We start from the raw sequence: 115,343 nt of genomic DNA on the forward strand, positions 1-115,343 counted from the left end.
TGAATGCCCATTATACGTCTGTGACCGTCATCAAGGCGATGTACGACTGTCTGGAATCGATGGGCTTTCGCAGCGGCAATATTTTGGAGCCGTCCTGCGGCATCGGCAATTTCTTTGGACTGGTGCCGGAGTCGTTCCAAGGCTCGCGGCTGTTTGGCGTGGAACTGGACAGCATTACCGGCCGTATTGCCAGGCAGCTATACCCGCAGGCGTTGATTGCGGTCAGCGGCTACGAACAGACGAATTTGCCGGACAGCTTCTTCGATCTGGCCATCGGGAACGTGCCGTTCGGCGGTTATGGCGTGGCGGATAAACGTTACGACAAGCACAAGTTTCTCATCCACGATTACTTTTTTGCGAAAACACTGGACAAAGTGCGTCCGGGCGGCATTATCGCCTTTATTACGTCCAAAGGAACGATGGACAAGCAGAACCCGGCGGTTCGCAAATATATTGCGGAACGCGCCGAATTGCTCGGAGCGGTGCGTCTGCCGAGCAATGCGTTTCTGGCCAATGCCGGAACCGAAGTAACCGCCGACATAATCTTTTTACAGAAACGGGATCGCATGGTCGCCGTCAGCGAGCAAACCGAAGCATGGCTATCCCTATCCGAGACAGCGGATGGTGTGCCGGTGAATCGCTATTTCGCGGAACATCCCGATATGGTGCTGGGCACCATGGTTTTTGACGACCGGATGTACGGCAACCGGCAGGAAACGTCCTGCAAGCCATTCCCGGACGCCAATCTGGATGAGTTGCTGCACGAAGCGTTGTCCAACATCCATGCCGAATGGGCGGAGCTGGAGCGGGAAGACCAGTCGGAGGAAGAAGAGCCTTCTCTCCCTGCCGATCCGACTGTGCGCAATTTCAGCTTTGCGTTGGTGGATGGACAAATCTACTATCGGGAGAACAGCCGGATGCGGCGCGTGGACACATCCGCTACGGCGGCAGGCCGCATCAAGGGAATGATTCAGCTGCGGGACACCGTGCGCGAGCTGATCGAGTACCAAACCGAAGACTACAGCGATGAGATGATTCAACAGCAACAGCGCAAGCTGAATGCGCAGTATGACCGGTTTACGGCGCAATACGGCCTGATCAACAGCCGCGCCAACAGCCTTGCTTTTTCAGATGACAGTTCTTACTTTCTTCTTTGCTCGCTGGAAATCATCGACGAGGAAGGACGGTTGCTGCGCAAGGCGGATATGTTCACCAAACGCACCATCCGGCAGCGCATCCGCGTGGAACAGGTGGATACCGCTTCGGAGGCGCTTGCCGTTTCCATCGGCGCAAAAGCCCGTGTCGATCTGCCGTATATGGCGCAGCTAACCGGCTGGACGGAAGAACAACTGATAAAGGAGCTGCGCGGCGTCATCTTTCCCAATCCCGAAAATCTGGACGAGGAAGGAAAGCCGATCTACGAAACGGCGGATGCATACTTGTCCGGCAATGTGCGGGAGAAGCTGCGTGTGGCCAGACAGTTTGCCGCATACGATGCCGAACGTTACGGTGAAAACGTCCAAGCGCTTGAAGCGGTGCAGCCGAAAGACCTGGATGCCTCCGAAATTGATGTCCGCTTGGGCGCAACCTGGCTGCCGCCGGAAGACATTCGGCAATTTTTGTTTGAGCTGGTGGACACGCCGCCGATGTATCAGACCTACATCAATGTCATGTATTCCGAATATACGGCTGCCTGGAACGTCAAAGGCAAAAGCGATGACCGCAGCAACAATATCAAGGCGAACGTCACGTACGGCACAAACCGCGTCAATGCGTACAAAATTCTCGAAGATACGCTGAATTTGCGGGACGTGCGCGTATTTGACACCGTGTATGAGGATGGCGTGGAAAAGCGTGTACTGAACAAGCAGGAAACGGCCATCGCCCAGCAAAAGCAGGAGATGATGAAAGAAGCGTTCCGCGACTGGATATGGAAAGACCCGAAGCGGCGCGAACGGCTGACACGTCTGTACAATGATCGGTTCAATGCCATCCGTCCACGCGAATACGATGGCAGTCATATCAGATTCACCGGGATGAACCCGGAAATCCGGCTCCGCCGGCACCAGGTCAATGCGGTTGCCCGGGCGCTGTACGGCGGCAACTCCCTTTTCGCGCATTGTGTCGGCGCAGGAAAAACGTTCGCGATGACCGCCGCGGCGATGGAGAGCAAGCATCTAGGGCTGTGCAACAAGAGCATGCTGGTCGTTCCGAACCATTTGACCGAACAGTGGGCGGCGGAGTTTTTGCAGCTATATCCGTCGGCGAATATTCTGGTGGCGACCAAGAAGGACTTTGAAACGAAAAACCGCAAAACGTTTTGCGCGCGGATCGCTACCGGCGATTATGATGCGATTATCATCGGCCATTCGCAGTTTGAAAAAATTCCGATCTCGACGGAGCGGCAGCGGCAGCAACTGTACGAGCAGATTTCAGAAATTACAAGCGGCATCCGGGAACTCAAGGAAGCCAGAGGCGAACGCTATGCGATCAAGCAGCTTGAAAAAACGAAAAAGACGCTGCAAATCAAGCTGGAGAAGCTGAACGATACCAGCCGGAAGGATGATGTCGTCACCTTCGAGGAATTGGGCGTAGACCGGCTATTCGTGGACGAAGCCGATTCGTACAAAAACCTGTTTCTTTATACGAAAATGCGCAATGTGGCCGGACTGTCGCAAACCGAAGCGCAAAAGTCGTCGGACATGTTTGCCAAATGCCGCTATCTGGACGAACTGACCGGAGGCCGGGGCATCATCTTTGCGACGGGGACGCCGATCTCCAACTCCATCACCGAGATGTACACGATGCAGCGCTACTTGCAATATGAGCGGCTCAAGCGGCAAGGATTGCAGCATTTCGACGCCTGGGCGTCCACGTTCGGGGAAACCGTCACCGCCATCGAATTGGCTCCGGAAGGAACGGGCTATCGGGCGAAAACCCGGTTTGCCCGTTTTTACAATTTGCCGGAACTGATGAATATGTTCAAAGAAGTGGCCGATATCCAGACGGCTGACATGCTCCAGCTTCCCGTGCCGAAAGCCCACTTCCATAATGTGGCCGTGCCGCCGAGCGACTTTCAGCGCGATATGGTCGCGGATCTTGCCCGCCGCGCCGAGCGGGTGCGGGCGAAGGAAGTAGAGCCGCATGAGGACAATATGCTGACGATCACCAATGACGGACGCAAACTGGCGCTCGATCAGCGGCTGGCTAATCCCCTGCTTCCCGACGACGAAGGCAGCAAAGTCAGCGCCTGCGCGGACAATGTCTTCCGGTATTGGGAGGAACATCAGGAGACGCGGTTGACCCAGTTGGTGTTTTGCGATTTGTCCATTCCGAAACAGGATGGTACCTTCAATGTGTACGACGAGCTGCGGCGCAAGCTGATGGAGAAAGGTGTCCCGGCTGACGAAATCGCCTTTATTCACGACGCTAATACCGAGATCAAGAAAAAGGAATTGTTCGCCAAAGTACGCAGCGGACAGGTTCGGATACTGCTTGGATCGACATTCAAAATGGGCGTGCGTCCGTAAAGGTCAGCCAGATTTCTAGCTGATCTGTGGACGATTGAGAATTCTACCTGTGGCAAGGTAGTAGAGAAAGGTATAAACGGTGTCATAACACCACTCTATCATCAGCCTGCTTACTCGAAAGGGAAACTGGACGGGGACAATAGCACGCAGGAAAAGCCATAAGTCGGTAAACTATCGCTACCGCGACTGAATGGCGAGATGAAAAGCTGTGAATGAGGATAAAGGCTAAACTGCTTGAATGACAGTCCGATGGGCCCTATTGTGCAGCTACGGCGAAAGATAGTTGATACGCCGTATAACATGCGTAAATGTACGGTATCCCATGTGCATTTACACTATACCGCATGTTTCCAAGCCGTAATCTACGGAAAAGGACGAACGTCATATCCGACATCACAGCATGCCATTTTCAATCGTCTAAACGGAGATTGCCTAAGTCGGAACGCTTGCAACAAGCTATGAGCGTAAGGCTCTGAAAATCCGATAAGGCAACGGAGTTTCCATAGTAGTCCGAGGACGGGAAAGCCGTCTACATGGCGAAGGGAAACAGGTATTCGTTTAATACTGAAAAAGGAAGGATGTGCGAGACATTGAGAAATCCTTTAGAGGTATTAAAAAGTCTAAGCACAAAGGCGTGTAACTCCAAGTACCGATTTCAACGGCTATATCGGAATTTGTACAACCCTGAATTTTATCTGATGGCCTACCAAAACATCTACGCAAAACCGGGTAACATGACCAAAGGCGCGGATGGACAAACCATTGATGGCATGGGAATGGAACGTATCTCCAAGCTCATCGACAGTATGAGGAATCATTCTTACCAACCAAATCCCGCAAGACGGGTATACATTCGGAAAGCAAACGGAAAAATGAGGCCTCTTGGTATCCCATCTTTCGATGACAAACTGGTGCAAGAAGTAGTTCGCATGATGCTGGAGAGCATCTATGAGCGTACATTCTCCCGTCTTTCTCATGGCTTCCGGCCAAACAGAAGCTGCCACACCGCGCTTGTGCAAATCAAAAAGGAATTTACAGGAGCGAAATGGTTCGTTGAAGGCGACATTAAAGGATTTTTCGACAACATCGATCATCATATTATGGTCGATACACTACGTCGAAGAATCGATGACGAATATTTCATCGCCTTGATATGGAAGTTTCTTAAAGCCGGATATTTGGAAGATTGGAAATTTCATAATACCTACTCGGGCACGCCGCAAGGCTCTATCATAAGTCCGATTCTTTCAAATATCTATCTTGACCGGTTTGATAAACATATGGAGAAGTATATCAAATCGTTTGATAGAGGAACTTTCCACCAACGAACAAAAGAATACCGCTTCTGGGAATACAAACTCTCGGTCAAGCGCAAAGAAACCACGGCGAGATGGAACGGTATGTTCGACGAGGAGAAACAACTCGCTTTACAGGAAATCAAGGCTTTGAAGACCAGCATGCAGAGCGTGCATTGTCGCGATCCCTTTGATCCCACATTCCGCAGGCTCAAATATGTCCGGTATGCAGATGACTTTTTGGTCGGAATTATCGGTTCAAAAGAAGATGCCGTACAGGTTAAACGTGATATTGGCAACTATCTTCGGGAAACCTTGAAGTTGGAAATGTCCGAGGAAAAAACGCTGATTACACACACGGCAACAAAAGCCCGGTTTCTAGGCTACGACATCTGTGTCTGCCGCGATCAACAGACACACTACGGCAGGCGCAGCATGAGCAACAGAGTCTTGCTGTATATGCCGCAAGAAAAGTGGCTGAAAAAACTGCTGGCCTATAAGGCGCTTCGCATCAAAACGGACAGAGACCAAAAAAAAATCTGGAGACCTAAGCATAGACGGTATCTGGTAGACAATGATGACCTTGAGATTCTGAAAAAGTACAATAGCGAAATTCTGGGGATGTACAATTATTACCGATTAGCCCACAACGTCAGTAACCTCCAAAGCTTTAAATATGTGATGGAATACAGCATGTACAGAACCTTTTGCCTGAAATACCAATGCAGTATTGGAAAACTCAAAAGGAAATATTGCATTGACGGGAAGTTCGCGGTCAGATACCAGACGACTTCAGGTGAAAAGACGCTGTTTCTGTACAATGGAGGATTCAGACGCCAAGAAATGCCGGATACGAGGCCATCCATAGATAACAATCCCGACAATATCTCGGTCACTATGGCTAGAACAAGCATGATGGACCGGATAAAAGCCTGCAAGTGCGAATGGTGCGGTAAAGGAGGAGTCTCCATCCATATGCATCATGTTAGGAAGCTAAAAGACCTAAAGGGCAAACGGGCTTGGGAAAAGGTGATGGTCGCTCGGAAACGGAAAACGATGGCGCTCTGTGTTAGCTGTCATAAAAAATTACACGCTGGATTGCTAGACTAAGAATACTGGAGAGCCGTATACAGCGAGAGTTGTATGTACGGTTCGGAGGGGAGCGTTTGGAAACCTGCCGTAGTAATGCGGCAAGGCGCCGGGCGCTTACCCTACGCGGGAACGAATGTACAAACGAAGCTGATTGCCCTTCACGACCTCGACTGCCCTTGGCGTCCGCGCGACCTGGAGCAGCGCAGCGGGCGCATTATCCGGCAAGGCAATCAGAACAGCGAGGTGCATATTTTTCGCTATGTGACGGAGAACACGTTCGACGCGTATTTGTACCAGACACTCGAAAACAAGCAGCGCTTCATTTCGCAGATCATGACCAGCAAATCGCCTGTCCGTTCCGCCGAGGATATTGACGAGACGGCTCTCTCCTATGCCGAGGTGAAGGCGCTGGCGACCGGCAACCCGTACATCAAAGAGAAAATGGACCTGGACATTCAGGTATCCAAATTGAAGCTGCTCAAAGCCAACCACTTGAGCCAGCGCTATGCGCTGGAGGACCGGCTGCTCAAAGTGCTGCCGCAGCAAATCAAGTCCACGGAGGAACGAATTGCCGGCTATGAACAGGACGTTGCTTTGTATACACGTTCTCTGGCATCCGAGGCGGATGGGGCAGATAAATTCCCCGGCATGACGGTCAAGGATTACACCTATTCGGAGAGGGCGGCGGCGGGCGCGGCTTTGCTCGACGCATGCAAGGGCATGACGTCGCCCGATCCGCAAGCAGCGGGAAGCTATCTTGGCTTTTCCTTGTGGCTGTCCTTTGACAGCTTCCATAAGGAGTACAAGGTCACGCTGCGCGACGCACTGGGTCATACGGTGACGCTCGGAGCGGATGCAGGCGGCAACATAAGCCGCATCAACAATGCCTTGTCCGACTTGCCTGTAAAGCTGGAGCATGCCCGTGAGCAGCTTGCCACCTTGCGGCAGCAAATGGAAACGGCGAAGGAACAAATCGCGGCTCCATTTGAGAAGGAGCAGGAACTGCAAACGAAAGCGGCGCGGCTTGCGGAATTGAATGCGCTGCTCAACATGGACAAACGGGAAAACGTAGCCGTGGACAGCGTGCCTGACGATGAACCGGAAGCGCCGGAACGGCGGGTGGTGGGCCGTGAGCGATAACGGTCTGACACCGTCGTTCCTACCCCTGAAAGGGAACTTCTTGCTGACCATTACGGAAAAGAACATGGTATCGGTGCGAGCATTTCACAGATCGAAGATATGCCCGTCCGTTAAAGGTAAAATCACATGATGAATTGGACTCCAGCTTCGGGGTCCTTTTCTTATTTCCGGAGGAATGAACATGTTGTATGCCATCCCAAGCGGCGGATGCTTTTGTCCGATTTTGCCGCCTTTTGGTTACGGAACCGGCTTGATCGAGGAGGATGAAACCGTGCCATCGTTGGAGTTGATATCCAAAGAGAAAAACGGATTTGGCGACACGTATTATTACATCCGCGACTCAAACGGGGTGACCAGTCAAGTTCATGAAGGCGATTTAGACGCATTCATGAAAAAGAAAGGCGTTACGAAGTTGAAGGAAGGCAGAGCTTATACGTACCCCAAAAAGAGGGGTAAGGCACGATGAACAATATACCCATCGGACGCTGTCTGGATTTCCAAAAGGAGCTGCGGCAATGAGCTACGTAAACAAGGAACAGATCGAACGCGCCAAAAGACTGGATTTGCTCACGTATTTGCAAATGTACGAGCCTTCGGAACTGATACGTTGCTCCAGCAATGTCTTCACCACCCGTACACACGACAGTTTGAAAATTTCCAACGGCAAATGGTACTGGTGGTCAAGGGGGATTGGCGGGCGCTCGGCGCTGGATTACCTGATCAAAGTGCGCGGCATGCCTTTTCTCGATGCGGTGCTGCAAATGGAAGGCGTTCATCCCGGCAACATGCTTACGGTTTCGCAATCGTGCCAACAACGCACATCTACGGCGCGGTTGGAGCTTCCAGAACCGTATGAAAACTCTCATCGCGTCATGGCTTATTTGAGCAAACGGGGCATCCACCGCTCGGTGATCGACTACTGTCTGGAAACGGGAAGGTTGTATGAAAGCCGCCGCTACCACAACGCGGTATTCGTCGGTTTTGACCAAGATGGGACGCCGCGCTATGCGGCGATACGCGGTACGACAAGCACCCGTTATATGGGAGAAGTTGCCGGCAGCGACAAGCGGTATTCATTTTCCATTCCGGCCTCGGAAAACAGTACGGAACTGCATCTGTTTGAGAGCGCCATTGATCTCTTATCCTACTGTACGCTGGAACATCTCGCCGGCCGGGATTGGCGGCAGGCGCATAAGCTGTCGCTGGCCGGAATATACAGGCCCAGGACAAATGGGGAGGACTCTACTCCCCCGTCTGCCCTAACGCATTACTTGCAGTGCTTTCCCCAAGTAAATCGACTTGTTCTGCACCTGGATAATGATGAGCCGGGGCGATTGGCGGCAGCCACGATACAGAGGCTCCTCTCCCCCGCCCTTCTCATATCCGATGCGCCGCCTAAGTTCGGAAAGGATGTAAACAACGAATTGATGGAATTCCGAAGAAGACGCGGTGAACCATCCCGATAGCGGTAGACGCTGAACGGTTGGTGTCTTTTTTTATGGGTTACGGAAAATTTTCGCAGCATGTGGATAAGATGTGAATAGATTGAGGATAAGCGCAACTGCATTGATTGTATAGCGTGTAATAGGTATAATAAAATCAATATACAGCTATCAAGGAGTGACCAAGATGATTATCAAGCCTTCCGCCAGTATCCGGCAAAACTATAATGAAATCGCCGATCTATGCAAATCGTCCGGGGAACCGGTGTATCTGACCAAGAACGGTGAAGGCGATCTCGTCGTGATGGACATTGAGACGTTTTCCCGTCGCGAGAAGATGTTAAAGCTGCGCGAAGAACTGCTCGCTGTGCAAGAGGATCGTTTGGCGGGCCGTGTTGGTGTGACGCCGGATGAACTGGACGCTTACCTGGAGGGCATTATTGACGAGGTTCAGCATGGAAAAGATGCCCCGTTATAAGATCATCGTTTCCGATCGCGCCCGCCAAATGCTGGCGGTTCATGTGCGATTCCTTGCGGAAAAAAATCCGGATGCGGCGCGAAAAACGAAAAACGAATTGCTGCAAGCGATACGTTCCTTGGCGAAAATGCCGGAACGCTATCCTTTTCTGGAAGCTGAATTTATTCCGTCAAACAAGTATCACAAGATGTTCGTGGAAAAATGGTATCTGGTGTTGTATCAGATTCAGGATGAAATCGTGTATGTCGATTTCATTGTAGACTGCCGCCAGGATTACCGCTGGTTGGTGCGATAACAAAAAAGTTCTGAGGAAGACGCTGAGCGAATCGGCGTCTTTTTGTGTTTTTGGGGTCCTCTCTTTTTCCCGGCAGGTGCTTTGAAGGCGACGCGAGACGAATGTCTCGTGTTGCAGCAAGCACTGAATTTGGCTAGCCAAATTCGCTTGTTAGGGGCGAAGCCCCTAAGCCCCCCTCCGTTTCGACGCCATCTTTTTGATGACTGAATGGGATAAGATCGTGTTATTCGTGGCGACGAAAATCGCTTTGGGAAGCTTGTGTTTGAAAGGGGTGATCGGATGAGGAAGCGTTCCATTTCCGTTCTTGTACGCTTGAATGAAAAGGAGCGGCAGCACCTTGCCAGCCAAGTGAAAAAATCGGGACTTTCTCAGGAGGCGTTTATTCGCACGCTTATCAATGGTTATGTGCCCAAGGCGCTGCCGCCGCCGGATTATTACGCCATGATGCGCGAGCTTCACGCCATCGGCAACAATCTCAATCAACTGGCGGCGAAAGCGCATGCGACAGGTCATCTGGATCGGGCCACTTTTCAACAGGAGGCAGATCGGTTGCGCCGCGCCGTCCAACAGATTCAACAGGCCGTGACTGCGCCGGAACGAAGGACCGAGCAAGCGACTCCAAATGTGCATCCGCCGTAAAGGAGGTGTCACGCTTGGCGACCACAGCCATCTGGAATGTCACCGACCGATTAAAACGCGTGATCGACTATGCGGCCAATCCCGAAAAGACAGCCTTTGATCGGGATGAACGGCAAAGTTTGCAGCAGGTGCTGGATTATACGCAGTCCGGCGACAAAACCGAAAAGCAGTTGTATGTGAGCGGCATCAACTGCGATCCGCTAACGGCCTATGAGCAAATGCAGCGCACCAAGCGGCAGTTTCAAAAGACGGATGGCATTGTGGCTTTTCACGGGTATCAGGCGTTTGCGCCTGGCGAAGCTACGCCGGAGATCGCGCATGCCATCGGCGTCAAACTGGCGCAGGAGCTGTGGGGAGACCGTTTTGAAGTCATTGTAGCGACCCATCTGGACAAGGAGCATTTGCACAATCACTTTGTGCTGAACTCCGTCTCCTTTATTGACGGTAAACGGTACTACGACAACAAAGCCTCCTACGCCCTTCTGCGGAGAACATCCGACCGGTTATGCCGGGAACATGCATTGTCAGTAATTGAGCAGCCCGAGCTGGGCAAGGCCAAACACTACGGAGAATGGAAAGCGGATCGGGAAGGCAAGCCGACTTGGCGAGGATTGATTCGGACCGATGTAGATCAGGCGATTGCGGCATCGATGACATGGACCCAGTTTATCGCCGCGTTGCAGAAGCAAGGCTATGAAGTGAAAACGACCGTGAAGCATATGGCGGTGCGTCCGCCCGGTAAAGAACGTTTCGTTCGTTTGCGCAGCTTGGGAGAAGATTACACCGAGGAGGCTTTGAAGCATCGCATATTGCGAAACCGAATTCCCCGTAAATCACAGCCTCTGCCAATGCCACGACGCAGGCGCGCCGTTTGCAAAGGAACGCTTCGATCCGGCAGGAAGTTCAGCGGCTTGCAAGCATTGTACCTGCGCTATTTATATGAGATGGGCATATTGCCTCATTTTCGCGCGTCCGTGAGAAGGACGCCTTTTTTATTGCGTGAAGACTTGCGGCATTTGACGGTTATTACCGCGCAGACCAAGCTGCTCTGTCAGCACCGTATTTCCAGCAAGGATCAGCTCTTGGACTATGTATCTGTCACCCGGAAAGAGATGCGCTTGCTTTACGGCGAACGCAAAGCGCTATACAACCGCCTCCGCCGCTGCAAGGAGGAAAGTCAGATCGTCGCTTACAAAGAGCAAATAGCCGTACGATCCAAGCGGCTTGCCACGCTCCGAAAGGAGGTGAAGCTGTGTGCGGGCATCCTTGCCCGATCCGGTGAAATGATGACTAAACTACATGGCGACAAGCAAAATCAACCATTACGAAGGGAGGATTCCATCCATGAGCAGTGGAACCGAGGCGGCCGATCAGGTCGTCAACATGAGTCTGCGGGGCATCGAGGTGATGGCCAAAATATCCGGCGAAGGCGCTAAGCATTTGGCCGTCTATTTATTTGCCGCCCTGCAGGGGCAGAAACGGACGAAAGGCAGTACTCGTTTGGAAAGCCTGCTCCGCAGCGGCAAGGAACTGAAAGTGTTTGCCGTCAAAAACGAGGACTTGCCCACGTTCTGCAAGGAAGCCAAACGATACGGCGTTCTATACTGCGCTCTGCGGGACAAAAAGAATGTCGATGGATTATGCGACGTGATGGTGCGGGCCGAGGACGCGTCCAAAATCAACCGCATCGTCGAGCGGTTCAAATTGGCGACCGTGGATACGGCCAGCATTAAAAGCGAAATTGAAAACTCCCGCAGCGGAAAGCAGCCGGACCAACCAGCAGCCGGGCAACACCGGCAACAAGCATTGGACAAAATCCGGCAGAAGACGGAGGTACAAGGAGCGGCGGTCAAGGGCACGCCAGCGGAAAAGAGCGCCGACGATTTTTTGGACGAACTGATGCAGAGGCCCGAATCGACGCAGCCAACTTCCCCGGCGAACGGCAACCCAAACCCCACGATGGCGACGACGGAGTCGCCCCATCCGTCCGAGCCTACCTCCGGGCGCAGCGAAGCATCCGCAAGGGGTATGATTGAGCCGAATGGGCGGATAGCGCCGCAGCGGCAATCGATCCGCGAACTGCTGCGCGAGATCCGGGAAGAAAATCGGAAGGCGGAGAAAGAACGGCGTCAGATGGTCAAGGAATCGTCGCTGCCCAAGCGAAGCGAGCGAAATAATGGAAAAGCGAAGACGGGCAAAACCAAACCAATCGGAACCCGAAAGCGAGGGAAAGCCAAATGAGCCATCTGGACGATTTATTCCGGCAGGAAGCAGCCAGTCGTTCATCCACGAATTCGTCCGAGCAACCTTTTGACAAGGAAGCGTGGGCGCTGAAAAAGCAGGAGCTTAGGCAATGGACCTACGAGACGATGGATGCCGCCACGACCGCCATCGCACACAGCGGCGATGAATTTCAGCGATATCTGGATGTGCAAAGCCGTTTCGACCGCTACAGCGTTTCCAATGCGCTTCTGATTCTCACGCAGCGGCCGGAGGCGACCCGCATCGCCGACTTCGATTCGTGGAAGGAACAAGGCGTGTTTATTCGCCGCAAGGAAACCGGCTTTTATATTTTGGAGCCGGGCGAGGAGTACCGGAGGGAAGACGGCAGCACCGGCATCAGTTATAACCTCAAAAAGATGTTCGACATCGCGCAAACGACGGCCAACCAGAAACGGGAACAACCGGCCTATCCGGACGACCGGATGCGTATCAAAGCGCTGATGGATCGCGCCCCTGTTCCGATCGTCATCGGCGATGCGCTCCCGCCGGAAACGCATGCGCTCTATCAGCCGGACACGCGGAACATTGTCATCCGCCGCGGCATGGATGCGGGAGATATTTTTCGGGCGCTCGCCCAGGAGCTGGCGCATGCGGAACTGGATCGCGGCGATGGCCGTTACAGCCGTTCCGATTTTACGTTCCATGCATACTGCTCCTCTTACATGCTGTGCAAACAGTTCGGCGTAGACACGTCTTCCTTTCGTTTCCATCGAGTGCCGGAGAAGCTGAAGGATATGGAGCCGCAGCAAATTCGCGCCGAACTGACGGTGATGAAGGATACCGCGCATGACATTGCCCGCAGGATGAACCGAATGCTGGCGCAGCAGCGGCAGCAGCATCGGACAGAACCAGCAAGATAGGAGCGCCGTTAAGTTCTATTTTACTTGGGAGGGAGCGCCTGTGAAGGAAGAAGAACGGATTCTCTGTTTGGATCATTACGAGTATGGCATTGTGGTGCATGCGCTGAATGCGCTGCGAAACGATTTGATCGGCGAGAGGCGCCCCACCGATGCCGTCGATGAACTGTTGCTCAAAACAATTGAAGCCCCTTATCAAAAACATAAACGCCGGAGCCATCATGAGGCGCGTTGAAACCGCAAGGAGTCATTTGATACTCTTTGCGGTTTTTTTGATTCCCGTCGTTTGGGCGGCATTGCTCACCGCCCCTTCTCTTTCCGGGGGGCTGCCGGCGATTGTGGAGCATCTGAGTGTGGCGATCCACCAACCTTTTGACATCCGATGGGTGGACGATACGCCCCGCTGTCTGCTCTTTTTTTTGCTGGCTTATGGACTCGGCGTCGGCGTTTATCTGGCCTCCCCGCGAAACTACCGGCGCAGGGAGGAGCACGGCAGCGCCCGTTGGGGCCGGGCGAAAAGCATATGCGCCAAATATCGAAGCAAGCAGCCGGAGCAAAACAAAATTTTAACAAAGCAGATTTGCATCGGACTCGACGGCCGCAAGCATCGCCGGAATGTGAATGTGCTTGTCGTAGGCGGTTCCGGCTCCGGCAAAACGCGCTTTTACGCCAAACCGAACGTTATGCAGGCGCACACGTCGTTCGTCGTTCTCGACCCGAAAGGCGAAATCTTGCGGGATACCGGCCATCTGCTCAAGGGCAAAGGGTATGATATCAAGGTGCTCGACCTGATCAATCCGCACCGTTCTCATGGCTATAACCCCTTCGCCTATTTGCGGGACGACAAAGATGTATTGAAACTGGTCACCAACTTGATTCGCAATACGACGCCGAAAGGCAGCAGCACGAATGACCCCTTTTGGGAACGATCAGAAACGGCGCTGTTGGAGGCGCTCGTTTTGTATTTGCTCTATGAAGCGCCGCCGGAGGAACAGAATTTTCCGATGGTGATGGAGATGATCGCCGCCGCCGAGGTGCGGGAAGAAGACGAAACCTACCAAAGTCCGCTGGACGAGTTGTTTGAACGGCTGGCCATGCGCGACCCGGAGCATTTGGCGGTCAAACAGTACAACATCTTCAAGCTGGCGGCGGGTAAAACGGCCAAATCGATTTTGATCGGCCTCGGCGTTCGGCTGGAGAAGTTCAACTTGCATACGATCGCCGGGATGAGCCTGGTCGATGAAATGGAATTGCCTGTCATGGGAGAAAAGAAGACGGCGCTGTTTGCCGTCATTCCCGACAACGACAGCAGTTTCAACTTCATGGTCGGGATGCTCTACACCCAGCTTTTCCAATGCCTGATGTATGAGGCCGACTACCGGCACGGCGGACGCTTGCCGGTACACGTGCATTTTGTGATGGACGAATTTGCCAACGTCGCCTTGCCCGATGAATTCGACAAGCTGCTCTCCACCATGCGCAGCCGCGAGATTTCGGTTTCCATCATCCTGCAAAATCTGGCGCAGCTTAAAGCGCTGTATAAGGAGTCGTGGGAATCGATCGTCGGGAATTGCGATGTGTTCTTGTACCTGGGCGGCAATGAACAATCCACCCACAAATACGTCTCGGAGCTGCTGGGCAAGGAAACGATCGACACGAACACGTACGGCCAAAGCAAGGGACGCAGCGGCAGCTATTCGATCAACTATCAGCTGTCCAGCCGCGACTTGCTTACACCCGATGAGGTGCGGCTCCTCGATAACCGCTATGCCTTGCTCTTTATTCGCGGCGAGCGTCCTGTTCAGGACGACAAATACGATTTGCTCAGGCATCCCCATGTCGCGCTCACGACGGATGGCAAGGGTCTTCCCTACCAGCATGGGGGTACGGAACTTGCGCTCGATTGGCGAACCGTGACGCTTGATGAAAACGGAGAGTACGAGCTTCTGTCGGAAGAAGACATGGAGTCGCTATTTTTACGAAGGGAATGATGAAATTGAAGTTCAAAAGGAAACGGCTGCTGGCACTGTACATCATGCTGATGTTAACGGGAACCGTATTCGTCTCTACCGCTTATGCCGAGGGCGACCCGATGACGACGGTCAATAATTTGTCCACTTTCATATTCGGATTAATACGGGCCATCGGTATGATCATACTCGGCTTCGGCATTGTCCAGATCGGATTGTCGCTCAAGTCTCACGACCCTTCCCAGCGGGCGAACGGGTTCCTGACGCTCGCCGGCGGGATTATCATTACCTTCACGAAGGAAATTCTTACCCTGATTGCCGGATAAACGGGAGTCGCAAATGAGGGGAACGGACGGTTTGTCTGTTCCCCGTTTACAGAAAGGGGTGAGAATATGGCCAAGAACAGTTGGATTATTGACAATCTCGAACATGCGCTCGATACGTGGAACGAGAAAATGAACGAAATCTGGCAACTCGTTACCGAGTCGCCGGCCGACTTCAAAGGCGGCGGCGTTTGGCGCGTCATTACCGACATTCATGGCGCGTTGCAGGCGACGGGACTGGCGCTCCTGGTCTTGTTTTTTGTGATTGGCGTGGTGAAGACGACCGGCAGTTTTGCCGAAATGAAAAAGCCGGAGATGGCTGTCAAGCTGTTTATCCGTTTTGTCTTGGCCAAAGCGGTCGTCACCTACGGGCTGGAGCTCATGATGGCGCTGTTTACCATTGTTCAGGGAATCATCTCCACGATGATGGGACGTTCCGGGTTCGGAAAGACGGAGGCCATGACTTTGCCGAACACCATTGTAAAAGCGATTGAAGACGTCGGCTTTTGGCAAAGCATTCCGCTGTGGGTCGTCTCCCTTCTGGGCAGTCTGTTCATCACGGTATTGTCTTTTGTGATGATTCTCTCGGTGTACGGGCGTTTTTTTCGCATCTATTTATATACAGCCATCGCTCCCGTTCCGCTGTCCGCCTTTGCCGGGGAACCAAGCCAAAATATTGGCAAATCGTTTCTCAAAGGGTATGCGGCCGCTTGTTTGGAGGGGGCAGTGATTGTGCTCGCCTGCATCATCTACTCCGCCTTTGCCTCCGCTCCCCCGGCGGTCGATGAAGGCGCAGGTGCGGTTACGATGGTGTGGACCTATATCGGAGAGTTGATTTTTAATATGCTCGTTCTCGTCGGTACGGTGAAAATGGCGGACCGGGTGGTGCGTGAAATGTTAGGGCTGTAGCTTCATTCCGATTCTTCGCCCAGCAATTCCCGGACGGAAACATCCAGCGCTTTGGCAATCGCAACGACTTCGTAGTCTTGGACAAGCCGATACTGCCCTTCCAGACGCGAAAGACTGGTAGGACTGATGTCAAGGCCAGCCGTTTGCAATTTGGCCAGAAACTCCTTCTGTTTCATCCCCTTTGCCTTGCGGATGGCAACGACTCTCACGCCGATTATATTTTTGTCGCCTGGCGGTTCTTTTCGATGTTTCATTTGTATGCACCTCACATTACAAGCAAAATTGTACGTGAGTGCATCATTGTTTTAATGCGAATATCGCATTAAAATGAAATAAACCGATTTTCGCAATAAAATGGAGAGGTAAGCTATCATTTGACAGCCAGGGACGCCGATCTAATGAAGACACTGGGAGGCTGACCGATGACACGTTTGCTTGGTCAATTGGAGGAGGAAAGAAGAAAGTTGAACGAACTCGGGAAAAAATCTCTTGAACAGGGAATTCCTCTGTTCGAGAATGAGGCGGTTCAGGCTCAAAGCCGGAAGGTGGACGAATTGATCGTCCGACAGCACCGCAAGAGGGCCGAACGAGAGCACCAGCTGCGCTAACACACGTTCGCGCAAGGAGGGGGATGTCAATGGAGTTTCCGTTATGGTTTCAAAACGCGATCCAGCGGCGGCTGGACCACGTTTCAGCTCGGATTGAACGCCATCCCGAGTTGTGCAGATGTCGCGATGAAGAGAACACAGCTTTTCATGCGATGTTTTCCGGCGTGGATATGACGCAGTTGCCGGCGTTTATGGAATGGGAGGACAAACAACATTTCACAAGGGCATTGGAGAATGAACGCTTGTATTTGCAAGGGATGAGAGACGGCGTACAGCTTGCGTTTGCGCTGCTCTTCGATCCCCTTCCATCCGAGAATGAGTTGTTGGCAAGACCGAAAAAGACAGAGCCAACATCGGTTAAACCGGAGGCTGGGGGCGAGTTGTAGACCATAGTGAACATCGTTTATGGGAGGATTTCAAATGGAAGTGAAAATCAACCGGGAAATCCGGGATTATACCGAAAGCTTATTCTTTGGACTGTCCTTGCGGCAGTTCTTTTTTTCTGTACTGGCTGTCGGCGTTGCGATCGGACTTTATTTTGGACTGCGAGGCCGCTTTGGTTTGGAAACGCTCAGTTGGATGTGCATTTTGGGGGCCGCGCCCTGCGCAGCCTTGGGTTTCATCAGCTATCACGGCATGACGGCCGAGCAGTTGCTTTGGGCGTATTTGAAATCGGAATTTCTGTTGCCAAGGCGATTCGTCTTCTTCTCGACTAACATCTACGTTGAAGCGCTGAAAAAGAGCATGCAGTATCATGAGCAGGAAAGGATGAAGCGCCGTGATTAAAACGCTCAGACGCATCATCAAGCAGGACAAGGAACGATTTGTTATCCCGAAAGGCGTTCAGCAAGTCATCCCGATTCGCGCCCTTTGGCCGGACGGGATTTTTTTTGTCGGCAACAAGTTCTCCAAATCGTATCGGTTCGAGGACATCAACTACGCCGTAGCGTCCAGGGAAGACAAGGAAGCGATGTTTTTGTCTTATTCCGAGCTGCTCAATTCCTTTGACAGCGGAGCGACCACGAAGATCACGATCCATAACCGGCGTATGAATCGGACCGATTTTGAAAGCTCGATTCTGATTCCGCTTCGGCAAGACCATCTTGATGTGTACCGGCAAGAGTACAACGAGATGTTGCTCGCAAAGGCCATCGGCGCGAACGGAACGATTCAGGAAAAGTACGTTACCATTTCTGTCGCCAAGAAAAATGTGGAGGAAGCCCGCCAATACTTCGCGAGGGTCGGAACCGAATTGATGTCGCATTTTTCCCGTCTCGGTTCCAAATGTATCGAACTGGATGCAACCGACCGTCTGCGCATTTTCCATGATTTCTTTCGGATTGGCGAGGAAGCGGATTTTCGTTTCCATCTGTCCGAAACAATGCGCAAGGGGCATGATTTCAAGGATTACATTTGCCCGGATACGTTCGAGTTTGAAAAAGATCATTTTCGGATGGGCAACTTTTTTGGCCGCGTCATCTTTCTGCGGGAATACGCCAGCTATATTAAGGACAGCATGGTGTCCGAGCTTTGCGACCTGAACCGGAATTTGCTGCTGTCGCTGGATATCATCCCGATTCCGACCGACGAGGCCGTTCGTGAGGTGGAGAGCCGTTTGCTCGGCGTGGAGACAAACATTACCAACTGGCAGCGGCGACAAAACCGGAACAACAATTTTTCTGCCGTGGTCCCTTACGATATGGAGCAGCAACGCAAGGAGAGCAAAGAATTTCTGAACGACTTGACCACCCGCGACCAGCGGATGATGTTCGGCCTGCTGACGATGGTCCATATCGCGGACAGCAAGGAGCAGCTCGACAGCGATACGGAGGCGCTGCTCACAACCGCCCGCAAGCATTTGTGCCAGTTTTCCACGCTTACCTACCAGCAAATGGACGGTCTGAATACGGTGCTCCCCTACGGCTTGCGGAAGGTTCACGCTTTGCGGACGTTAACGACGGAAAGCACGGCTGTCTTTATTCCGTTTCGGGCGCAGGAAATCGTGCATCCGGGCGGCATTTACTACGGACAAAATGTGATCAGCAAAAACATGATTATTGCCAACCGCAAGCAACTGTTGAACGGAAACAGCTTTATCCTCGGCGTATCCGGTTCCGGCAAAAGCTTTACCGCGAAACGGGAAATCGTCAACCAGATGCTGGCCAGCGACGACGATATTATTTTGATCGACCCGGAACGGGAATACTCCGCACTGGTGAACGCATTGGGCGGCGAGACGATTCATATATCCGCCACTTCGCCCAACCATATCAATGCGATGGATATGAATCGTCAATATGGCGATGGAGCCAATCCGATCATTCTCAAATCGGAATTCGTCCTCTCGTTATGCGAGCAGTTGATTGGCGAATATCAACTGGGAGCGAAGGAAAAGTCGCTCATTGACCGCTGCACCGCCAGCGTGTACAGGAAGTATTTGCAGAGCAACTATAAGGGGCAGCCGCCGACGCTTCAGGACTTTCGCGCGGAGCTGCTCAAGCAATCGGAGCCGGAAGCGCAGGACATCGCGCTTGCGATTGAACTTTTTACTTCTGGCAGTTTGAATACGTTCGCCAAGCCGACCAATGTCAATGTCCATAACCGGCTCATCTGCTACGACATTCTCGACTTGGGCAAACAGCTCCTCCCGATTGGCATGCTTGTTGTTTTGGACAGCATCCTGAATCGGATTACACAAAATCGGGTTAAAGGCAAAAATACGTTTATCATTATTGACGAAATCTATCTTTTGTTTCAGCATGAATACAGCGCCAACTTTCTGTTCACGCTTTGGAAGCGCGTCCGAAAGTATGGCGCTTTTTGTACGGGAATTACGCAAAACGTGGATGATTTGCTGCAAAGCCATACGGCCCGGACTATGCTGGCGAACAGCGAATTTATCGTCATGCTGAATCAGGCCAGCACCGATCGGATGGAGCTTGCCGGGCTTCTCAATATTTCGGACCTGCAACTCTCCTATATTACCAATGTTGACGCCGGGAATGGATTGATGAAGGTAGGCAGTTCCCTTGTGCCGTTTACCGACAAGTTCCCGCGGAACACGAAACTGTATCGCCTGATGACGACGAAGCCTGGGGATCATTAACAAACAACAGTAAGCGATTGGTCTTAACCGAGAACAATCGCTTACTTTTTTAAATTGTTTTTCATTTTCCGGTTTAAACACTCTTGTAAAACTCACTGCCAATGGTGCTACTCTTTCTAAGTGGTTTAGGTTTTCGAATGTACCGCTAATTTCTAGTGTTAATTGAACTAAGATACAGCGTGTTTTTCCGTTGAGTAACATTCATTCATTACTTACGTCCGTTACAAAGACATATTCGTGCTCGTCGAGTCCAAACACGGTATGCAGGGATCGAATAACTTCATGGAGCCTTCTCCCTTCGATTACGCACGAAATTTTAATTTCAGACGTGCTGACCGTGTAAATGCTAACGCCGGTTTCGGCAATGGTATGAAACATCGTCGCTGCCAGACCAGGGGAACTGACATTTCCCGCCCCGACGATAGATACTTTCACCAAATCGGAGTGGGTTTCCAAGTTTTTGAAACCAACATCTGCCTGGATGTGATAAAGCACACTTTTTGCCTTCTCCAGATCGGCGAGGCTAACGGTAAAGGACAGGTCAGCCTTGCCATTCCTTATTCCGCCTTGAACGATAAGATCGACATCAATGTCGTCATTCGCAAGCGAATTAAAAACCGCAGCGAGTCGGCTTGGGTTTGTAGGCATATCCAATAAGCTTACATGCGCAATAGGCTTGTCGAACGCGATGCCACGAACCACGATTCCTTGTTCCATATCCGTTTCCTCCTTTACTTGCGTACCTTCATGGTTCGTAAAGCTGGATCGAACGACCAACTTCACTTTATTTTGTTTGGCACATTCCACCGCACGGGGGTGAAGAACCGCCGCTCCGAGATGAGCCATTTCCAACATTTCGTCGTAAGAGATTTCCTTCAGTTTTCTGGCCTGCTTGACGATGCGCGGATCGGTTGAATAAACACCGTCCACATCCGTGTATATTTCGCACAAATCTGCCCGGATCGCTGCTGCAAGCGCGACAGCCGTCGTGTCGGAGCCCCCGCGTCCAAGCGTCGTAATCTCGCCATTCTCTGTCACTCCTTGGAAACCGGCTATAATGACAATGCGCCCCTGATTTAGCGCATTCATTATTCGATCTGCCTGAATGTCGATAATCCGTGCCTTCCCGTGGTTGGCTTCTGTACGAATGCCGGCTTGCCAGCCGGTTAAAGAGACCGCTTGTTCGCCCAGGGCGTGCAGCGCCATCGACAACAGGGCAACCGAAACTTGTTCTCCTGTACTGAGCAGCATGTCCATTTCACGCGCTGAAGGGGTTGCCTCCGCGATTTCTTTGGACAACTCGATCAAATCGTCCGTCGTATCTCCCATTGCGGAGACCACCACGACGCACTGATGGCCTTCCTGCCTTCGGTCCGCTATCCGACGCGCAACGCGCTTTATCCGTTTGGCGTCGCCTACGGAACTGCCGCCATATTTCATCACCAATAATGACAACATTATCTCTCCCGATTATGAATTCGAATACTGTTCCACTTAACTGACGGACAGGCCTTGGAATAAAACGTCTCTTCAAACCTAATCATGCATATACTTGTGCTCGATATCGCAATCCAGATGAATCAGCTCCATTTTTTCCCCGGTGCCGATGCAAATGTCGGATTGAATGGAAGTGACGCGGCAACCGACAATTGCAGCCACTTTAGGTTTCAACAGCGCTTGCAATCGGTCGCGATCCATTTCGACTATCGTCTGATGAATGCTTCTGCCGCGTATGGTATGGACAGAGATGGAATGCTCAATTGTTGGAGTTCCTTTGGCAATGATCACGATATGGTTTTTAATGACTCTTACTTCCACCTCCTGCGGATGTTCACCGATCATTGCAAGTAGGCCTCTTTCAGTTGATTTACAAGCTCCTGCATCATGCATTTCTCCTTTCCGTTACGAGATCAGAATGAGACGTAAGATTCGGCATGTTCCATGATATATTGTTGTTTTATCGGAAAATCACCGTGATGTGGCAAAAGAAAAGGGGTCTCGAGAGTGGATGACAAGTCCATCAACGCCGATTCGGCCAACTCTTTTCGAATCCTTCCCCAATTCTCTTCTTTACCCTGTAGCAATTGAAAGGCTTGGGCAATGTTAAGACCTTTCAGATTCATATATACGGATGCCCATCCGACGAGGTCGAACGGTTTTTTCGTATTAGGCAATCGGTATTCTCCCCAACCGCTAAACCCGTTGCCGGATAGTTTCAGATATCCGCACACGCTACCTTTTTCGTTTTCGAAAAATAAACGCCGGGTCAACTCTTGATCGAAGCGAAATACTTCGATGGAACGGATTCTCTCCTCATACCGAAAACCGGGCGATTCAAGACCCGGCAGTGGATCCGCTTCTTGCACGTGTAACATGCTTGCCACTCTCCCTAAATGTTTTTTTGGGTACGACAAAAAGCCCGAAGAGCAGAGAAACGAAGCTCTCGGGCAGTCTGTTGTCAGTCCATCAGACAAACGCAGCTCGGATACGGTTCTCTCTCAATGCGCTTACGAGGTTAGCTGTCGGGTTAGGGCTTGAGAGTACCCTTTCCAAGTGCCAAGCAGACAAGGAATTCACCCCGTGAAACCATTTAATGGCTTCTGTTGGTTCCCCCGTTTCCCCTTAGGGAATTCAGCGATTCAAATGAATTTGAAGTTGTTTATAGAGATCATACGCTTTTTGCAAGACAATGTAAAAGCCGAATCCAACGCCTATTTTTGATTTTTAGCCTTTTCTCGTGCGCGAAAACGGATGCATCGGACAAAAACTTACGGAGACGGCAATATTTCTACACGAAGGTCCCGTTCTTACGTTTTTGAACGGAGGATGGACGTAGCCGAGGTAAGCGACTCTGTTACTCCCTGGACAGGAAGCGATAGCCGATCCCCGGCTCCGTCAGAATGAACTTGGGCCGAGTCGAGTCTTCCTCGAGTTTTTTGCGTAGATGTCCGATGTACACCCGCAAATAATGGCTGTCGGTCTCATTGTGGTGGCTGCCCCATACTTGTTGGAGCAGCTGACGCTGCGTGACTACTTTCCCGGCGTTGGAGGCGAGAATTTTCAACAGATCGTATTCTGTTGGGGTCAACTTGATCCGTTCTCCCTTCAACTCCACGCTTCGCTGTGCCAGGTCGATGGTCAGCTCGCCGATCTGGAGGATGGGCTCATTCGACGATTTGGCTACGTGCCGCAGCGCAACACGCATTCGAGCGACGAGCTCTCCCATCCCGAACGGCTTGGTTACATAATCATCGGCGCCGCTGTCGAGCGCGACGATTTTATCTTCCTCCCTGTCTTTTGCCGTCAGCACAATGATCGGCGAATTTGACCATTCCCGGATGCGGCCGAGCACTTCCATGCCGGATATGCCCGGCAACCCGAGATCAAGTATGATCAAGTCCGGCAACATCAAGGATGCCTGTTGGAGGCCCTCCTCTCCTGTCGAGGCTTCGTAGATGGCATATTGATGGGCTTGCAGGGTTACCTTCAGAAGCTTTCGAATTTGGGGTTCATCATCGATGATCAAAATGCGAGCCCCATGTTCATTCATGGTCATGATTCGTGGTTCCCCTTTCTTCAGCTGCTGCAAGCAAGTCGTCTTGCTTGTTTAAGGGAAGGGTTATCGTTACAATGGTCCCTCGCGGTTCCTTCGGCTGCGCCGATATCGTTCCTTCATGAAGCTCGACGATTCCTTTGCATATGGCAAGTCCCAATCCCGTACCGGTTATTTGCTTCGCAGCGGTTGAACGGTAAAACTTTTCGAATATCCGATCGTATTCGTCCTCGTTCAGTCCAATCCCCGTATCGGAGACCGAGATGACAACGCCTGCTTCCCCGGTTTTCACTGACAGGACGATTTCACTATAATCCGGACTGTATTTGATCGCATTGCTCACGACATTGACCAACATTTGCTCTAGCAATACTTCGTCACCCAGGACCATAATGGGCCCGTCATCCGGCAACTCGGTGCGCAGCTTGCGATGTTGTTGAAAGTCTTTGACCTGAGATAACGTGACGCCGATCAAGTCCTCCACATCGCACCAGTTTTTCCTGAGGCGCAGCATCCCGCTCTCCAGCTGCACCATGCTGAGCAGATTCGTCACTAGGCGATTCATACGAAGGGCGTCGTCACGAATCGTGACAAGAAGCTCCATTCGATCCTCTGCAGAGAAAATATGCCCGCCCTCGATCAGACCGGTTGCCGAGCCGATGATGGTTGCCAAAGGGGTGCGTAGTTCATGGGAGACCGAATCCAAAATTGCAGTACGAAGGCGTTCCGACTCTGCTGTTAGATGAGCAATTCGGGCTTCCTCCGCCAGCCTGAGGCGAGCGATTGCGCTGGCCGCCAAGCCTCCGAGAGCCTCGAAGAGCCGCTTTTGCTCGGTTGTGATCCCGGTTCGCGCTTCATTCGGATAGAGCGCGATGATACCATATGTGCGGTCTTCGGTCCGAAGCGGAATAAAATAACCCGGAGATTCGTTCAAACGCGAAATTTCCATTCCGGCCGTCTCGACGTGCTCAAACACTCGCTTTGCGATAGACATTTCCGTATTCTCTTGCCTGCAGTCAGGAAGATCGGCAGACTCATGGGCAAGTTTCAGGGTATTCTGGTCATCCGCCAAATAGATCGCGATTTCTGTGTCAAGGGTCTGCGAAACTTGTCGGGAAAAATTGTCCAGCATGGAATGGATGTCCGCGATCGCGCTCATCTGCTTGCTAAGCGCGTACAACGCAGCTGTGTGAGCTTCCCTTTGCTTGGAAAAGAGGACCTGCTGCTTCAGCTTGGCCGCTAGGCTGGCCGTTAATGCTGCCACCGCCAAATAGACGCCAAATGAAACCAGATAGCGCAAGTCTGATACGGTAAAGCTCAGTACAGGAGGCACGAAGAAGAAATCAAAGGCTAAGACACCCAGGATCGCCGCGTAGAAAGCAGGACGCAGTCCCCCGAAGACGGCATTGAAAAGAACCGGGAGTAAATAGATAAGAGCAATATTGACCAAGTCAAAAGCAAGACCAAACGGTTTTAATACCATGGTCATGAGAGCGATCAGCAAAGTCGTGCTTACGTACGATCGCAACGAAATCCATACCGCATTCCATTTATGCATAGCAAAACACATCCTGCTCTTTTTTGTGTCTCTCCTCTCTAGGTTACTGTAAAAAAAGAGTAAAATAAACCGGTACTGGGCGTAAAAATTTCGTAAAAATGATTGAAAAACCTCAAAATAATGAGTAAATACGAGAAAAATGAAGATCTTCTGCCAGGGTCATGAATTCCCAAACATAAAGCACTCTTTTTAAGCGGATATACAATATGCTTCACTTTACAGTTTTTTTGTCTCGGAGTAACATACGTCCATGAATTGAATTGTTTTTCATTTACAGTTGCTTAATTGTGACTCAGGAACAAGAGGGAACCAACTACGGATCAGTGCTTGTGTGAGAGCAAGTCAACCGGATCCGTAAGGGATGAATTCCCCCGCTTATACGAAGCTTAAGCAGGGGCAGGGCGACTCTCACCGCCCGAATCCATAAGCAAAACTCGTAAATGCGGAAGCAGCTCTTTTCAAAAGTGTGGCCCTTGTAGAGAGAGGATGATGAAGCTTGTGATCGTAAGTTTCGACCACAGTGCTTATGCCTCTGTGGTGTTTCGTGAACATGATAATCATCGTTTCAATCGCTGAATTCTTCAATTAACACGAAGGAGCGGGGGAACCAATCGAAGCCGGTCTTGTCGGCTTCATGGGGTGAATCGCCGGTAAATCCGGCGTAGGGCGACTCTTACGCCCGAATCCGACAGCTAACCTCGTAAGCGTCTTTAAGAGAGGCAACAATTGTCGTGATTAGACACGGTGTTTTTTCGTGCCTAAGAAGCTGACGAAGAGTTCCTCTTCCGAAAGCTTCTTTTTTGTTGCCTGTACCAGGATGGAGGAGATTGGCTATGGAAGCTCAAGATGAGTTTGTACTCGTCTCTGCGCCCAACAAAACCGGGGAGCAGTTTATTAAAGCGTTGCGAATCAAAGGAATACCTTATGCAGCGATTACCAATAATGAAACAGAGAAGTCGAGATTGACACATTTGGGCGTCAAGCACATCTTAATGGTCGATACTGTAGACCGGGAAACCTGGCTCATTCCAGAGTTACCGGTAGGGAAGGTGTACTTGTTTGAGTCAAGTTTGCCCTTGATTTGCCGATACATTCAGATCTGCCGATCCTGGACAGGCAAGCCGATCTATATCATCACCGGCAGCAACAATGCAAGACTCATCTACAAAGGACTTGGCGCTAGCTATGTCATTTACACCCGCAGCGATGATGTTTCGTTTCTGCTTGATAACGAAAGCTGAATCCATATCAGGCAAACGTACCGGGTACATGCTTGAAGGGAGGGATGATCATTCATGATGGATATCGCAATGATTTTAACACTAGGTGGCGTATATGGATTGTTTTGCTTATTTTTAGCTTGGTGCGGACGAGTTGCAGGTGAATCGGGGGGAGAACGCTCATGATAATAGTTGCTGTTTTTACGGTTTTGATTTTTTTATATCTCGTTTTTGCTTTGGTGAATCCCGAAAAATTTTAATATGATCTGTATATGTTTGAGGAGGGCATGAAATGGCCATTTTGCAACTGGTAGCGGTCATTGTGATTTTAGTTTTTTTGGTCAAACCTTTGGGGGCATACATCTTTCATGTATTTTCCAATGAACCCAACCGGACCGACAAAATATTCGGACCGATTGAAAGGTTGATCTACGGACTGACCGGTTTGAAAAACCGCGCTGAAATGAGCTGGAAACGATACACGCTCAGCTTGATATTGACCAACGTTATTTTGGTGGCGGTCAGTTATTTGATTTTACGCATCCAGAAATGGCTGCCGATCAACCCGAACGGCATCGATAACATGGAGTCAACGCTTTCTTTCAATACGGTCATCAGCTTCATGACGAATACGAACTTGCAGCACTATAGCGGCGAAACGGGTCTGTCCTATTTTTCGCAAATGGCTGTTATTATGATGATGATGTTTACATCAGCGGCATCCGGCATCGTCGTAGCGATCGCGTTCATTCGCGGTTTGACAAGCAAAGGGAAAACGCTCGGCAACTTCTTCACCGATTTTGTCAAAGCGCACACCCGTTTGCTTATCCCGATGGCGATCATCGTGACATTGGCACTAGTTGCGTTGAAAGTGCCGCAAACGCTTAGTCCGACCGTTCAAGCGACTACGCTTGAAGGCGGGACGCAGCAAATCGCGATCGGTCCGGTAGCTTCCCTCGTATCGATCAAGCACTTGGGAACGAACGGGGGGGGATTTATGGGCGTCAATTCATCGCACCCGTTTGAGAATCCGAATCCGCTAACCAATGTTATCGAGATGTTGTCCATGTGGTGCATTCCGGCCGCGCTGACGTATACGTTCGGCAGATTCGCGCGAAATCAAAAACAGGGCTGGGTGATCTTCAGCGCGATGCTCATCTTGTTTGTCTCCTTCCTGTCCATCGTTTATACATCGGAACTGCGAGGGAACCCAGCGCTGAATGCGCTCGGAATCGACGCTTCGCAAGGCAGCATGGAGGGCAAGGAAGTTCGGTTCGGTATAGCGCAGTCGGCTTTGTTTACAACGGTTACGACTGCGGCTACAACAGGTACGGTCAATAACATGCACGATACGTTGACGCCGCTGGGCGGTCTCGTCCCGCTGGCGCAAATGATGCTGAACTGTGTGTTTGGTGGCGACGGCGTCGGTTTGGTCAACATGCTTATGTACGCAATATTGGGTGTCTTCCTTTGCGGATTGATGGTCGGCCGCACGCCGGAATTTATGGGGCGCAAAATTGAAGCTCGAGAAATGAAACTGGTTGCCATCGCGATTCTCGCTCACCCGCTTATTATTCTTGCGCCTACGGCCATTGCCTTTTTGACGGACTTGGGGAAAGGGGCCATCAGCAATCCCGGCTTCCACGGCATATCGCAGGTGCTTTATGAGTATACGTCTTCCGCCGCGAACAACGGTTCCGGCTTCGAAGGTTTGGCTGACAACACAACGTTCTGGAACGTTTCTACGGGACTTGTCATGCTGTTCGGACGGTACGTTTCCATTGTGGCATTGCTCGGCGTAGCCGGTTCCCTGGCGGCGAAACAATGGGTTCCGGAAACGATCGGAACGTTCCGCACGGACACCAAATTGTTTACGGGTATTCTCGTCGGTATCGTACTGATTATCGGAGCTTTGACCTTTTTGCCCGCCCTTGTTCTCGGTCCGATCGCAGAACATTTGACGCTCCTGAAATAGAAGAGGTGAGATCATGAATACGAAACGAAGAAGCATGTTGTCCGGAGAGATTGTCAAAAAGGCGATCTTGGACAGCTTTATCAAATTAAATCCGGTTGTCATGATGAAAAATCCGGTCATGTTTGTCGTCGAAGCAGGAACGTTCGTCGTGTTGTTAATGACGTTGTTTCCGGGCTACTTCGGTACCGAAGGACGAGTTGGATTTAATCTGGCGGTTTTTCTAATTTTGCTATTTACCGTGCTGTTCGCCAACTTCGCCGAGGCATTGGCTGAGGGCAGAGGAAAAGCGCAGGCCGACACTCTCAAGAAGACGAAAAAAGAAATCATGGCCAATAAAGTGACCGGCAACAGCGTGAAGGTGGTTCCGTCCACGGAACTGCGCAAAGGCGATGTTGTAATTGTCTCGCAAGGGGAGATGATTCCGGGTGACGGGGAGGTCATTGATGGGCTCGCTTCCGTGGACGAGTCAGCCATTACCGGCGAATCCGCTCCTGTCATCAAAGAAGCAGGCGGCGATTTCAGTTCGGTAACCGGCGGCACGCGGGTCGTTAGCGACCGGATAACCGTACGGATTACAAGCGACCCTGGCGAATCGTTCATCGATCGGATGATCGCATTGGTCGAAGGCGCAAAGAGACAAAAAACGCCAAACGAAATCGCGCTGAATACCCTGCTTGTCAGCCTGACCCTGATTTTCCTGATCGTTGTGGTGACATTGGCGCCGATGGCCGATTATCTTGGAATCAAATTGGAGATTCCCGTTCTGATTTCGCTGCTGGTATGTCTCATTCCAACAACGATCGGCGGTTTATTATCCGCAATCGGTATTGCCGGGATGGACCGAGTAACCCGTTTCAATGTACTGGCCATGTCAGGGAAAGCGGTGGAAGCGGCAGGCGACATCGATACGATGATTTTGGACAAAACAGGTACAATCACGTTTGGGAACCGGATGGCCAGCGAGTTCATCGCGGTTGGGGATACGACCGTAGAGACGGTAGCCGAATGGGCAGCCGTCAGTTCAGTGAAGGATGAAACACCCGAAGGCCGATCCGTACTCGAACTCATGAAAAAAGAAGGGTATACGTATCCAACGAATGCGGCTGAAGGTGCGGAATTCATAGAATTTAAAGCGGAAACTCGCATGAGCGGTATCGATTTGCCGAATGGACGAAAAGTTCGCAAAGGCGCGGTTGACGCAGTCAAGGCTTGGGTCAGTGCACAAGGAGGGGTTATTCCCACCGATTTGGAACAAAAAGGGAACGCGATCGCATCGGAGGGCGGAACGCCGCTCGCCGTTGCCGTCGACAATCGAATTTACGGACTCATTTATTTGAAGGATACGGTGAAGCCCGGCATGCGGGAGCGTTTCGATCAGTTGCGAAAGATGGGAATCAAAACGATCATGTGTACAGGAGACAACCCGTTGACAGCAGCGACAATCGCACGAGAGGCCGGGGTGGATGACTTTATCGCCGAGAGCAAGCCGGAAGACAAAATTGCCGTGATCAAGCGGGAACAGGCGGCCGGTAAGCTGGTAGCCATGACCGGAGATGGAACGAACGATGCCCCGGCACTCGCGCAGGCGGATGTAGGACTTGCGATGAACAGCGGCACGACTGCGGCCAAGGAAGCGGCCAACATGGTTGATCTCGACTCCGATCCGTCGAAGATCATTGAAGTGGTGGCGATCGGGAAGCAGTTGTTAATGACGCGCGGCGCCTTGACCACTTTCAGCGTAGCGAACGACATCGCCAAATATTTTGCGATCATCCCGGCCATGTTCATGCTGGCGATTCCGGAAATGGGCGTGCTGAATGTGATGGGACTTGGATCACCGATGTCGGCAATTTTGTCGGCACTTGTGTTTAATGCGATCATTATCCCGTTGCTTATTCCGCTGGCCATGAAGGGTGTTGCTTACAAACCGATGAGTTCCGCCCAATTGCTCAGCCGGAACCTGCTTATCTATGGACTGGGCGGCGTCATCGCGCCGTTCGTCGGGATTAAACTGATCGACATGGTCGTTCACTTATGGGTGTAGTTGAAACGGAATACAGAGAGGAATGAAAATGAATGAATCATTCGGAGCAGCATGTTCAGGGACTTTCCCGCGGATCTTACTTGTTTTCCATGATTCGGCTCAGTCTGTTGTTCATCTTGATATGCGGAATTGTGTATCCGCTGGTTTGCACCGGCATCGCGCAACTGTTGATGCCAGGTCAGGCTAACGGCAGTTTGATCAAAAGCAGCAACGGAGAAATCATCGGTTCCGAATTAATCGGGCAAAACTTTACCGATCCGAAATATTTCCAAGGCCGGGTCTCCAGCATTGAATACAAAGCGGAAGCATCTGGTTCCAACAATTACGGACCATCGAACCCGGACTTGTTGAAAAGGACGGAGGAATCCGTTGAAGCATGGAAGGCAAACAATCCGGACGTTCCTGTTAGCCAATTGCCGATTGCCTTGATCACGAACTCCGGTTCAGGGCTGGACCCCCATATTACGCCAGAATCCGCCAACGTGCAAATTCCGCGTATCAGCAAGTTGACCGGTTTGTCTTCGAGCGAGCTCGAGAAACTGGTACAAGAACATACCGAGGGACGAGATTTGGGGATTTTCGGGGATCCAAGAGTCAATGTGTTGAAATTGAACATCGCGCTGCGCGAACTTATGAAATAGTTAAATATCATCTGCGAGCCCTGCCAATGGCCAAATAGGCGGGGTTATCGCATTTTAGTAAAGAGCTTGCGCAAGGGGGGAACAAGAGTGGGAAGTTTTCGCAGGAAGACGCCGGAAGAAATCCTGTACTCCATTTCCAAGCTGCACCGTGGTCGGCTCAAAATCTATATCGGCGCGGTCAGCGGTTCGGGTAAAACGTACCACATGCTTCAGGAAGGTCAGCATTTGAAGCAGCAGGGAATCGATGTCGTCATTTGTGCGGTTTCGACAAGACAGCGGCCGGAAACGGTGGAGCAACTCGGAGACTTGGAACGTGTACCCAGCATTCACTGGATCAAGGATGGAATGGAGCGTAAGGACTTGAACCTCGAGGCGCTGGTCAAACGCAATCCGGAAGTGGTATTAGTTGACGGGCTTGCCCATCGCAATCGGGAAGGAGCACAGTTTCCGACACGTCTGGATGACATCCAATTTTTGCTGAATCATGGCATCAGCGTAATCACAACCGTCAACGTGTACGAACTCGACGGCGCGACGGAACTGGCGAGAAAATGGACCGGTGTCGTGGTGGAGGAAACCGTCCCGGCAAACACATTGGAGATGGCGGATGAAGTCCAATTGATCGACGTATCGCCGGAAACGATACTGAAACGGCTGGAGGAGGGGCATGTCAACGGTGACTCCTCGCCCATGTTGTTTGAGCGAAGCAACATCGGAAAATTACGGGAGCTGGCTTTGCGGCTAGTGGCGGAAGATGTGAACGATTCCCTCGAAAAATACCGCATGGAGCAAGGTTTAACCGGGCCTTCCGGAGCAGCGGAACGCATTCTCGTCTCGGCGCAATACCATTGGAACGGATCCATTCATGTCCGCCGCGGCCAACAAATTGCCAAACGCTTGGGTGGAGATTTGATGATCGTCACATTTGTCCATCCGAAAAAAATGCTGTCTCGCGAAGCAACTGCATTTAAGCGTTCCCTCTTGAAATTGGCCGATAAAATAGGAGCTAAATTCGAAGAACTCACCTTGGCAAGTAGACGGAAGCTTCCCGGCATGTTGGCTCGTTACGCAACCTTGCATCAGGTAACGAGAATTGTACTCGGCCATTCCAAGCTAAATCGCTGGCAGGAGCTGTGGCGGGGATCGATTACAAACGGCATCCTTAAAAAATCGAGACATACGGATATCTACTTCGTTGCGGATCGTGCTGAAAAGGAAGGAGAGCGGATACTGCCGACCAAAATGCTGACGGAAGGTCGGTCGGATGATCGCTACCGCAGGCTAAGCGATCAGGAAGTGGAGCGAAAAATAGGGGAAATCCGGAGAGGACGATTCAAGGTGCTCATCGGCGCCGCCCCCGGGGTCGGGAAAACGTATGCGATGCTTCGCGAGGGGAACGATTTGCAGAAGAAAGGCATTGACGTCGTCATTGGACTTCTCGAAACGCATGGACGAAAAGAAACGTTAGCGCAAGTCGGTTCGCTGCAAACGATCCGGCGGGCGAAGTTGGAGTATCGTGGAGCGAATCTGGAAGAACTGGACGTCCAGTCCATCATTCGCCGCAATCCGGAAGTCGTACTCGTGGATGAACTGGCACATACGAACGTGCCCGGCAGTAAAAACAAAAAAAGATTCGAAGATATTGTAGACATTTTGAACGCAGGCATTTCCGTTATTTCGACGATGAACGTACAGCATTTGGAAAGTTTGAACGATGCGGTTGAACAGATTACCGGCGTGCGAGTTCGGGAAACCCTCCCCGACCACGTGTTGCGCATGGCCGATGAAGTCGAGCTCATTGATGTCGATCCAAAAACGCTGCAGCAACGAATGCGGGAAGGAAAAATCTATGCGCTAGATAAAGTGGATCAGGCCTTGAATCATTTCTTCCGAACGGGCAATTTGATTGCTTTGCGTGAATTGGCGCTACGGGAAATCGCTGACGATGTGGACGAACGATTGGAAGCCTGGGAAAGAAACGATTCGCTTCGCGGACCTTGGAGAAAGCAGGAGACGGTCTTCGTCGGGGTAACATTAAGCACCAATGCTGAGCGCTTAATCAGGCGGGGGTTTCGAATTGCTTATCGTTTGAAGGCTGACTGGGTTGTAACGTATGTTCACGATCATGCTGAGGTTGCTGATGAGTTGAAAAAACGCATCAAAGTGCTGGAAGACTTGACAGCGCGGTTGGGTGGTAAGTTTATGATGCTGTTTGCCCGGAGCCGAAGGCAGATTCCATACCTTTTGCTGAATAAAGCCAACGATATCCAAAGTACGCAGATGATTGTCGGGCAATCGAAGCGGACCTTGTGGGAAAAAATATGGAAACGATCCGTAATCAGGCCGATTCTGCGTTATGGACGCCATATGGATGTGTTGGTGATTGCGGATATTGAGGCTTGCTATTATCAAGATGAAGGGTAACATAGCTTGTCGTCTCATGAAAAATAATTACGTTTTAGCAGATAGTTAATGAAAAAAAGTTAATAGATGTTAACGAAAAGGAGTTGGGAATGTTGCCACTTTGGAAAGTGAATGGAACTTCGCTATATTATGAAGTTTGTGGTCAAGGAACATCCCTCGTCTTTATTCATAGTCTTGGACTAACACATGAAATGTTTGAAATTCAAAAAAAATATTTTAAACAATCGTATCAAACTGTGTTCCTTGATCTGAGAGGAAACGGACAGTCTGGAAATTTGAAAGTTCCGGTTGGAAGAGTTATAGAAACCCAGTGTGAGGATCTAAGTCTCCTCCTGGGGTATTTGGGAATTAAAAAAGCTGTAATTGTTGGCGTTTCCTATGGTGGAATCATTGCTCAGAAATTCTCGAATTTGTATCCAAACCAAGTAAGCGCAATCGTGATTTCAGACTGCTTGAGTATAAATGTCAGGACAACTATGCTTGGCAAATTCGTCTCCATGATCGATCTCATCAGTTCGCTCTCGTATTATTTGCCAGGTGAATTCTTTTTACGCTCGATGAAGATCACTTATTATAAGTGGGACTTGGCTTATCGTGCAATTCGAAAAGGAATGCTGCAAAAAAGATCTGGAGAATGGTATAAACAGCGTCTGGCGGTCAGGGGGATTGATTTCACCCCGTTCTTGCCGCAAATTAAAGTGCCCGCGCTTTGTATTGCGGGGGACCATTCCTATCCAGTTATCAGGCAAATGAATGAAACTGCAGGGCTGTTGTCCAATGCTCGTTTACAAGTCATTGAGGATTCCTGTAACCCAAGCAACTTGTGCCAACCACAACGATTTAATGAGATTGTCCAATGCTTTTTAGAGGATAATCATTTGAACAAAGGTGCTAACAATTATATGCAAGGGTATTAAGTCCCCTTTTGAAAGGAGTTTATGCACGGCGCCAAAAAATGTCGTTTTGTAAGTTCAATTTCATCGAACAAATGACCTATAACCGGCTGAGTTCGAGATGAAAAGGAGCGTTTGGACAAAAAACGTATGACAGCACCAACATAAAAACAGACTATCTTTCTTCTCGCAGCGGTGTTGCCATGTGAGATGGAGCTGATATTATGTGCTCTCAGATGCCTGCAATGTCAGGCAGCGGTCTCTTTATGTGTCTGTCCTACTAGTACGGTTTCTAACACATCAACGATGGATATCATTTTCAGACTTAGTCGCAATGGAGTGTTGGAATGCTCTGCGGCAAGGTCTTTTTTGTTTTTCACGAAAAATAAACAAACGTTTGAAATGGAACGTTGGCTGTCGTTCTCCCCCCTCTGTTTTGGTTTGCCAACAAACCAAAATGGAGGGACTTGAATGAAAAAGATGAATTTGCGGAATATGTATCCTTTTTTTAAGACGGATGTATGGGTCGATGTAGATGAAGAAGTTGCCCATGAAATCCGCCGCTTCGACTTGGAAGAAAGCGCCTACAGGCTGCGAACGTATCGCCATCGGGCCTATTTTTCGCTTGATCGCAATGACGGGATTGAGCAGCATGTTTTATTTCTTTCGATTTCACCGGAGGAGTATTACGAGCGCAAACTTTCACGGCAGCAACTTTATGAAGCTATGTGCCAATTGCCGGTGAAATCCGCCAGACGGATTTATGCCCATTATTTCTTGGGCATGAGCAAAGTCGCTATTGCCAGAGCCGAGCATGTCGATGAGCGGGCGGTTCGTAAATCTATCCAAAGAGGCTTGAAACAAATGGAATACTTGCTCAAAAACATGTAATTGTTTCGTCGGAGGGTCCGATTTTCCTGCCAAAATGAACTGTTATATAGAGGACCATGTTCAGTCAGCGGCTGGTTGCAACCAGCCGCTCATTTTCCATGAGAGGGGTTTGTAACGATGCATCCGATTCGATTTCGAGATGAGGAACACGAGAGATTTTATGTTCAGATGCTGGATGAAAGGAAATGCAACGACGGGTACCATCGGGCACTTTTCTATACATTGGGCATTTCCCGAGAAACCAGAAGTCATATCCGCGATTTGTATGATTTTTCCAATAGCGGCATTAAGCCCGAAGGTCTTTCGGCCCCTTGGCAAACCGGCAGTACCATTCGAGTATGTCGGCTCGCCTTTAATTTATGGAACGGCTGGACCGAAGCAGGAGGCGAACGTTACTCCACTCCCCACGAAATATTCGATTGCAGCTATGCCCCCTACTTTTTTGAAGCGATTCGTCTTCGTTATCCCGATTATTGCCGAAGTCACGAGAGAACGATCAAACGGCTGGCCGAACAAATTCGCTGAATGGACGCAAACGACGGGAGTGGAATGGGACGATGAAAGAAATTAAAACGAGGAATGTTGTGAGGGACATCAAACGTTTAGACAGATTCCCAGACGTGTTGCATCGTGTAAAGCGTTCAAGCGCTCGTGCCAAGCGGCTAGTTGATAATGACAAGGCGATTTCCCATTCTCCAGTTGAATATGCGCAGCGCCAGTCCGCAGCGGCTACGATAAAAACGATACGTGCCCAAATGGGGATGAGTGTGCGTGTCAACAAGAGATTGATTCGGCACATTCTAAAAAGGCGGCCGTTGCCAGATGGTGATTCTGTCACAAGTCAGAGTCCAATTGATGTTAAGACGGAGTCTTCGATTACGCGTACACCGCGACTTGCCCGTAGCATACATCTCCGTAAGCCGGTTGATGGAAAATACGTCTTGTCTTCTGGTTCGCATTCAGGAAAACAACGATTTATACGGAGCCGGGTCAATGCCCGGCTTCTGTATCGTTCTCGAACAGGCAGCTATCCTGAGCGGATGCAAAAACGGGATATCGGACACCCAAAAACGGTCGGGAAGAAGGAAACAATCTCCGCCGCGGTATCTCGTTCAGCAAATGGACGCGTGAAACCGTTAACCAGAGTCCCTTCTACTATAACGAAACAATCGGGTCATACGATCAAACGGAAAGCGCAAAATTTTAAGACATTATTGCCATTTATAAAAAATGGGCATCGGCTAGGGCACGCTGATAATCATTCGGATGCTCAAACAGAAGGGGGAATGAATGCCGTCAAGGAAGCACAACGGGCTGCGCAGATGGCGATGTCTGCCCGCCGGTCCATTCAAACCGCGCGAGTTGCCGCGAGATTGAATCTTCTGATCATTAAAATGGTTGTAAAAGCCACCGCTTTGCTTGTCAAGGGATTGACGGCGCTTTTGGGATTCAGCGGTTCGGTAATTGTAGTTTTGTGCATTGTTATGGCGATAGCCGCTGTCATTTCCTCTCCGTTCGGTATCTTTGTGTCCGGTGAAAATACGGATGCCGATGTAAAGCCGCTTACCCGAATCGTTCAGGAAATAGACGATGAATTCGCCGCCCAACTGGTAGATATACAGCAAGCCGCTGGCAATGTAGACCGGGTGGAATATCATTATCCTGGCAGCGCGGACAATACGCGGATCGATAACTGGATGGACATTATCGCCGTCTTTGCCGTGAAGACCGTCACGGATGCGGAAAACGGGATGGATGTGGCTACGCTTGATGCAACAAGAAATGGTATCATCCGATCGGTATTTTGGGATATGAATTCGCTGGAATCTCGTGTTGAAATGATAGAACATAAGGAAACAGTTACGGTCGAACATGAGGACGGGAGCACGAGTGAAGAAACGTTTACCCGATATGAGCGCATCTTGCATATTACGGTCACTAGCCATACTGCGGAGCAACAGGCAGATATATACCGCTTTACAAATGAACAGATAGAAATAATGAAGGAAATGCTGTCCGAGGAGTTTCGCCCGCTTATGTTTGCGATACTTGGTAAAGATGCGGATATTGGTTTGACGCCGGAGCAGCTTGATTTGGTTCAACAGCAATTGCCCGAAGGCGAACGGGGCAGTGAAGCCGTCAAGTTGGCGCTGACTCGTCTAGGCGATCCGTACAGCCAACCGAAGGCCGGTCAGGACCACTATACGGATTGCAGCTATCTTGTCCAATGGGTTTATCGTCAGCTAGGCATTAGCTTGCCGCGAACCGCCGCGGAGCAGGCCAGATTTTGCGTGGAGAATGGCCTGACCGTAAGCGCGGCGGAGTTGGTTCCGGGTGACCTTGTATTTTGGAGCTACGAGCGTAATGGCAGATTCATGGATATTACGCATGTTGGCATTTATGCGGGAGACGGCAAAGTAGTGGACGCTTCCTCCACTCGGGGACAAGTGGTATACCGGAAACTGTTCGACACGGAAAAGCAGGTGTTTTTTGGCAGGCCCGTATCTGGCGAGCGATGTTAGCCCGTGAGATAATCTTCCTCAGAACGATACGATGATGATATTATGTTTCATAGTCGCGGCTACAGCTACTATAAAGAATAGAATCCCAGTTTTGGAAACCGTCACAAGCACTTCTTCCCAGGTTGCAACCGACATCAACAAAAGATGATAAAGCAGGAATGTTGTCCAGTTTTGTCGTATTTATTATTTGGGCTTACGGACTTCTAAGTTTCGGTTTTAGCATAAACGCAGAGGAGATGGGCGTATGTATTTAAAATATCTCCTTATCAAGAACTTCAGAGCTATAAAAGAGCTGAAGCTTGAATTTAATAAGGGGTTAAATATTCTTGTCGGGGAGAATAACGCTGGCAAATCCGCGATCATCGATGCTTTGAGAATATGTTTAAGTTACGGCAAACAAGCCCGTGACATTTACGTACGGAAAAGCGATTTTTACATCGATAGGTCGAACCCTGATTTTCTGCTTCCTGACATCGAGTTTCATTTGAATTTTAAAGTAGAGAAAGATGAAGAGACGGGCTGGTTTAACGATTTGCATGCACTCAACGATAATGGTCAGAGTGAGTTGCAAATACATTATCGATATTACATAGATCGACAAAAAAATATAGAAAAAATAAAGTACAGGGTTTGGGGCGGTCATAATGAAGGCCAGCAAATTGAACCCGATGTATGGGATCTGCTGTTGCATGTATATCTCGGGGCATTAAGAGATGCCGAACAGTATTTGAGACCCTCCAGAGGAAATCGTATCGGACAACTTTACATGAATCTGAACGAGGACAGAAACAAAAATCGAATTGATGAAGATAAGCGAAAGGAACTGGCCAGAAAAGTAACGGATGCTTTGAAAAATAATCAAGAATGGACAGATTTAATTAACACAGGTAAAGAAAAAGTCAACGAACATTTAAAGCAAACAACCTTTCATGGAAAAGGACAAGAAGTTGAGATCGACTTTCTTCCTTACGAGTTTAGAGGCATAGTCGATAACCTTCGCATGCAAATTCCTGTTTTCAACCAAGAGAATCTGCAAACCGATTCTTCAAAGCAAGAGTATTTTGAACTCTATCAGAACGGACTAGGGTATAATAACCTGATATATACTGCAACTGTTCTCGGCGATTTAAAGAATAGACAGCAAGTCGAACCTGAGACCTATATTGCCTTGTTAATCGAAGAACCGGAAGCTCATCTGCACCCACAGTTGCAAAACGTATTCTTCAAATATCTGAATGAATTGGACAAGATCGGATTCCAGCTTTTTATTACATCGCATTCTCCGACTATTACTGCCAAAGCCGATTTAAATGCACTTACCGTTCTGCAAAATCAAAAAAACAATATTTCGGCGTTGTCTATTAAAAACTCTGACTTAAAAGATGAGAACAAAGCGTTTTTAGCCAAGTTTCTGGATGTAACGAAATCGCAATTATTTTTCGCAAATGGAGTCATCTTTGTCGAGGGCATTTCCGAAGCATTGCTTCTCCCTGTTTTTGCAAAGTTAATGGATAAAGACGGAAAGTATGATCTGGATAAAAACGGGATTGAAATTGTGAACGTGAACGGCGTGGCCTTTGAGCATTTTGGAAAGTTGTTTAACTCTACGGATGAAGGAAAAAGACTGCATGCAAGAGCAGCTATTATAACGGATAGTGATCCTAAATCAACTGGAGAAATTTCAGAGAGGGCTGTAAAAGCTGCGGCTTTGGAGCAAGGGCTTTTAAAAGTGCGGTTAGCAAAAGTCACCTTTGAACATGATCTGTTTCTAGAGGACAAAGCGAACAGGGATTTGTTGCTGGATATCTATCAGGAGATGCATCAGCGTACTGTTATTGAAAAAGGTAGTTCCGATATTCAGCATGCTCGCGAATTTATGAAAAAGCTTGGGACCAACAAGGATAAGTCGGAATTGGCTTATCGACTGGCAGTGAAACTTGAAGCCGAACTGTTTGCCTATCGTCACTCCGAAAAGGAATTGGCTAATAAAGCACACCCAAACGATGCAAATCAAGGGGCAACCAAAATTAACTTTAAAGTCCCTGAGTACATCGCACAAGCAATCAAATGGGTTGTTCAGGATGATGCCGATGTTTAGTTCTCTGTCCTCAGAGCAACGCGAGATTGTATTTGAAAAAATCGGAAGATCTGTCGTCAGAGCATGTCCCGGCAGTGGGAAAACATACTCGCTTGCCGCGAGATTGGCCTATAGAATAAGTAAGTGGGATCGAAAATGCCAAGGTATTGCTGCTATTTCCTTTACGAATGTGGCATGGAAGGAGATTGAAAAACAACTTAATGAAAAGTTTGAGATTAGAATACCCGTTCAATATCCTCACTTTTTAGGCACAATCGACAGCTTCGTTAATAAATTCATTTTTTTGCCTTATGGCCATCTCATTATGGGGTGCAGTAGGCGTCCCATCCTTGTTGGTGAACCACATGGCACTTGGGCGGGTGGAAAATATGAGAGAGATTATAACCGATACTTTGATGCAGTAAGTTTCAATGCTGAGGATATTGCGATACGTACCAAGAGCCCGACACAATACCATTTTAAATGGTTCAATAAAGATGGCTCCGAAAGTGGTCATGTCAAGCACCTGAAAGACATGAAGTACGCTTTCTGGAAACAGGGATTTGCTACACAATCAGATGCCAACTACATTTCAACTAAAATATTGGAGAGTTATCCTGCAGTGGCCAAATCAATTGTGCAGAGATTCCCCGAACTTATGATTGACGAAGCACAGGATACATCGGATGTTCAAATGAAAATCATCGACTGTCTCCTGAATCACGGGCTTGAGCACATTTTGATGATTGGAGATCCGGATCAGGCAATATATGAATGGAATGACGCCAAACCGGAATTATTTATAGAAAAGTATGCTCTTTGGAAAGAAAACTCAGTCGTTTTAAACGAAAATAGAAGAAGTTCCCGTAATATCTGCAATTTTACTTATCGGTTGTCTTCTTTAGATAGTCCATCAGTAGCAGTAAACGAAAATGTGAAAGAATGCCAACTACAGCCAACTATTGTTACCTATAATGCGGACAATTTACAGCATACAATCGATGATTTTCTTCGCTTATGCATTCAGCACCAAATCGATATAAACCGTGAAAAAATTGCTGTATTGTACAGAAGTAAGGGCTTTTACAATCAGATCATAGGTATCGACGGTGCAATAAAGCAGGAAGACCCTTGGCTCCCCGGAAAAATGTTCACAAGAGAGTTCGCCAAAGGCAAATATTTATACGACCGTAAACATTTTAAAGACGGTTATAAAATGATTGAGCGTGCAATACATAAAGCATTGTCAGGCAACAATTACTGTTCAGAAAATGATATTGCTGATAGGATATCAGAGGAAGGTTTTTTGAAATATCGAAAACGTATTCTAGATATCCTTCAGTTACTGCCAAAGACGAACGCCGATCTTATGAGTTGGATTAATCAAGCAAATCAGAATTTCAAAATAAATGGGATCAAAATAAAACTGGAGGTTGATTCTAGTTTTGGAGGTCTGACGTTCGAACAATTGTTTGAAACTGCCGAATTATATGCAGAACATCTTGAGTACAGATTGGGAACGGTGCATACCGCGAAAGGCGAGACTTTTGATGCTGTGCTACTTTTTTTGAAAAAGAAAGCTGGCCAAAAAAGTTATTACAGTACGTATATAAAAAATAACACTAGTATAACAATTTGTGAAGAGTTAAGAATCGTATATGTAGGCATTACTAGGCCGCGAAAACTGCTTGTACTTGCTGTTCCTGATGAAACTGACAAGAAAGCATGGGAAAAGAAACTAATCGGAATAGATCAGGGAGAGAGTTCATTATGAGTGGAAGATTAAGAATAGCGTCACTAGATATGATTGCCGACCGGACAGAAAAATTAAAGCAGCTTTTTCCCGAGGTTTTTTCGCGAGGGCAAAGTTGATTTAATCATCTTAAAGAAGTTTTGGGAGAATTGGTGGTTTACCGCAAAGAACGCTACGTACTGACTCGCAATCAGAGCGAACTTGGGGGAGTTTTAACAATAAGGTTAAATTACCAAAACTTCCCCCAAGTCAGAATAAATTATTAGAATTGACTAGTTCTTTTCTAGTAAATTTTATTCATATCTATGTCGTAGCCTGAACTTTTCATCTCTCTAGCTAATGCTATTTTCCAAGCGCCGTGACTATCCATATCAACATAAACAACACCAGAGATATCATTAGGTTTTTCAACATCTCCCTTTACAAGTGCACATACATTTTCTCGTCCTATTTTTCCAATGAGATACCCATGCTCAAAAATTACATTTTGTCTTGCGCGTGGTTTTAACTCTGGCTCATCTTTCGATTTCCCGACGTCACAAGAAGTATATAATACAATTGCGAATCCAACATTTGAATGTTCTTCGATTTTTTCAATAATTGTCTTTCCTTTGCTTGCTTGTTCGTGTAAAATAATTGCTTCCAATCCCAATTTTTCAACGAATCGTGCTGTTGTATATTTAGCTTCATTGTCATGCCCATGAACAATGAAAACTTTTGAAGTATCCAATTCGATCGCTCCTTCGCATTTTATTATGTCCGAACCTTCTAAGACATATTTGCTATTAAGTACAAAGATACTATGTTTGGATTTTAACACCTTAATCACAAACAAATATTTGTTTTCCTTTTCCAGAATGGCATATTCAATTTCAGGTCGCGAAGAAAATAGTTTTAGCGCACTATCAATTATATTTTGAAAATTAAACTTCTGACTGATTCCATTTAAATAAAAATTCTCACCATCATACGTAGCCCCAATAATAATATAACCGAGTCCAGTATTCGCCAAAGCACATATATATGTTGCAATAGCACTAGGTTTTAATTGAAATTCTCGACATATTATATTGGCCGTAATTTCCTTCGCGAGTAACTTAGTGATATCGATTTCTAAGGACATTTATACACCTATTGTATTTTTCTCAATGGAATTTTGTTTATTCCCGTTGTTTTTAGTATTTTCCCAAATGTTATTTTCTCTGGCTCATCTCGTCCATTTTCAACCCATATTTCCCAATCCTTTTCATAATCAAGTACGTCTTTTTCTGTGTCATAATAAATTATTATTTGCCCAAAGTCAGACGGTCTGGTAATAAGGTAAATTTCCTCGTTATTTTTCGATATCAAAAAAATAGTCTTATCAATTTCAATCATATTATCTAAATTATAATCTGGTTTTCTTTTTAAGTAGTTCAATATATTCTCTCTGGACCTATTCAATATATTTTGCACATAATTGAATTTAATAGGGTTACTGTCAGATCTATGAATAAAGTTTTCAGCAAAGAAGCTGTTCTCTAACGCTCTCTCCAGCCCTTTGTCCGAAAAGATCCCCGACTGAATCAAAAATTCCTCTGTAATTTTTTGCTTTTCCCCTAGGGCTTCAGCTTCTAATGTTGTTTGAGTTGATAATAGATTTTCTAAAGCTAATTCATCCGTAAGTCCATATTTATTAAGTATTCGATCAAACTTTTCTGCTTTTTCCATATTAATCGCAATCTCTTCATCATCAATAAGCTTATGTTTATTTTTATATATTTCATGAAACAACTTTTTAGCTTTTTCTTTGTATTTGTTCTCATTAAACCACACGAAAATTTTTCTGAATACTACTTTAGTTTCCTCGCTCCTCGGATATTCATTAAGTCGTTTTGTTAACAGAACAGATATTTGGTCTGCTACATCCTGCTCTTTCTTCACTCGGGTTTCCGGCAAATCCAAAAATATATTTAGGTCAAGTAATTCTTTTCTGAAATCGTATCCCAGTTCAGCAGAAATGTCTTTTAAAGTTTCGTCAATTTCGCCGTCATCCAAATACAGATCATCTTTTATGACAAATTCACCATACTGATTAGGCAGAATTGGATTGATACTGTTGTTTAATATATTATCGTAATCGTTATCTATCAAGAATGAAATAAAACTATTTAACCAGCCAAGAGTTTGTGATGCACTGTTCCACTGCAGGTATTCTGTTAATGCAGAAACACTCCCTGTTTTAGCTATGGTCTGAGCAATCCACCTAATCTGCCTTTTATCAACTTCATTCCAAATGCTATCGGACCAATTATATATTATTCTTTCTTCGTGTATCTCATTTGGATAAATTGCCTTACAAAATTGGTAGATTAATTTTCTCTTACTTGGAAAATCAGGTGCTTGGGAATATAACGCCACTAAATAATTGCAAGCATACGATATTTTTTCACGTTTTCCTTCTCTTATTATTTTGTTCATTTCATCTACGATTTCTTCTTGTCGTTTAATTGCATATTTGATTTGACCGGTTCCTACTTTATTATCTACTAGGTAGTCTCGAATATCTATTCCCAGTAGTTCCATCACGTTCTTTAATTCCTCATCGATATTTTTATCAATTTTCAATTCTGATTTTTTCTTAAAAATGCCCTTTTGGTTGGGAATAACCGAATATTGGTCGTTATTCACATCATTCAAACAAGCTTGGTCTAAATTTAATATCTGATAATAAGAATTTAGCCATGAGATGGGATCAATACCTTTTACAAGCGATTTGGACAAATTATCCAAGTCACTTCTCTGATGGATTGAATAAGTAATCACTTTCGGTGTAAGCTGGCTCATTTCAGGCCATATAAGCTGCTCATACCAAACATCAATATGAGCTTTCCGTGGTAACATTGATGGTATCCACTGATACCCTAAATCCCAAATCTTATTTCTTAGGTCTTTAGAAGATGCGGAAGGAAACCAGACATTTGCCTTGCCATCCTCACGAAGAATTGTAATTCTCCTGCCGTCTTCGATATCTACGATTGGAGTATTTAGTATTTTAGATTTAATGGGTTGGAGTACTTCACTATTAAACCATTCTTTTGAAATCCATACTTTTTCTTTCTGATTCGGTATTTTTGCAAGTAAATGAATATTTCCCCAGTTTTCCTTTGAGGCATGTTCCAACAAAGTGTTATAGAGTTCTACCGCTTTAAGAATTATTGATTTATTCTCCTCAATTTTTTGCCCTGGACGATCTGTGAGGTATACACCGTTTCTCGGTTCATTTGGATTAAAATTAGGACTATTTACAACGACGGGAAATGAAAAATCCTCTGTACCAATTAATGGGAAATCACAAAACAATCTCGGCAATAGTGGATTATACTCTTTTAGAAAGATTCTATTCTCAGTAAATTCAATCTCGACAGCTATAGAAACATCGTTTTCAGTTAAAACCGCAATTTGAGTCTCGACTTCATCCCACAATTCGCTTTTTGTCACTTTGTAAAGCTTGATATTATTTCCTAAATCACGGTAGCTTCTTGACAACTCGTATTGAACGTCCTCATTGGCTATATTTACGGATTTTATTTCAGGCAAAAAGACCAACGTATAAGCCAGTGCAATGTGTAGGTCATTTAATCCAGTTTGGGCTACCTTTACGCCGCTTTCGTCCAAAACATATCTGAAAACAGTATTGAACCCATCAGGTGAATAATCATCGTATGGAACTTGAAGATCAATATCTTCAAGTGATGCATGTGAATTGTTCACCGAAGCGATAATTTCATGAATATCAGTACCGCTTCGATCAAGTTGGATCTTGAATTTTTTATATGGTTCATCTAATTCCTTAAGTACACCCTCAATTTCAACTTTTTCAGATAGTAAATGTGTTGTGAGAAAGCCTGTTCCGAATTTCCCTGTTTTTTTCTTGACAGTTTCCTGCGTTGTCCTCTCTTTTGTCGAAACTTGCTCAATTAAAAAGGTTACATTATCCGTTGTGAAAGGCTTCCCGTTATGCTTAAATTCAATAATTTTATTTTCCTTATCTACTATAAAATCAATTTCAATTGTTAGATCGCAATTTTCGTGTGCAACATCTTTAGCATTTTGCAATAGCTCCCATACCCAACGCCGTGCAGAGTCTCCATTTTCATCAAATCTCAATTTATCCATCAAGTCGAGGATTTTCGTAGCAATCGCATGACTGTAAACTTTTTCTTTAGAACGCTTAATCTTTGAAATGTACGACATATTAGATGTCCTCGCTTTCAATTAGAATCAGGTTTTCAAGGAATCTTATATAAGAAATAAGAAATCAGTATGAATGGTCGACAAAATTATGACTATTCGAAGTTATACATGTAAAGCAATTCTACCGGAAATCTTGACTCGGCGTGACGTGGAACTTCAGTTGAAATAATTACTTGTCATGGGGCGAAATCCCCATGGTGTTAACCAAATTGACCCAAAATCAAACAGGAAGTCTTTCTCATAATAATACCATAAAATTGGGAGGTCAGTCCCTATTGCACGTTCGTTCAAAGCAAAATGAAAAAGGGATATTTTAAAATTTTAGGTCCGATTTTGCATCAACAATGAAATGAATAATAGAGGGACATGTTTTGTTCCTCTCAATGAACCTTGACAACCGAATACAATCTTATCCGGTACGTTCCCCGCATGGCCTAGAAGGATAGCCAAATTGCAGGCGCGCCACGACCATTTTGCCGGGTTCTTGTTTTTGCATGTCTTGTTATCAGAACCGACAGAATGCGAGCGATTTTGCCCATGCAATAAATAAATGGCGGTGCCATTTAAGGCGAAGACCCATGCGGAGGGATAATGATACTTCCGTCCAGCCATAGCTTATCGCAATGGGGGCGGCTTGCAGCGATCCTGGAAGAGGTTTGAAGCCTATGAGGACGGCTAACCACTGTCCGCCGGATAAGATTTTTGAGAGAAGCAACCAAAACAGAGGCGAAAACAGAGATGCGCACATACGGTAATGTTCGTCGCGCATCTCTGTTTTTCAGCATTGATGAAATAATGGGAGGTAGCTATGAACCATAAACTCATCCGGTACAGCATGCAAATCGCTATGATAAGACAGCTGCTGGCATTATCTTTGATTACAGAAAACGAATTTCATTTGATAAAGAACAAAACGATGCGGGATTATGGCATCATTTCGGACCTTACTTCTTGATTCGCACATTTGTCGGTCCGCCCATCTCTTATTAAACTGATGGCAAGTAAATAAGAATGGAGGACAACATCATGGCTCTTGAAGTGCAAGTGATTAAAGCAAGTCGGAAAATATCGGATCGCAACGCCGGTAAGTTATCGGATGTTCTTCGCGTCGCCCCTTATGCCCGCGTAAGTACCGACACTGAGGAGCAATTGAACAGCTACAAGTCGCAAGTCGCCTATTATACCGATCTCGTAAGCAAACGCAGCGACTGGGTGCTGGTCGATATTTATGCGGATGAAGCCATAACCGGTACACAGGTAACGAAGCGTGAGGATTTTCAACGAATGATTAACGATTGCATGGACGGGAAAATTGATATGATCATCACGAAGTCTATCTCCAGGTTTGCAAGAAACACGCTGGATACGTTGAAATACGTTCGAATGTTGAAAGAAAAAAACATCGCCGTATTTTTTGAAGACGAGAATATCAATACGCTGACGATGGACGGCGAATTGTTGCTTGTCATTCTAAGTTCCGTAGCGCAGCAGGAAGTGGAGAACATCTCCGCCAACGTAAAAAAAGGTTTGAAAATGAAAATGAAGCGCGGCGAACTGGTAGGTTTTCAAAGCTGTCTGGGATACGATTACGATGTGAATACGAAACAGATCACCGTTAATCAAGAAGAAGCCAAAATCGTCCGCTATATTTTTGAACGATATACATCGGGGATCGGCGCTTACGTTATTGCAAAGGAACTGACTGAGGCTGGACATAAAACCAAGTACGGAAGAGTCGAATGGCAGGACACAACCATTCTTGGTATCATAAAGAATGAGAAGTACAAAGGCGACTTGTTGCAAGGAAAGACATTTACCGTCGATCCCATTTCCAAGAGAAGACTGGACAATTACGGCGAGGAAGATCAGTTTTATGTCAAAAATCATCATGAGCCGATTGTCAGCGAGGAAGTATTTGAAAAGGCGCAGGACATATTGCATCGAAGAGGCGAGAATCGCCGCCGCGGCGCGAAAGGCAAGCGGGACAAGTACAGTAGAAAATTTGCTTTCAGCAGTAAGTTGGAATGTGCTTTCTGCGGAAGCAACCTCTCGCGGCGGAACTGGCACAGCGGAACCCCGCATGAAAAGGTGATTTGGCAGTGCGTGACAGCCACGAAGAAAGGGAAGAAATACTGCTCTCACAGCAAAGCTTTGGAGGAAAAGCTGATTGAGGGTGCTTTTGTCGAATCATACAAATTGGTGTGCCGCAACAATTCGGACGTGCTGGACGAGCTTATGAAAAGAATGGAATCGGTGTTTAGCGACCAGAATAATCAAAAGCGATTGAACAAAATTATCAGCGACATTCAGGCCATGGAGCAAAAACGTTGCAGACTGATTGATTTGTGCCTGGATGAGAAAATAGATAGGGCTACCTACGAACAGAAGTATGTGGAACTCGATACTTCGCTCACTAAACTGCTCGAAGAAAAGGAACAACTGGAGCAATCCGCACAAGATGAAATTGATTTGGGAAAGCGGCTTGAGCATTTCCGCAAAGTGCTTCAAACAAATGAGGTTCTGACCGCATTCGACCGAAACGTATTCGAAAGCATCGTTGATAAAGTGATTATTGGGGAGAACTCCAATCAGGAAAGTCCCGAGCCGTACAGACTGACCTTCGTCTATAAGACCGGCTTTCATAACAGCATCCAAAGCAAGATGCATAAGCAAAAAAAGTCCTTGCGAAGTGAAAGGGGGAGAGTGCCTTCCTATTCCGAGAACAACACATGTGGAGAGTGTGGCTTTGCTGATGACAACAATTTAGTCCCAACCTTCAATGAAGAGCAAAATTTTACAATACGGAGCATTCTCGAGATCTTCATTACAGGCGCCTTTTATATTATAGTAAAGCAAGACATGAACAAGGTTAAGGAACTGTGAACGTGTTTTCTGCAACTGGAGAGGTTGACCGATAAACGTCTAGAAGAAATGAGATTAGGTTTAGACTAGATGATTCGGAGTTATTGAAGATCACGCAGGAGACTAAGCAGGGGGAACATTGTATTCTTCTGAACAGTGTTGCCGAAGTAATCTTGTACGAGGGTATATTTTAAAAAAAGAAGCATCTCCTTTGTTAGTACTTAGGTGCACACGAGATCTAACAAGGATTAGCTTCTTTTTTGTTTTTGTAACAACTAAAATGGATCTCAGAATGGAGAAGGGTGCATGAGTTTGGAAAACCAAACCCAAACGGGTGTTCGCTGGCAATGTAGTGAGATATGCAGAAATTATAATGAAGTCAAGCAAAAAAACGATTATGACTTTTGGCGTACAGAAAGTAAAAAAAAGTTAAGTTCTGAAGACAAATCTTAAGGTTTAAGGGAAGGTCTAGGAGGAATAGTGTCGAATTAAGTTGTATAATAGTCTCAGTTCTATTGTCCTATGTAATTATATTTATTATGGGCAAATTGAATTGCGAAATTTATATTATTCGTGTGTGAACGTTGAGTAGTTCCGCACTGTAATGAAACAATCATCTCGAACTTGATCTAAATTACAATGGAGTGAGCGTGACGTCATGGTTTATATTTACACAACAATTGGCATGATTGTTTCGGTAGTATTTAGCGTCCTAGCGGGAGCGATTTTAAATGGATGCTTGAAAATAATTAGAATGAGAATGATCGCACCGCCGATCATGATCGTAATACTGCTGCCCCTGTTAAACCCGGAAGAACTCTGGAGCCTCTTCTTCTGCTTCGGGCTAATCATCTTGTCGTTCTGGTGCATATTACGTGCCATTTACATTCGGTTAGCACTTAAAAGTATCATCTATGCGGATGAACAAACAGACAATATGTGGAACTTTCTGTACGCGATTTACTTCTTGTTCGCTTCTTACTTAAGAGACTTCCCTTATCAGTGGATCGAACAGAATTGGCATATAAGTGTTAATCGAACGGTTATCACCGTGACGAGCTCTGCTTTGGCCTTCGCGATGATAGTTACCTGTTTAAGAGCGATTCTACGTCCATATAAGCAAATTTTGAGCCAAGTAAAGAAACCTCATCCTGTTGCTCGCACAGCGGTAATCAACTTGCTTGCAAGTATTGAGCCGAGTCGAAGATATGCTAGTTCCGTGTATATTGAGGCGATTATTGAACGATTAAAGGAAAGAAAGAAATTGTTTGAATTAGAACAGAACGAGACTAAATACCTTGTTAGCAAAAAAGCAGCTGCCGAGCATAACCTAACTGCATCAGTAGGGAAGGGACCGGAACATAATTCCTCCTATGTCTTTGTCGATGCGGGTCAAGAACAAATGCAGTCCGAAGCTAAGGTAACGAGACAAAGAGGGACTGTTCATTCGTCTGGCGGGCTTATTGATGAAGAGCGTTTCCTAGCACTTTTGAGGCAGAACTTTAATGAACATCCCTTAAAGGGACAAAGTATGGAAATGAAACGAAATTATCTACTTGTTCTTTTTGATGTACTGGAATCCCGACAGGAGTATAAAACTTACCTGACTATCCTTCACCACCAATATACGAGACTACTCGGTTTAGTTGATCAGGATGATGAGGAAGCTGCGGCACATATAGTTGAGCCTGCTAATAATCTCTATAAGTTGGAAGCCGCTTTCGGAGTGGTAAAAAAGAGACGTGTAAAGGTCAAGGGCTGGAAAATTAGTGCTTTTACATTGAAACACGCCTTATTCGGAGAGTATCTATTTCTAGGTAATGGTCTTTACGGAGATTCCATTGAGAGTCAGGTGATCCATCTTCTTGCAAAACGTCTTCGTATACGAGCAGCCGATTATGGAAGCATTGTTTCTTTTTGTACTGCTCTTAAGGAAAACGAGTTAAAATCGGCTCAATTACTTCTATTGAAATTTAGGCCTTCTTTACGAGCGCAGTTGAATCATTTGTATCAACGGGCAGTTTTAACCGATAAGATCGTTAGTCGGAAAAAGCACCGCACTACAGTTGTTGCAACGATGAGCGCAGGTAAATCGACATTCATTAATGCTTTGGCTGGGCTAACCCTCGTACCGTCTAAAAGCCAGGCCTGTACCGCAAAGATAACTACCTTGCTCGTAAATAACGAAATGGGGCATCGTTTTGGCTGCGCCGGCGACAAGGAGCAGAGAAAAACCTACGAAGGAGACCTACAATCGGATACGATCGCAGCATGGAATCAAGCAGAGGGAAGTGGAGCGTTGTATGTGGAGGGGCCCATGGCTGGGATCACAATGGATTCAGTGATCCCCGTATTCATTGATACGCCTGGAACAAATTATTCCCAGGATCCTACTCACAGCCAGATTACATACGGTTTCCTGGAGAAGAAGGAATTCGACTCCATTGTTTATCTCATTAATGCTACCCAAATCTCGACGGAAGACGATATTCGCCTTCGTAAGAAGACTCTCGAGATATGCAAAGAAGGTGGAACCAGCATCATTTTCTTGCTGAACCGCATCGACGAATTTGATTTGGAAGGCGACGATGATGTTGCTCAGTCCGTCGATCTGCTAGTCAAGGAATTGAAGGAACTAGGTGTCGAGCAGCCGAAGGTTATACCGATATCTGCTTACGCCGCTAAATTGTTTCGAATGGCAATCGCAGGCTTGAGCATGAGTAAGAAGGAGCACAAGGATTATGAGGCCTTCTGCCGATTGTTTATTGATGATGCAGTAGATCTAAGCTCGTACGCTTTCCCTGCTCAAACAGCTATTGATCCCCCATTAATAGTGGACAGGGACATAGCTGCCAGCGAGGAGAAAACATACAATAACAGTCAGCTTGAGCTTGCAATAGAACGGACAGGCATCAAATTGGTCGAGCGAATTATAGCCGATACGGCAAAACATCAAGGAGGGCAACAACTGCATGGCTCAAGTATTTTTCAAGTACAACCCGTATAAATTGGAATCTTTCATTACATATAACGACAAGAGCATTTCCGAGGATAGCAAGCTGTATCCGTTTCTAAACGAGAGATTACAAGTGTGGATGGATCGACTAGTTCCGATCTTGAAGGAAGAATGCAACGATGATGCAATTCATATCCGCTTCCATGGTACATTTCTTGATTACCAGGATTTGTACGGGACGGTGATGGAAACTGACGAGGACGTATCCTTCACAATCGAGCATATTCCTGCCGTGGAGTCGACTGATAAATTCCGCGAGTTGACACAGTTGTTTGACGAAATGCTGGACGGTCCTTTCGAGGATCTAAAGGATGAACAAATTCAAGAGAATTTCAAAAAAGCGCTTGGCTCTGAGTTTGAGGTGAGCGTGATCGCAACTATGAGCTCTGGAAAATCCACCTTGATTAATGCCATGCTAGGCCAGGAGTTTGTACCGGCCAAGAACGAAGCATGTACGGCGACAATCACTCGTATACGGGATACAGATGGTATGACTGGCTTTACGGCAGTTTGCCTGGATAAGGATAAGAATGTATTGCTTGAGGAACAGTCTATTGATTTAGATATGATGAAGCAGTTCAATGAAGATGAAAGGATATCTTATATCGAAGTTAAAGGCGATATTCCTTTTATCCATACCCGCAAGGCGAATCTGATTATGGTCGATACACCGGGACCGAACAATTCACGTAATTCTGATCACCGCGATCACACCTATCGAATTATTAAAAACGAAGCCAAGCCAATGGTGCTTTATGTGCTCAATGCGACACAACTTGCTACCGATGACGACAATAATCTTCTTCGAAGCGTCGCTGAAGCTATGAGCGTTGGGGGCAAGCAGTCAAAAGATAGGTTCATATTCGCAGTTAATAAAATTGATCAGTACGATACGGAGCGTTCGGATAGTATTGACGATGCACTGAAAAATATACGAGAATACCTCTCTCAATACGGGATCGAGAATCCGAATGTATTCCCTATATCGGCAGAGATGGCAAAGGTGATTCGTCTTCACCAACGGGGCGTTGCACTGACTCGTAAACAAGAGAAGACGCTCGCGGACTACGATTTGTTTAACGATATGCCGCAGCTTCACATGACACGGTATGCGAAGCTTCCCGAGGCACGGAAAAAGGAAATTGAAGATCGAGCGCGTCAAGCCAGGCAGCATGGCAACGTTTACGAAGAAGCTCTTATCCATACAGGTGTTCCTGCGATCGAAGAAGCGATTAATGAATACCTGGAAAAGTATGCAGTTACGGCCAAGGTCAAAAATGCAGTCGATACGTTTCGCAAGAAAGTGGAAGAAAAGCGCATGCTGGATCAGCTCCTAAAAGAAATTGAACATAACCATGGGGAGCAAGAGAAATTAAATGAACGCATGAAACACGTCGAGACGCAATTAAATGAAGGAAAGGCCATGGAGAAATTCAAGGAGAAGATCCAAAATCTATCCTTTGACGCTAAAAATTCCCGCATCAAAGATCTTCGCAAAAAAGTTGAATTGACCCTTAAAGGGAGGTCTTCGGAGAAGATGACCGTTAACGAAGTCGAGGCTGCCATGTCTAAGCTGATCCGGAGTATTCATAACCTTCAAAGCGATGTAACCACCGAGCTTGAAAAGCTGGTTAACGAGGAGCTTCGAAATGATGCGGAACGCTTGCTGGGTGAATATACCTCGTACATTCAAAGTCTTCTACAGGATAATGACTTAAGTGTTGGCCGTTATTCCGGTAAAAGCCGGAAGTTTGTTCTCGGTGATCTGCCTGACGGAGACGATCTTATCCAGGCCTACAAAAAGACGGAGAAGGAGAAGGTCGGCGAGGAATGGGTGAAGAACGAAAATAAAAAGTTTTATAAGCCGTGGACCTGGTTCCAAAAAAGTGGTGAGTACAAGCCGATCTATGAAGACAGAGAATATGTCAATGGTGAGCTGGTGTTTGATGAATATTTGAAACCGGTTCGCGGGGAGTTTTATGAAAACCTTGAGTATGCAGAGCAACAATTGAAAGAGGAGTCTAGAAAGCTGAAGGCTTTCTTTCTGGAAGAGCTCAACAAGCTGGAGCAGGTGATAAAGAAAAAGGTTGTTGAACTAAAGACGTTGACTGGAGACAGCCGCGTATTGGAATCGAGAATTAATGAAGATCACCAGAAGATGACTTGGTTAAACAGCTTTATTGTGAAGCTAGATTCGATACTTGAAATTTAAGGATGGGTAGATATGTGGACAACAAACGCTTATTTGCAGGAAGCGATTTCTAAAAAAAATAATATTCGGATTCGTAATGAGCTGTGCAGCATTATTCATAAGGATCCCATTTTCCGTACCGGCGATTTCGAAACAGCTCTTCAATATGTGAAGCGTTATATACCAGATGTGGTCCAAGTGCATGATAACCTTCCCTTTTCGGGCCGTGAACATTGGAATGATGAGTATTGGGCGCTAGTTGTCTCGGAACTCATGGATAACTTTTCGATGGAACGGATCGAGCATGTGAAGCAAATTGGACGTCATCTTCATGGATGGTCTACGCCGGCTCAAGGAGTCCCTCAGCCAAAAGGCAGCAATCTTGAACAAGCGGGAGCCCAACCGTCAGCACAGAGATCTAATGTGGGAGCGGGACTACGATCTTCCAGGCCTGTTTCATCAACTTATCAGCCAAGAACTCGCGCAGCTTTCACCAGCAGCAACTATTCCCGAAGCAGAGGAACAGCGCAAAAAAAGATTGGAGCCGCCGCGATAGCAGCAGGGGTTGTAATAGCGGGAACGGCGGCAATCGGATTCAAGAAGACGATTCTCGTGGCTGGGGCGGCGGCACTGATCGGCGGAGCATATCTAATCTTGAAGAGCAGAAATCGCTAGGTTCAAATTCTATCAGGGCAAAGAACCAGGCATTATATGATAACAGCTTGAAACTAGCACAGGTGAAATTCGGCGAACGCGGAGGGAATACGAATGGACAAGCTTGATATTCGGCAAGAGGAGCAGCTTAAGCAATCCTTCGACATGGCCGATCACATCGTGATGAAGAAGTATCTTTCTGAATTGACAGACTATGAAATTGTTCCGATGGACGAACATAAACGGTTGCAAGAAATTGGCGACACGGTACGCGTTTATAAGCTAGGGAAGATTGTCTATGACCAAAAAGAAGTTGTTCTGGATAAGCTCACCACGGTATATAATGCACTGGCTGGCAGTAAAGGCTCGCTCATCATTGTCATTACAAGTGACGGTGCCCATACGGAATTCTACATGGGAACCAAGGCGGAAGCCAATCCCGGAACTCTTGCAGCTTGCCAGAATACGCTTGAGAAAGCATTTAAAGGAAATTTTCCAGGCAGCGAGTTAATTAGACTTAAGAATAAACAGGCAAAGGAAGTTATGGACGGCCTCTTTCATTCATCTTATGAAAGCAACCTGAATCCGGTTTCCGCCGTTTCTGGCGTTGCGTCTTTACGGAATCATGACAAGAATTATTTTGTTCAAGGCATTGAAAATTTGCTGGATGCCATGAGGGGGGAGAAGTTTTCCGTCGTCTATGTAGCTGATCCGGTATCTCATAGCCGTCTGGATGATATCCGCAGCGGCTACGAGAACCTATATACACAGCTTTCTCCTTTTGCAGCGAGCGATCTTCAGTTCAGCACAAATGAAAATACGGCAGTTACGGAAGGGCTGACTACAGGGTTCTCCGAAACAGTTACGGAGAGCCTCTCCAAGACCAATGCGACAACGGAGAACAACAGCCGTACCTCGAATCAATCTTCGAATAGCGGGCGCAACATCATAACGACCTCATTTGCAAGATTAATTGGAGGGAAGACCAGCACCTCCAGCAGCGATGGTCTTACAACCGGATACTCATCTACGCAAACAGAAGCGTCAACAAACGGTACATCGACGATGAATTCCACACAAGAATCAACCTCTAAAGCGATCAGCGAGGGCACAGGGAGAAGCCTGCAGCTTAAAATGACGAACAAAGCGGTACAATCGCTTCTTGAACGCATTGACGATCAGTTGAACCGGCTAAAGAAGTCAGAGGATCTGGGCCTTTGGAACTGTGCCGCATATTTTATTGCAGAAGATGCTCAAACCGCGAAAATCGCCGCAAACACTTATAAATCACTGATGCGCGGCGATAATTCTGCGGTGGAAAGTGCAGTCGTTAATACGTGGGACAATAAGAATAAGGCAAATCTTATTCAAGTTACAAATTATGTTAGAAAATTGAGCCATCCGATTATCAATTTGGGCAGTAAATATGAGGGATTCGCACAGCAGGTGACCCCGGGAACGCTTGTAAACGGCTCTGAGCTGGCCATACAGGTTGGATTACCAATGAAGTCCATTGCTGGTCTACCGGTTATTGAAGCCGCTGAATTTGGGCGCAATGTGACAACCTACCAATCTCAAGACTCTAAGCGATCCATTGCATTAGGGCATATTTTTCACATGGGAACTGCCGAGCCGACAACAGTTGAGCTGGATGTGGACAGCCTAGCTATGCATACCTTCGTAACCGGATCAACCGGCTCGGGAAAATCAAATACAATCTATCAGCTGCTTGATAAGGTGAACCGGAAAGACGTTCGTTTTCTTGTTATTGAACCGGCCAAAGGTGAGTATAAGCATGTGTTTGGCGGACGGGAAGATGTGCGGGTTTTAGGGACTAACGCCGCAGTATCTGAGGTGCTTCGGATTAATCCGTTTGCATTTCCGGATGACATCCATGTTCTTGAGCATTTAGATCGATTGATTGAAATCTTCAATGCCTGCTGGCCGATGTACGCAGCGATGCCGGCGGTATTAAAGGAAGCAATTGAAACTGCTTATATAAAATGTGGCTGGGACCTAGAGGAGTCTGTTAATTATAGCGGCTGCAATGTCTTTCCGAGCTTCTCTACGCTTTTGGAGGTGCTTCCGGATACCATCCGTTCCTCAGAATATTCGCAAGAGGTGAAGAGCAACTATACCGGTGCACTAGTCACACGCGTTAAATCCATGACCAACGGGATTAATGGACGAATTTTTTCGGGTCAAGAAACTGAAGAAGCCGCGTTGTTTGACGGGAACTGTATCGTCGATTTAAGTCGAGTTGGCTCATCCGAAACGAAAGCCTTAATTATGGGCGTGCTTGTCATGCGACTTCAAGAATACCGATCCGTGAACTCCAATGGCATGAACAGCAGCTTGAAGCACGTCACAGTAATTGAAGAGGCTCACAATCTGCTTAGACGTACTTCTATTGAGCAGTCCCAGGAAGGAAGCAATCTGCAAGGGAAAGCCGTTGAAATGCTGGCCAATGCTATTGCTGAAATGCGAACCTATGGCGAAGGCTTTATCATTGCGGATCAATCACCTAATCTGCTCGATATGTCGGTCATTCGGAATACAAATACCAAAATTATTTTAAGACTGCCGGATGCACAGGATCGTACTCTTGTAGGACATGCTGCGAATTTGGATGATCAGCAGATTGCGGAGCTGGCCAAACTGCGTGTAGGTGTTTCTGCAATCTATCAGAATAACTGGCTGCAACCGGTTCTCTGTTTAGTTGAGTCCTTCGAAGGTGCGAAGCCTTACATTTTCGAGCCGGCAGCCATTACAAAGAAACAAACTGACCGAAAAATGCTAGGACAAATTACACATCTTCTCTTGGCGGGAAGAATAGGCAAGAAGCCAGATCAGCTGGATGTTGAGCCTTTGCTCGATTGGCTGACCGAACAGTCCATTGATCTAAAGGCCAAAACTTCTATTGAGAACCAACTGCAGCAATGGGTCCATCAAGGGAAGATGGATGTATGGAAACAAGAGGAATTCGTTTTGTTGTCGACTTTGGTAACGGCTTTATATGATGGAAAGCGAATCATTGCTTCTTCGCGCAAAGCTGCAGATATGCGTGCGTGGCACGAAGACATCCTGCATTCTATACGCTCCATGTCTGAACTTTCGCTGCATGAGTCTACTGAAAATGCTGTAATACAATGCTTGTTAAGAGACGGTGCTTCCGAGGATGAAGAAGCGAAGCAATTTTATTTCTTATGGGTGGAAGACGTGAATGGGAGGGCGATCATGTGATTGCAGAAATCATGACTACACTTTCAGAAAGTGTCAAAGAGGCTTCTGAGGAGATTGGAAAGGAGGGCTTCTCGGGGAATTCGAACATTCCTGAGTTTGCCAAAGGGGCCAAAGCGAAGTCTGTTACAAGCTTTGAAGCGGCAGATCAACCGCTGCGAGGTGAGTTAGCCATAGATAGCGTTGAATCTGCTGAGAAGACTGAGCAAGTAGTGAAAACTCCTTCAGAGCAGCTAGACGGTGGAGAGAAGTCGCAGATTGATCTTAATCGTGAGCATGGAGACCTTCGAGAAGCTGCGGTACATGAGGAGCTTACCCAACTGTATCCGGCAGAAAACTACGAGGTCATTCCTGAGCAATACTTAAGAGACAGCGAAGGTCGGATCGTGAAGGATGCGGAGACAGGAGAGGCTAGACGAGTTGATTTTGTGGTGGTTAAAGACGGAGAAGTCGTTCGCTCCATTGAAGTGACATCCGAGACAGCTTCCAAAGATGCGCAATTGGCAAAGGAAGGCCGCATCCGGGAGCAGGGCGGAGAATGGATAAGGAACCCTGAGACAGGAGAGCTTTGCAAATACGGCGAAGATGTTAATACCGAAGTGTGGAGGCGAGCGTAATGCGAAAAATAACGGTTTATGATAAAGCATCGTGGCATCTGGAAGGTACACAATTGACCGGGTTGGAACATCTAAAGGTTGTAATGGATTGGCTGAAACAGCATAATTTGCTCTCCGATGCCGGATTGGAAGTTTATGAGCTTGGGGTAGACCAAGAATTCTCACTGACTTCAGAAATGGTCACGGATGAAGGGAAAAAACTGCTTGACGAAAACTACAAGGATTGGACAAGAGTAATTTCGCCTAATTACATTTCGTGCGAATTGCTTGATCATGCATTATCATCCATAGGCCTTGATTCAACAAAGGCAATGGAATAACTGAAACAAGTTTTAGGAGAGTACGTGTTGTGACCATGGGCAGATCATTGCCCTTGGTCATTTTTAATATCAACTGTTTAAGAGCCGTATAGGCAGCATATTACATTAAAGGGGAGATACAGAAATCCTATTAGCCTTGATAGTATAAGCCAGGAAGGAAATTGCTCCTCGATATAGAAACTAATAATTACTGAGAAATAGAACTAATTACCTAGGAGAGTCATATGATCGACAAAGTCATTCGTATTTTTAATATCATTAATGCTATCCAAGCTAATCCAGGCATTTCTGCTGCGGATTTGGCGCTAAAATGTGACGTTAACATCCGAACTATCTACCGAGACCTGGATGTATTGTCTTTAATTGCTCCTGTTACGAATGAGAAACGAGGGACGGGCTATCGCTTTATGGGCAAGTTCTTTTTGTATCCGCTCAATTTTACGGAGCAAGAAGCGCTCGCATTTTCCTTATTGCCGTCGGTTTTGGATATGGACAAACTGCCTCCCGGGTTTGACACGGCCTATGACAAAGTGATGGGGACGCATTTGAAGGAAAAGTCCAAGCAAAACAGCATCATTGAGGATATCGCTGATGTCATTCAAATGGGGACGCCGGCTTATCGTCAGGAAAGTCCTAATTTTTTGCAGCCGGTGATTCAAGCGATTTTGGAAAAAAGAACGCTCTATACCATCTACCATACGCAATATCGGGACGAAACGACGGAACGCCATGTAGATCCCTATTTCCTCGTTCCGCGGAAACAAGGGTTATATTTGATCGGTTATTGTCATTTGAAGCAAGCAATCCGAACTTTCCGGATCAGCCGTTTTCAGCAGGTTGAACTTACCGCGGGAACTTTCGATAAAGGGGATTTTAATCTCAAACAGTACCTAAAAAACACCTGGTCGATTGATCGCGGAGAGAAGAATACGCGCTTTAAAGTACGATTTTCTCCGGAAGTAGCTCGTTACATTAAGGAAGAGGAGCTGTTCGTCCAGCCTTGGATGAAGGATTTGAAGGACGGAAGCCTGTTATTTGAAGTTACCGTCAATAATGAAAAGGAATTTCTCATGTGGATTCAGCAGTACGGCCCGGCGGCGGAAATTTTGGAACCGGCTTCAGCCAGGGAGACTTTAAAACAACAGTTAACTGACTGGCTGGCCCTATATAATTCAGACGTTGAGGTGCGGAGTTAGCTGCATGGTAGATGATCAAGACATGTAAACTATTAGAACTGTACTGGGGGATTAAACTGGGCAGTTCTTTTTTTTACAAGTATCGAACGTTTATTCGCTGACAAGGTGAAGACATCTGAGAAGAGTATGATGATCCATAATGTATAGCAAGCTGGAGGTGTGTTTCATGGACTCAAACGTTTCGAAGCATCTGTATGAACGATGTAAGGAACAGCCTTTCCTCAAAAAAGTAATCGTGGCCAGGAGCTTTGCGCAGGGGGAGCAGTGGCTGTCCAGAATGTGTAAAGAAAACGGACCGTTGATGAACGTAGAAGCAACAACATTGGAGTCTTTGATTGTCCGAAATGCCAAATCGGAGCTCTCGCGCCGACAGATTCGGCTGCTTAACCGGGATCAAGGCTATTGGCTTGTATATGAACTGATGTTAACACGTATGCCTGAAAATAACGGGTATGTTTCCAGAGAAAGCGTAACAGCAGGGATCGTAGAACGATTCCGCTGCGCGTTGCAAGAGTTGAGGTTAGCAGGAATTAAGGCGGTGCAATTAAATCCGTTAGATTTCGAAAATCCGTCCAAGGGGCGTTATGTTATCAATTTGTTAAGCTTGTATGAGCAGGAGCTCGCACGGCGTTCATGGATGGATTTGACCGGGTTGTCAGACTTGCTGCCAGAAGGCGATCCAGAGGCGGTAGAATACCTGATTTCGAGTTTTCATTACGAATCACTTAGCCGGATGGAGCGAGAGATGCTAGATCGTTTGTCTGAAAACAAGCTTTATATATGGCAGGAAGGGCGGCTATTCCCGCAATGCTTGACTCAACATGACCGCAGACAAATTCATATGTTTAGGGCGGCGGGTACACTAGCGGAGGCACGGGAAGTCATCAGAAGAATTTACTTGCAAGAGGTGCCATTCGATCAAGCAGAGCTGATCCTTTCGGATTATGCCGGCAGTTATGTTGCGATACATACCTTAATGGAATATTTGAACATTCCGAGTACTTTTTCTCAAGGGATTTCTGCGTCATTTTCGGGCTTAGGAAGGGCCGCCATAGCTTATCTGGAGTGGCTGGATTCGGGCTTCAGAGTGGAGGTGGTAATCCAGGCTTTTCGTAACGGAATTTTATCAACTCGATCGTTAGAAAAGGGAGAATTGAATATGACTCCCCTGCAGCTTGTACGCCTGCTGGAACAAAGCGGGATTGGATGGGGGCGAGAACGCTATGAATTATTGGATCATTACGTTGAGCAATTAGGCAATCCAGAACATGCCGCAGCATGCACAGCCTGGTCGTTACTATTCAAGGATTTGCTGATACGGCTGCCGGAGGATCGTAACTGGTCGGTGCAAGATGTGCTCGAAGGTCTGGTTCATTTTTTGGAAAATTGCGCGAATACCGTTGATGTACACGATCATTCAGTTTTAGCTTCATTAAAGGAACTGCGGGATGGTTTAATCTTATTGGAGCCCACCGCCATATCCAGCGAGTCGGCAGTTCGTTACGTCAAAGATGCGGTGATGAACCTGTGCGTCAAGCAAGCTCCTCCGCAAAGTGGACATCTTCATATTTCCTCTTTGGAGAACGGGGGAGAGTCGGGCCGAACGCATACGTTTATTTTGGGCATGAATGATGAGGCTTGGTCATTTTCCATGAAAGAAGATCCGATCCTGTTGGACGAAGAAAAGGAACGGATTGGCGGGTTGCGGACCATGGCGGAATCCGTGAAACAGGCTCAACAGGAAAGAGCCGCTAGGCTGGGCGGTATTGGCGGATATGTGAGCCTAAGTTACAGCAGCTATGACCCTGTAAACCAGCAAGACAATTACGCCGCTTTTGAATTGCTTCAAGTTTGCCGCGGGTACACGGGAAATGAAGATATGGATTTTTCGGAAATGAATACTCTTCTAGGTATACCTGCTGGATTTATGGCCCGGCACGAGGATCGCAATAAGGATGAGTTAAGAAACCGGCTTGACTGGTCGGACTTCTGGCTGGGACGGTTGGTCGTGGATGGCAAAGTTCTTCTTGCCGAGGAAACGCTACATACGGTGTTTTCATATTTGATCGGGGCAAGGAAAGAAGGGCAAGAGAATTTGTTGACCGAAGCTGACGGTCTTATTCAACCGCGTGGAGAATTGGCGATTCGTTACCGGGGCAACTCCGGAATCCACCTAAGTGTTACGGAATTGGAGCGGTATGCAGAATGTCCGAAACGGTTCTTCTATGGTTCAGTTTTAAAAGTCAGAGAAAAGGACACCCCGGTCTTCGATCGCAATATTTGGCTCGGTCCTGCCGATCGTGGAAACCTGCTCCATGCGATTTATTACCGGTATTTAAAAGAAAGGGCCGACTTTCATCTAGTGGATGCGGTTGGAGAGCGTATGTTACTGCATGATTACTCCCGGCTCGAACACATTACCGATGAAATCATCAGCGAATATAGGCGTCTTATTCCGCCCCCATCCCCCCATGTGTTTGAACAGGAATGTGAGGCGATTCGTCAAGACGTGGACGTGTTTTATCAAATGGAGCTCAAACGTCAAACGTTGCCGAAATGGTTCGAGTTATCGCTTTCGACAGATGGGCATCCTTTAGAAGTGGTATTGGACAGTGAAACAGTTTTATATATGAAGGGATTCGTTGACCGGGTGGATGAGCTGCGTCCCCACGAATATAAAATTTACGACTACAAAACCGGTAATCCCCGAAAATACGAAGAAAATGCCTATTTCGCAGGAGGGACGCAACTTCAACACGCGTTGTACTCGGTGGCAGTTGAGCAGTACCTTCGACAAACCGGGCTGGATCCGGAAGCGAAAGTGATCGAGTCGGCTTATTATTTTCCGACAGAACGGGGAAAAGGCGAGGAAGTACGAAGAGTGCAAAACCGCAAGCCTGAGCTGGTTCAATTAGTGAAACGTCTGCTTGATTCCATCGAGTCAGGTATATTTCTAGGAACGCCCCATGCCGACTCATGCAGATGGTGCGCTTACAAGCCGGTTTGCGGCAATCAAGCGGATCTCGTCAAGGCGAAATGGGAGAATGAACAAAATGAACTGCTTTTGGCCTGGAAAGAGGTGAACGCCTATGCTTAACGATCAAATCGTGCGTGAGCGGATCTCATCTGATCTGGACACGACCTTTCTGGTGGAGGCTGGCGCCGGATCCGGAAAAACGACGTCGCTCGTCGGCCGCATGTTGGCCACGATCGAGTCCGGCAAAGCCAAAGTTGAGCAAATAGCGGCGATTACGTTTACCCGCAAAGCGGCGGATGAATTGCGCAGCCGATTCCGGCTGGAAGTCGAGAAGCGAATCAGAACCGCAAGCAACCCCGAGTTAGAGAGGCTCGAGACGGCGTTGAAAGAAATCGATCGATGCTATATCGGGACGATCCACGCTTTTTGCGGGAGACTGCTTAGGGAACGGCCTATCGAGGCCTGTGTCGACCCGATGTTTCGGGAACTGGAAGAAGAAGAGGCATTGGCATTGCAGGATCAGTGCTGGGATGAGTATCTAATGCAACTGAAAAGTCGGGATGAGGATTTGTTGGTTCCTGAATTGGAAGAGTTGCATGTTCAGATAGAGGAACTGAAAGAGGTATACCGTAAAGTGTCCGGGTACCGTGATGTGCAGGTACAAACTGCCCCTAGTCTCCGACCGGATTTCGATGTGATTCGCTTGTCGCTTCCCGGGCTGATTGAAGCCGCTTACCCCTACATTCCAACGGTCCAGCCCGAAAAGGGCTGGGACAATTTGCAGTTAATGATCAAAGAGGGCAGGCGGGAAATTACGCTCCACGGGCTCGAGGAGGATCGGCGCATACTGCAGCTTGCATTTCTTTTTGAACGAAGTATCAAGGTAGTGCAAAGCCGTTGGACGGATAAATCGACGGGCAAAGTGATTCAGGAACGGTTTCAGGATTGGCAGGTGACCGTGCTTTTTCCTTTTTTGAACGCCTGGCGCGAGTACTTATACCCCAGGCTGATAGAGCAGGTGCTCCCTGCCATCCGCTTTTGCGAGCAAAGGCGGAATCAACTCGGGGTTATGGATTTTCAGGATTTGTTGATGCGTGCGGCCAAACTGCTTCGGGAACACCGGCATGTCAGGGAGTACTTCGGCCGCAAGTACACTCGTTTGTTCGTCGATGAATTTCAGGATACAGACCCGATTCAGGCGGAGATCATGTTTCGGTTGACGGGGGGCGATACAGCGGAAAACGATTGGCGAAAATTGACGCCGAAACCCGGCTCCTTGTTTGTAGTCGGGGACCCGAAGCAGTCGATTTACCGTTTCCGAAGGGCCGATATTTCCATCTATAATTTTGTAAAAAACAAGCTTGCCGTGTGCGGCGAATGCGTACAGTTAACGTCAAATTTCCGTTCAGTTCATGCGATCGGGCAGTTTGTAAATTCGGAATTCCGGCCGAGATTTCCGGAGCGGGAAACGGAGCATCAGGCGGCCTATGCCGAGATGGAGACCCAGATGCCAAATCCGAATCCGAATGATTGGAACGGAAAATTTACGGGGGTCTTGCATGGCACAGCAGTAATAACCCACGAAAAAATGTCCGGCGGCAAAGCGGCGATCGCTGAGGCAGACGCCAACCGGATTGCCCGCTATATTGCCTGGGCCTGTGCCGGGAATTTGCAGATTCAAGAGCGGTCTGGGGAAGGTTATGTCTACCGCCAGGCTGTACCGGGGGATTTTCTTGTTTTGCTGAAGCAAAAAGAATTTTTACCGTTGTATGCCGAATACCTGGAGCTTTACGGTGTACCTGCGGTTACTGCCGGAGGAGCCCCGGTATATGAGGAAATCGGCATACTTGTGCTGCTGGCCCAGTGTTTGAATGATCCGAATGATAAAATAGCGTTGTTAGCCGCCATTCGGGGGATCTTCGGGGTTACTGACAATGCGCTCTATCATTACAAAATGGAAGGCTTTCCACTCACTTATCTCTTTTTACCGGAGCGTGAGAAGGTTTCAGTTATTTCTATATCTGTTTTTGATGCGCTGGAGCGTTTGGCCCGATACCGTAGGCAAGTTGGGCTGCTACCTGCCTGGGCGGCCATGATGTCGATCGTAGAAGATCTTGGCTTGCTGCCGCTTGCGGTGGGGAGACAAGGGGGACTTGGCCGGGCGGGGACCGTATTGCAGTTGCTACAAAAAGTTCATTCCGATTTGCGAGCGTCGGCGGGATGGGCGGAATTGACCGCTCTGCTCTTTAATTTCGCTGAGGAAGGCAAGCTAGAGGGAAGTCATTTGCTCGCCGGGCAGCAGAATGCGGTGCGTTTAATGAATTTGCATAAAGCGAAGGGATTGGAGGCTTCCGTTGTATTTTTGGCTGCTCCTTGCGGCAATTCGGATCACGACGCATCCGAGTATGTCGACCGAAGCGGGCCGGAAGCTCTGGGGCATTTCGTGATTTCCCGAAAAAGAGGATATCAGAAGGAAATCATTGCACAGCCCCCAGGATGGAAAGAGCTTGCAGAAAGGGAAAGGGTGTATATGCTCGCCGAACAGGATCGGCTGCTGTATGTCGCGGCAACACGCGCGAAGCAATTGCTCGTCATCAGTCGGTATCCTGACAAACCGGCGATCGATCCGTGGAGCGGATTTGCAGAAAGTTTGCGGAAGGCGCCGGAACTGGAGGATGTCGAGTGGGAACCCGTCTTGCCCGAGGCATACCGGGGGGGAGCGGATGATGAAGGCAAGGAACAACTCGACATTGGGAGTAAAGGAGAAAGCGTACGGGAGAAACTTTCCATTCCGACCTACCGTTCCGCATCCGTCACGGAGTTAGCCAAACATGCAGGGACTCAACCGCCAAGGCCTTTAGAGGGGAGAGGCCTGGCATTCGGCAGTACGGTTCACCGCTCGATCGAGCTATTAGGCAAGGGGCGGGGCATGGATGAACTCGACGCTTATATTGCAGTCATCGCTGAAGAGGAAGGGCTCGATTCCCGCTTCATGCGGGAAGTGAAAAACATGCTTGAGGAAGTGAAAGAAAGTCAGATTTGGAGACGTGCCCTTGCCGCCAACACGATGCTTCAAGAGCTCCCCTTTCGAACGATGATGATTGATGTGGTAAATGCAAGAAACATTTTGAATGGCGATCTAGGGGGGAATGAGCCGAATGGCAAAGCACCCGACCTGCTGCTCAAAGGGGTTGTGGATCTCCTGTTTGAAGAAGAGGACGGCTGGGTCATTGTGGACTTTAAAACCGATATGTACGTAGATGGACAACTGGGGTTGTTTTCTGACTTTTACCGTCCGCAGGTACAAGCCTACGCATCTGAACTGGAGCGTGCGTTTGGTCTCAAGGTAAAAGAGCAAGGGCTGTATTTTTTGCACGGGAACGAATACGTCACTTTGTAAAACATAAAAAAGGGGCCCTTTTATTTAGGGCCTCTTGGTTTATTGGGCGATTTTTAACAAATGGGCAAGCTCGTGGAAAGGCGTGTACTTTTCTTCATTATCAGTTGAATAAACGATCCTAGTTTCGAACAAAGATTCTTCGGCGGCGTTATTACGTTCCAAAACGAATTTCGGAAAGTGTTTTTTGAACAGTTTTGCCGTATTGAAGGCATCGTCGAGCGCGTTATGCTGTTTCCCGATAAAGGGGAGATTTTCCGCTTTCAAGGACTTTTTCAGACCCATCCTCTGGCCAATATCGGCCCCGTTCAAACGGGTGTAGGACAACTGGATATCATTGTAATTCCTTATCCAACCCAAGTCCATTTTTTTGGCGCTGCATTCGCGTACCAATTGATATTTATCGTCCGGTCCCCAGGAGCAAAGGTAATAATCCTCGCCTAACCAGGCCTTGAAGTTTTCTATTGCTTCTTTAAACAGCGGGGCATCATCTATGTTGGACTGCGTGACCCCGGTAAATTCCGTCGTCAGCTTGGAAATTTTGGGGCTTCGTGAAGGCTGCACGTAAGTGTGGTATAAATCGGTCATGTTCAGTTTGCCATGCTCATCGGCTCTAAGCTCAATCGCCCCGATCTCAATCGTTTCCGCCGTATGCCTTTGCGAGCGGAGTACCGTGAACTCCAGGTCAAATACGATGTATTTCATCATTATCGGCTCCTTTATGTATTGGCTTACTGCTAGTGTAAAGGAGGTTAGGTGACAGGGGGGTGTCACGAATGAATGTTCGATTTAGAGGCAATATAAAATTTTTGCTTAAACGTTTAAATAATAAATTATTGATTATGGAGGAATACGTCATGGAAATCGAGCAGCCGGCATATTTTTATCATTTTTTAGAACCTATATCTAAAGAGCTTGCCCTCGTGGCACGTGAACTTGAGAACAGTATTTTTAACAGTCCGCGTACGATGCTTACTCATGCCAGAACTTTTGTTGAAAATATACTTAAGAAGGTGATTCAGGCGGAGAAGCTACCTGAGAATCAGCGAATCGGATTTTTAGAGAAAATTGATTTGCTGAATAATAATGAATTGCTCCCACCGGACATTCGAAACGATCTCCATTTTGTTCGCAAACTTGGGAATGAAGCAGCGCATAATGCTCGGATGTTCAGGTATTCTGAAGCGTTGTCTTCTTGGGAATCCATTTACCGAATAGTGAAATGGTATGTTGAAGTGTATGGACCAGTAAGTTTGGATATCCCTAATTATCAAGATCCATCGACACAGATAAATCCAGCCTATGGAATCGTTGAAATTCAGGAGCGGCTAAAAGCTGTTGAGGAGTTACTTGTCTCATCTCTACAAAAAACAAAGGAGGAGTCTGAAAGCCGAGTGCCAGAGGAGGTTGCTGCAACAATCTCAGTTCCTGAATCAATAACGCCCGGCTTAACAACGATTCGAACAATTACATACCATGATCAACATGTGGAGATTCCATACTTTCTACGTGATGCATTCTTGCTGCCTCAGCGTTTTGAGAAATCGGAAACATTTCTTGTCCGTTTGGGAGCGGAACAACAGGCACGAATCATGAGCGAGCTGCCCAACCATTTGGAAGGATTGCACCGATACGTCAAACGTTTTAATGATAAGCATGAAGAAATATTCTTTGAAGAGTTGAAGCAATATATTAAAGAAGAAAAAATCCGTAGAAAACTGATGATGGAGCGCCCTGGGGAACTGTTCTTTTTCTTTAAAGAGGACTATATTGTTGTCACGGAAGAATTATCAAAAATACCACTTAATACAGACGAATTCACTGGATTCCCTAATCTGTTAAAACAGCTGAATGAAGATCACATGACGAGAGTTGAACATTTGCCTAAGGAACTTGTCATTCTTGCAAAATATAATAACGTGGGGAGCAGTACGGTAGAAAAGCTGTTCAGACAGTTGAAGGAGAAGCAGAAAGAGAATAACAATAAATAGAGGATTTTCTCAAAAACACGTTTCCGAGCGAAGCGTGTTTTATATTTGTGAGGAGAGGAACGGAGTATGAAAAAAGCAATACTCAACTGGATGGGAGGTGGAGTATAGAACGTATATTCGCTGACCATATACAGTCACTTTGGAAAGGTATCATTGTAAGCAAAGTGCCTTTAACGCATTATTAAGAAAGGAGCGTAAATGTGGTATCTTATTACTATGAGAAACTAGGGAATTCTCCCTAAAACCAATGAAAGCTACGGGTGAAATAAACAATGAAGCGAATAGCCGAATACAGCGCAGGAACTGTAAAACAATCGTTCTGGTTTTCCGAATTTCGCAAGGTGGTTCACCTGTTGGATCAAGAAATGACAATAACGGATATTAAGGCATTGAATAAGGAACAGAATATTTTTGCGGCTCCAACTCAGGAAAGAGCTACGCAAATTATGAATACCATAGCCACACGGGTAGCCAGTTTAGACGCTTCCATTTATCCTTTGTTCGAGCAGAGTGATGTGTCAACCCAGAAGCTGATTGCTTTGGTAGCTATTATGCAGACAGATCGATTGTTTTTTGAATTTGTTTATGAGGTCGTTCGGGAGAAGATGATTGTCGGAAGCCATGAACTGGCAGACAGCGATATTCGGATTTTCTTTAAGGAGAAACAACTCCAAAGCGACAAAGTGGCTGCTTGGACGGAATATACGTTGAAACGTCTAGGAAGGTGCTACAAGACGATGCTGATGGAAGCCGGTTTGACGGATCGAGCTCCCGGGAGCAGAGCAATACTTAAACCCATTCTGGACCCTGAATTGGAAGCATGGTTGCGAAAACATGGCATGGACCTGATGATAAACGCACTGACAGGAGTGAGATAATGGCAAGTCTTCAGGAACGGCTGGAACAAGCAGAGGAGATTATTAAACAACCGAGCTTTCGCCAGAATAAAGGCCTGGGTAATGAAGTCGGCTACTACGTATTTGATTATCCGGCAGAGCAGGAAATGGTGATTAGAGAATGGACCCGGTATATGGAGGCGAAATATTCAAAGTCTTACCATGACTTTGAACTGTTGGTATTTGATTTGTATGACATCATTATCGACACCTTGGAGCAGGAAGATTTCATGGAAGATTGCTTTCGGTTCGAGAAAAAGAAAGGGATGGAGCGGATCGTGGAGTCCGTTGGGCGATTGCTTCAAATCAGCGATGACGCAAGCGTGATTGTTCAACATATCCGGGAACGAACCCCGCAGAACGCGGTTGTTTTCCTGACCGGGGTCGGAAAATGCTATCCACTGCTCCGTTCCCACAAAGTACTGAACAACCTGCACCAGTCCGTGGATCACGTGCCGGTGGTCATGTTTTTCCCGGGAACCTATGATGGGCAGGAACTTGTACTTTTCTCGGAAATCAAGGATGACAATTATTATCGAGCGTTCAGGCTCGTGGAATGACAGGGAGAGGTAAACAATGAAGATACAGGACATGTTTATCAGGGAAATCGACAGGGATATTAAAGGGGTTATCAAAGTCGGACAAGGCGATGAGGCCAACGTCAAGCAGGAGCTGGATGAATACGTCGTTACGAGGGAATTGCAGAAGCATTTTGCTGATTTTTTTGCCAGTTACAAAAAAGGGATCAACGGTTACACGGACAAAATGGGGGTCTGGATCTCCGGTTTCTTCGGGAGCGGTAAATCTCATTTCCTGAAAATTCTTTCCTATTTGCTTGAAAATCGTGAGGTCGAAGGTAAGAAAGCGCTGGATTATTTTATCGATGACCGTAAAATCACGGATCCGATGGTCCTGGCAGACATGAAACTCGCTACCAGTGTTACGACGGATGTTGTCCTATTCAATATTGACTCCAAGAGCGAAATGTCGGGAAAGCAGTCCAAGGATGCGATTGTCTCCGTCTTTTTGAAGGTATTTAATGAAATGCAGGGATTTTGCGGATCGATTCCGATTCTGGCAGATCTGGAGCGACAATTAGTTGAAGTTGGACGTTACGATGAATTCAAGCGTTTGTTTGAAGCGGACTATGGCAAGCCGTGGGAAACCTCCCGCCACAAGTTTGACTTCATTCAGGATAGCATTGTCGATGTATTGGTCCAGATGAACTTCATGAGCGAAGCAGCGGCGCGTAACTGGTGTGAGAGAGCGGTCGAACCTTACAATATCAGCATTGATGATTTTGCTCGTCTCGTAAAGGAATACATCGAGCGCCGGGGCAACAACCATCATATTGTTTTTCTAGTCGACGAAATCGGGCAATACATTGGCGATGATTCCAAATTGATGCTGAATTTGCAAACTGTAACAGAAGATTTGGGGACAGCTTGCAAAGGGAAAGTCTGGATCGTCGTCACCAGCCAGCAGGATATCGACTCGATAACGAAGACGAAAGGCAATGACTTCTCCAAAATCCAGGGCCGGTTTGATACCCGTCTGTCCTTGTCGTCCGCGAATGTCGATGAAGTGATCAAGAAGAGAATATTGGAGAAAAACACGACTGCTGATCAAACCCTAAAATTGCTCTACGAACAAAAATCAACCATTATCAAAAATTTGATTGTGTTCAATGATGGGGTTGAGAAAAAACTTTATACCGATAAAGAGGATTTTTCGACCGTTTACCCGTTTATTCCCTATCAATTTAACCTGCTAGGGAGCGTGCTCACTTCGATTCGGACTCACGGCGCTTCGGGCAAACACCTTGCTGAGGGGGAGCGCTCGATGATCGCCTTGTTCAAGGAATCCGCGATGAGATTGATGGAACGGGCGGAAGGGACGCTTGTCCCGTTTAACCTGTTCTATGATGCCCTGCATCAATTCCTTGACCATAGCCATAAGGGCGTCATCAGCAAAGCTATGGATAATGAAATCATTAATCCGGACAAGGTTGAAGAGTGTTTTGCGGTCAATGTATTGAAGACCCTGTTTATGATTAAATATGTCAAGGAAATTACGGCTAACATCGATAACATCACCAGCTTGATGATTTCCGATATCGATACGGACAGAATTGTGTTGAAGGCGCAAGTAGAGGAAGCGTTGAAAGTTTTGTCCAGCCAGACTCTCATTCAGAAAAACGGTGAAATTTACGTATTTCTGACGGATGAAGAGCAGGAAATCAACAAGGAAATTGACCATTTGAATGTGGAAATGTCGGAAGTCATTGGCAAGGTGTCGGAACTGGTGTTTGAAGATATTTTCAAGGAAAATAAATACCGCTATCCCGCTTTTAACGGCAGGTACAACTTTGCCTTCAATCAAGTGATTGATGACCGGCCTTACAAAGCGAATCAGAACCATGATATCGGGGTTCGGATTCTTACGCCAAACTCTGATTTCGGCGATGATGAAACGACACTTCGCATCATGTCCGGTCAACAAAAAGAAGTTCTTGTCGTGTTGCCAAACGATTCCGCTTTCCTGGATGAAACTCGTCGTGCCCTGCAAATTGAGAAATATTTGCGGTTGAATACGACTAGCGCCTTGCCTAAATTTGACCAAATCAAGGAAGCAAAGAGAGATGAAATGCGGAAACGGAACGAAAATGCTAAGTTATTCCTGACAGAGGCTCTGAAGCAGGCGGATATTTATGTCAATGGGGATAAGTCCCAGATCGGTTCCAAGGAAGTCTCCTCCCGGATTAATGAAGCGTTGGGACGACTTGTGAATACCGTCTACCATAAACTGTCGTATATCGATACAGCCATGAGCGAAGCCAACATACGCGCTTTGTTTAAAAGCACTGATCAGATGGCTCTGTCCCTGGAGAATGGTACGGAGCCCAACCAGCATGCGTTGAATGATATGCTTAGTTATATATCCACCAATTCTTCGATGCACATGAAGACGTCGATGAAGAGCTTGATGGATCGCTTTATGAAAGCTCCATACGGCTTTGTGGAAGATGATGTCGAATGGCTTGTGGCTAAATTGTTCAAGAATGGCGATATATCCTTTACGGTCAACGGTTCCAACGTGACCTTGTTTAATAAGTCGGATGAGGAGATTGTTCGTTATATTACGAAGCGGGAGTATGTTGAGAAGCTGCTGACCGAAAAGCGGGAAAAGCCGGATGAGCGTCTAAAGAAGTCGGTTCGTGAAGTGATGAAAGAGCTGTTCGGTACTTCGGGTAGCCATGAAGATGACGATGCCCTAATGCGCGGTTTCCAAACGTACAGCCGCAATTTGCTGAATGAACTGGACAAGTATGAAATTATGTACCAGGCGAAATCTTTTCCTGGCCGAAACGTGGTTGCTCAAGGTAAGAACTTGCTGCGTTCGATTTTGCAAATGGAATTCCAGTTGGAGTTTTATAAGAAAATCCATGCCGAACGGGAAGAATTGCTCGATTTTGCGGAAGACTTTGAACCCGTTAAATTGTTCTTTGGCGGTGAACAAAAGGCAATTTATGAGAAGGCATTGAACCTGATAAGCATTTATGACCAAAGTAAAACGTTCATTGTTCATGAACAAGTAGAACAAGTGGTATCTGATATAAAAGCCATTTTGAGAAAAGAAGCCCCATACGGAGATATTCCAAAGCTTCCGGAATTGCTGGATCGTTTTACCGAGCTGTACGCCGGGTTATTGGAAGAGATGGTTGTTCCCGTGAAAGCGGCGATTGATGATGCGCGCGAGAGAGTATTCGAAGTGTTGGAGACGAAGGAATACAAAGAGCAGTTTATGTCGCGTTTCCTCATGTTGTTTAAGGAAATTTCCGAAAAAGCAGAAACCTGCAACAATGTGGCGACCTTGCAAAATATCAAAATCGAAGCGGATGCCTTGAAGGTGAGGTTGCTTAATGAACTGGCTCGTAAAGATGAATTGATCGCCCTTGACCGAGTTAAGGAACAACAAGCGAAACTGGTTGTGGACCAATCCGAAGGGCATACTATTCCAAAACCTGTTCCGGAGCCAAAGCTGAAGAAAAGAAAGAACATCAGCATTAAATCGGTCAGTCTCTCCGCCTCCTGGCAAATTGAATCGCCGCAGGATGTCGAGAAGTACGTGGCGGAACTAAAACAGCGGATCTTAAAAGAATTGGAAGAGAACACGATTGTAAATATTGAGTTTTAAAAGGAGCAGCATGTAATGAACAAGACAGCCATCAAGAACTTTGCGATCTGGGCCCGCAAAAAGCTGATCACGGATATTTCCTATAAAGCCGGATTGCTGGGGATTACGGACAAGGAAATAAAACCTCCGTTGCCCCAATCTACCCGCGATGTCGAGTTTTATGATATAGGCACAAAGGAACCTTACTCGATCAGCGGCATAGAAATTGAGCAGCGCAGAAAATTGGCCGAGGTCATTCAAGAGAGAATGGAGCGGTCTGATTATAAGTCCGCCTATAACCATGTGGTTGAAGAAGTGGCTTATACCTGGTTCAACCGTTTGATTGCGGTTCGTTTTATGGAGGTAAACGATTATCTTCCGTCACGGGTACGCGTGCTCTCGTCGGACAGCAACGGCAAAACCGAACCGGATCTAGTCACTTCACCGTTTGATGCGGATTTGGAGTTTAGCCAGGACGAAAAGGAACAGATCATCAAGCTGAAAAACAACAATGAACTGGACAAACTGTTTCAAATGCTGTTTATCAAGCAGTGTAATGCCTTGAACGCCATCCTGCCTGAATTATTTGAGCAAACGAGCGACTATACCGAGCTGCTGCTCAACGTGTCCTTCACGGATCAAGAAGGCATTGTCTATCATCTGGTGAATGATATCCCCGAGAGTGACTTCGACGTGAAAGAGGAAGGTCAGATTGAAATCATCGGGTGGTTGTATCAGTATTACAACACGGAACTTAAAGACGAAACCTTTGCCCTGCTCAAAAAGAATGTCAAGATCACGAAAGAGCGAATTCCTGCAGCGACTCAATTGTTTACCCCGGATTGGGTCGTGCGTTATATGGTTGAAAACAGTCTCGGCCGCCTCTGGTTGGAGGGCCATCCCAATGATGAGCTCCGCGCCGGATGGAAGTATTATTTAGACGAAGCGGAGCAAGAGCAAGAGGTGCAGGCACAGCTGGAAGCGATTCGGGAGCAATATAAAACGATCAAACCGGAAGAGATCAAAGTGATCGACCCTTGTATGGGGAGCGGGCATATCCTGGTCTATGCTTTTGATGTATTGATGCAAATCTATGAGAGCTATGGCTACAGCCAGCGCGATGCGGCCAAGAGTATTCTTGAACATAACCTTTATGGTCTCGACATCGACAAACGTGCATATCAGCTGGCTTATTTTGCCGTCATGATGAAAGCCAGACAATACAACCGGCGGATCCTGAACGGTGAAACGAAGTGCCATCTCTATGCGATCCAGGAAAGCAACGGAATCAACCGGGAACAGTTGAACTACTTCGGTGTAGGAATGGATGAATCCGATCGAAACATGGCTTTGCATCAAATGGAGTACCTGCTCGATACAATGCATGATGCGAAAGAGTATGGATCCATTTTGATCATTGATGAACTGAAATGGGACTTGTTGGAGGAGTTTGTTGAACGGGCTTATTTGGATGGTCAAGTGACAGCCGATACAGTTGATTTGGATATTACGCAGGTACATTTAAGACAACTGTTACAGATTGCTGCCGCTATGGCGCAAAAGTATGACGTGGTGGTAACGAACCCGCCGTATATGGGAAATATGCCTGAAAAGATGACAAGTTATGTAAGAAAACACTATCCAATAAGTAAGTACGACCTTTATTCAGTATTTATGGAACGCAGTCTTTCCTTGTTATCCTCCGATAGATACTTAGGGATGATTACTCAACAAGCTTGGATGTTTCTGTCAAGTTTTGAACAATTAAGAGAGAAGTTATTAATGTATTCTTTGATTAACATGATTCATTTAGGTTCAAGAGCATTTGAGGAAATAAGTGGAGAGGTAGTGCAGACAACATCATTTATTATTCTTAGTAGCTTCAATTCAAGATTTAAGGGGAAATATATTAATTTAACTAGCTATACGTCACAACCCGAGAAGGAAAAAGCATTTGTAGAAAATAAAAACACCTTTGTCTGTGAACAAAGTAAATATAAACTCATACCGGGACTGAATATTGCTTATTGGATTAGCCCCAGTACTTTCAATTTATTTACTCAGAATTGCTTGTCAGACTACACAGTAATTAAGTCTGGTATAGTAACGGGGAATAATGACCTACTCTTAAAACTATGGCACGAGATTCCAATAAACCATATTGGTTTTAATCATAAATACTTTGTTGATAATTCAGATATTCAATGGGTTCCTATGCACAAGGGGGGAGGATTTCGTAAGCACTATGGAAATCATTACTACGTAATGAATCTACATGATCTCTGGGAACCCGGAAAGACAACTCAAGCAGTACGTCGGGGAGATACAAATTTTTATTTTAAACAGGGCTTGACATGGTCAACATTAGCTAATAATTTGTCAGTTAGATTAAGCCCTGAAGGATTTGTTTTCGATACAAAAGGGTCTATGTGTTTTGTTAACGATGAGAAATTATTGTTTTATTTAATTGCACTTTTAAATAGCTCTGTTACTGCATATTTCATGAAGTTTCTATCGCCAACATTAGACTTTAATCAAGGTGCTATGGGGAAAACCCCAATTCTTCTGGACGATGCATATATGGATAAAATAAATCAACTTACTCAGTGGAATATTAATCAAACCAAAATAGACTGGGATGCATATGAAACTAGTTGGGATTTTAATACTCACCCTTTCATTAAGTATAATACTGAAATAAATAAACTATCTATTATTTTTGGTATTTGGGATAATTTTACAGGTAATCAATTCAATCAATTAAAGTCCAACGAAGAAGAACTCAACCGCATCTTCATTGAAATTTACGGCTTGCAGGACGAACTCACGCCCGAAGTTGAAGACAAAGAAGTCACCATCCGCAAAGCTGATCTCGGTCGCGATATACGTTCCTTCCTCTCCTATGCCGTCGGTTGCATGTTCGGCCGTTACAGCCTGGATGTGGATGGACTAGCCTATGCAGGCGGGGAGTGGGATAGCAGCAAATACAAGACCTTCATCCCGGATAAGGATAATGTGATACCTATTACGGATGAGGAGTATTTTGAGGATGATATTGTAGGTCTGTTCTGTGCCTTTCTCAAGAAGACGTTTGGAGAAGAGACGCTGGAGGAAAATCTCGATTTTATTGCCAAAGCGCTTGGAAACAAAGGCAACACATCTCGGGAGGTGATTCGGAACTACTTCCTGAAGGACTTCTTCAAGGATCACTGCAAAATTTATCAGAAGCGGCCGATCTATTGGCTGTTTGATAGCGGGAAAGCGGATGGCTTCAAAGCACTGGTGTACATGCATCGGTATAATGCCGATACGATCGGGAATCTGCGGATTGACTATTTGCACCGGATGCAGCGGGTTTACGACAGTGAAATTGCCCGGATGCAGGAGACAATCGACAACAGCGGGAATGCCCGTGAGGTTGCAGCGGCAACGAAACGGAAAGAAAAGCTGACCAAGCAGTTGAAGGAAACGAAAGAATACGATGAGAAAATTGCTCACCTGGCGCTTGCCCGGATTGAAATCGATTTGGATGACGGGGTCAAAGTAAATTACGAGAAAGTGCAAACGGCAGGGGATGGCAAGAAATACGAAATTTTGGCAAAGATCTAGTTACTATAGCTCTAATCCGACAGGAGGACGCCAACTTTTATCGAATGTATTAAGTACAAGGTTCGGTTGAGGGAGGTGTTCCGATGAGTGTCGCATTAGAGCTTTTAAAGAGAAATAATGAATACCCGATTGTGTTTATCGGTTCCGGCATGTCGAGGCGATATCTTCAATCCTTTCCAGGATGGGAGGAATTGCTCAAACAATTCTGGGACCAATTAAACACAGGCAAAGATTTCTACGGATTCTTGAGTACACTGAAAAGACATCTGTCAGAAACAACCTCGGATACGGAATATGATGTGGATTTCCTGACGAATATTCAAGCCGGATCGGAGATTGAAGACCGGTTTAACGAAAAGTTCTTTTATCAGGAAATAGAAATTCCAGGATTTGATACCGAGAAAGCCTACAAATTTGATATCTCGCCATTTAAAATGGCCATTGCCCATCAATTTTCATCCTACCAGGTAAAGAGCGGGATGGAAGAGGAGTATGCGTCCTTCCAAACCTTCTTGAATAAAACACAAATTGTCATTACAACAAACTATGATACCTTTATTGAGGATTCTGTTAATTCGGTTAATCCCCTTGGTATGAAAAAATATATCGGCCAAAAGGGTTTTTTTGAATCCACCTATGGATGGGCCGAAATTTATAAAATCCATGGTTGTGCAACAAATCCGAAATCGATCGTAATTTCTAAAGCGGATTATGAGCAGTTTTCGAAAAATTCCATTCTCATCAGCGCCAAGATTATTTCTTTGCTCCTGCATTCGCCAATTATTTTCTTTGGCTATTCGTTAACCGACGGGAATGTACGGAAGATATTGCGGGACTTCTCTTCGTCGCTGTCGAAAGAAGAGCTTAAACGATTAGCTTCCAAAATTATCATTGTGGAATGGGAGAAGGGTCAGGCGGGGATTGTCGAACAGACCTTTTTTGATAAGGATTTAGGTTGTGAGTACACGGTACTTCGAACCGATAACTATAAACTTCTGTATGAAATTCTGTCCGAGATTGATCAAGGGATCCATCCTTCGGAAGTGCGGAAATACCAACATGTTATTAAGCAGCTGATCCTTGATCGAGGCAAAAAGGGAAGTCTAAACACGCTCTTGGTTTCACCTGAAGAATTGGAAGATATCGAGAAGCGAATTGGTGATGAAAAACTGGTTGTTGCGTTAGGAGATACCACCTATATCTTTCAAATGCCCGACCTTCTCACTTATTTATTTGATTATTTCTTTGGCGGCCGTTCCATTCATACGGATATTGCGCTTCGCTTTATTGCGAGTCAGAACAGCAATTCACGGATTCCGTTTATTAAATATGTTGAGGGGATTGATCTGGATAAAACCAATCTTCACCCCGTTGAAATCGAGAAGATTAACCAAAGAATAGCGAAATTTACCGGTCCGCAAATTTGTTTGGATTCAATTAATCCATCCAACCGGATCAAGGCAGATTCGTTAACGGAAATTTTGGAACAACAACTGAAGCCGGATAAAGAATACGATCTTATTGCTTATAATGCGCTGAAGTTGGACAAGCAGGAAGTAGGGGCGTATTTGAAAGAGAAGTTGGAGAAATTTAAGGCTGATGGGATTAGAAGTGTGTCGACTTCGATGCGGAGATTGCTTACGATTTACGACTTTATTGAAAATAAATAGAGACTGACGCCGAACCCACGGAGTGGATTGCCATCAGCCTCTTGAAGCCTTATTAGTATTATCATTTTACCACGAATGTATGATAAAGACAACAACTAACTTAACGGAGCAGAGCCATGGCTGAACTGAATTTGAAACAAATTGCGGATAAATTAAATAATGAATTTACGGGAGAAACCCGGAAACTGGTGTTCTGGTACGATGACCAAGGAGAGTTTGCCGAGGATATTGATACCCTTGAGCTGCAAAATGCCAAAGTGTATCGTTTGGAACCGGACAACCAGTTCTATACGAAATACTTTCTGGAGCGGTTGGATCGGACGACAAATTACCTCATCTATGCTCCGTTTCCGAAGCCGCCTGTAAGGGACAATCATTTGGCTGATACGGTCAAGTATTCGAAACAGTTTTATGCTGATCGTGCCTCCTTGCTCGCTGTTGATCTGGGCATCGATGAGAAGTACAAGCCGATCATCCAGAAATATATCAAATTTTTCGGAGCTAAAGACCGCACCCGGCGCTTCTATGACCTCGAGATTGAAAATTTCACAGAGGATGTCATCGAGATCGCCTTGATGAGCGCCTGTTGTAAAACCCGGACCGTTTCTTTTGAAGAAGTGTTTCGGGTTGTGCTTACGGATGATGATCTGGAGCAGAACAAGTTTTTGGCCGAGTTTGATAAATACGATCTTCTGCCCGCTTTTTGGCAGCTATGTGAACAACAATTCGGTTACACCGATTCGGATCCTAGCTTGGAAAAGCTGGTCCATACGTTATTCATAACATATACGGATCGATATATGGAAGGAGAGCTGCCTAAGGCTTGGGTAAGCCAGGTTTCCTATAAGTCCGGCAACATCATTGCTTTCCTGGACAATTTGATGAATAGTGTGCTTTATCGAGAACGCTATCGTGAGCTTTCCGGTCAGGTCGCCGAAGCCCTTCGGGTGGAAGAAAAGTTTGCTTCATTAGATCCGGAGGTGCTGGTTGACTGTGAAACCTTCGCATTCATTGATCGGTTTCTTATCCGTTGGATTGGAGAACGTTTATTGTCTGAAGACTCTGGTGCGAAGCTGGGCAGTCTGACGATTCCGCAGCTATGCGAGCAGCGAATGAAAATGCACTTCGGCGATATTTATAAACTGCATTATGAACTATTGATTCAGGCCTGGCATCTGATTGGGCATGCGAACTACAATTGTTCAAATGATGTCCACGAAATCATGAATCAATATCTTCGACACGATCATCGGTTGGATTCTTATTATCGTTGTTTCTACGCTTGTTATGATCGGATTGAAGACAACGTAGAATTCGAAGCGTTGCGTGATTTGGTGGAGAACATCTACAGCAACGAGTACTTAGGCACCCTTCTTCCCAAGTGGAATGCAGGTTGGTCTCAAGGAGAACTGATGTCCGTTCTTCCATTGCAGCGCCAGTTCTACTCTAAATATATTCGGGATGCGAAAGATCGGGTTGTTGTGATCATATCCGACGCGATGCGCTATGAAACGGGTCGGGCGCTGTGGAGTAAATTGCAGGATGATAAGAAATGTACGGCAGAGATGGCAGCCATGTTGAGTGTACTTCCCTCATATACCCGACTGGGAATGGCGTCGCTCCTTCCTCATAAAACACTTGAGATCACCGAGGATTACCGTGTATTGGTAGATGGCGCAACATGCGACGATTTGAAGCAGAGGGAAGCTGTTCTGCAAAAGGTTAACCGGAATAGCCGCTGTGTCCAGTATGATGATCTCAGGTCTATGAAACGGGATGCCGTACGCCAGCTGTTTGCCGGCATGGATGTGATCTACGTATATCACAATCAGATCGATGCACGAGGAGATAAGCTGAATACGGAGAATGAAGTGTTTTTTGCTTGTGAAGAAGCCATTGATGAGGTATTTGGATTAATCAAAAGATTAACAGAAGATGTTAGCGCCACGAATTTTATCGTTACCGCAGATCACGGATTTATATACAAGCGGGACAAGCTGCAGGAAAGCGATAAGATTGCGGGTGTTTCTGGCAAAGAGTCATTCGTGAACCGCAGGTTCATGATTTCGAAGAACGCCGTTCAGGAAGACGGAATCGCTTCCGTGCCGCTGAGCATGATCCTTGGCCATGAGGATCCAAAGTTTGTTTCTGTTCCGGTCAGTTCCCATGTATTCAAAGTAGCCGGCGGCGGTCAGAACTATGTTCATGGCGGGTCTTCGCCGCAGGAGATGATTGTTCCGGTAATTCAAGTCAAGACTGAAAAGGGGCATAAGGAAACCCGCCCTGTTCAGATTATGCTCGTCAGCATGGTGCAAAAGATTACAAATTTGATTACCACGCTGGATTTTATTCAATCGGATCCGGTCAGCGATGTCGTAAAAGGAATGAGCTACAAAATCTATTTTGTATCCGAGGACAATGAGAAAATATCGAACGAGAACACTTATGTTGCGGATAGCAAAGATACCGAACCGCATAAGCGGATGTTCCGTCTGCGTTTTAATTTCAAAAACCAGCTTTATGACAAGTCAAAGCCATATTATCTCATCGCGGTGGATGATAAAAATGTAGAAGTGCTTCGGCATCCCGTAGTGATGGATGTTGCGTTTGCGAATGATTTTGGATTTAATGTGTGAGGCAGGGGATCAAGATGAATGAAATTTCTGGCCGATTAGAAGGTGATTCGGGGCTTATCGATAAGTTGAACACTTACTTTGCCGGCAAAATTGTCCGTAAAGATTTAACCAAGAAGATCAAAGAAGGCGCCAACGTTCCGGTATATGTACTGGAATACTTGCTCGGCATGTACTGCTCCTCCATGGATGAGGAGGAGATTGAAGCCGGTGTTCGCAATGTGAAGAGCATTTTGGCGGAGAATTATGTTCGCCCAGATGAAGCACAGAAAATCATTTCAAAACTGCGGGAAAAGGGAAGTTACACGGTGATCGATAAAGTATCCGTCAAGTTGAATTACAAGAATGACGTATACGAAGCCGAATTTTCCAATCTCGGGATTGGAAACGTACCGATTGGGGAGAAATATGTCTCTCAGTATGAGCGCCTTCTTGCAGGTGGAATCTGGTGCATAGTTCAGATGGAGTATTTCTATGACGAAGCGGATAAGAACCGCTGCCCGTTCATCATTCGAAAGCTTGATCCGATTCAAATGCCAAGTCTGGATTTGGAAGAAGTTAAGGCAGCGAGAAGCTATTTTACGGATGAAGAATGGATTGATGTGCTCCTGAGAAGTACCGGCATGGAACCATCCCAGTTCACGAAACGGGTGAAATGGCTGCATTTGGCCAGACTCGTTCCGATGATCGAGAACAACTATAACCTGTGTGAACTAGGACCAAGAAGTACGGGCAAGTCCCACATCTATAAGGAAATCAGTCCGAACAGCATCTTGGTCTCCGGGGGTCAGACGACGGTAGCGAATTTGTTCTACAATATGGGGAACAAGACGGTGGGTCTGGTCGGGTTATGGGATTGTGTCGCTTTTGACGAGGTGGCGGGAATCAAATTCAAGGATCAGGATGGAATTCAGATCATGAAGGATTACATGGCGTCCGGTTCGTTTGCCCGCGGCAAAGAAGAAAAAAATGCGTATGCCTCGATGACTTTTGTCGGCAATATTAATCAAAGTGTAGACGTGATCCTGAAAACATCTCATTTATTTGATCCGTTTCCGGCTGCTATGGCGAATGACACCGCATTCCTTGACCGGATGCATTGCTACATTCCAGGGTGGGAAATCCCGAAATATCGGCCGGAGTTTTTTACGAACGATTATGGCTTTATTACGGACTATTTCGCGGAAATGATGCGGGAACTGCGCAAAATATCTTATGGCGATGCATTTGATAAGTACTTCAAACTGGGCAACAATTTGAACCAACGCGATGTTATTGCCGTAAGGAAGACCGTTTCCGGTTTGATCAAACTGGTCCATCCCGACGGACGTTTTACGAAAGAAAATGTGGAGGAGATACTCCGATTTGCGCTGGAAATGCGCCGTCGGGTGAAGGAACAGTTGAAGAAGATCGGTGGAATGGAGTTCTATGACGTGAACTTCTCCTATATCGATCAGGAAACATTTAATGAAGAATACGTCTCCGTTCCCGAGCAGGGAGGCGGCAAGCTGATTCCGGAAGGGATGAATAAACCGGGACATGTCTATACCGTGTCGCACGGCAAGTCCGGGATGATTGGCGTGTATAAACTGGAGACACAGATGACGGCGGGAACCGGAAAATTTGAAAAGACCGGGATCGGTTCCGATCGGGAAGCAAGAGAAGCTGTGGATACTGCTTACCGATATCTGAAAGCGAATGGACGAAATATCAGCGGATTATTGAGTACAACAACGAAAGATTACCTGATGCATGTTCAGGATCTGAACGGCATTGGCATGACCAAATATCTTACTTTACCTGCAGTTGTCGCTATCTGTTCTGTTGCTCTGAACAAGCCGATACTTAGCAGTACCGTTATTCTCGGCGATTTAAGCATCGGCGGCACGATCATCAAGGTAGAGGAGCTCGCCAATACGCTCCAGGTCTGCCTAGACAGCGGCGCTAAAAAAGTACTGGTTCCTATTACGTCGGCTGTTGATCTCGGAACTGTCCCCTCGGAGCTGATCGGCTGCTTTAATATTATTTTTTACCAAACGGCTGAAGATGCGGTGTTTAAGGCTTTAGGGGTGGAGTAAATGGAGAAGTTGGAGCGTCTATTGACTGAGCTTGAATACGGTTTAGCTTATACTATTACCTTTGTTGAATTTGACGGTCGCGAGAAATGTTTTGATTTGTGGTTCGAAAAAGAAGATACGGCTTATTGTTTGCAGGAGATCTATATAGAAAACGGGATACCAGAAGAACTTGGCGAGATTTGTAGGTATCATAAAGCTGGGGTCATTAGGAAGTTGACGGAGTTTGCGGAGTGTGAGCGGTTTGTGATCAGGGAGTGGAATTCTTAGAGTCAAAGAGGTAGGGAGAAAAGTTTATGCATAATCGTCCGAATATTGGGGACATTTTACTGGTAAAGCCTATTGATGGAAAAGTAGTACCGGCACTCTGCATAAAAGCTGAACTTGACGGATTAACACTGCTGCAGATTAGAACTTTTACTGAAAGGGATAAGCAAGAAGAGGATATCAAACAAAAGAAACTCAAAAAAATGAAGAAGTTCCAAATAGATCGGAGCCGAAAGCCTTCACCTCAAAACTCCAATTATCTATACATCGGTAAACCGAAAGGATTAATGACGGAATCGGTTGTCTTGTTACGAAAATTTATACACATCAAACAGAATCAAATCATTAAGAAACTTGCTCAAGTGTCGACCGACTTGGCCAGGGATTGTTTGAACCAAGCTCAAAAATTGAGACACTCGAGTGAGTACCACCAAGAACTGCATAGAATTAAAAAGCATATTGAACTAGCTAAGTTTAATAACGAAAGATATGAGCACTTGGAAAATAGGCTAGGTGAAATACTACAATTTCTCGGTTATGAACAAAAAGTGTCAACTAATGACAAGGCGTTTTTGAATTATCGGGAGGTTCCGACAGAGGGTTACATAAAGGTGTACCATGGCGGAAGGTAATAATTTCATATCATATCACCGAGCATATTAGAAGCAAGGAACAGCCGCTGCCTTATATAAGGAGCGGCTATTTTTAGTGCGCCACGCATGGTGCGTAGCTAGGCGGTGAAAGTCCGCTATGGGGGCTGGCAGTTGCCAACCATTAGCCAAGAGCAAGGGTGTCCATCGTGAGGTGGAATCTGAAGGAAGCTGGAGGCAAAGTCCCGGCCTGAGGAACACGAATCGCATCAGGCATCCAAAGTGGGATGAGTCTGCTAAACAAGACGAAATCCAATAAACTGCACGGACACGCGGATGTAAATGCGGCGGGTATACGGGATGAAAGTTACGCGTCTTACCGTGGGAGGTCTCATGGACGTGAGGAGATGAATTTCAAATCATGGTTGAAACAAGATTTATCATGAGAAGTCAGCAGACGCCATAGTACCTCGGTTAGTCGACAACTTGAGGGAAGGGCTGAACCTAAGGAGGTGTGGGTTAATGAATGGTACCGAAACAGGAGTCAAGTGCAGCCAACTTCGAAGAGAAGGCTCGACGCAAAACGTACATGCGGAACATGGAGAATATGCGGGAGCGCACAGTCCTGAGCGGATACCTGAAACCGACAGCACCGACGCAACCGAGTCGAAGGACGAGTTGCTTGAGAAAATCGTTAGCAGAGACAACATGAACGAAGCGTTCAAGCGGGTCAAAACTAACAAAGGATCTCACGGAATCGACGGGATGGGAGTAGATGAACTTCTACAATATCTCCGAGAGAACGGAGAAACCATCAAGGAATCCATTCTGGACGGAACCTACCGTCCGAATCCTGTTCGAAGGGTAGAAATCCCGAAAGAGAACGGAAAGAAGAGAAACCTGGGAATTCCTACGGTTGTTGACCGAGTTATCCAACAGGCGATCGCTCAAGTGCTTACCCCGATCTACGAAAAACAGTTTTCGGAGAACAGTTTCGGATTCCGACCCAAGAGAAGCGCACATAACGCTATTCAGAGAAGCCAATCAAACATCGAAGAAGGGTACAAATACGTGGTCGATATGGACTTGGAGAAATTCTTTGACACCGTTAACCAAAGCAAATTGGTGGAAGTCTTATCCCGAACCATTAAAGACGGGCGGGTCATCTCGCTCATCCACAAGTACCTGAAAGCCGGCGTTGTCGTGAAGCACCGCTTCGAGGATACGGAAATCGGCGTACCGCAAGGGGGCAATCTGAGTCCAATTCTCAGCAACATTATGCTGAACGAACTGGACAAGGAACTGGAAAGCCGCGGGCACCGCTTCGTGCGCTATGCGGACGATCTCCTGATCTTCAGCAAAAGCAAAAGGAGCGCGGAACGGACACTGGAGAACATTCTTCCCTTCATTGAAAAGAAGTTGTTTCTCAAAGTGAACCGGGAAAAGACAGTGGTGGACGAGGCGTGGAAGGTTAAATTTCTTGGGTTCTCCTTCTACAAAAGGAAAGGAGAGACACGAGTCCGCATTCATCCGAAATCCGCTGCCAAGATGAAAGCCAAAGTAAAGGAGCTCACGTCCAGAAGCAACGGGATGGGAAATGAAGAACGAGCCGAAAAGCTTAGACGCTACATCATGGGGTGGATCAACTACTACAAAATAGCGGATATGAAAAGTATGCTCCAATCCACGGATGAATGGATGAGAAGGCGGATTCGCATGATCTTCTGGAAGCAGTGGAAACGAGTGAGGACGAAATTCGAGAAACTGCAATCGCTCGGAATCCAAGGACAGAAAGCATGGGAATACGCAAACACGAGAAAGGGCTACTGGAGAATCTCCAATAGCCCCGTCCTCTCGAAGTCCCTCGGAAATAACACCCTCAAGGGCTTAGGATTTCTCTTCTTCTCGGATTATTATCGACAAGTAACTGCGTAAACTTAGGAACCGCCGTATACCGAACGGTACGTACGGTGGTGTGGGAGGTCGGCTACTCAATTAATGGGTAGCCTCCTACCCGATTAATAATTATCAACAGGAACATACGTTCGCTGACAATTTGCCGTCAGGCTAGAAAGTTATATTAAGACTAACTTTATAGTACAAATTATGGGTAAAAAAGAAGGATAAAATAAGCTATCATAGAATAGTAAAATATACACAAAACAACAAGTCTAAAGTACTACATATAAGCTTTTAGGAGATTACGACTAACCCGACAATTAGAGACTGGGGGATCACCATGGGTTTAATGATTAAATATACTTCGCCGAACACGCAGATATGCGCGATGTGCCAACATTGGAATGGTCCCCGCGGTGGCGATTACGTACAACCTCGGGTTGGAATGCGTAATGCGATGCAGTACGATGATCTAGAAGTTAAGATTTGTTATCAAAAATCGTCTGAGAGAAGAGCGTGGAATAGCTGTACGAGTTGGCAAAGACGTTACTAAATTAAAATCTCAAGTCTCACTTACTGATTCTGAATTCGTTAGCTAATTAATAGAGTTCTTAATACGCTAGGAGCACCGGCGGTTCATGCCAGAACCGCCGGTGCTTTTTTGAGGGGGAGGGAACGTATATTCGCTGACAATCTAGTGCCATTACAATCCGTCATAATGGAGAAAAGAAAACGAGAGGGGGATCTAAAATGGAACAACAACCGATCTTTATCGCTATTACAGGAACACAACACTATTTTGGTACAGCTTTTTTAAGACCCGGTCAGATTGTCCATTTGATCAAAGAGCCGGATAACTCACATGATCATGAAGCCATTAAAGTGGATATCGTACCCATTGGAAAAATCGGCTATGTCGCTAACAGTACACATACCGTGCCGAGAGGTTGTTGGAGTGCCGGCCGGATATATGATACTTTCGAACATCACATTTGCGGATGTGTGCGATTTGTAATAAAAGATACAGCGATTGTTGAACTGGTTCCAGGGATAGAAGAATTGTATGTGATTAAGGCTACAACAGACGGCTCGTTTTCAACTTGTTAAGATCCCTCAGTATCCTCATATATGGATTTGAGAACGTGCATTCGCTGACAACATCACGTCGCTTCAGAATGCAATAATCGAATTAAATATTTCAATTTATAGGAGGTTCTCTTGATGAATGTTTTGCTTAAAAGAGTTCAAACCATGTTTTTTGCATTTATCTTGCTATCACTCTTTTCAGTACTAATCGGCTGCACAGCGGAAACCCCGGTGGTAGTCAACCAAGATCAAGATTCGAATACATCTTCCACAAATGAAAAAGAAACTTCCCATGAACAAACCGCTGCTCCTGAGGATACTACCTTCGCGATTGGAGAAAAAATAGCACTTGGTGATAACGTTTTAACTGTTAATGGCTTCGCTAGATCACAAGGAGACAATGAATTTGATACTCCCAAAGAGGGACACGAGTACATTATCGTAGAAGTTACCATTGAAAATGGTGGGTCAGAGACTATATCATATAATCCCTTCGATTTCACCATGCAGAATAGCCAGGGGCAAATCCTGGACGGAGCATTCACCTTGACTGAGCAAGATAAGCAACTAAGCTCAGGTGAGTTGGCACCAAAAGGAAAGGTCAACGGTGTGCTAGTTTTCGAGCAACCTAAAGGGGACACGGGTCTTCAGTTAATTTACCAACCCAACTTTTGGAATGATGGAAAAATAAAGATTGAAATAAAATAGTGCGAAAAGCGAAGTTCTCCCTATAACCGTCCTAGCATATACGTAGAAGCGTTATAGTGATTATCAACAGAAATCGGGTTTGCAAAACAATCTATCGATGTTTCAAAATGGAAATCAATAGGGGATCGTGAGATGAAGGAACAAAATGAAAAGCGGAGGAACGTAAGAGAACTTACCACTTTAAGTGGTCGTTAGATAGTTCATTTCGTTCCGCCGCGGTGAAGGCAGCAATGGATTTACGGGATCAAGTTCGACAAAAACGCGAAGAGCAGTTGGACCGAGTATCAAGCTATTTGGACAAAAACGTTTATAAAACAAATTGATGACTTAATTGAGCGCCGCGGCAAGTATGAACGGGAAAATGAGGAAAATCGTAATGGTGCCTTAATTAATCAAGTAATTGACGTGGAAATGCGTAAGGAGCGGAGATTAGCTTTAGTTCAAAGACAAAAGAATATTGGAATGAAACCACCAAAACGTATTGTCCAACTGGAGGTTATACCAAGAGGGATATCCCAAGGACTGATTTCCGTAGATTACAAGGACATGATCCAGGACTACGAACGACAAAATGGACGGGCAAATATAAAGGCATTTCACCCATACTCACTTGTTGACTTTTATAGTGAAAGATTTAACGGGGAACCACGATTTATCATCATTTCCGATGATGAAATGTATTGGCCATCCGAAGAATACACCGAAGATTTGAAAGAGATAGAAGATCGGACTTATATTTATGTTGTGAAAGACGGTACTGTGAAAGAAGAGAGAAAACTAACAGATTTACCGACGTTTATTCAAATATGAGGCATAATCTACTATAACGATTATAGATAAAGCCAAATAACACGTAACTTTTCGTTTCCTGACATCTCACGTTGGGGAACTTTTTTATTATTGTAAGTTAGCAGGATTTTGTTGGATATTGACGAAGACACAGGAAGTGGGAACTATTTCGAAGATAAAAAATTCACTACGAAGAACATATGTTTCCTGACATAGATATGTCCTTCCATTAGTTTATACTTCAAGGGGACAGCAGTTGAGAGGAGATGTTTTCATTGCAAACAGTAGAGCTGCATGAGGAAATTCTTAAATCTAAGGGCTGGGCCTACCAATTCGATTTGTCTGTTTTAGCCAACCCTAATGAAGACGCCATTAACGAGCACATTCGAAATGTATATTTATCAGCACTCCAAGCTCTATCCAAGCAGAAATCGAAAAAATTATTAAAGGGTCCATTTTATATTTGGATCTGTCAGAAAAAGCTTTTAGGAGATCACAATCAATTTGTAGATGGTTTTGCATTAATTGTAACCCCTTTCTATAAAGAAGTGGTTGGAAGAGATGTGGACCCGATTGTGGAGATCATGTGGCAGCATAAAGGATATTTTCGAATGGAATCTGCATTCCCGATCTTAGAAGGTGCTGTTCCCCTTTGTGTGTTTGAAGATGGCCAGGCAATTCCTATTGAGTTGGATGCAACGTTGTTGTCCAGGTTGAATGACACGTTTGAAGAACATCAATATATGCTTTCGCTGGTGAATCCGGGAATGACGTTAAGATCTAATCCTTACGAATAATCCGTATATAGGGAGAGAGCTTAAATGGCTGAGGGCATCTGCATTTCAAGAAAACTTGGAGCGTTGAATTTTTTAAAAGGAGAAGACGATGAAGGACGTTTTTTCACGACTATTTCGGGTGTTAAATAGCAGCAGTGGCCAACCCCACGAGGATTTTTTGACTGAAGTGTTCGCCGAACTTCTCTGTGATCAGGAGACGATGGTTGATTTTCTCGGAAAAGTATTAGAAATTCCGGTGCAGAAAGTGGAGCATTCATCCATTACAACACAAGTTACTTTTCCGGCTTTGCCCAATCATCAGATGGATAGCCGCCCGGATATGGTAATACGATTTTATGAAGGACAGAAACCATATGTTTTGTTCATCGAGAGCAAGCTAGGCTCTCTTGAAGGAACAGATCAGCTATCTAGATATGTGGACCACCTCAGCGTACTCACAAATCAAGGAACGAAATGTTATTTGTTTTATTTAACTCAATATTCTGATGAAAAGGATGCATCGCTCGTATTAGCGAGTCACAAAAACATAGTTTTCAGGCAGATGCGGTGGTTTCAAATTTTCAAGTGGATTAAGCAGTTGGAATCGAATAATATCTATGCGTCCAAAGTTTTAGATTATATGGAGGAGATCGGATTGGAAGATAATCGACAGTTCACGCCTGTTGACGTATATGCTATTCAAAATATGAATCGGCTACAACGTATGATGGACGAGTGCCTGGACGGAGTAGTAGACGGTGTGATGACCAAACATTTCGGTAAGGCGTTTCAGCAAAGCAACCGTCATACCCAGTTAAAGTATATGGAACGGTATGTTAAAGCTAGCGAGCAGGAGGGCCGAGCCACCGAGGTGGTTGTTGGTTTTTATTTAACAGATCATGATTATCCCAATGTTTCCGTTGTTTATGAATTCTGTTCACGACGCTGCCCAAAAAATACCGAAGTTGTAGCTGCCATGCATAATTTTATTTCAACGCATACGGATTGGGAAACATTCGAATTAAATAGTGATGATGTTGAATGGAAAGGAATTTCCTGTAGTCGTAGATTAGTTGATTTTCTTCATTACGAAGATCATATAAACGAGATTCAGAAGTTTTTCCTGGAAAAATTAAATGAGCTTCATGAGATCAAAGTAAAAAATCCAGATTTATACTGGAAATAATTGTTTCGAAAAAGAAAAGTAGAAGTATAAGGAGCCATTCCTGTAATGAAGTAATTTGCCCTTTGAAAAGAAAAAGCGCCTCCTGTATGCTGGGTCTCGGAATGGTCGACATTCACTGCCCTAATTGAAGGAGGACGCTCTATATGAAGTATAAGCTGAAACAGAAGCAGAATCAATGGATTACACGAATTACCGAATCGACACTAGTTGTCGGCGCAGACATCGCAAAGAAGACTCACATAGCACGTGCGGTGGACTTCCGCGGAATCGAGCTTGGGAAAGACTGTGTATTCCATAACGATCAGGAGGGGCTGACAAAGCTGTCAATGTGGATGAAGGAACTCGGGCAAACACATGGCAAGACGGACATTGTGTTTGGCATCGAGCCTACCGGACATTACTGGTTTCCGCTCGCAGCATTTCTTCAAGATCGAGGCATCCAGGTAGTTGTCGTCAATCCATATCATGTCAACAAGACGAAAGAACTTGAGGATAATTCGCAGACGAAAAGCGACTATAAAGACGCTAAAGTCATCGCGGATCTTATTCGAAACGGGAAGTATTCAGAGCCGAAACTACCGACGAAAGAATACGCGGATTTACGCATCCTGATGAACTTGCGGGAGAAGGTGGCCGCTAGCCTGGCGCAAGTGAAAGGCCGCATCGGCAATTGGTTTGACCGGTTCTTTCCGGAGTACGCCAGCGTCTTTAAGAATTGGGACGGTAAAGCGTCGCTCATGACGATGAAGGCGTTTCCGCTGCCAGAAGAGATCGTCTCCAAGGGGGCCAGAGACGTCCTGGCTCACTGGAAGACAGAGGTGAAGCGTGGCGTGGGTATCAAGCATTAACCGGCATTTCAGCCATCAGACGCATTGCCCAAGCTTCGAATAACAGGGTGAAGTGCGAAAGAGGCCGGGCCCACTTCGCATACACCTGCGTAACCTTATTACAGGAGGTGCATTTTACTCGCGGCATTCTTGCGTGCATGAAGGTTTTCCAATCCCAGAAGTCCAAGTGGCGCCAGTGTTTGATGGCGCTGTCGTAAGCTTTACACTCGGCACCGCACTCTGGACATGCAAAGATTGCCCCCCGCTCAAAATCCAGGTGCAAGTGCCAGGCTTGATCCTGATCATCAAACTCTATATGTGTGAGCTCCCATGGTTTTCCAATCGCAAAGCCACTTTGAACATATCCATAATCAAGTTTTCATCACTGCTTAACGAGGTCCACATCGCCAATCCGCTCCTAGTAACGTAATACTGAGCAGTATTGACTATTTTTCTATAATTCAGACTTTAAGCCACAAAGTATAGCGACGAAGCTTTTTTCTTCTCTCCATGAATTATTAATTCAAGAATATTTACGGAAACATTGGCAATAACCTTCTCTCCTTCAACAAATGAAAAAGGAATGTATCGTTCGCTCCAGAACCCTTTTTGATACCAATTTTCAAAGCTTAAACCAAAAGTGTCGGCAGCAAGTTCGAAAAAACTTTTTCGAAGTGGTTCATTGTTTTTCAGATCCTTCGTAAATATCAATTCCTGCATTGGTATTCTCCCTCTTCATCCTCAAAAGTGACTGTCTGTATCTTAGTGGTATGATCCCGTATTTACTAGGTAGAATATGATTATAGTCAACAATTCTGCTTATAAGGGAACAATCTCAAATACAGTGCCTTGGTTCGGATCAGCCACTTTCATGGAGCCGTAAACCCCTAAATATAGCCGGGTTTGATTCAGATTTGATCCTAAACTAACGTAATACGCGGCATTAGACCCGAAAGGATAATCCGTTTCTATGACATTGTAATCGTTTTGCTTACAGTCGGCTGTTACCCTGGTATAGGCTAGAACTCCCTTAACAGGATTGGAATGAGCTCGAGCAACATCAGTAAACACGACGCTTCCCGATAAACCAGGGATATCGCTTCCATTGTAAGCCTGAACCCCTGTGAGTGCAGTACCTCCAAACTTGCCGGGACGGGGATCCTCATGATAATAACTCGTTAGCGGCGGAAGACGCAGCACGGCAGTTTCCAGGGTTTCATTGTAATATGAAATGTTTTTTTCACTCAGATCCGTATTTGCAGGGCAGCCTCTTATTACAGAGGTAGGTAAAGCACCTTCCCACCCTCGCCAGCCAAAGTTAATGAATCTTTTTTGGTCGGTCTCAGACCCCGCCATCGTTGCTTGGACAAGCTGGGTAACCGGTACCGGCTTATAATGAACGAATGAAAAGATCGATTCCACCAGATCTTGTCCGACATTCCCTACGTACTTCATATAATAATTATGGTGTCTCTGATATGAAATGCCCGTTATATTGCGTACGCCTTTTGCAATGACCGTAAGCATGTTCTGAATAGATTCAGGTAGTTCACTAAACCGTGTAACCACAGGCGGGTTATCGATAAATGAATTCATGCCCACATCAATTTCAATGATTTTACCTGCGATTTCCATGATATCTTGGCTCAAATTAAACGGGTCATATGCGGATCCGCCATCTCCGGTCGTTAAAACCAGTTTTCCTGTTTCAGGCGAAAAGTTTAAGCTATTGACTCCATTATGATTTAAAAAGGGCCTTCTTATATTCAGTAATGTACGCCGTCTTTGAGGTTGCCCATTCGGTTGCAGAATCCATTCTTCAACGGTATCGATATGATCATATTTTGTTTCTCTATCGACCCACTTTAGATTTAACGTTTGGGGATCGCACGGGTTAGGCTTAAAAGATTCGGAAAAAGCAACCGGACCTTGGGTTCCGGCTAGCGAGTAATGGAGATAAAACAATCCGTTGTAGTAAAATCCGGGATGAAAAGCTAGACCTATCAGCCCCCGTTCATCGTACCCCCCGCCTGCGCCCAGTTTTATGATTCGTTGGCGAATATCTAAAAAAGTCCCTATCGTTCCGTTTCTAATATAAAAGATCTCGCCGACCTGCGTTGCGATCATGAGGCTTTCGGTGGAATCACCCGGAAGGAACGTTGTTTTTAATACGGTGGGTAGATTTATCCTGCTAATTATAGGCCGTAGACGGACTTTAATATTATTCAAATAAATTCCCCCTGGTTAAAGTAATCTTTTTTAAAAATATGATGAGATTTTTTTATTAGCACCTAGAAAAATAATCGAAAAGAGTAGCTTCGCTTACCTTTTCCACCGAGAGTATGTTTTCAAAAATGGAAGGCCTAACACATAAGAATTAATTCAAAAAATGAGAATAAAATATAATTGTAATAAATAATGAACAAGGAGGTTTGAAAATGACTACAAACAAGTTTCTTTTTAACCCCTTATCATTTTTGGTAGTTTTGGCACTATTTCTATCCACATGGTTCACCGCCACGCCGCCGGCGAGCGCAGCAGCTAGAGGAGCATGGGCTCCAAATACGGCATATGCAGTAAATGACACCGTTACCTATAATGGAAGTACTTATACCTGTCTTCAGCCGCATACTTCCCTCGTAGGCTGGGAGCCGCCCAATGTTCCTGCTTTGTGGCAAAATGGCGGTGGCGGGACTACACCAACAACGCCCACTAACGGAGTGACGTTCTATGAGGATATCAACTATGGCGGGAACGCGGTAACACTCGGAATAGGCAATTATACACTGTCTCAGTTGAACGCAAACGGAATTCCGAATGACTGGATGTCCTCTCTCAAGGTTCCTGGCGGTTGGACGGTTGAAGTATATGAGAATGATAATTTCGGAGGAACAAAGTGGACCTTTACTTCGGATTCCTCCTGGGTCGGCAACGCGATCAATGATAAAATGTCCTCGGTTAAAATCTATACGGGTTCACCATCTCCTTCAGTAACAAAGCCGTCCGAAGTTCCAAGCCATATATGGACTTATGTTATTAATGCGGACAATGCCTATGGTAAAGGCGGAGATTTTGCTTTATTGCTAAGTGCGGTTATCAAAAAGGAAAGCAGCTTTGGAGCGGGCTTACCGGGTAGTCCATCCGCCGGCGACGGATTGATGCAGGTAGAACCAAACACACGCAATGCTTATTTATCGCAATTCAGCGCCAAATTTGGCCGTGCGTATAATCATGGCAGTGAACAAGATCAGGTATATCTGGGCGCATTGATTTTAAATGAGAAGATTGTGAAGTTTGGAAATATATATAACGGATTACTACACTATAATGGAGGAGATTACTGGTATCCGGGAGCCACCGATTCATATGGCCGTCCGATTCTGGCTAATCTCTACGCAGATGCAGTTTATGCTACGTATAAGGGTTATGGCGGTAAAAACTAAGGTAAAGGGCATGGGTTACCAAGCAGATCATGGCTTGCATAACCCATGCCTTTTTATTATCAGGGTTCGTTCGTCCGGTTCCATGATTCGGTTCTGTTATGATATACTCGTTTAGATGTCTACCTTTAACAGACAGATTGATTTTACTACTTCGGGATAAAGAACTGTCCCGGTATTTTATAGAGAGGTTTTTGTCATGAAAAATAATTTCTGGCGTGATTTGCCACGGCCCTTTTTTATACTGGCGCCCATGGAGGATGTGACGGATGTTGTGTTTCGCCATGTTGTGAGTGCGGCGGCCAGACCGGATGTGTTTTTTACGGAGTTTGCGAACACGGAGAGCTATTGTCACCCGGAGGGCAACCATAGTGTGCACGGGCGTTTGACGTTTACAGAGGATGAACAGCCCATGGTAGCGCATATCTGGGGAGACAAGCCGGAATTCTTTCGGCAAATGAGTATCGGCATGGCGAAAGAAGGCTTCCAAGGCATCGATATTAATATGGGCTGCCCCGTAGCGAATGTAGCGGAGAATGGGAAGGGGAGCGGTCTGATCTGCCGTCCCGAAGTTGCAGCGGAGATCATCGAGGCTGCCAAAGCCGGGGGACTGCCCGTCAGCGTAAAAACAAGGCTCGGTTTTAGTGACGTAGATGAATGGCGAGGCTGGTTAACCCATATTTTGAAGCAAGACATTGTGAATTTGTCCATCCATCTGCGCACAAGAGAGGAAATGAGCAAGGTGGATGCTCACTGGGAACTGATTCCGGAGATTAAGAAGCTTCGGGATGAGGTGGCGCCGGATACCCTTTTGACGATTAACGGGGATATTCCCGACCGTCAGACCGGCCTCAAGCTCGCTGAGCAATACGGTGTGGATGGAATTATGATCGGGCGCGGTATTTTTCATAATCCGTTTGCTTTTGAGAAGGAGCCTAAGGATCATAGCAGCGAAGAATTGCTTGGCCTGTTACGGCTGCATCTGGATCTCCATGACCACTATTCAGCACTGGGGCCGCCGCGTTCGTTCAGTCCTCTACCCCGATTCTTTAAAATATATGTCCGCGGATTTCGAGGGGCAAGCGAGTTAAGAAACAGCTTAATGAACACCAAGTCCACAAGTGAAGCACGCGCGCTGCTCGACGAGTTTGCAAGCAAGGCGCAGCATGGGACGGAGGAGCACGGGGATTAAGCCGCCGAGTTAAAATAGAATAAGTTGAAAAGATGGAGGATCGGATGGATGGAGTTGGGACAAACCCGGAGCCAGCAAGCCTTTCCTCTGTTTTTTATGGAGGGGATACCATGTCCTGGAGTAAATTGAAGCAACAGCTGGATGGCTTTCTCAGTCCTGCGTTACAGGGAAGGGTAGAATACCGTGCCCCAGGGTACCGTTATCTGCCTGATAAATCGGGAATTTGTTATATTACGGTAGATAAAAAGAACATACTCAATATGAGCGACAAAACGAACCCGATCCGATGGTATCAAACGGAGCTTGAAATCAAGAACGATCCGGATATTCAAATTCCCATCACCAATGACGACATTGAAGCTGTCAGAAAAGATACAAAGGGACCGGTGCCGGAGGATCGTTTAATCGTCATCGCCCGCAGCAGAAAAAGTTCGGAGCATGCAAAAGAGCTTTTGTCGGCACAGGCTTCATTAAGTAAATCGAATTTTATTGTTGATGCTAATAAGTTCTTAACTACTTCTATTGAAAAAAGCATAGAGAGCAATGAAATTTTAATGAATATTCTGGCCTTACTGGATAAAAGGGTGGGTAAAAAGCGGATTTTAAACATGTCCGAGGAGATCAAGTTAAAGCATCCGATGGTGCAGTATTTTTATGAATTGCGGCGTAGTGCGTTGTGAAGTGTGATCCCATTTTATTTAAATAACTCACATAAAGTTAGCCGGGTTTGATCTATAATAGAAGAGCTCTATCATTTTTACTTTTACTGCAAAGAAGGTACACAGATCGATGATAACGATTGACAAAAAGCAAGTCGAGGCGGAGCTGCGAGAATTCGTTGGGGATCGGGTCTTCGTTCATTGCGAGGCGACCTCCTATGTGTTTGTCCGGAATTTTACGCTGCAGATTACAGAGGCGCATATTGCAGGCGAAGGATATGGCCCATTCAGGGTAGCGCTTCGCTTTGATGAGGCGGGCTGGCTGCGAATCGAAGGGCTGACCCATTATGAAAAAGATGCGCAAGGCCGGCTGCTGCTTGCCGGCTTGGATGAGCGGGGACGTATGGAAGCGGCTCTTCACTTGGGAAGGGAGGCGTTTCCCGAATGAATAGAAGTTTCAATTCAGCGGGTACAGGGCGAAAAATCCTTGTCGTGCTTGCGCATCCGGACGACGAAACGTTTATTTGCGGCGGAACGCTGGCGAAGTATGCGGCGGAAGGGGCCGAAATTACACTGGTCACCGCAACCCGCGGAGAAATGGGGCGGCGGATGGGCAATCCGCCTTACTTGAACCGGGAGACGATGGGGGCGGTAAGGGAGCAGGAACTGCGGGAAGCCTGTGATTGTCTGGGCATTCGCCATCTCCATTTCCTGGGCATCCGCGACAAGACGGTCGAGTTTATCGATGAGGAGAGCTTGACTGCCCGCATCGAGGAATTTATCGACCAAATTAAGCCGGATGTGATCTTGACCTTCAATGAGCGCTGGGGCGGCCATCCCGACCACTGCGCCATCGGGAAGGTGACCAGGAAGGCATACCGCCGCTCCGGCGCCAAGGGAAGTCTTTACTATATCTCGTTCGGCAGCATGATGGCTGATCCTAAACGTTTTGGTTACTCCATTAAGGATGTCGTTAAAATCGCCGTAACCGATCATTTAACGGCCAAACTGGCGGCATTTCGCGCGCACCGCTGCCAGTCCGAAATCGATGAATGGGTATGGCTTCCGGATGAACAGGCATTGGCCCGGTTCGGGAATGTTGAATATTTTGTCCGCTGCGAGGATATGGAATTTGACGCCATCAAGGATTTCAATGATTTGTTTCAGCCTATAGATGTTTATTGAGGAATACGCTCGAGAGCTCCTGTCATGAACAGGAGTCCTCGGGCGTTTTTTCATTATTTCAAGAGATCCGTCACCGCCGACACCGGCGATGCAGGACATTTCGGCGATCTTTTCCCGATCCATTTTAATCGCGATCCGGTTAGCGGTCTGTGCAGCCGAGGAACATCCGGAACATGAGTAGACAAGAGGCAGATTATTATTTTTCATGGGCTATCCCTCTCCATTTCAACAACCCTAGAGAAAGGAGTTAGTTTATTGATGTTTTATTTTATACTTGCTGTCGAAAATAGCAGATATATCCACAGTCCAGTGCTATTATAGAACTAATCGTATTTATTATAGGTCCAAAGAACTTAATAAAATAATTTGATTGGAGGTTATATGGTTGGAGAGCAACATATTCTGCGAGTGGTTATACAGTGAAACAGTGAATTACGCCATGCAGCAGAACCACGTCCCTATCATTAAAAGCATCATATTGACCAACACGACAGATGAAGATATTGCTGGCATAACTGTTAAGCTAACTTCGGAGCCGCAATTTGCTTATGATTGGAAAAAGGAATATGACATCATTCCCGCAAATCAATCTATTATTATTAGTTCAGTAGATTTACATATGTCGTCTTCATTCCTGGGAGAATTGTCGGAACGCTTAACTGGATCGTTAACATTGACCGTATTGCAGAATGAAACGCAAATATTTCAGGAGCGAGCCTCTATTTCGGTACTCTCTTTCGATGAATGGGGCGGGCTCGCTATTTTGCCTGAAATGACGGCTGCATTTGTGACACCGAACCATTCACATGTGTCAGAGGTGTTGCGGGAGGCGGGAGCCATACTTGAGAAATGGTCAGGTAGTCCCTCGTTTACAGCTTATCAGAGTAAGGATCCGAACCGGGTTCGTATACAGGCCGCCGCGATTTATTCTGCTTTGCAAAGCCGGGGAATTTCCTATTGCGTTGCTCCGCCTAGCTTTGAGCTGATCGGACAGCGCGTCCGTCTTCCGGAGATGATTTTCATGCATGGTATGGGCAACTGTCTTGATCTTACCTTGTTGTATGCTGCTTGCTTGGAAGCAGCGGGACTGCATCCATTGATTGTATTTACGGAAGGACATGCTTTTGCCGGAGTTTGGCTTGTGGAAGAGACTTTCTCGGAAACGGTACAGGATGATATTTCAGTGTTGACCAAGAGGCTCGCCCCAGGAATTAACGAGTTATGCGTTATAGAATCTACAGCGTTTGTAAAGGGGGAGATTGTTAGCTTTGATCAAGCTACTGCATTGGCTGAGGCGCATCTAAGCAATCCAGATTTATTTGATTGTTTGATCGATATCAAGCGTGCACGATCCGCCGCGATTCGACCGCTTCCGCTGCGTACGAAGGGAACGATCGGATGGATTATTGAAGAACATCACCAGCCGCAGTTAAAAAGCAGCGCAGCTCCGGAACTTCTTGAAGTGTTGGAAAAGCCATTGGAAGTTGAAATGCTGACGCCGGCAACACGACAAAAACATTGGGAACGTAAACTTCTTGATTTGTCCCTTCGCAATTCGCTCCTTAATTTTCGTTTAACAAGATCTAGCATTCCGCTTATTTCCGCTCAACTGAGCGATTTGGAAGATGCACTCGCTGATGGAGATGAATTTCAGATTTTGGCAAGACCTGGCGATTGGGAGGGTAACGAACGAAATGCAGGTTTATATCAACGCGTAAATTCCAACCATCCTCTCGCAAAGCTACTGCAAGATGAATTTATCCGCAAGCGTCTGAGAGCTGACTTGAACGGACTGGACCTGGAGAGAAGGGTAGTTCATATTTATCGATCAGCTCGAACTGCGCTGGAAGAGAATGGAGCAAATACTCTATTTCTTGCTTTGGGACTCTTGAAATGGTATGAGTCACCCGTGAGCGAGCTTCCACGATATGCGCCGATTGTGCTAGTTCCCGTAGATATTTTGCGCAAATCCTCCCGCCAGGGGTATGTCATTCGGGCAAGGGACGAAGAGCCGCAGATCAACATAACGTTACTGGAAATGCTTAGGCAAGACTTCGGGATTGGAATCGAGGGTCTGGATCCGCCTCCGAGAGATGAGAAGGGCGTTGCTCTGAAGCAAGTTTTTAATACGTTCCGACATGCATTGATCCAGGTTTCCCGGTGGGATGTGGAGGAAACTGCCTATCTGGGCTTGTTTTCTTTCGGTCAATTTGTGATGTGGAATGACATCCGTAATAGAGCGGATAAATTGGCTGAAAATCAGGTGGTATCCAGCCTTATTCAAGGTCAGTTGCAATGGCAGGAACCTGTGGAGGCAAAAGAGAAACCGCTTGATGTTGAGCACCCGGCAAATTGGGCCATTCCGATTAGTGCTGATTCTTCGCAAATGTCGGCGATTCGTGCCGCTGTCAACGGGCAGAGTTTTGTTTTGCACGGTCCCCCGGGGACTGGCAAATCTCAGACGATTACGAATATGATATCCGCTGCGCTTGCAAACGGGAAGAGAGTGCTATTCGTTGCGGAAAAGATGGCGGCGCTCTCCGTTGTGCAGCGAAGACTGGAACAAGTTGGTTTAGGTCCGTTCTGTCTGGAGCTTCATTCGAATAAAAGCACCAAACGAGCTGTTCTGGACCAATTAAGCGCAGCGATTGATGTACAGCGGCTGCAGCCAGCTGAATCGTGGCAAAGGCAGGCGGACCGGCTGTATCAACTGCGAGCAACATTAAACGATTATGTAGAAGCCCTGCATCACAAACATGCCTTTGGTTTTACTTTGTTTGAGGTGATATCGAGGTACGAACAAACGGGGGATACGCCGGATGTTGTTCATTTTGACGATGCGGCGATCGAAAAACTGGATCCTAATACCTTGGTCCAATGGGATGACTCGGTCGCTGAATTGATAGCTGCCGGAGCCAATTGCAGAAATCCGCATGATCATCCTTGGATGGATGCCAAGCTTTTATCTTATTCTCCGGATTTGAAAGTACAGGCAGGTATTCTGCTAGAGAGCTATACTTCAGAGCTTGAAAAACGCCAGAAAGTGATGGGTGAAGCAGTCCAACGATTTATGCTTGGATCTGTTCCGCTAACTCATGACAAAGTGGAAATATTGGCTAAATTGTGTGAGCAGATGAACGATGTTCCTGATCTCAAACCTGCTCTTTTGCAGGAAAACGGTATGGCTGAATCAATCGAAAAGCTCAGGGCAGCAGCAGAACAAGGCAGACGCCGGGATCAAGCCCGAGCTAAGGTGTATAATATCTTCACTCACGAAGTCATTCGGTTCGACGCCAAAATGATGCTTTCAACATGGGATAACTTGGAGCTTACATGGTTCCTTCCGAAATGGACTGGTCAAAACCGTATTATTAATTTGCTGAAAAAGTCAGTGGTCTCTGGTCAAGTGATATTGAAATCCGATGTTAGAACATACTTGAAGGACATCATTGAACTGCAGGAGGAGGAGCAAAGGCTAAGTGCAGCCAAGGATAAAGCCACGCCTTACCTTGGTCCTTCATTGATGTGGGATGTTGATGGCAAGTGGGATGAAATATCGGATGCCTGTGATTGGCTGAATGTTTTGCAAAACTTATTAACCGCCTGGTTTGCCAATACGTCTGAGACCATCCAAGCCAGACAACATATTGCTGAATTGCTTGTAAGCTTCCGGCAGGATACAGCCCAAATGCATTTTTTAAGAGAATTGCTTTGTAGTCACGAGCAAGTACAAAAGCTGGAGAATGAACTCGGTCAATTGCTGCTGTTGGATTTTGAACGAATAGCAATCCAGCACAAAATCGAGAATTGGCATGATTTGTTGCTGGAAAAGGCACGAAAATGGACCTCACATCTCGATCAATTGAGGGATTGGAGTATATGGCAGCGGGTTCGCCTGCAAGCGGAAGAGCTTGGGCTCCTTCCACTCATCACGCCATATGAGGAAGGACAGATATCCAACGAACAATTGAGGAATGCATATGAGCGAGGACTTTATAAAAAAATGGCCAATTTCATCATTGCCCGTAACGAGCAATTGAAGTCCTTTTCTGGTAGTGTGTTTGAGGAAACGCTTATTCGCTTCAAAGAAGCCGATGAGCAATACATGAAGTTAACCCGACAAGAAGTTGTTGCGCGGCTTTCTTCGAGAGTTCCCCACATGACACATGAAGCATCGCAAAGCTCGGAAGCAGGAATCCTTCAACGTGCAATCCGGAGCGGAGGTAGAAATATATCTATTCGCAAATTGTTGGAGCAGATTCCGAATTTACTTCCTCGGCTTGTGCCTTGTATGCTGATGAGCCCGATCTCTGTAGCTCAGTATCTGGATCCTGATCATTACCATTTTGATATCGTTATTTTTGACGAAGCATCACAAGTACCTACCGCACAAGCGGTTGGGGCTCTGGCTAGAGGAAAGCAATCGATTATAGTTGGAGATCCGAAGCAACTGCCGCCTACGAGTTTCTTTTCTAAAAATAGCCAGGAATCTGAAGAAGAGGATCCAGTATTGCAGGATATGGAGAGTATTTTAGATGATTGTTTGGCAATCGGAATGCCTGAGCGGCATTTAAGCTGGCATTATCGAAGTCGACATGAGAGTTTGATTGCTTTCAGTAACGCCCATTACTATGAAAATAAGTTAATGACATTCCCATCCCCGAATGAGCCTGTTTCTAGCGTGAAGTGGTGTCCTGTTGATGGATTTTATGATCGAGGACGTACAAAACAGAATTTAGCTGAAGGAAAAGCTGTAGTCGCCGAAATTATCCGCCGTATACAAGATCCTCTATTACGCCAGCAAAGTCTTGGTGTTGTAACGTTTAGCTCCATTCAACAGACTTTGATTGAAGATCTGCTTGAAGAGGAGCTAAAGCAAGAACCGGAGTTAGAGGTACTCTTGATGCAATTGCCAGAACCATTGTTTATCAAAAACCTGGAAAATGTGCAAGGGGATGAGCGGGATGTTATTCTTTTCTCGGTAGGGTATGGTCCTGATTCATCAGGTAAAGTTAGTCTCAATTTCGGACCGTTAAACCGTCAAGGAGGCTGGAGAAGACTGAATGTGGCGGTATCCAGAGCCAGATATGAAATGCTTATTTTTTCAACGCTCCATGCTCATCATTTGAATGCAAGCAGAATTAGCAGTCGAGGAGTTCTTGGATTAAAAGCGTTTCTTGAGTACGCTGAAAAGGGAAAACGGATTCTCCCTGCAGGCGAGGCATCATCAAAAGGGCATACGGATTCTCATATTCACCGCAGTCTGGCTTTCGAACTTAAGAAACACGGATTTCAAACCGACCTTTTTGTCGGCGCCTCGGGCTATCGTATTGATCTGGGGGTACTTCTTCCTGATTCAGATCAATATGTGTTAGGCATTCTTCTTGACGGGCCGATGTATCAAAATGCGGATTCTGCGCGGGATAGGAATATTCTACGAGAAGAAGTACTTGGTCAGCTTGGTTGGAATCTGCTCAGAGTATGGAGTCCGGAGTGGTGGGAGAATAGGGAGGGCGTTATTAGCCGTATTTTAGAAGCGATCGAGAGTGGAAAAGAGATTAAAAAAATTCAGAATGAATCCAAAGCTCAGATTGCAGCGACACGAGAACATGAAGTAATTGATCGTTTTCAGGCTCAAGTAACAAGTACCGTACTCGTTGAACCTGATGTATCTATTATCCCGAAAGAAATACAGACTTACCGAGTTTGTGTTCTGGATGCAGTGCCTCTAGGTGCTGATTTGTTTAATTCACCCGAGAATTCGGAACTTATCCTGGAGCAAATAAAAAAGGTCATTCAGGAAGAAGGTCCGATCAGCAGGGGATTACTCTCCAAACGAATATTGCAGGCATGGGGGATTTCACGACTTGGAGCGCGGGTGGATCAGAGACTTAGGGAATTGCTTTCTAGAATAAAGCCAAATTATTCGGAATCCGATGGAATTATATTTTATTGGCCTGAAGGTATTAATCCGTCAGAGTATGGAATTTACAGAGCATCGTCAGATGAATCCGAGCGGCGAATGGCAGAAGATTTACCTCCGGAAGAAGTGGCAGTTGCCGTTAAATCCATCCTGGCTTCCCAGATAAGCCTTCCTCAAGATGATTTATTGAGACAGGTAGTAAAAACACTTGGATATGCAAGATCGGGAAGTGCTTTGGATAAGGCTATCAGATCAGGAATCCGGAAAGCGATTGAGTTGGGTTATGCTTATTTGGATGAAAATCAGCGGGTTGTTATAAGGAATTAGTGGTTTAGATGTAGGCAGCCAATAGGCCCAGGTATCTATGTAGTAATAAGAGGGGGCCTCCCCCCTCCAGAACTTAACTATGAAAGACGAATAGAGTCAAGTCCCCGCACGGGAGCGGGCTGAGCTTGAACGTCATCCGGACAGGCTGTTTGAAGGGATGCTGGAGAAACCTGAAGCGTAGAGCTGGGGCATTATCCGGGAAGCGGGAGCTGTTTTATAGACTCTATCACACGGGAAACGAGCTTGATCTGGCGGAATACGGATACCAAACGATCCAGCAGAGCTTGTGTTGGGGGAGTAGTGTCGGGGTGATCCCGGTTAATGGGTCAGTGTTCCTTCTAGAAAGGCGAAAATTTCAGAAGGGGCTGTGTGCAGATGAGGGAAATAAATGTTACACCATATTTCGGTGAGGGGGAACCGACTAGAGCTTGGGTTATTGATGAAAAGTATGCTGTCACAAGTGATGGCTTATATGTTCATATTTTTGAATATATTAAAGAACATGATGGATTATATAAACCTGCAGAACCATTTAATTTTATTGCGATTGCAGTTGATGAGTTTAGGACAGTGGCAGGGCTAGAACACTATATACAGGAACTAAAAAAGGTATCAGCCTGGGAACTCCTCACTGAGCATTATAACATCAACGAAGAATCATTCTTTGTAAACCGACCAAAGGAATATAAAGTGCGATTTGAAGAAGATGAACAAATTCCAAGTTTTAGTGAATGACAACCCTATTATATCCATGGAAACGAGAAAATTCGAGAAATGAAAAGACACTCAGTGTCAAGTGCTGGACTGACCCCAAAACTCGAGACAAAGGAAGGCATACCGCCGCTCCGGCGCCAAGGGAAGTCTTTACTATATCTCGTTCGGCAGCATGATGGCCGATCCTGAACGATACGGTTACTCCATCAAGGATGTCGTCAAAATCGCCGTAACCGATCATTTAACGGCCAAACTGGCGGCATTTCGCGCGCACCGCTGCCAGTCCGAAATCGATGAATGGGTATGACTTCCGGATGAACAGGCATTGGCCCGGTTCGGGCATTATGAATATTTTGTCCGCTGCGAGGATATGGAATTTGACGCCATCAAGGATTTCAATGAATTGTTTCAGCCTATAGATGTTTATTGAGGAATACGCATAGAAATGCCGCATCGTGGCGCCCCGAAGCGCTCGAGGATCCTGTCATGAACAGGAGTCCTCGGGCGTTTTTTCATTATTTCAAGACGATGGTATCCGTTGTTACATGATGTGTTCAAGAATCCGATCATAGGCGTTCTGGACATGCTGGGGATCAGGATCTTCCCCAAGACGTTTGGGCACATCGAAGCTCGATAAATCAAAATGATGCTTAGGTTGAACGTTATGTCTGGCTAAACAGCTCTTGCAGCAGGCCAAAGGGCATCCGTCAATGGCGATGATGTCACGTCCCGACTTGGCTGTTCTGACAAGCGGTTTTACGTCACCGCCGACACCGGCGATGCAGGACATTTCGGCGATCTTTTCCCGATCCATTTTAATCGCGATCCGGTTAGCGGTCTGTGCAGCCGAGGAACATCCGGAACATGAGTAGACAAGCGGCAGATTATTATTTTTCATGGGGTACTCCTCTCCATTTCAACAAATTAATTGTCAGTATAATCCGAGATTACGGGCTGAATTGTGAGGCGGGTCACTATTTGTTAGAAGAACCTGCTTGCTACTTGTTAGCTAACAGTCTTGCTTGGGAAGAACCGGGGGCTCGGGGTACTTCTTTTTTATAATCAAACTTGAAATATAACTTAGCGCGGTACGTCTGTAAAATGGAATCAGACAGATCATGAAAAAAGTGACCTTGATCTCATCATCATCAATAATACGGACCGGGGATGGGGCATGTCGTTATGTTTTATATTGGGCGATGTGGGATACGATTTATATTGTACTCCGTGGGAAACACGAATAGAGGCCGCAGCCAATCTGGATAGTCCCATGGTTTCGCATCTGGTTGATTTGCAGATTCTATATTGTGCAAAACCGGAGTATATGGAGAATTTCAATTCCTATAAACAAAGAGCGCGTGGATCAGGAGTTTGGCGCGAAGCCGGCCCCGACATTTGAAAACCTTTGCGGTACGTACGAGGAATTGTGGTGCAACTGCCGCAACAAATTGATCGCAAGCGTTGAATTGAATGACAAATCATACGCCTTTCATGCAGCCATGGGGGCGCAACATTTCCTTGATGAAATGACAACATCGATTGGAACCAAAAAGTTTGATCTTATGCGATATTTTGACGCCGATCATCTTGATTTGTTTACAGACAAATTTCTGCAGGCGATGGATGAATATCTGGATGAATACAACAAAGTGGGAAGAAAAGTGGAACGATACGATTCGTTTGAGCAATTATATGACCGATATATGAAAATCCGGACGGTTTGATTGACGATAACCTTGGGATATCGCAGTAACAGGGCAACTTTTACAGCTGTCCTGTATTCATTTTCTCGCGAACTGGTTTGACTTCATCAGCAAGTCGGTTAGATCATAAGTCCGGACTTAATGTGAATATGATCGCGGAACAAAAAGCGTGGAAAACTATTAAGTCCTGACGATTGGAGCGACTATATATGAAAGCTATAGCCATTGAAAAGATAGAGTGGCAGATGAACGCCCCAAATTGCAAAATAATTTAGTATAATTGTAAGGCTGAGACTTTCGCGGCTCGCTAAAAGTCTGAATTATACGGAGGCCCCTTCTGAATAAGGGACTTTGTTAACGTTTATTCCCGTAAGGCCAATCTTTTTCTTAGGAGATGTTTGATAGATCATGTTGAAGAAAGAAGTCGCATATATCCGCAAGCAGTTTAAGCTGGATCACGAAAAGCTTCATATTTTCGATATTCTTAATGTGTATATTATGAAAGAAACGAACGAGATCTATCATTACGAGCGTCAGCCGTTTGAGCTTTTGGACAGGGAAAAGCAGGAGCTTCATATGGGCAATTTCAAAAAGCTGCTGACCGGCGAATTGGATCAAAAGCTGTTCGAGCTAAAGCTTCATGAGGAAGCCGAGAATCCGACACGGGTGCTTCTCCACCAGGGATTGGTGACCGGGGATCCCGAAGAATGGCTTGATTTGATGCTTGTGTTGGTGGAGAAAATGATGGCGGATACCAAATTCGAACGGGATACGGTCATTACTTTCGTCCGCGGGCAATATTACCAGCCGACCAAGGCTAGGAGTGAGGAAGCCGAGGAGAGCGAAAACGACGAGATGTTCGCGAATCCGTTCATTCTGTGCAGCATCAATTCCACGGAGCAGCAAAAGAAAACGCTCCTGTTCGATTACGTCGAACGGGAATTCAAATACAATGTCATCGTAGATCCGATCATCAAATTGAGTTCCCCGGAGCAAGGGTTCTTTTACCCCAGCGTGACGGATGGTTATTCCGATGTGAATCGCGTCCTCTACTCATCGGGAAGAGCGCATGAACCGAACGAGCATTTCATCGAGGAAGTGTTAAACGCCGAGAAAACGGTCACGGCTTTACAAGAGAGAGCCATTTTCGAGGAAATCGTGAAGGAAGTGACGGGGGATCAGCTCGACGCTTCCACGATCGCTCAAGTGTACGAGGAAATTCATCAGGTCATCGAGGCCCACGAGCACGGGGAAGAGGAACCGCCGAAGCTGGATTATAAAGACGTGGAACGCGTACTGACGGTGAGCGGCGTAGAAAACGTCACTGCGGAAAAGGTGGAGCGGGCGTTTGAAACGATCGTCGATGACAGAAACTATGAAATCAAAGCGAGCAGCGTCGTTCCGAAATTCACTTCGAAATCCATTAAAATTAACACGAAGGTAGCCACGATATCGGTCAGCCCGCAGGACTTAAAGTATGTGAGACAGGTCAATTATCAAGGGAAACGATGCATCATGATCGAGGTTGATGAGGATGCCATGATTGAAGGATTTACGCTTAATACGGAGGAATTGTAGGTCGGGAGCGTTTTATCCGGTGGCAAAATATTGTAAGCAAAGGGGCGAGCTATCATTCATAGCAAAGCCCCTTTTTTCAGTTTACCGCCGAATCTCATACACTTCGCCGCACAGTCTCCCCTGAATCTGAAGCATCTCCCCTACGGTCAAATCGGGAATGTCCACTCCCTGGATCAGAATCTCTTGTTCAAGCCCCTCGACATAGAGCGGAAATGCCAATTCGCCCGTATCATATTTAAATAATCTTCGGACCCGCCCAATCACGATGTGCTCCGACCTGTCTCCAATAAGCCGCAAAGGACGGTTGGACGGCATTTCGGGATTTAAGGCAGTCATACTGTCGATCCCATCGAACCTTTTGTACTCTAGCGGACTAAAAGAAACATGTTTCATATACAGGGAGACGGTCAATCGGTCATGAACCCGGGTCAAATCCGTATGTTCTCCTTCGCGGGCAAAGTCCCCGGGACAAAAAAACTCAAATTGAAATTCGAAAGGGGGCTGCGGTTTGAATACCGTCAAATCTCGAACATTGCCGCCAAGCTTAACTCCGGTTATGTTACAGTCGAATTTATCATTTCGCTCCAGGTCGGCACGTCGCTCCAGTATTTTTCGCTCAAGCCATTTTAAATAATAATCCGCAAAAGTGTCGCTGACCTTACGTATTCCTTGTCCATGACAGGTATCTATGTAATATAATTGGCCGGCCGATTCGCCGGAAACCACCATGACGATATAGTATCCGCATCCGTCATCATGCAGGGTAATCGTGCCTTGCAGCGCTTCACTATAGAGCCGATGATAATGCGCTTCTGCCGCGTCATCGCCCATATCGTCATCGATGTCATCGTAATCTTCATGGAAAGCCTTGTTGCAAGTGTCCACGCGAAATGGAAGGCCGACATATTCGAGTCCGGTCTCTTCCTGCAAACAAGATTCCATGCAATCCTTGGCGTGCGACAGGGATAACGGGAATTGCCGCTTTTTTGCGGCTCCGTTTCCAATATGGATCAGAAAATCCCGATAGTCCTGCGGGAGTCGGGCACCGGCCGCCGATTCAAACTGTTCCACCTCGCCGACCGATAACTTCTCGTTAAGAACATAAGGGTACGGCCCTTGATACAAGCTTCCGTACTCATCCAGTAGTAAGGTAACTTTATGGATGAATTCACTGGTTTGCGGTTCTCCCGCGTTTTTTCTGAATAAGTCTTTAAAATGCTCAAACATTTGATTATTTTCTCCTATAAAATTGTATTATCGTAGACTCGGCGGGTAGGCGACGGAGCTTCTGTCCTGACGCGCTCCAGATGGAATTTTTCCGTCACGACCCTTCCTCCTTTTCTGAAATATCATGTGCCTCATACCGTTCCAATGCCTTCGTTGAGGCTTCCAGCATCCGTTTTTTTAAATAATCGCCATGGATCACCCGAACCCGCTTCCCCAGAAACCGCAGCTTGGAAAGGAAGTACTCCGTTTCATTCCCGAGCAGGGTCACTCCGACCCGGTAGGTGTCGTTTTCCGCATCGTACTCCACTTTTTTTTCGAAGCTGGAAAAGGCGTACAGGATGCGCGACAGCTCTTTGTTATAAGTAGGAACGATTTCAACGACGATTTCATTTTTGCGCGAATCAAGATGGTTTCCGAGCTTGTTCAGGAGACGTTCGGCGAGAGACGGATCGATAGGTTCCGGCACGATCGTATGTATTTTACTCAGCCGGGTGCTCATAAAGGCGTGTTTCCTGGCGTGAAGCCAGAGCAAATACCATTCTCTTTTGACCATGGAGTATTCCAGCTTGTACGGAAGTCCCGATTGGTCGCCGCCGATGCGTCCCTGCTTCGTTTCGCAGGTGATACGAATGCCGGTCTGATTCATAATGTGCCGGTGCAGAGGTCTAAGCAGAGGATGGTAAACCTGCTTTTCCAAGCTGCGGGCTTTTTCCACCAAATGGGGGGAGATTTCCATGACAGGATCCTGCTCGAGAATCGAACGAAGCTTATCCAGGGTCTCCGGCATAAAAGCCTCGGCCGCCGCCGGATGCTCCAGCATCGTTTTCAGCCATGTCCGTTCGTGGGAGGTGACCATAAAGGTCCCGGAATCGTCCAGCCGGGATATAATCTGGTGATTGAATATTTTTTCAAACGGATTCATAGCAGGCTTGAATCTCCTTCCATTCGGCGATCATTTCCCGGCGTAGGTGCGGGGGCTCCAGAATTTCGCAGCTGGAACCGAAACTACGTAGCCAAGGTTTGATTTCGGTAGTCCCGTTCACGGTAATTTCGTAGATAAATGAATCTTCATCCTTTTGAACGATTTGTCCCCACTGCCCCTGTAAAAGGACGCGCTCCTTGACGAAATTCGGTTCCGAACCTCCCGGATGGAAAAAACGGGCCCGTACCTGCACGGGACGGCCGGTATCGATCAGCCAGCTGTATTTGATTTTCTCCGCAAGCTCATGTTCCTTTTCCTCAAACCGGGCTTGGTCCACGGATTCATCTTCTTCAATTTGCGTAATCCCTTCCATGCGGTATTTCCGAATCCCTTCGCGTCCATAGGAAAGCAGATACCATCTGCCGTATTGGTGGTCGTACACCAGCTTGAGGGGAAGCGTTTTTTCGGATTTGCCCTCCTTGTCCCGTTCATATAAAGGGTTGGTATTTTTGGAGGCGTAGCTCTTTTCGGACTTCGGCGAAAAATAAAGAAACCGGACCTTGCGGCGGTGCCGAATGGCGTGCAGCAGCGTAAACAGATGGGCTTCATCCAAAATGCGCGTGTAATAGTGATACTTATATAAAAAAGGTTCGACGGCCTGCTGCGGAGCTTGAAGGCGCAAAAGATGCTTTTTGAGCCCGTCGCGCAGCAGATAACCCTGTACGGATGGAACCTGCGTATTCGCCATCACATCCACAAAATCGTACAAATCGAGAAGCTCTTCATAGGACAAGCAGTTCACCAGATCATCCTGAATGCGGTATTTATAGGGACGAGGCCCAGGCTCCCGCTTAATGACTCCTACCTCCTCAAGGTACTTCAGATCCGATCGGACGGTTTTTTCGTCAGGTAGAGGAAGTCCGGAAGGCAGACTGCTGCAATATAGATCCAAGAGATCCTTAGCAGTCAAGGCCTGACCCTTCATCGCGCCCAAAAGCAGCGAGATTCTTTGGCTTTCCGTTTCCTTCACGGATTTCGCGCGAAACAGAAACAAGAGGAGCGGATCGGTAGAGTCATGATAGCTGTAGCGAAGGGTTTCGAAAAACTCTTTGCCCTGCTCCTGAGGCAGGTGCTGGTGCATGGAGCTGACGACCTCCTTGAGCCGCCGGATCGTTTTATCTATGGTGTGGACGGAAATGCCCAGCCGCTCCGCGAACTGCTGCCTGCTGAACGCACCGCTGGTCAGAACCAGCAACCGCAGAAACTGGATTTCCTTATCAAAGCTTTCCTTAGCCAATGGGATCCTCCGTTCAAAATAAATCTTCTTTTTCCATTGTAACAGGGGCGGGATTGGGGTGAAATGGCAAACTTGTTGAGGGGTCGTAATACTTTCGCCATGTTCGTTCCGGTGGAAATGAGCGATGATAGAACCGTTCTTATTCGGACGGCCGTAACGAGGCGGGGATATCGATTTATCCCGCAGTGCCGAGCATGTTATGTTTCGGTATCCTGTACGTTCGGACCGGTAAGCAACTCCAATCGGGGTTCGATTCCCCAATCGCATAGGGCGCGAATCTGGTAGAGCTAACTCGACTTACCATCGAGCGAAAATGAACAAAGGACCAAAGGGCAGGGTCCCTGGCGGCTGGTAATAGCGCACTGCAGGAAGGCTTTGCAATCCGTGGATACCGATGGTGCGGGACTGCGGAAAATTTATTCGGATGGATGAGGATGAAGGGCGGCTGAAGCAGAGCTAACCCGAAAAATCAAACCTCCCGGATAAGTCTTCCGCAGACCGCCCAGCTAAAACGCGATTCCGCCTGGACTGCAGAGGGATTCTGTATCTGAGGCCAAACCAAGAAAGGGGTAATACATATGTTGAAAAAAATCATCATTCAAGCAGATGAGCGGGGCCTGCTATTTCATAAAGGAAGCTATGTTAAAAAGCTGAATCCGGGGGCCTATCGCTTTATGCCCTGGTCGGAAAATACGGTTGTGGTATTGAATGTTGCGGAGCCTTTTGTTGTCGAGGGCAAAGCATTGCAGCTATTCCTTCAAGATGAAGACCTCGTAAGGGAGCTGGATATCGTCCGGGTACAAGACCATGAATACGTGCTGCATTATGAGGACGGGCAGTTTCTGCAGCTGTTGAAGCCTGGGGTTTATGCGTTTTGGAATATTCTGAAAAAGCACACCTTTTTGCATGCGGACATCCGTCAGCCCGAGCTTCCTGTCGGGATCGACCGTTCGATTTTGCCGAAGCTCCAAGCTTATGTGCAGTCCTGCGAAATCGCGAATTACGAGATCGGATTTTTGTTCTATGATCATGTATTGCAGCGTGAGCTTCATCCGGGAAAATACTATTTCTGGAGAGGCCCGGTTTCGATAGTAATCAAAACGATGGATTTGCGGCAACAGCAGGTGGATCTTCTTGGACAGGAAATCATGACGGAGGATAAAGTTACGCTTCGGTTGAACTTCGTCTGCCAATACAAAATCATCAAACCTCAGCGGGCTTTGGAGATCAAATCATTCGACGAGCAGATTCATATCCAGTTGCAGCTCCTGCTTCGGGAGTATGTCGGCACACTGAAATTGGATGATCTTTTGAAGCGGAAAGAGGAGGTTGCCACGTTTGTGCTGTCCCGTCTGCGCGAAAAAGGGGAAGAATACGGAGTGCAGTTCCTGGGCGCGGGGGTGAAGGATGTCATTTTGCCGGGAGAAATGAAGGATATTCTGAACACCGTCCTGCTTGCGGAGAAGAAGGCACAGGCGAACCTGATCACCCGCCGGGAAGAAACGGCCTCGACCCGAAGCCTCCTGAATACAGCGAAGCTGATGGACGAGAATCAGACGTTGTACCGGTTGAAGGAGCTGGAATTTCTCGAAAAAATATGCGAAAAGGTCGGATCCATTTCTTTAAGCGGCGGCGGAGATTTGCTGGAGCGGCTGGGTGCGCTGATTGGGGAGAGGAAGACGGCAAGCCGATGAGGAAGTTGTTCGTCTTTTGCGAGGAGGGAATTTGATGAGTGATTACCGGGAACAAATCATGACCGCGCTTGAGCGGATTGAGCATGAAGAAAACGTACGGATCCTGTATGCCTGTGAATCCGGCAGCCGGGCGTGGGGCTTTCCGTCGCGGGACAGCGACTATGATGTCCGGTTTCTGTATGTCAGGCCGGTGGATTGGTATTTATCGATTTTTGAGAAACGGGATGTCATCGAGCGTCCGATCAGCGACATGCTGGATATTAACGGCTGGGATTTGAAAAAAGCCCTTACCCTGTTCCGCAAGTCGAACCCGCCGCTGCTGGAGTGGCTTGAGTCCCCGATTGTTTATAAGGAGTACGGAACCGCAGCCGAGCAAATTCGCCGCATTTCGCCGCTCACCTTTTCTCCGAAGTCGTGTTTGTATCACTATTTGAATATGGCGAAGGGGAATTATCGGGACTACTTGCAGGGAGAGCAGGTAAAGATCAAGAAGTACTTCTATGTGCTCCGCCCGATATTGGCTTGCGAGTGGATCGAGAAATTCGACACGATGCCTCCGGTGGAATTTGAGCGGCTGGTCGAGGCCGTGGTGCCGGGCGGCAGCGAGCTTAAAACCGTGATCGACGGTTTGCTTGTCCGCAAAAGGGCGGGAGATGAAATGGATTACGAACCGAGAATCAATCCGATTAACGAATTTTTGGAGGGAAAAATAGAGTACTTTGAGCGGGTCGCACCAGGCCTGCAAACCTCCGGCGGGGATCAGGATCAGCGGCTTGACGGCTTGTTCCGGTCCGTGCTGAGGGAAGTTTGGGGATAGGAGTTGGAGGATAAAATGACGTATCAAAACATAGACGGCGTTCGTGTCTGGGGAACCCCGGATAGCGGGGCGGTGGCTCAGGCGAAGACGTGTGCGGAAACGGGGAATGTCGTTCAAGCCCTGCTCATGGCGGATCATCATAAAGGGTATAGTCAACCGATCGGCGGAGTCGTCGTGTATGACGGACAAATCTCTCCGTCCGGGGTGGGATATGATATCGCATGCGGGAATAAAGCGGTTCGAACAAACCTGTCGGCGTCGGATATTAAGCCGGGGTTGGCGAAGGTGATGGACGAGATCGCCCGCAAAATTTCCTTCGGTATCGGCCGTGTTAACAATGAAAATGTGGATCATGAGCTGTTCGATGATCCGGATTGGGCGGTCTACCAGGCTGTCGGCAAGCAGGAGCATGACAAGCTGAAAGCCTTGGCGCAGGCGCAGCTCGGCACGGTCGGAAGCGGCAACCATTTTGTGGACCTGTTTGAAGAAATGGAAACCGGCCGTTTGTGGATCGCGAATCACTTCGGTAGCCGGGGCTTCGGACATAAGACGGCGAGCGGTTTTATTAACCTGGCTGCCGGGAGAGAATTTCTCGGGAGCGCTCCGGGCGAGAAGATGGACCAGCCGCCCGTACTGCTGGATATGAACAGCGAGCTGGGCGACATGTATTACCGTGCGATGAAGCTGGCGGGGCGCTATGCCTACGCCGGAAGAGACGACGTGATCCGGCAGGTGCTGGCTATTTTGGGAGCGGAAGCGGACCTTGAGGTGCATAACCATCACAACTATGCCTGGAAAGAGACGCATGGCGGGAAAGAGGTGGTCGTCGTCCGCAAAGGAGCGACCCCGTCCGCACCCGGCCAGGTCGGTTTCATCGGCGGCAGCATGGGGGATATATCCGTGATCGTGAAGGGGAAGGACAGCCTGGAGAATCGGGATGCTTACTTTAGCACCGTGCATGGCGCGGGACGGATCATGAGCCGGACCCAGGCGGCCGGGAAAATGAACTGGAAAACCCGCACCCGCAGCGGCGGTCAAATCAGCACCGGGCAAATGATGAAGGCGGTCCGGGATTTCGGTGTGGAGCTGCGCGGCGCAGGCACGGACGAAAGCCCTTTTGTGTACCGGAAGCTGCAGGAAGTGCTGGACGCGCATGCCGAAACGATCGAGGTGATGCACGTCCTGAAGCCGATCGGCGTCTGCATGGCCGGTGCGGATGAGTTTGACCCGTATAAGGATTGATAGCGATCCATAATTTGGGCA

At 46.7% G+C, this 115,343-nt stretch carries 89 protein-coding genes, 2 pseudogenes and 2 riboswitches; of the genes and pseudogenes, 74 read left to right on the forward strand and 17 right to left on the reverse strand.

Annotated elements, in window-relative coordinates; all coding sequences use genetic code 11:
• The first annotated feature begins 2,036 nt into the window (after positions 1-2,036).
• The 15 genes from ACSFXJ_RS04890 to ACSFXJ_RS04960 all read left to right on the forward strand — a co-directional run bounded on the left by ACSFXJ_RS04890 (position 2,037) and on the right by ACSFXJ_RS04960 (position 16,253).
• Positions 2,037-3,530 (forward strand): DEAD/DEAH box helicase family protein, encoded by a 1,494-nt coding sequence (locus ACSFXJ_RS04890; RefSeq protein ID WP_435925675.1) that lies wholly within the window; start codon positions 2,037-2,039, stop codon positions 3,528-3,530.
• A gap of 590 nt (positions 3,531-4,120) precedes the next feature.
• Complete coding sequence (locus ACSFXJ_RS04895; RefSeq protein WP_249861000.1) at positions 4,121-5,935, forward strand: reverse transcriptase/maturase family protein; 1,815 nt, start codon at positions 4,121-4,123, stop codon at positions 5,933-5,935.
• Positions 5,936-5,968: 33 nt separating this feature from the next.
• Positions 5,969-7,057 carry a hypothetical protein gene (locus ACSFXJ_RS04900; protein WP_435924109.1) on the forward strand — a complete coding sequence of 363 codons (1,089 nt, stop codon included), beginning with the start codon at positions 5,969-5,971 and terminating at the stop codon, positions 7,055-7,057.
• A gap of 181 nt (positions 7,058-7,238) precedes the next feature.
• On the forward strand, positions 7,239-7,523 hold the full coding sequence (locus tag ACSFXJ_RS04905) for a hypothetical protein (RefSeq protein ID WP_249861002.1): 285 nt from the start codon (positions 7,239-7,241) through the stop codon (positions 7,521-7,523).
• A 49-nt stretch (positions 7,524-7,572) separates the two neighbouring features.
• Positions 7,573-8,523: a DUF3991 domain-containing protein gene (locus tag ACSFXJ_RS04910; RefSeq protein ID WP_435924110.1), complete on the forward strand. Its 951-nt coding sequence runs from the start codon at positions 7,573-7,575 to the stop codon at positions 8,521-8,523.
• 163 nt (positions 8,524-8,686) lie between these two features.
• Positions 8,687-8,977, forward strand: coding sequence for a type II toxin-antitoxin system Phd/YefM family antitoxin (locus ACSFXJ_RS04915; protein WP_036623502.1), 291 nt, complete (start codon positions 8,687-8,689; stop codon positions 8,975-8,977).
• The gene (locus tag ACSFXJ_RS04920; protein WP_124331898.1) at positions 8,955-9,272 is read left to right on the forward strand and encodes a type II toxin-antitoxin system RelE/ParE family toxin; all 318 of its coding nucleotides are present in this window, start codon (positions 8,955-8,957) and stop codon (positions 9,270-9,272) included. The genes ACSFXJ_RS04915 and ACSFXJ_RS04920 overlap by 23 nt, the downstream gene beginning before the upstream one ends.
• Positions 9,273-9,551: 279 nt before the next feature.
• Positions 9,552-9,911, forward strand: coding sequence for a plasmid mobilization protein (locus ACSFXJ_RS04925; protein WP_435924111.1), 360 nt, complete (start codon positions 9,552-9,554; stop codon positions 9,909-9,911).
• Between the two features lie 14 nt (positions 9,912-9,925).
• The gene (locus ACSFXJ_RS04930) at positions 9,926-11,347 is read left to right on the forward strand and encodes a relaxase/mobilization nuclease domain-containing protein (protein ID WP_435924112.1); all 1,422 of its coding nucleotides are present in this window, start codon (positions 9,926-9,928) and stop codon (positions 11,345-11,347) included.
• Positions 11,256-12,152: a PcfB family protein gene (locus ACSFXJ_RS04935; protein ID WP_435924113.1), complete on the forward strand. Its 897-nt coding sequence runs from the start codon at positions 11,256-11,258 to the stop codon at positions 12,150-12,152. The genes ACSFXJ_RS04930 and ACSFXJ_RS04935 overlap by 92 nt, the downstream gene beginning before the upstream one ends.
• The gene (locus ACSFXJ_RS04940) at positions 12,149-13,054 is read left to right on the forward strand and encodes a hypothetical protein (RefSeq protein ID WP_435924114.1); all 906 of its coding nucleotides are present in this window, start codon (positions 12,149-12,151) and stop codon (positions 13,052-13,054) included. Before ACSFXJ_RS04935 ends, ACSFXJ_RS04940 begins: the two co-directional genes overlap by 4 nt.
• Positions 13,055-13,094: 40 nt before the next feature.
• On the forward strand, positions 13,095-13,286 hold the full coding sequence (locus tag ACSFXJ_RS04945) for a hypothetical protein (RefSeq protein ID WP_435924115.1): 192 nt from the start codon (positions 13,095-13,097) through the stop codon (positions 13,284-13,286).
• Positions 13,273-15,042, forward strand: coding sequence for a VirD4-like conjugal transfer protein, CD1115 family (locus ACSFXJ_RS04950; protein WP_435924116.1), 1,770 nt, complete (start codon positions 13,273-13,275; stop codon positions 15,040-15,042). Before ACSFXJ_RS04945 ends, ACSFXJ_RS04950 begins: the two co-directional genes overlap by 14 nt.
• Positions 15,039-15,347, forward strand: coding sequence for a glutamyl-tRNA amidotransferase (locus ACSFXJ_RS04955; protein WP_435924117.1), 309 nt, complete (start codon positions 15,039-15,041; stop codon positions 15,345-15,347). Before ACSFXJ_RS04950 ends, ACSFXJ_RS04955 begins: the two co-directional genes overlap by 4 nt.
• Positions 15,348-15,413: 66 nt before the next feature.
• Positions 15,414-16,253 (forward strand): hypothetical protein, encoded by an 840-nt coding sequence (locus ACSFXJ_RS04960; RefSeq protein WP_435924118.1) that lies wholly within the window; start codon positions 15,414-15,416, stop codon positions 16,251-16,253.
• 2 nt (positions 16,254-16,255) lie between these two features.
• Here ACSFXJ_RS04960 and ACSFXJ_RS04965 read toward each other — a convergent pair whose 3' ends face one another.
• Positions 16,256-16,507, reverse strand: a complete 252-nt coding sequence (locus ACSFXJ_RS04965; protein WP_435924119.1) for a helix-turn-helix domain-containing protein — start codon at positions 16,505-16,507, stop codon at positions 16,256-16,258.
• A 168-nt stretch (positions 16,508-16,675) separates the two neighbouring features.
• Here ACSFXJ_RS04965 and ACSFXJ_RS04970 point away from each other — a divergent pair, with 168 nt between their 5' ends.
• The 4 genes from ACSFXJ_RS04970 to ACSFXJ_RS04985 are packed head-to-tail and all read left to right on the forward strand — an operon-like array spanning position 16,676 to position 19,967.
• Complete coding sequence (locus tag ACSFXJ_RS04970) at positions 16,676-16,861, forward strand: aspartyl-phosphate phosphatase Spo0E family protein (protein ID WP_435924120.1); 186 nt, start codon at positions 16,676-16,678, stop codon at positions 16,859-16,861.
• 29 nt (positions 16,862-16,890) lie between these two features.
• Entirely contained in the window at positions 16,891-17,247 is a 357-nt protein-coding gene (locus ACSFXJ_RS04975; RefSeq protein ID WP_435924121.1) for a hypothetical protein, read from the forward strand.
• A gap of 34 nt (positions 17,248-17,281) precedes the next feature.
• Positions 17,282-17,647 carry a PrgI family protein gene (locus ACSFXJ_RS04980; protein WP_435924122.1) on the forward strand — a complete coding sequence of 122 codons (366 nt, stop codon included), beginning with the start codon at positions 17,282-17,284 and terminating at the stop codon, positions 17,645-17,647.
• On the forward strand, positions 17,640-19,967 hold the full coding sequence (locus tag ACSFXJ_RS04985) for a VirB4-like conjugal transfer ATPase, CD1110 family (RefSeq protein WP_227277955.1): 2,328 nt from the start codon (positions 17,640-17,642) through the stop codon (positions 19,965-19,967). Before ACSFXJ_RS04980 ends, ACSFXJ_RS04985 begins: the two co-directional genes overlap by 8 nt.
• A 201-nt stretch (positions 19,968-20,168) precedes the next feature.
• Here ACSFXJ_RS04985 and ACSFXJ_RS04990 read toward each other — a convergent pair whose 3' ends face one another.
• The 5 genes from ACSFXJ_RS04990 to ACSFXJ_RS05010 form a co-directional block, all read right to left on the reverse strand.
• Complete coding sequence (locus ACSFXJ_RS04990; RefSeq protein ID WP_227277956.1) at positions 20,169-21,422, reverse strand: aspartate kinase; 1,254 nt, start codon at positions 21,420-21,422, stop codon at positions 20,169-20,171.
• Between the two features lie 81 nt (positions 21,423-21,503).
• Positions 21,504-21,809, reverse strand: a complete 306-nt coding sequence (locus ACSFXJ_RS04995; protein WP_161655355.1) for a Na-translocating system protein MpsC family protein — start codon at positions 21,807-21,809, stop codon at positions 21,504-21,506.
• Positions 21,810-21,877: 68 nt separating this feature from the next.
• A complete protein-coding gene (locus ACSFXJ_RS05000; RefSeq protein WP_061575815.1) occupies positions 21,878-22,342 on the reverse strand; it encodes a hypothetical protein in 465 nt (154 codons plus the stop codon).
• A gap of 113 nt (positions 22,343-22,455) precedes the next feature.
• Positions 22,456-22,614: riboswitch (cyclic di-AMP (ydaO/yuaA leader) on the reverse strand.
• Between the two features lie 207 nt (positions 22,615-22,821).
• On the reverse strand, positions 22,822-23,523 hold the full coding sequence (locus tag ACSFXJ_RS05005) for a response regulator (protein WP_120460066.1): 702 nt from the start codon (positions 23,521-23,523) through the stop codon (positions 22,822-22,824).
• The gene (locus tag ACSFXJ_RS05010; RefSeq protein ID WP_120117236.1) at positions 23,510-25,078 is read right to left on the reverse strand and encodes an ATP-binding protein; all 1,569 of its coding nucleotides are present in this window, start codon (positions 25,076-25,078) and stop codon (positions 23,510-23,512) included. The genes ACSFXJ_RS05005 and ACSFXJ_RS05010 overlap by 14 nt, the downstream gene beginning before the upstream one ends.
• A gap of 560 nt (positions 25,079-25,638) precedes the next feature.
• Positions 25,639-25,800: riboswitch (cyclic di-AMP (ydaO/yuaA leader) on the forward strand.
• Between the two features lie 111 nt (positions 25,801-25,911).
• Between ACSFXJ_RS05010 and ACSFXJ_RS05015 the strand changes: the two genes are divergently transcribed.
• From ACSFXJ_RS05015 to ACSFXJ_RS05075, 13 genes are all read left to right on the forward strand, one after another.
• Positions 25,912-26,319, forward strand: coding sequence for a hypothetical protein (locus ACSFXJ_RS05015; protein WP_120117237.1), 408 nt, complete (start codon positions 25,912-25,914; stop codon positions 26,317-26,319).
• Between the two features lie 161 nt (positions 26,320-26,480).
• Positions 26,481-26,558: a potassium-transporting ATPase subunit F gene (locus tag ACSFXJ_RS05020; RefSeq protein ID WP_080612102.1), complete on the forward strand. Its 78-nt coding sequence runs from the start codon at positions 26,481-26,483 to the stop codon at positions 26,556-26,558.
• A 32-nt stretch (positions 26,559-26,590) separates the two neighbouring features.
• Positions 26,591-28,273, forward strand: a complete 1,683-nt coding sequence (gene kdpA, locus ACSFXJ_RS05025; RefSeq protein ID WP_412838087.1) for a potassium-transporting ATPase subunit KdpA — start codon at positions 26,591-26,593, stop codon at positions 28,271-28,273.
• A gap of 13 nt (positions 28,274-28,286) precedes the next feature.
• Positions 28,287-30,317 carry a potassium-transporting ATPase subunit KdpB gene (kdpB, locus tag ACSFXJ_RS05030; protein WP_435924123.1) on the forward strand — a complete coding sequence of 677 codons (2,031 nt, stop codon included), beginning with the start codon at positions 28,287-28,289 and terminating at the stop codon, positions 30,315-30,317.
• A gap of 32 nt (positions 30,318-30,349) precedes the next feature.
• The gene (gene kdpC / locus ACSFXJ_RS05035) at positions 30,350-30,958 is read left to right on the forward strand and encodes a potassium-transporting ATPase subunit KdpC (RefSeq protein WP_435924124.1); all 609 of its coding nucleotides are present in this window, start codon (positions 30,350-30,352) and stop codon (positions 30,956-30,958) included.
• An 87-nt stretch (positions 30,959-31,045) separates the two neighbouring features.
• Positions 31,046-33,382 carry a histidine kinase gene (locus ACSFXJ_RS05040; protein WP_144878482.1) on the forward strand — a complete coding sequence of 779 codons (2,337 nt, stop codon included), beginning with the start codon at positions 31,046-31,048 and terminating at the stop codon, positions 33,380-33,382.
• 89 nt (positions 33,383-33,471) lie between these two features.
• Positions 33,472-34,299 carry an alpha/beta fold hydrolase gene (locus ACSFXJ_RS05045; protein WP_144878481.1) on the forward strand — a complete coding sequence of 276 codons (828 nt, stop codon included), beginning with the start codon at positions 33,472-33,474 and terminating at the stop codon, positions 34,297-34,299.
• A 447-nt stretch (positions 34,300-34,746) separates the two neighbouring features.
• Positions 34,747-35,166: a sigma factor-like helix-turn-helix DNA-binding protein gene (locus ACSFXJ_RS05050; RefSeq protein ID WP_120117243.1), complete on the forward strand. Its 420-nt coding sequence runs from the start codon at positions 34,747-34,749 to the stop codon at positions 35,164-35,166.
• Between the two features lie 117 nt (positions 35,167-35,283).
• The gene (locus ACSFXJ_RS05055; RefSeq protein WP_144878480.1) at positions 35,284-35,691 is read left to right on the forward strand and encodes a DUF6075 family protein; all 408 of its coding nucleotides are present in this window, start codon (positions 35,284-35,286) and stop codon (positions 35,689-35,691) included.
• Positions 35,692-35,988: 297 nt separating this feature from the next.
• Positions 35,989-36,297 carry a hypothetical protein gene (locus tag ACSFXJ_RS05060; RefSeq protein ID WP_435924125.1) on the forward strand — a complete coding sequence of 103 codons (309 nt, stop codon included), beginning with the start codon at positions 35,989-35,991 and terminating at the stop codon, positions 36,295-36,297.
• Positions 36,298-36,452: 155 nt separating this feature from the next.
• Entirely contained in the window at positions 36,453-37,688 is a 1,236-nt protein-coding gene (locus ACSFXJ_RS05065) for a C40 family peptidase (RefSeq protein ID WP_435924126.1), read from the forward strand.
• A gap of 244 nt (positions 37,689-37,932) precedes the next feature.
• Positions 37,933-39,786, forward strand: coding sequence for an ATP-dependent nuclease (locus tag ACSFXJ_RS05070; RefSeq protein ID WP_054819105.1), 1,854 nt, complete (start codon positions 37,933-37,935; stop codon positions 39,784-39,786).
• Complete coding sequence (locus tag ACSFXJ_RS05075) at positions 39,779-41,539, forward strand: ATP-dependent helicase (protein WP_186311126.1); 1,761 nt, start codon at positions 39,779-39,781, stop codon at positions 41,537-41,539. The genes ACSFXJ_RS05070 and ACSFXJ_RS05075 overlap by 8 nt, the downstream gene beginning before the upstream one ends.
• A 262-nt stretch (positions 41,540-41,801) precedes the next feature.
• On the opposite strand, the gene ACSFXJ_RS05080 is transcribed toward ACSFXJ_RS05075, so the two are convergent.
• A complete protein-coding gene (locus ACSFXJ_RS05080; protein WP_379400382.1) occupies positions 41,802-42,641 on the reverse strand; it encodes a TIR domain-containing protein in 840 nt (279 codons plus the stop codon).
• Positions 42,642-42,649: 8 nt separating this feature from the next.
• Positions 42,650-45,754 (reverse strand): sacsin N-terminal ATP-binding-like domain-containing protein, encoded by a 3,105-nt coding sequence (locus ACSFXJ_RS05085; RefSeq protein ID WP_435924127.1) that lies wholly within the window; start codon positions 45,752-45,754, stop codon positions 42,650-42,652.
• Between the two features lie 808 nt (positions 45,755-46,562).
• Between ACSFXJ_RS05085 and ACSFXJ_RS05090 the strand changes: the two genes are divergently transcribed.
• From ACSFXJ_RS05090 to ACSFXJ_RS05145, 12 genes are all read left to right on the forward strand, one after another.
• Positions 46,563-46,709 carry a hypothetical protein gene (locus ACSFXJ_RS05090; protein ID WP_054796018.1) on the forward strand — a complete coding sequence of 49 codons (147 nt, stop codon included), beginning with the start codon at positions 46,563-46,565 and terminating at the stop codon, positions 46,707-46,709.
• Between the two features lie 71 nt (positions 46,710-46,780).
• Positions 46,781-48,637 (forward strand): recombinase family protein, encoded by a 1,857-nt coding sequence (locus tag ACSFXJ_RS05095; protein WP_435924129.1) that lies wholly within the window; start codon positions 46,781-46,783, stop codon positions 48,635-48,637.
• Positions 48,638-48,922: 285 nt separating this feature from the next.
• On the forward strand, positions 48,923-49,069 hold the full coding sequence (locus ACSFXJ_RS05100) for a hypothetical protein (protein ID WP_435924130.1): 147 nt from the start codon (positions 48,923-48,925) through the stop codon (positions 49,067-49,069).
• Between the two features lie 205 nt (positions 49,070-49,274).
• Entirely contained in the window at positions 49,275-51,623 is a 2,349-nt protein-coding gene (locus ACSFXJ_RS05105; RefSeq protein WP_435924131.1) for a dynamin family protein, read from the forward strand.
• The gene (locus ACSFXJ_RS05110) at positions 51,589-53,844 is read left to right on the forward strand and encodes a dynamin family protein (RefSeq protein WP_435924132.1); all 2,256 of its coding nucleotides are present in this window, start codon (positions 51,589-51,591) and stop codon (positions 53,842-53,844) included. The genes ACSFXJ_RS05105 and ACSFXJ_RS05110 overlap by 35 nt, the downstream gene beginning before the upstream one ends.
• Before the next feature lie 12 nt (positions 53,845-53,856).
• Positions 53,857-54,498 (forward strand): hypothetical protein, encoded by a 642-nt coding sequence (locus ACSFXJ_RS05115; RefSeq protein WP_435924133.1) that lies wholly within the window; start codon positions 53,857-53,859, stop codon positions 54,496-54,498.
• A gap of 93 nt (positions 54,499-54,591) precedes the next feature.
• Positions 54,592-57,720 carry a helicase HerA domain-containing protein gene (locus ACSFXJ_RS05120; RefSeq protein ID WP_435924134.1) on the forward strand — a complete coding sequence of 1,043 codons (3,129 nt, stop codon included), beginning with the start codon at positions 54,592-54,594 and terminating at the stop codon, positions 57,718-57,720.
• Positions 57,717-58,334, forward strand: coding sequence for a hypothetical protein (locus tag ACSFXJ_RS05125; protein ID WP_435924135.1), 618 nt, complete (start codon positions 57,717-57,719; stop codon positions 58,332-58,334). Before ACSFXJ_RS05120 ends, ACSFXJ_RS05125 begins: the two co-directional genes overlap by 4 nt.
• Complete coding sequence (locus tag ACSFXJ_RS05130) at positions 58,334-58,654, forward strand: hypothetical protein (protein ID WP_435924136.1); 321 nt, start codon at positions 58,334-58,336, stop codon at positions 58,652-58,654. The genes ACSFXJ_RS05125 and ACSFXJ_RS05130 overlap by 1 nt, the downstream gene beginning before the upstream one ends.
• 224 nt (positions 58,655-58,878) lie before the next feature.
• Positions 58,879-59,850, forward strand: coding sequence for a helix-turn-helix transcriptional regulator (locus ACSFXJ_RS05135; RefSeq protein WP_435924137.1), 972 nt, complete (start codon positions 58,879-58,881; stop codon positions 59,848-59,850).
• Between the two features lie 139 nt (positions 59,851-59,989).
• On the forward strand, positions 59,990-62,947 hold the full coding sequence (locus ACSFXJ_RS05140; protein WP_435924138.1) for a PD-(D/E)XK nuclease family protein: 2,958 nt from the start codon (positions 59,990-59,992) through the stop codon (positions 62,945-62,947).
• Positions 62,940-66,227 carry a UvrD-helicase domain-containing protein gene (locus tag ACSFXJ_RS05145; protein ID WP_435924139.1) on the forward strand — a complete coding sequence of 1,096 codons (3,288 nt, stop codon included), beginning with the start codon at positions 62,940-62,942 and terminating at the stop codon, positions 66,225-66,227. The genes ACSFXJ_RS05140 and ACSFXJ_RS05145 overlap by 8 nt, the downstream gene beginning before the upstream one ends.
• A 39-nt stretch (positions 66,228-66,266) precedes the next feature.
• Here the strand turns inward: ACSFXJ_RS05145 and ACSFXJ_RS05150 are convergent, their stop codons facing one another.
• The gene (locus ACSFXJ_RS05150; RefSeq protein ID WP_435924140.1) at positions 66,267-66,932 is read right to left on the reverse strand and encodes an exonuclease domain-containing protein; all 666 of its coding nucleotides are present in this window, start codon (positions 66,930-66,932) and stop codon (positions 66,267-66,269) included.
• Between the two features lie 149 nt (positions 66,933-67,081).
• On the opposite strand from ACSFXJ_RS05150, the gene ACSFXJ_RS05155 reads away from it, so the two are divergent.
• From ACSFXJ_RS05155 to ACSFXJ_RS05235, 17 genes and pseudogenes are all read left to right on the forward strand, one after another.
• Positions 67,082-68,215, forward strand: coding sequence for a DUF4145 domain-containing protein (locus ACSFXJ_RS05155; protein ID WP_435924141.1), 1,134 nt, complete (start codon positions 67,082-67,084; stop codon positions 68,213-68,215).
• 272 nt (positions 68,216-68,487) lie between these two features.
• Positions 68,488-69,093, forward strand: coding sequence for a DUF1819 family protein (locus tag ACSFXJ_RS05160; protein ID WP_435924142.1), 606 nt, complete (start codon positions 68,488-68,490; stop codon positions 69,091-69,093).
• Positions 69,093-69,671, forward strand: coding sequence for a DUF1788 domain-containing protein (locus ACSFXJ_RS05165; RefSeq protein WP_148456429.1), 579 nt, complete (start codon positions 69,093-69,095; stop codon positions 69,669-69,671). Before ACSFXJ_RS05160 ends, ACSFXJ_RS05165 begins: the two co-directional genes overlap by 1 nt.
• 16 nt (positions 69,672-69,687) lie before the next feature.
• Complete coding sequence (brxC, locus tag ACSFXJ_RS05170; RefSeq protein ID WP_435924143.1) at positions 69,688-73,308, forward strand: BREX system P-loop protein BrxC; 3,621 nt, start codon at positions 69,688-69,690, stop codon at positions 73,306-73,308.
• Positions 73,309-73,323: 15 nt separating this feature from the next.
• Positions 73,324-76,896, forward strand: a complete 3,573-nt coding sequence (pglX, locus tag ACSFXJ_RS05175) for a BREX-1 system adenine-specific DNA-methyltransferase PglX (protein ID WP_435924144.1) — start codon at positions 73,324-73,326, stop codon at positions 76,894-76,896.
• A gap of 83 nt (positions 76,897-76,979) precedes the next feature.
• On the forward strand, positions 76,980-78,566 hold the full coding sequence (locus tag ACSFXJ_RS05180) for an SIR2 family protein (RefSeq protein ID WP_435924145.1): 1,587 nt from the start codon (positions 76,980-76,982) through the stop codon (positions 78,564-78,566).
• 116 nt (positions 78,567-78,682) lie between these two features.
• Positions 78,683-81,202 (forward strand): BREX-1 system phosphatase PglZ type A, encoded by a 2,520-nt coding sequence (pglZ, locus tag ACSFXJ_RS05185; RefSeq protein ID WP_435924146.1) that lies wholly within the window; start codon positions 78,683-78,685, stop codon positions 81,200-81,202.
• Between the two features lie 14 nt (positions 81,203-81,216).
• On the forward strand, positions 81,217-83,277 hold the full coding sequence (gene brxL, locus ACSFXJ_RS05190; RefSeq protein ID WP_435924147.1) for a protease Lon-related BREX system protein BrxL: 2,061 nt from the start codon (positions 81,217-81,219) through the stop codon (positions 83,275-83,277).
• On the forward strand, positions 83,278-83,544 hold the full coding sequence (locus ACSFXJ_RS05195) for a hypothetical protein (RefSeq protein WP_435924148.1): 267 nt from the start codon (positions 83,278-83,280) through the stop codon (positions 83,542-83,544).
• A 26-nt stretch (positions 83,545-83,570) separates the two neighbouring features.
• Positions 83,571-84,173, forward strand: coding sequence for a hypothetical protein (locus tag ACSFXJ_RS05200; RefSeq protein WP_435924149.1), 603 nt, complete (start codon positions 83,571-83,573; stop codon positions 84,171-84,173).
• Positions 84,174-84,653: 480 nt separating this feature from the next.
• Positions 84,654-86,066: a group II intron reverse transcriptase/maturase gene (gene ltrA, locus ACSFXJ_RS05205; RefSeq protein ID WP_059040563.1), complete on the forward strand. Its 1,413-nt coding sequence runs from the start codon at positions 84,654-84,656 to the stop codon at positions 86,064-86,066.
• Positions 86,067-86,780: 714 nt separating this feature from the next.
• Positions 86,781-87,137: an HIRAN domain-containing protein gene (locus ACSFXJ_RS05210; protein WP_435924150.1), complete on the forward strand. Its 357-nt coding sequence runs from the start codon at positions 86,781-86,783 to the stop codon at positions 87,135-87,137.
• A 114-nt stretch (positions 87,138-87,251) separates the two neighbouring features.
• Positions 87,252-87,824, forward strand: coding sequence for a DUF4352 domain-containing protein (locus tag ACSFXJ_RS05215; RefSeq protein ID WP_435924151.1), 573 nt, complete (start codon positions 87,252-87,254; stop codon positions 87,822-87,824).
• 462 nt (positions 87,825-88,286) lie between these two features.
• Positions 88,287-88,634 (forward strand): hypothetical protein, encoded by a 348-nt coding sequence (locus ACSFXJ_RS05220; RefSeq protein ID WP_435924152.1) that lies wholly within the window; start codon positions 88,287-88,289, stop codon positions 88,632-88,634.
• 254 nt (positions 88,635-88,888) lie between these two features.
• Complete coding sequence (locus ACSFXJ_RS05225; RefSeq protein WP_435924153.1) at positions 88,889-89,410, forward strand: hypothetical protein; 522 nt, start codon at positions 88,889-88,891, stop codon at positions 89,408-89,410.
• An 88-nt stretch (positions 89,411-89,498) separates the two neighbouring features.
• A complete protein-coding gene (locus ACSFXJ_RS05230; protein ID WP_435924154.1) occupies positions 89,499-90,575 on the forward strand; it encodes a PD-(D/E)XK nuclease family protein in 1,077 nt (358 codons plus the stop codon).
• A gap of 143 nt (positions 90,576-90,718) precedes the next feature.
• A pseudogene (locus tag ACSFXJ_RS05235) lies at positions 90,719-91,417 on the forward strand (IS110 family transposase); the annotation flags it as partial.
• Here the strand turns inward: ACSFXJ_RS05235 and ACSFXJ_RS05240 are convergent.
• From ACSFXJ_RS05240 to ACSFXJ_RS05250, 3 genes are all read right to left on the reverse strand, one after another.
• Entirely contained in the window at positions 91,413-91,685 is a 273-nt protein-coding gene (locus ACSFXJ_RS05240; RefSeq protein WP_435924155.1) for a transposase family protein, read from the reverse strand. The pseudogene ACSFXJ_RS05235 and the gene ACSFXJ_RS05240 overlap by 5 nt on opposite strands.
• 185 nt (positions 91,686-91,870) lie before the next feature.
• On the reverse strand, positions 91,871-92,122 hold the full coding sequence (locus tag ACSFXJ_RS05245) for a hypothetical protein (protein ID WP_435924156.1): 252 nt from the start codon (positions 92,120-92,122) through the stop codon (positions 91,871-91,873).
• A 99-nt stretch (positions 92,123-92,221) separates the two neighbouring features.
• Entirely contained in the window at positions 92,222-93,631 is a 1,410-nt protein-coding gene (locus tag ACSFXJ_RS05250; protein ID WP_435924157.1) for a PQQ-dependent sugar dehydrogenase, read from the reverse strand.
• A 209-nt stretch (positions 93,632-93,840) separates the two neighbouring features.
• Between ACSFXJ_RS05250 and ACSFXJ_RS05255 the strand changes: the two genes are divergently transcribed.
• From ACSFXJ_RS05255 to ACSFXJ_RS05275, 5 genes and pseudogenes are all read left to right on the forward strand, one after another.
• Positions 93,841-94,845: a carbohydrate-binding protein gene (locus tag ACSFXJ_RS05255; protein ID WP_435924158.1), complete on the forward strand. Its 1,005-nt coding sequence runs from the start codon at positions 93,841-93,843 to the stop codon at positions 94,843-94,845.
• A 196-nt stretch (positions 94,846-95,041) separates the two neighbouring features.
• Positions 95,042-96,034: a tRNA dihydrouridine synthase gene (locus ACSFXJ_RS05260; protein WP_435924159.1), complete on the forward strand. Its 993-nt coding sequence runs from the start codon at positions 95,042-95,044 to the stop codon at positions 96,032-96,034.
• Between the two features lie 110 nt (positions 96,035-96,144).
• Positions 96,145-96,714 (forward strand): SF0329 family protein, encoded by a 570-nt coding sequence (locus tag ACSFXJ_RS05265; protein ID WP_435925676.1) that lies wholly within the window; start codon positions 96,145-96,147, stop codon positions 96,712-96,714.
• 109 nt (positions 96,715-96,823) lie between these two features.
• Positions 96,824-97,141 (forward strand): DUF1806 family protein, encoded by a 318-nt coding sequence (locus tag ACSFXJ_RS05270; RefSeq protein WP_435924160.1) that lies wholly within the window; start codon positions 96,824-96,826, stop codon positions 97,139-97,141.
• Positions 97,138-97,560, forward strand: a pseudogene (locus tag ACSFXJ_RS05275) (PIG-L family deacetylase); the annotation flags it as partial. The gene ACSFXJ_RS05270 and the pseudogene ACSFXJ_RS05275, both read left to right, overlap by 4 nt.
• Positions 97,561-97,689: 129 nt before the next feature.
• Here ACSFXJ_RS05275 and ACSFXJ_RS05280 read toward each other — a convergent pair.
• Positions 97,690-98,085: a putative zinc-binding protein gene (locus ACSFXJ_RS05280; RefSeq protein WP_435924161.1), complete on the reverse strand. Its 396-nt coding sequence runs from the start codon at positions 98,083-98,085 to the stop codon at positions 97,690-97,692.
• A 178-nt stretch (positions 98,086-98,263) separates the two neighbouring features.
• Between ACSFXJ_RS05280 and ACSFXJ_RS05285 the strand changes: the two genes are divergently transcribed.
• From ACSFXJ_RS05285 to ACSFXJ_RS05295, 3 genes are all read left to right on the forward strand, one after another.
• Complete coding sequence (locus ACSFXJ_RS05285) at positions 98,264-104,128, forward strand: DUF3320 domain-containing protein (RefSeq protein WP_435924162.1); 5,865 nt, start codon at positions 98,264-98,266, stop codon at positions 104,126-104,128.
• Between the two features lie 375 nt (positions 104,129-104,503).
• Positions 104,504-104,863, forward strand: coding sequence for a hypothetical protein (locus ACSFXJ_RS05290; protein ID WP_435924163.1), 360 nt, complete (start codon positions 104,504-104,506; stop codon positions 104,861-104,863).
• A 151-nt stretch (positions 104,864-105,014) separates the two neighbouring features.
• Positions 105,015-105,149, forward strand: a complete 135-nt coding sequence (locus ACSFXJ_RS05295) for a hypothetical protein (RefSeq protein WP_435924164.1) — start codon at positions 105,015-105,017, stop codon at positions 105,147-105,149.
• Positions 105,150-105,383: 234 nt separating this feature from the next.
• Here ACSFXJ_RS05295 and ACSFXJ_RS05300 read toward each other — a convergent pair whose 3' ends face one another.
• Entirely contained in the window at positions 105,384-105,740 is a 357-nt protein-coding gene (locus ACSFXJ_RS05300; RefSeq protein ID WP_435924165.1) for a putative zinc-binding protein, read from the reverse strand.
• 460 nt (positions 105,741-106,200) lie between these two features.
• Between ACSFXJ_RS05300 and ACSFXJ_RS05305 the strand changes: the two genes are divergently transcribed.
• Positions 106,201-106,566, forward strand: coding sequence for a hypothetical protein (locus ACSFXJ_RS05305; protein ID WP_435924166.1), 366 nt, complete (start codon positions 106,201-106,203; stop codon positions 106,564-106,566).
• A gap of 387 nt (positions 106,567-106,953) precedes the next feature.
• The gene (locus tag ACSFXJ_RS05310; RefSeq protein WP_435924167.1) at positions 106,954-108,123 is read left to right on the forward strand and encodes a DUF4317 domain-containing protein; all 1,170 of its coding nucleotides are present in this window, start codon (positions 106,954-106,956) and stop codon (positions 108,121-108,123) included.
• Between the two features lie 81 nt (positions 108,124-108,204).
• Here the strand turns inward: ACSFXJ_RS05310 and ACSFXJ_RS05315 are convergent, their stop codons facing one another.
• The 3 genes from ACSFXJ_RS05315 to ACSFXJ_RS05325 form a co-directional block, all read right to left on the reverse strand.
• Positions 108,205-109,350, reverse strand: coding sequence for an SMI1/KNR4 family protein (locus ACSFXJ_RS05315; RefSeq protein ID WP_435924168.1), 1,146 nt, complete (start codon positions 109,348-109,350; stop codon positions 108,205-108,207).
• Positions 109,351-109,444: 94 nt separating this feature from the next.
• Positions 109,445-110,272, reverse strand: a complete 828-nt coding sequence (locus ACSFXJ_RS05320) for a WYL domain-containing protein (protein ID WP_435924169.1) — start codon at positions 110,270-110,272, stop codon at positions 109,445-109,447.
• Positions 110,259-111,569: a WYL domain-containing protein gene (locus ACSFXJ_RS05325; protein WP_435924170.1), complete on the reverse strand. Its 1,311-nt coding sequence runs from the start codon at positions 111,567-111,569 to the stop codon at positions 110,259-110,261. The genes ACSFXJ_RS05320 and ACSFXJ_RS05325 overlap by 14 nt, the downstream gene beginning before the upstream one ends.
• Positions 111,570-112,147: 578 nt before the next feature.
• Here ACSFXJ_RS05325 and ACSFXJ_RS05330 point away from each other — a divergent pair.
• From ACSFXJ_RS05330 to ACSFXJ_RS05340, 3 genes are read left to right on the forward strand one after another with little or no spacing between them, the layout of a single operon-like run.
• Positions 112,148-113,263 carry an SPFH domain-containing protein gene (locus ACSFXJ_RS05330; protein WP_435924171.1) on the forward strand — a complete coding sequence of 372 codons (1,116 nt, stop codon included), beginning with the start codon at positions 112,148-112,150 and terminating at the stop codon, positions 113,261-113,263.
• Positions 113,264-113,297: 34 nt separating this feature from the next.
• Complete coding sequence (locus tag ACSFXJ_RS05335) at positions 113,298-114,080, forward strand: nucleotidyltransferase domain-containing protein (protein ID WP_435924172.1); 783 nt, start codon at positions 113,298-113,300, stop codon at positions 114,078-114,080.
• A gap of 15 nt (positions 114,081-114,095) precedes the next feature.
• Positions 114,096-115,322, forward strand: a complete 1,227-nt coding sequence (locus ACSFXJ_RS05340) for an RtcB family protein (RefSeq protein WP_435924173.1) — start codon at positions 114,096-114,098, stop codon at positions 115,320-115,322.
• Positions 115,323-115,343: the final 21 nt, after the last annotated feature.

The organism is Paenibacillus salivarius (assembly GCF_051307165.1).
Taxonomy (GTDB): Bacteria; Bacillota; Bacilli; order Paenibacillales; family Paenibacillaceae; genus Fontibacillus.

Coding starts and splice junctions, on each gene's coding strand:
- ACSFXJ_RS04890 (WP_435925675.1), top strand. CDS start 2,037: ATGAACCCGGAAATCCGGCTCCGCCGGCACCAGGTCAATGCGGTTGCC.
- ACSFXJ_RS04900 (WP_435924109.1), top strand. CDS start 5,969: ATGTACGGTTCGGAGGGGAGCGTTTGGAAACCTGCCGTAGTAATGCGG.
- ACSFXJ_RS04905 (WP_249861002.1), top strand. CDS start 7,239: ATGTTGTATGCCATCCCAAGCGGCGGATGCTTTTGTCCGATTTTGCCG.
- ACSFXJ_RS04910 (WP_435924110.1), top strand. CDS start 7,573: ATGAGCTACGTAAACAAGGAACAGATCGAACGCGCCAAAAGACTGGAT.
- ACSFXJ_RS04915 (WP_036623502.1), top strand. CDS start 8,687: ATGATTATCAAGCCTTCCGCCAGTATCCGGCAAAACTATAATGAAATC.
- ACSFXJ_RS04920 (WP_124331898.1), top strand. CDS start 8,955: ATGGAAAAGATGCCCCGTTATAAGATCATCGTTTCCGATCGCGCCCGC.
- ACSFXJ_RS04925 (WP_435924111.1), top strand. CDS start 9,552: ATGAGGAAGCGTTCCATTTCCGTTCTTGTACGCTTGAATGAAAAGGAG.
- ACSFXJ_RS04935 (WP_435924113.1), top strand. CDS start 11,256: ATGAGCAGTGGAACCGAGGCGGCCGATCAGGTCGTCAACATGAGTCTG.
- ACSFXJ_RS04940 (WP_435924114.1), top strand. CDS start 12,149: ATGAGCCATCTGGACGATTTATTCCGGCAGGAAGCAGCCAGTCGTTCA.
- ACSFXJ_RS04950 (WP_435924116.1), top strand. CDS start 13,273: ATGAGGCGCGTTGAAACCGCAAGGAGTCATTTGATACTCTTTGCGGTT.
- ACSFXJ_RS04955 (WP_435924117.1), top strand. CDS start 15,039: ATGATGAAATTGAAGTTCAAAAGGAAACGGCTGCTGGCACTGTACATC.
- ACSFXJ_RS04960 (WP_435924118.1), top strand. CDS start 15,414: ATGGCCAAGAACAGTTGGATTATTGACAATCTCGAACATGCGCTCGAT.
- ACSFXJ_RS04965 (WP_435924119.1), bottom strand. CDS start 16,507: ATGAAACATCGAAAAGAACCGCCAGGCGACAAAAATATAATCGGCGTG.
- ACSFXJ_RS04970 (WP_435924120.1), top strand. CDS start 16,676: ATGACACGTTTGCTTGGTCAATTGGAGGAGGAAAGAAGAAAGTTGAAC.
- ACSFXJ_RS04975 (WP_435924121.1), top strand. CDS start 16,891: ATGGAGTTTCCGTTATGGTTTCAAAACGCGATCCAGCGGCGGCTGGAC.
- ACSFXJ_RS04980 (WP_435924122.1), top strand. CDS start 17,282: ATGGAAGTGAAAATCAACCGGGAAATCCGGGATTATACCGAAAGCTTA.
- ACSFXJ_RS04995 (WP_161655355.1), bottom strand. CDS start 21,809: ATGATCGGTGAACATCCGCAGGAGGTGGAAGTAAGAGTCATTAAAAAC.
- ACSFXJ_RS05000 (WP_061575815.1), bottom strand. CDS start 22,342: ATGTTACACGTGCAAGAAGCGGATCCACTGCCGGGTCTTGAATCGCCC.
- ACSFXJ_RS05005 (WP_120460066.1), bottom strand. CDS start 23,523: ATGACCATGAATGAACATGGGGCTCGCATTTTGATCATCGATGATGAA.
- ACSFXJ_RS05010 (WP_120117236.1), bottom strand. CDS start 25,078: ATGCATAAATGGAATGCGGTATGGATTTCGTTGCGATCGTACGTAAGC.
- ACSFXJ_RS05015 (WP_120117237.1), top strand. CDS start 25,912: ATGGAAGCTCAAGATGAGTTTGTACTCGTCTCTGCGCCCAACAAAACC.
- ACSFXJ_RS05020 (WP_080612102.1), top strand. CDS start 26,481: ATGATAATAGTTGCTGTTTTTACGGTTTTGATTTTTTTATATCTCGTT.
- kdpA (WP_412838087.1), top strand. CDS start 26,591: ATGGCCATTTTGCAACTGGTAGCGGTCATTGTGATTTTAGTTTTTTTG.
- kdpB (WP_435924123.1), top strand. CDS start 28,287: ATGAATACGAAACGAAGAAGCATGTTGTCCGGAGAGATTGTCAAAAAG.
- kdpC (WP_435924124.1), top strand. CDS start 30,350: ATGAATCATTCGGAGCAGCATGTTCAGGGACTTTCCCGCGGATCTTAC.
- ACSFXJ_RS05045 (WP_144878481.1), top strand. CDS start 33,472: ATGTTGCCACTTTGGAAAGTGAATGGAACTTCGCTATATTATGAAGTT.
- ACSFXJ_RS05050 (WP_120117243.1), top strand. CDS start 34,747: ATGAAAAAGATGAATTTGCGGAATATGTATCCTTTTTTTAAGACGGAT.
- ACSFXJ_RS05055 (WP_144878480.1), top strand. CDS start 35,284: ATGCATCCGATTCGATTTCGAGATGAGGAACACGAGAGATTTTATGTT.
- ACSFXJ_RS05060 (WP_435924125.1), top strand. CDS start 35,989: ATGGTGATTCTGTCACAAGTCAGAGTCCAATTGATGTTAAGACGGAGT.
- ACSFXJ_RS05065 (WP_435924126.1), top strand. CDS start 36,453: ATGAATGCCGTCAAGGAAGCACAACGGGCTGCGCAGATGGCGATGTCT.
- ACSFXJ_RS05070 (WP_054819105.1), top strand. CDS start 37,933: ATGTATTTAAAATATCTCCTTATCAAGAACTTCAGAGCTATAAAAGAG.
- ACSFXJ_RS05075 (WP_186311126.1), top strand. CDS start 39,779: ATGTTTAGTTCTCTGTCCTCAGAGCAACGCGAGATTGTATTTGAAAAA.
- ACSFXJ_RS05080 (WP_379400382.1), bottom strand. CDS start 42,641: ATGTCCTTAGAAATCGATATCACTAAGTTACTCGCGAAGGAAATTACG.
- ACSFXJ_RS05085 (WP_435924127.1), bottom strand. CDS start 45,754: ATGTCGTACATTTCAAAGATTAAGCGTTCTAAAGAAAAAGTTTACAGT.
- ACSFXJ_RS05090 (WP_054796018.1), top strand. CDS start 46,563: ATGAACCATAAACTCATCCGGTACAGCATGCAAATCGCTATGATAAGA.
- ACSFXJ_RS05095 (WP_435924129.1), top strand. CDS start 46,781: ATGGCTCTTGAAGTGCAAGTGATTAAAGCAAGTCGGAAAATATCGGAT.
- ACSFXJ_RS05100 (WP_435924130.1), top strand. CDS start 48,923: ATGAGTTTGGAAAACCAAACCCAAACGGGTGTTCGCTGGCAATGTAGT.
- ACSFXJ_RS05105 (WP_435924131.1), top strand. CDS start 49,275: ATGGTTTATATTTACACAACAATTGGCATGATTGTTTCGGTAGTATTT.
- ACSFXJ_RS05110 (WP_435924132.1), top strand. CDS start 51,589: ATGGCTCAAGTATTTTTCAAGTACAACCCGTATAAATTGGAATCTTTC.
- ACSFXJ_RS05115 (WP_435924133.1), top strand. CDS start 53,857: ATGTGGACAACAAACGCTTATTTGCAGGAAGCGATTTCTAAAAAAAAT.
- ACSFXJ_RS05120 (WP_435924134.1), top strand. CDS start 54,592: ATGGACAAGCTTGATATTCGGCAAGAGGAGCAGCTTAAGCAATCCTTC.
- ACSFXJ_RS05130 (WP_435924136.1), top strand. CDS start 58,334: ATGCGAAAAATAACGGTTTATGATAAAGCATCGTGGCATCTGGAAGGT.
- ACSFXJ_RS05135 (WP_435924137.1), top strand. CDS start 58,879: ATGATCGACAAAGTCATTCGTATTTTTAATATCATTAATGCTATCCAA.
- ACSFXJ_RS05140 (WP_435924138.1), top strand. CDS start 59,990: ATGTATAGCAAGCTGGAGGTGTGTTTCATGGACTCAAACGTTTCGAAG.
- ACSFXJ_RS05145 (WP_435924139.1), top strand. CDS start 62,940: ATGCTTAACGATCAAATCGTGCGTGAGCGGATCTCATCTGATCTGGAC.
- ACSFXJ_RS05150 (WP_435924140.1), bottom strand. CDS start 66,932: ATGATGAAATACATCGTATTTGACCTGGAGTTCACGGTACTCCGCTCG.
- ACSFXJ_RS05155 (WP_435924141.1), top strand. CDS start 67,082: ATGGAAATCGAGCAGCCGGCATATTTTTATCATTTTTTAGAACCTATA.
- ACSFXJ_RS05160 (WP_435924142.1), top strand. CDS start 68,488: ATGAAGCGAATAGCCGAATACAGCGCAGGAACTGTAAAACAATCGTTC.
- ACSFXJ_RS05165 (WP_148456429.1), top strand. CDS start 69,093: ATGGCAAGTCTTCAGGAACGGCTGGAACAAGCAGAGGAGATTATTAAA.
- brxC (WP_435924143.1), top strand. CDS start 69,688: ATGAAGATACAGGACATGTTTATCAGGGAAATCGACAGGGATATTAAA.
- pglX (WP_435924144.1), top strand. CDS start 73,324: ATGAACAAGACAGCCATCAAGAACTTTGCGATCTGGGCCCGCAAAAAG.
- ACSFXJ_RS05180 (WP_435924145.1), top strand. CDS start 76,980: ATGAGTGTCGCATTAGAGCTTTTAAAGAGAAATAATGAATACCCGATT.
- pglZ (WP_435924146.1), top strand. CDS start 78,683: ATGGCTGAACTGAATTTGAAACAAATTGCGGATAAATTAAATAATGAA.
- brxL (WP_435924147.1), top strand. CDS start 81,217: ATGAATGAAATTTCTGGCCGATTAGAAGGTGATTCGGGGCTTATCGAT.
- ACSFXJ_RS05195 (WP_435924148.1), top strand. CDS start 83,278: ATGGAGAAGTTGGAGCGTCTATTGACTGAGCTTGAATACGGTTTAGCT.
- ACSFXJ_RS05200 (WP_435924149.1), top strand. CDS start 83,571: ATGCATAATCGTCCGAATATTGGGGACATTTTACTGGTAAAGCCTATT.
- ltrA (WP_059040563.1), top strand. CDS start 84,654: ATGAATGGTACCGAAACAGGAGTCAAGTGCAGCCAACTTCGAAGAGAA.
- ACSFXJ_RS05210 (WP_435924150.1), top strand. CDS start 86,781: ATGGAACAACAACCGATCTTTATCGCTATTACAGGAACACAACACTAT.
- ACSFXJ_RS05215 (WP_435924151.1), top strand. CDS start 87,252: ATGAATGTTTTGCTTAAAAGAGTTCAAACCATGTTTTTTGCATTTATC.
- ACSFXJ_RS05220 (WP_435924152.1), top strand. CDS start 88,287: ATGAAACCACCAAAACGTATTGTCCAACTGGAGGTTATACCAAGAGGG.
- ACSFXJ_RS05230 (WP_435924154.1), top strand. CDS start 89,499: ATGAAGGACGTTTTTTCACGACTATTTCGGGTGTTAAATAGCAGCAGT.
- ACSFXJ_RS05245 (WP_435924156.1), bottom strand. CDS start 92,122: ATGCAGGAATTGATATTTACGAAGGATCTGAAAAACAATGAACCACTT.
- ACSFXJ_RS05255 (WP_435924158.1), top strand. CDS start 93,841: ATGACTACAAACAAGTTTCTTTTTAACCCCTTATCATTTTTGGTAGTT.
- ACSFXJ_RS05260 (WP_435924159.1), top strand. CDS start 95,042: ATGAAAAATAATTTCTGGCGTGATTTGCCACGGCCCTTTTTTATACTG.
- ACSFXJ_RS05265 (WP_435925676.1), top strand. CDS start 96,145: ATGTCCTGGAGTAAATTGAAGCAACAGCTGGATGGCTTTCTCAGTCCT.
- ACSFXJ_RS05270 (WP_435924160.1), top strand. CDS start 96,824: ATGATAACGATTGACAAAAAGCAAGTCGAGGCGGAGCTGCGAGAATTC.
- ACSFXJ_RS05280 (WP_435924161.1), bottom strand. CDS start 98,085: ATGAAAAATAATAATCTGCCTCTTGTCTACTCATGTTCCGGATGTTCC.
- ACSFXJ_RS05290 (WP_435924163.1), top strand. CDS start 104,504: ATGAGGGAAATAAATGTTACACCATATTTCGGTGAGGGGGAACCGACT.
- ACSFXJ_RS05295 (WP_435924164.1), top strand. CDS start 105,015: ATGATGGCCGATCCTGAACGATACGGTTACTCCATCAAGGATGTCGTC.
- ACSFXJ_RS05300 (WP_435924165.1), bottom strand. CDS start 105,740: ATGAAAAATAATAATCTGCCGCTTGTCTACTCATGTTCCGGATGTTCC.
- ACSFXJ_RS05310 (WP_435924167.1), top strand. CDS start 106,954: ATGTTGAAGAAAGAAGTCGCATATATCCGCAAGCAGTTTAAGCTGGAT.
- ACSFXJ_RS05315 (WP_435924168.1), bottom strand. CDS start 109,350: ATGTTTGAGCATTTTAAAGACTTATTCAGAAAAAACGCGGGAGAACCG.
- ACSFXJ_RS05320 (WP_435924169.1), bottom strand. CDS start 110,272: ATGAATCCGTTTGAAAAAATATTCAATCACCAGATTATATCCCGGCTG.
- ACSFXJ_RS05330 (WP_435924171.1), top strand. CDS start 112,148: ATGTTGAAAAAAATCATCATTCAAGCAGATGAGCGGGGCCTGCTATTT.
- ACSFXJ_RS05335 (WP_435924172.1), top strand. CDS start 113,298: ATGAGTGATTACCGGGAACAAATCATGACCGCGCTTGAGCGGATTGAG.
- ACSFXJ_RS05340 (WP_435924173.1), top strand. CDS start 114,096: ATGACGTATCAAAACATAGACGGCGTTCGTGTCTGGGGAACCCCGGAT.